102 protein-coding genes and 4 pseudogenes (2 of these 106 running past the window's edge) are annotated in these 113680 nt (G+C 74.0%); 63 read left to right on the forward strand and 43 right to left on the reverse strand.

The annotated features are described in order from the left end of the window. A protein-coding gene (locus tag EV374_RS00290) for an ATP-binding protein (protein WP_132230788.1) crosses the window boundary here: on the forward strand, positions 1-1145 show its 3' portion. It extends 142 nt beyond the left edge of the window; the window shows 1145 of its 1287 coding nt (coding positions 143-1287); the start codon falls outside the window, past its left edge; it ends in the stop codon at positions 1143-1145. 23 nt (positions 1146-1168) lie between these two features. Continuing rightward, a complete protein-coding gene (locus EV374_RS00295; RefSeq protein ID WP_132230789.1) occupies positions 1169-1852 on the forward strand; it encodes a response regulator transcription factor in 684 nt (227 codons plus the stop codon). A gap of 52 nt (positions 1853-1904) precedes the next feature. Here the strand turns inward: EV374_RS00295 and EV374_RS00300 are convergent, their stop codons facing one another. Beyond that, the gene (locus EV374_RS00300; RefSeq protein ID WP_132230790.1) at positions 1905-2714 is read right to left on the reverse strand and encodes a DUF3109 family protein; all 810 of its coding nucleotides are present in this window, start codon (positions 2712-2714) and stop codon (positions 1905-1907) included. 74 nt (positions 2715-2788) lie between these two features. On the opposite strand from EV374_RS00300, the gene EV374_RS00305 reads away from it, so the two are divergent. Both EV374_RS00305 and EV374_RS00310 read left to right on the forward strand, forming a co-directional pair. Continuing rightward, on the forward strand, positions 2789-3733 hold the full coding sequence (locus EV374_RS00305) for a Ppx/GppA phosphatase family protein (protein ID WP_132230791.1): 945 nt from the start codon (positions 2789-2791) through the stop codon (positions 3731-3733). Between the two features lie 77 nt (positions 3734-3810). Then, on the forward strand, positions 3811-4617 hold the full coding sequence (locus tag EV374_RS00310) for a sugar phosphate isomerase/epimerase family protein (RefSeq protein ID WP_207913771.1): 807 nt from the start codon (positions 3811-3813) through the stop codon (positions 4615-4617). A 106-nt stretch (positions 4618-4723) separates the two neighbouring features. Here the strand turns inward: EV374_RS00310 and EV374_RS00315 are convergent, their stop codons facing one another. The 3 genes from EV374_RS00315 to EV374_RS00325 are packed head-to-tail and all read right to left on the reverse strand — an operon-like array spanning position 4724 to position 6753. Further along, complete coding sequence (locus tag EV374_RS00315; RefSeq protein ID WP_132230792.1) at positions 4724-5296, reverse strand: CGNR zinc finger domain-containing protein; 573 nt, start codon at positions 5294-5296, stop codon at positions 4724-4726. Positions 5297-5315: 19 nt separating this feature from the next. Beyond that, positions 5316-6482 (reverse strand): glutathionylspermidine synthase family protein, encoded by a 1167-nt coding sequence (locus EV374_RS00320; protein WP_132230793.1) that lies wholly within the window; start codon positions 6480-6482, stop codon positions 5316-5318. Between the two features lies 1 nt (position 6483). Then, positions 6484-6753 (reverse strand): hypothetical protein, encoded by a 270-nt coding sequence (locus tag EV374_RS00325; RefSeq protein WP_225852019.1) that lies wholly within the window; start codon positions 6751-6753, stop codon positions 6484-6486. Between the two features lie 131 nt (positions 6754-6884). Between EV374_RS00325 and EV374_RS00330 the strand changes: the two genes are divergently transcribed. After that, the gene (locus tag EV374_RS00330; RefSeq protein ID WP_132230794.1) at positions 6885-7805 is read left to right on the forward strand and encodes a proline dehydrogenase family protein; all 921 of its coding nucleotides are present in this window, start codon (positions 6885-6887) and stop codon (positions 7803-7805) included. Between the two features lies 1 nt (position 7806). Here EV374_RS00330 and EV374_RS33145 read toward each other — a convergent pair. Further along, positions 7807-7950 (reverse strand): annotated as a pseudogene (locus tag EV374_RS33145) (VOC family protein); the annotation flags it as partial. Positions 7951-8006: 56 nt separating this feature from the next. On the opposite strand from EV374_RS33145, the gene EV374_RS00340 reads away from it, so the two are divergent. The 8 genes and pseudogenes from EV374_RS00340 to EV374_RS00375 all read left to right on the forward strand — a co-directional run bounded on the left by EV374_RS00340 (position 8007) and on the right by EV374_RS00375 (position 14361). After that, positions 8007-8804 carry an alpha/beta fold hydrolase gene (locus EV374_RS00340; protein WP_132230795.1) on the forward strand — a complete coding sequence of 266 codons (798 nt, stop codon included), beginning with the start codon at positions 8007-8009 and terminating at the stop codon, positions 8802-8804. 22 nt (positions 8805-8826) lie between these two features. Further along, on the forward strand, positions 8827-9375 hold the full coding sequence (locus EV374_RS00345) for a TetR/AcrR family transcriptional regulator (protein ID WP_486485509.1): 549 nt from the start codon (positions 8827-8829) through the stop codon (positions 9373-9375). A gap of 99 nt (positions 9376-9474) precedes the next feature. Next, the gene (locus EV374_RS00350) at positions 9475-11004 is read left to right on the forward strand and encodes a hypothetical protein (protein ID WP_486485510.1); all 1530 of its coding nucleotides are present in this window, start codon (positions 9475-9477) and stop codon (positions 11002-11004) included. A gap of 90 nt (positions 11005-11094) precedes the next feature. Beyond that, positions 11095-11259, forward strand: a pseudogene (locus EV374_RS33150) (ABC transporter ATP-binding protein); the annotation flags it as partial. A gap of 274 nt (positions 11260-11533) precedes the next feature. Beyond that, complete coding sequence (locus tag EV374_RS00360; RefSeq protein WP_007465625.1) at positions 11534-11743, forward strand: helix-turn-helix domain-containing protein; 210 nt, start codon at positions 11534-11536, stop codon at positions 11741-11743. Between the two features lie 216 nt (positions 11744-11959). Next, the gene (locus EV374_RS00365; protein WP_007465623.1) at positions 11960-12061 is read left to right on the forward strand and encodes a 30S ribosomal protein bS22; all 102 of its coding nucleotides are present in this window, start codon (positions 11960-11962) and stop codon (positions 12059-12061) included. A 120-nt stretch (positions 12062-12181) separates the two neighbouring features. After that, positions 12182-13255: an NAD-dependent epimerase/dehydratase family protein gene (locus EV374_RS00370; RefSeq protein ID WP_132230797.1), complete on the forward strand. Its 1074-nt coding sequence runs from the start codon at positions 12182-12184 to the stop codon at positions 13253-13255. 233 nt (positions 13256-13488) lie between these two features. Next, positions 13489-14361 (forward strand): lysophospholipid acyltransferase family protein, encoded by an 873-nt coding sequence (locus EV374_RS00375; RefSeq protein ID WP_132231301.1) that lies wholly within the window; start codon positions 13489-13491, stop codon positions 14359-14361. 73 nt (positions 14362-14434) lie between these two features. On the opposite strand, the gene EV374_RS00380 is transcribed toward EV374_RS00375, so the two are convergent. The 3 genes from EV374_RS00380 to EV374_RS00390 all read right to left on the reverse strand — a co-directional run bounded on the left by EV374_RS00380 (position 14435) and on the right by EV374_RS00390 (position 17566). Then, positions 14435-15310, reverse strand: coding sequence for an HAD family hydrolase (locus EV374_RS00380; protein ID WP_486485511.1), 876 nt, complete (start codon positions 15308-15310; stop codon positions 14435-14437). A gap of 127 nt (positions 15311-15437) precedes the next feature. After that, positions 15438-16319 carry a DUF5667 domain-containing protein gene (locus tag EV374_RS00385; protein WP_132230799.1) on the reverse strand — a complete coding sequence of 294 codons (882 nt, stop codon included), beginning with the start codon at positions 16317-16319 and terminating at the stop codon, positions 15438-15440. Between the two features lie 290 nt (positions 16320-16609). Further along, positions 16610-17566, reverse strand: a complete 957-nt coding sequence (locus tag EV374_RS00390; RefSeq protein ID WP_132230800.1) for an ECF subfamily RNA polymerase sigma factor, BldN family — start codon at positions 17564-17566, stop codon at positions 16610-16612. Between the two features lie 554 nt (positions 17567-18120). Here EV374_RS00390 and EV374_RS00395 point away from each other — a divergent pair. The 3 genes from EV374_RS00395 to EV374_RS00405 are packed head-to-tail and all read left to right on the forward strand — an operon-like array spanning position 18121 to position 20771. After that, positions 18121-19854: an AMP-binding protein gene (locus EV374_RS00395; protein ID WP_132230801.1), complete on the forward strand. Its 1734-nt coding sequence runs from the start codon at positions 18121-18123 to the stop codon at positions 19852-19854. Then, the gene (locus EV374_RS00400; RefSeq protein WP_121399981.1) at positions 19847-20098 is read left to right on the forward strand and encodes a glutaredoxin family protein; all 252 of its coding nucleotides are present in this window, start codon (positions 19847-19849) and stop codon (positions 20096-20098) included. The genes EV374_RS00395 and EV374_RS00400 overlap by 8 nt, the downstream gene beginning before the upstream one ends. A gap of 22 nt (positions 20099-20120) precedes the next feature. Continuing rightward, a complete protein-coding gene (locus EV374_RS00405) occupies positions 20121-20771 on the forward strand; it encodes an HAD hydrolase-like protein (RefSeq protein WP_132230802.1) in 651 nt (216 codons plus the stop codon). Positions 20772-20841: 70 nt separating this feature from the next. Here EV374_RS00405 and EV374_RS00410 read toward each other — a convergent pair whose 3' ends face one another. Further along, the gene (locus EV374_RS00410) at positions 20842-21495 is read right to left on the reverse strand and encodes a response regulator transcription factor (RefSeq protein WP_132230803.1); all 654 of its coding nucleotides are present in this window, start codon (positions 21493-21495) and stop codon (positions 20842-20844) included. Between the two features lie 24 nt (positions 21496-21519). After that, entirely contained in the window at positions 21520-22821 is a 1302-nt protein-coding gene (locus tag EV374_RS00415; protein WP_132230804.1) for a sensor histidine kinase, read from the reverse strand. A 400-nt stretch (positions 22822-23221) separates the two neighbouring features. On the opposite strand from EV374_RS00415, the gene EV374_RS00420 reads away from it, so the two are divergent. The 6 genes from EV374_RS00420 (at position 23222) to EV374_RS00445 (ending at position 30426) form a co-directional block, all read left to right on the forward strand. Then, complete coding sequence (locus tag EV374_RS00420; protein ID WP_132230805.1) at positions 23222-23992, forward strand: redox-sensing transcriptional repressor Rex; 771 nt, start codon at positions 23222-23224, stop codon at positions 23990-23992. Beyond that, positions 23989-25437: a glutamyl-tRNA reductase gene (locus EV374_RS00425; protein WP_132230806.1), complete on the forward strand. Its 1449-nt coding sequence runs from the start codon at positions 23989-23991 to the stop codon at positions 25435-25437. The genes EV374_RS00420 and EV374_RS00425 overlap by 4 nt, the downstream gene beginning before the upstream one ends. Next, entirely contained in the window at positions 25434-26429 is a 996-nt protein-coding gene (gene hemC, locus EV374_RS00430; RefSeq protein WP_132230807.1) for a hydroxymethylbilane synthase, read from the forward strand. The genes EV374_RS00425 and hemC overlap by 4 nt, the downstream gene beginning before the upstream one ends. Then, the gene (locus EV374_RS00435; RefSeq protein WP_132230808.1) at positions 26426-28006 is read left to right on the forward strand and encodes a bifunctional uroporphyrinogen-III C-methyltransferase/uroporphyrinogen-III synthase; all 1581 of its coding nucleotides are present in this window, start codon (positions 26426-26428) and stop codon (positions 28004-28006) included. The genes hemC and EV374_RS00435 overlap by 4 nt, the downstream gene beginning before the upstream one ends. Positions 28007-28025: 19 nt before the next feature. Continuing rightward, complete coding sequence (gene hemB / locus EV374_RS00440) at positions 28026-29009, forward strand: porphobilinogen synthase (protein WP_132230809.1); 984 nt, start codon at positions 28026-28028, stop codon at positions 29007-29009. An 850-nt stretch (positions 29010-29859) separates the two neighbouring features. Further along, positions 29860-30426, forward strand: a complete 567-nt coding sequence (locus tag EV374_RS00445; RefSeq protein WP_486485512.1) for a helix-turn-helix domain-containing protein — start codon at positions 29860-29862, stop codon at positions 30424-30426. 65 nt (positions 30427-30491) lie between these two features. Here EV374_RS00445 and EV374_RS00450 read toward each other — a convergent pair whose 3' ends face one another. The 3 genes from EV374_RS00450 to EV374_RS00460 form a co-directional block, all read right to left on the reverse strand. After that, positions 30492-33770, reverse strand: a complete 3279-nt coding sequence (locus tag EV374_RS00450) for a lamin tail domain-containing protein (RefSeq protein WP_132230811.1) — start codon at positions 33768-33770, stop codon at positions 30492-30494. 97 nt (positions 33771-33867) lie between these two features. Next, on the reverse strand, positions 33868-34884 hold the full coding sequence (locus EV374_RS00455) for a GNAT family N-acetyltransferase (protein WP_132231303.1): 1017 nt from the start codon (positions 34882-34884) through the stop codon (positions 33868-33870). A 72-nt stretch (positions 34885-34956) separates the two neighbouring features. Continuing rightward, positions 34957-36462 (reverse strand): lytic murein transglycosylase, encoded by a 1506-nt coding sequence (locus EV374_RS00460; protein WP_132230812.1) that lies wholly within the window; start codon positions 36460-36462, stop codon positions 34957-34959. Positions 36463-36500: 38 nt separating this feature from the next. Between EV374_RS00460 and EV374_RS00465 the strand changes: the two genes are divergently transcribed. Both EV374_RS00465 and EV374_RS00470 read left to right on the forward strand, forming a co-directional pair. Next, positions 36501-36719, forward strand: coding sequence for an FmdB family zinc ribbon protein (locus tag EV374_RS00465; protein ID WP_132230813.1), 219 nt, complete (start codon positions 36501-36503; stop codon positions 36717-36719). A gap of 99 nt (positions 36720-36818) precedes the next feature. After that, positions 36819-39653, forward strand: a complete 2835-nt coding sequence (locus EV374_RS00470) for a winged helix-turn-helix domain-containing protein (RefSeq protein WP_132230814.1) — start codon at positions 36819-36821, stop codon at positions 39651-39653. A gap of 80 nt (positions 39654-39733) precedes the next feature. On the opposite strand, the gene EV374_RS00475 is transcribed toward EV374_RS00470, so the two are convergent. From EV374_RS00475 to arfA, 7 genes are all read right to left on the reverse strand, one after another. Next, on the reverse strand, positions 39734-40270 hold the full coding sequence (locus EV374_RS00475) for a phospholipase (RefSeq protein WP_132230815.1): 537 nt from the start codon (positions 40268-40270) through the stop codon (positions 39734-39736). A gap of 179 nt (positions 40271-40449) precedes the next feature. After that, positions 40450-42114 carry a family 10 glycosylhydrolase gene (locus EV374_RS00480; protein ID WP_132230816.1) on the reverse strand — a complete coding sequence of 555 codons (1665 nt, stop codon included), beginning with the start codon at positions 42112-42114 and terminating at the stop codon, positions 40450-40452. Between the two features lie 306 nt (positions 42115-42420). Further along, positions 42421-43437, reverse strand: coding sequence for a glycoside hydrolase family 43 protein (locus EV374_RS00485; RefSeq protein WP_132230817.1), 1017 nt, complete (start codon positions 43435-43437; stop codon positions 42421-42423). Then, positions 43434-44327, reverse strand: a complete 894-nt coding sequence (locus EV374_RS00490) for a carbohydrate ABC transporter permease (protein WP_132230818.1) — start codon at positions 44325-44327, stop codon at positions 43434-43436. The genes EV374_RS00485 and EV374_RS00490 overlap by 4 nt, the downstream gene beginning before the upstream one ends. Before the next feature lie 10 nt (positions 44328-44337). Next, complete coding sequence (locus EV374_RS00495; RefSeq protein ID WP_132230819.1) at positions 44338-45303, reverse strand: carbohydrate ABC transporter permease; 966 nt, start codon at positions 45301-45303, stop codon at positions 44338-44340. A gap of 6 nt (positions 45304-45309) precedes the next feature. Then, positions 45310-46638, reverse strand: a complete 1329-nt coding sequence (locus tag EV374_RS00500) for an ABC transporter substrate-binding protein (protein WP_132230820.1) — start codon at positions 46636-46638, stop codon at positions 45310-45312. Between the two features lie 57 nt (positions 46639-46695). Further along, the gene (gene arfA, locus EV374_RS00505) at positions 46696-48210 is read right to left on the reverse strand and encodes an arabinosylfuranosidase ArfA (protein ID WP_132230821.1); all 1515 of its coding nucleotides are present in this window, start codon (positions 48208-48210) and stop codon (positions 46696-46698) included. Positions 48211-48345: 135 nt separating this feature from the next. Here arfA and EV374_RS00510 point away from each other — a divergent pair, with 135 nt between their 5' ends. Then, on the forward strand, positions 48346-49353 hold the full coding sequence (locus tag EV374_RS00510) for a LacI family DNA-binding transcriptional regulator (RefSeq protein WP_132231305.1): 1008 nt from the start codon (positions 48346-48348) through the stop codon (positions 49351-49353). 70 nt (positions 49354-49423) lie between these two features. Here the strand turns inward: EV374_RS00510 and EV374_RS00515 are convergent, their stop codons facing one another. The 3 genes from EV374_RS00515 to EV374_RS00525 all read right to left on the reverse strand — a co-directional run bounded on the left by EV374_RS00515 (position 49424) and on the right by EV374_RS00525 (position 52265). Further along, positions 49424-50149 carry a methyltransferase domain-containing protein gene (locus tag EV374_RS00515; RefSeq protein ID WP_132230822.1) on the reverse strand — a complete coding sequence of 242 codons (726 nt, stop codon included), beginning with the start codon at positions 50147-50149 and terminating at the stop codon, positions 49424-49426. A gap of 122 nt (positions 50150-50271) precedes the next feature. After that, entirely contained in the window at positions 50272-50589 is a 318-nt protein-coding gene (locus EV374_RS00520) for a hypothetical protein (protein WP_132230823.1), read from the reverse strand. Between the two features lie 38 nt (positions 50590-50627). Continuing rightward, on the reverse strand, positions 50628-52265 hold the full coding sequence (locus EV374_RS00525; RefSeq protein ID WP_132230824.1) for an ABC-F family ATP-binding cassette domain-containing protein: 1638 nt from the start codon (positions 52263-52265) through the stop codon (positions 50628-50630). Positions 52266-52339: 74 nt separating this feature from the next. Between EV374_RS00525 and EV374_RS00530 the strand changes: the two genes are divergently transcribed. From EV374_RS00530 to EV374_RS00555, 6 genes are all read left to right on the forward strand, one after another. After that, positions 52340-53110 (forward strand): ROK family protein, encoded by a 771-nt coding sequence (locus tag EV374_RS00530; protein ID WP_132230825.1) that lies wholly within the window; start codon positions 52340-52342, stop codon positions 53108-53110. A gap of 99 nt (positions 53111-53209) precedes the next feature. Further along, positions 53210-53578: a tetratricopeptide repeat protein gene (locus EV374_RS00535; protein ID WP_132230826.1), complete on the forward strand. Its 369-nt coding sequence runs from the start codon at positions 53210-53212 to the stop codon at positions 53576-53578. A 114-nt stretch (positions 53579-53692) separates the two neighbouring features. Beyond that, on the forward strand, positions 53693-53947 hold the full coding sequence (locus EV374_RS00540) for a Smr/MutS family protein (protein WP_088987488.1): 255 nt from the start codon (positions 53693-53695) through the stop codon (positions 53945-53947). Between the two features lie 96 nt (positions 53948-54043). Next, positions 54044-55306, forward strand: coding sequence for an ATP-binding protein (locus EV374_RS00545; protein WP_132230827.1), 1263 nt, complete (start codon positions 54044-54046; stop codon positions 55304-55306). Beyond that, positions 55303-55986: a response regulator transcription factor gene (locus EV374_RS00550; RefSeq protein WP_132230828.1), complete on the forward strand. Its 684-nt coding sequence runs from the start codon at positions 55303-55305 to the stop codon at positions 55984-55986. The genes EV374_RS00545 and EV374_RS00550 overlap by 4 nt, the downstream gene beginning before the upstream one ends. Before the next feature lie 126 nt (positions 55987-56112). Further along, a complete protein-coding gene (locus tag EV374_RS00555) occupies positions 56113-56580 on the forward strand; it encodes a hypothetical protein (RefSeq protein ID WP_101412861.1) in 468 nt (155 codons plus the stop codon). Positions 56581-56670: 90 nt separating this feature from the next. On the opposite strand, the gene EV374_RS00560 is transcribed toward EV374_RS00555, so the two are convergent. Continuing rightward, on the reverse strand, positions 56671-59046 hold the full coding sequence (locus EV374_RS00560; RefSeq protein ID WP_132230829.1) for a M28 family peptidase: 2376 nt from the start codon (positions 59044-59046) through the stop codon (positions 56671-56673). Between the two features lie 307 nt (positions 59047-59353). Between EV374_RS00560 and EV374_RS00565 the strand changes: the two genes are divergently transcribed. From EV374_RS00565 to EV374_RS00595, 7 genes are all read left to right on the forward strand, one after another. Beyond that, a complete protein-coding gene (locus EV374_RS00565; protein ID WP_132230830.1) occupies positions 59354-60532 on the forward strand; it encodes a fused response regulator/phosphatase in 1179 nt (392 codons plus the stop codon). Then, on the forward strand, positions 60529-62301 hold the full coding sequence (locus EV374_RS00570) for a sensor histidine kinase (protein ID WP_486485513.1): 1773 nt from the start codon (positions 60529-60531) through the stop codon (positions 62299-62301). Before EV374_RS00565 ends, EV374_RS00570 begins: the two co-directional genes overlap by 4 nt. Then, complete coding sequence (locus EV374_RS00575; protein ID WP_132230832.1) at positions 62298-62750, forward strand: response regulator; 453 nt, start codon at positions 62298-62300, stop codon at positions 62748-62750. The genes EV374_RS00570 and EV374_RS00575 overlap by 4 nt, the downstream gene beginning before the upstream one ends. Further along, the gene (locus EV374_RS00580) at positions 62743-63555 is read left to right on the forward strand and encodes an inositol monophosphatase family protein (protein ID WP_132230833.1); all 813 of its coding nucleotides are present in this window, start codon (positions 62743-62745) and stop codon (positions 63553-63555) included. Before EV374_RS00575 ends, EV374_RS00580 begins: the two co-directional genes overlap by 8 nt. Before the next feature lie 192 nt (positions 63556-63747). Beyond that, entirely contained in the window at positions 63748-64791 is a 1044-nt protein-coding gene (locus EV374_RS00585) for a VldE C-terminal domain-containing protein (protein ID WP_132231307.1), read from the forward strand. 36 nt (positions 64792-64827) lie between these two features. Then, a complete protein-coding gene (locus tag EV374_RS00590; RefSeq protein WP_132230834.1) occupies positions 64828-66381 on the forward strand; it encodes a fused MFS/spermidine synthase in 1554 nt (517 codons plus the stop codon). A 70-nt stretch (positions 66382-66451) separates the two neighbouring features. Further along, positions 66452-68134 carry a serine/threonine-protein kinase gene (locus tag EV374_RS00595; protein WP_132230835.1) on the forward strand — a complete coding sequence of 561 codons (1683 nt, stop codon included), beginning with the start codon at positions 66452-66454 and terminating at the stop codon, positions 68132-68134. 11 nt (positions 68135-68145) lie between these two features. On the opposite strand, the gene EV374_RS00600 is transcribed toward EV374_RS00595, so the two are convergent. After that, complete coding sequence (locus tag EV374_RS00600) at positions 68146-68814, reverse strand: potassium channel family protein (RefSeq protein ID WP_132230836.1); 669 nt, start codon at positions 68812-68814, stop codon at positions 68146-68148. Further along, on the reverse strand, positions 68804-70138 hold the full coding sequence (locus tag EV374_RS00605) for a potassium transporter TrkG (protein WP_132230837.1): 1335 nt from the start codon (positions 70136-70138) through the stop codon (positions 68804-68806). The genes EV374_RS00600 and EV374_RS00605 overlap by 11 nt, the downstream gene beginning before the upstream one ends. A gap of 141 nt (positions 70139-70279) precedes the next feature. Between EV374_RS00605 and EV374_RS00610 the strand changes: the two genes are divergently transcribed. The 6 genes from EV374_RS00610 (at position 70280) to EV374_RS00635 (ending at position 76448) form a co-directional block, all read left to right on the forward strand. Beyond that, a complete protein-coding gene (locus EV374_RS00610; RefSeq protein ID WP_132230838.1) occupies positions 70280-71404 on the forward strand; it encodes a glycerophosphodiester phosphodiesterase in 1125 nt (374 codons plus the stop codon). A 316-nt stretch (positions 71405-71720) separates the two neighbouring features. Beyond that, positions 71721-72920: a substrate-binding domain-containing protein gene (locus EV374_RS00615; RefSeq protein ID WP_132230839.1), complete on the forward strand. Its 1200-nt coding sequence runs from the start codon at positions 71721-71723 to the stop codon at positions 72918-72920. Positions 72921-72926: 6 nt separating this feature from the next. Further along, positions 72927-73670: an ABC transporter ATP-binding protein gene (locus tag EV374_RS00620; RefSeq protein ID WP_132230840.1), complete on the forward strand. Its 744-nt coding sequence runs from the start codon at positions 72927-72929 to the stop codon at positions 73668-73670. After that, entirely contained in the window at positions 73670-74434 is a 765-nt protein-coding gene (locus tag EV374_RS00625; protein WP_132230841.1) for a branched-chain amino acid ABC transporter ATP-binding protein, read from the forward strand. Before EV374_RS00620 ends, EV374_RS00625 begins: the two co-directional genes overlap by 1 nt. Next, positions 74434-75324: a branched-chain amino acid ABC transporter permease gene (locus EV374_RS00630; RefSeq protein WP_132230842.1), complete on the forward strand. Its 891-nt coding sequence runs from the start codon at positions 74434-74436 to the stop codon at positions 75322-75324. Before EV374_RS00625 ends, EV374_RS00630 begins: the two co-directional genes overlap by 1 nt. Next, complete coding sequence (locus EV374_RS00635; protein ID WP_132230843.1) at positions 75321-76448, forward strand: branched-chain amino acid ABC transporter permease; 1128 nt, start codon at positions 75321-75323, stop codon at positions 76446-76448. The genes EV374_RS00630 and EV374_RS00635 overlap by 4 nt, the downstream gene beginning before the upstream one ends. A gap of 153 nt (positions 76449-76601) precedes the next feature. Here the strand turns inward: EV374_RS00635 and EV374_RS00640 are convergent, their stop codons facing one another. Further along, a complete protein-coding gene (locus EV374_RS00640) occupies positions 76602-77453 on the reverse strand; it encodes a hypothetical protein (RefSeq protein ID WP_486485514.1) in 852 nt (283 codons plus the stop codon). A 260-nt stretch (positions 77454-77713) separates the two neighbouring features. On the opposite strand from EV374_RS00640, the gene EV374_RS00645 reads away from it, so the two are divergent. Both EV374_RS00645 and EV374_RS00650 read left to right on the forward strand, forming a co-directional pair. Next, the gene (locus tag EV374_RS00645) at positions 77714-79849 is read left to right on the forward strand and encodes a DEAD/DEAH box helicase (RefSeq protein WP_132230844.1); all 2136 of its coding nucleotides are present in this window, start codon (positions 77714-77716) and stop codon (positions 79847-79849) included. Between the two features lie 158 nt (positions 79850-80007). After that, the gene (locus EV374_RS00650) at positions 80008-81066 is read left to right on the forward strand and encodes a hypothetical protein (RefSeq protein WP_486485515.1); all 1059 of its coding nucleotides are present in this window, start codon (positions 80008-80010) and stop codon (positions 81064-81066) included. Between the two features lie 21 nt (positions 81067-81087). On the opposite strand, the gene EV374_RS00655 is transcribed toward EV374_RS00650, so the two are convergent. The 3 genes from EV374_RS00655 to EV374_RS00665 all read right to left on the reverse strand — a co-directional run bounded on the left by EV374_RS00655 (position 81088) and on the right by EV374_RS00665 (position 84681). Then, complete coding sequence (locus EV374_RS00655; protein WP_132230845.1) at positions 81088-81504, reverse strand: helix-turn-helix domain-containing protein; 417 nt, start codon at positions 81502-81504, stop codon at positions 81088-81090. A 134-nt stretch (positions 81505-81638) separates the two neighbouring features. Beyond that, complete coding sequence (locus EV374_RS00660) at positions 81639-82835, reverse strand: class I SAM-dependent methyltransferase (RefSeq protein ID WP_132230846.1); 1197 nt, start codon at positions 82833-82835, stop codon at positions 81639-81641. Positions 82836-83010: 175 nt separating this feature from the next. Then, the gene (locus EV374_RS00665; RefSeq protein WP_132230847.1) at positions 83011-84681 is read right to left on the reverse strand and encodes a DEAD/DEAH box helicase; all 1671 of its coding nucleotides are present in this window, start codon (positions 84679-84681) and stop codon (positions 83011-83013) included. Between the two features lie 318 nt (positions 84682-84999). Here EV374_RS00665 and EV374_RS00670 point away from each other — a divergent pair, with 318 nt between their 5' ends. Beyond that, a complete protein-coding gene (locus EV374_RS00670; RefSeq protein ID WP_132230848.1) occupies positions 85000-85653 on the forward strand; it encodes a ferritin-like fold-containing protein in 654 nt (217 codons plus the stop codon). Positions 85654-85714: 61 nt separating this feature from the next. Here EV374_RS00670 and EV374_RS00675 read toward each other — a convergent pair whose 3' ends face one another. Beyond that, on the reverse strand, positions 85715-85942 hold the full coding sequence (locus tag EV374_RS00675; protein WP_088960194.1) for a DUF3107 domain-containing protein: 228 nt from the start codon (positions 85940-85942) through the stop codon (positions 85715-85717). A gap of 65 nt (positions 85943-86007) precedes the next feature. Beyond that, the gene (locus tag EV374_RS00680) at positions 86008-86646 is read right to left on the reverse strand and encodes a TetR/AcrR family transcriptional regulator (RefSeq protein WP_132230849.1); all 639 of its coding nucleotides are present in this window, start codon (positions 86644-86646) and stop codon (positions 86008-86010) included. 1851 nt (positions 86647-88497) lie between these two features. Between EV374_RS00680 and EV374_RS33155 the strand changes: the two are divergent. The 6 genes and pseudogenes from EV374_RS33155 to EV374_RS00710 all read left to right on the forward strand — a co-directional run. Then, positions 88498-90024 (forward strand): annotated as a pseudogene (locus EV374_RS33155) (hypothetical protein); the annotation flags it as partial. 38 nt (positions 90025-90062) lie between these two features. Then, positions 90063-91037: an alpha/beta fold hydrolase gene (locus EV374_RS00690; RefSeq protein WP_132230851.1), complete on the forward strand. Its 975-nt coding sequence runs from the start codon at positions 90063-90065 to the stop codon at positions 91035-91037. 104 nt (positions 91038-91141) lie between these two features. After that, complete coding sequence (locus tag EV374_RS00695) at positions 91142-91993, forward strand: zinc metalloprotease (protein ID WP_486485516.1); 852 nt, start codon at positions 91142-91144, stop codon at positions 91991-91993. A gap of 231 nt (positions 91994-92224) precedes the next feature. Next, entirely contained in the window at positions 92225-92947 is a 723-nt protein-coding gene (locus tag EV374_RS00700) for a DUF3152 domain-containing protein (protein ID WP_486485517.1), read from the forward strand. 41 nt (positions 92948-92988) lie between these two features. After that, positions 92989-94239 (forward strand): adenylyltransferase/sulfurtransferase MoeZ, encoded by a 1251-nt coding sequence (gene moeZ, locus EV374_RS00705; RefSeq protein WP_486485543.1) that lies wholly within the window; start codon positions 92989-92991, stop codon positions 94237-94239. 100 nt (positions 94240-94339) lie between these two features. After that, on the forward strand, positions 94340-95161 hold the full coding sequence (locus EV374_RS00710; protein ID WP_132230855.1) for a prenyltransferase/squalene oxidase repeat-containing protein: 822 nt from the start codon (positions 94340-94342) through the stop codon (positions 95159-95161). Positions 95162-95191: 30 nt separating this feature from the next. On the opposite strand, the gene EV374_RS00715 is transcribed toward EV374_RS00710, so the two are convergent. The 8 genes from EV374_RS00715 to proB all read right to left on the reverse strand — a co-directional run bounded on the left by EV374_RS00715 (position 95192) and on the right by proB (position 100859). Continuing rightward, positions 95192-95707 (reverse strand): SUKH-4 family immunity protein, encoded by a 516-nt coding sequence (locus EV374_RS00715; RefSeq protein ID WP_132230856.1) that lies wholly within the window; start codon positions 95705-95707, stop codon positions 95192-95194. Between the two features lie 81 nt (positions 95708-95788). Then, complete coding sequence (locus tag EV374_RS00720; protein ID WP_132230857.1) at positions 95789-96409, reverse strand: hypothetical protein; 621 nt, start codon at positions 96407-96409, stop codon at positions 95789-95791. Continuing rightward, positions 96406-97023, reverse strand: a complete 618-nt coding sequence (locus EV374_RS00725; RefSeq protein ID WP_132230858.1) for a hypothetical protein — start codon at positions 97021-97023, stop codon at positions 96406-96408. The genes EV374_RS00720 and EV374_RS00725 overlap by 4 nt, the downstream gene beginning before the upstream one ends. Then, on the reverse strand, positions 97016-97510 hold the full coding sequence (locus EV374_RS00730) for a WXG100-like domain-containing protein (protein WP_132230859.1): 495 nt from the start codon (positions 97508-97510) through the stop codon (positions 97016-97018). The genes EV374_RS00725 and EV374_RS00730 overlap by 8 nt, the downstream gene beginning before the upstream one ends. A 27-nt stretch (positions 97511-97537) precedes the next feature. Beyond that, positions 97538-97864, reverse strand: coding sequence for a hypothetical protein (locus EV374_RS00735; protein WP_132230860.1), 327 nt, complete (start codon positions 97862-97864; stop codon positions 97538-97540). Positions 97865-97866: 2 nt separating this feature from the next. Further along, positions 97867-98265 carry a YbaB/EbfC family nucleoid-associated protein gene (locus EV374_RS00740; protein ID WP_132230861.1) on the reverse strand — a complete coding sequence of 133 codons (399 nt, stop codon included), beginning with the start codon at positions 98263-98265 and terminating at the stop codon, positions 97867-97869. A 112-nt stretch (positions 98266-98377) separates the two neighbouring features. Then, positions 98378-99622 carry a glutamate-5-semialdehyde dehydrogenase gene (locus tag EV374_RS00745; protein WP_132230862.1) on the reverse strand — a complete coding sequence of 415 codons (1245 nt, stop codon included), beginning with the start codon at positions 99620-99622 and terminating at the stop codon, positions 98378-98380. Between the two features lie 79 nt (positions 99623-99701). Beyond that, positions 99702-100859 (reverse strand): glutamate 5-kinase, encoded by a 1158-nt coding sequence (proB, locus tag EV374_RS00750; RefSeq protein ID WP_132230863.1) that lies wholly within the window; start codon positions 100857-100859, stop codon positions 99702-99704. Positions 100860-100872: 13 nt separating this feature from the next. Here proB and EV374_RS00755 point away from each other — a divergent pair, with 13 nt between their 5' ends. The 5 genes from EV374_RS00755 to EV374_RS00775 all read left to right on the forward strand — a co-directional run bounded on the left by EV374_RS00755 (position 100873) and on the right by EV374_RS00775 (position 106570). Further along, entirely contained in the window at positions 100873-101184 is a 312-nt protein-coding gene (locus tag EV374_RS00755; protein ID WP_132230864.1) for an MGMT family protein, read from the forward strand. A 32-nt stretch (positions 101185-101216) separates the two neighbouring features. Continuing rightward, entirely contained in the window at positions 101217-102779 is a 1563-nt protein-coding gene (locus EV374_RS00760) for an MFS transporter (RefSeq protein ID WP_132230865.1), read from the forward strand. A gap of 27 nt (positions 102780-102806) precedes the next feature. Then, a complete protein-coding gene (locus EV374_RS00765; protein WP_132230866.1) occupies positions 102807-104351 on the forward strand; it encodes an aminotransferase class V-fold PLP-dependent enzyme in 1545 nt (514 codons plus the stop codon). Between the two features lie 252 nt (positions 104352-104603). Further along, entirely contained in the window at positions 104604-105194 is a 591-nt protein-coding gene (locus EV374_RS00770; protein ID WP_132231313.1) for an NADH-quinone oxidoreductase subunit B, read from the forward strand. A gap of 59 nt (positions 105195-105253) precedes the next feature. After that, the gene (locus tag EV374_RS00775; RefSeq protein ID WP_132230867.1) at positions 105254-106570 is read left to right on the forward strand and encodes a DUF2252 domain-containing protein; all 1317 of its coding nucleotides are present in this window, start codon (positions 105254-105256) and stop codon (positions 106568-106570) included. Positions 106571-106576: 6 nt separating this feature from the next. Here EV374_RS00775 and EV374_RS00780 read toward each other — a convergent pair whose 3' ends face one another. Continuing rightward, the gene (locus EV374_RS00780; RefSeq protein WP_132230868.1) at positions 106577-107623 is read right to left on the reverse strand and encodes a glucose 1-dehydrogenase; all 1047 of its coding nucleotides are present in this window, start codon (positions 107621-107623) and stop codon (positions 106577-106579) included. A 344-nt stretch (positions 107624-107967) separates the two neighbouring features. Here EV374_RS00780 and EV374_RS00785 point away from each other — a divergent pair. Both EV374_RS00785 and EV374_RS00790 read left to right on the forward strand, forming a co-directional pair. After that, a pseudogene (locus EV374_RS00785) lies at positions 107968-108564 on the forward strand (NADH-quinone oxidoreductase subunit C); the annotation flags it as partial. Positions 108565-109004: 440 nt separating this feature from the next. Then, positions 109005-109967: a complex I subunit 1/NuoH family protein gene (locus tag EV374_RS00790; RefSeq protein WP_132230869.1), complete on the forward strand. Its 963-nt coding sequence runs from the start codon at positions 109005-109007 to the stop codon at positions 109965-109967. A 110-nt stretch (positions 109968-110077) separates the two neighbouring features. Here the strand turns inward: EV374_RS00790 and EV374_RS00795 are convergent, their stop codons facing one another. Then, on the reverse strand, positions 110078-111169 hold the full coding sequence (locus EV374_RS00795) for a glutathione S-transferase family protein (protein ID WP_486485518.1): 1092 nt from the start codon (positions 111167-111169) through the stop codon (positions 110078-110080). Between the two features lie 230 nt (positions 111170-111399). Here EV374_RS00795 and EV374_RS00800 point away from each other — a divergent pair, with 230 nt between their 5' ends. Continuing rightward, on the forward strand, positions 111400-111834 hold the full coding sequence (locus EV374_RS00800) for an ester cyclase (RefSeq protein WP_132230870.1): 435 nt from the start codon (positions 111400-111402) through the stop codon (positions 111832-111834). On the opposite strand, the gene EV374_RS00805 is transcribed toward EV374_RS00800, so the two are convergent. After that, positions 111815-112387 (reverse strand): Uma2 family endonuclease, encoded by a 573-nt coding sequence (locus EV374_RS00805; RefSeq protein WP_132230871.1) that lies wholly within the window; start codon positions 112385-112387, stop codon positions 111815-111817. The two genes, EV374_RS00800 and EV374_RS00805, sit on opposite strands and share 20 nt — an antisense overlap. Positions 112388-112480: 93 nt before the next feature. Between EV374_RS00805 and EV374_RS00810 the strand changes: the two genes are divergently transcribed. After that, positions 112481-113107, forward strand: a complete 627-nt coding sequence (locus EV374_RS00810; protein WP_132230872.1) for a NuoI/complex I 23 kDa subunit family protein — start codon at positions 112481-112483, stop codon at positions 113105-113107. Next, positions 113104-113680 carry the 5' portion of an NADH-quinone oxidoreductase subunit J gene (locus tag EV374_RS00815; RefSeq protein ID WP_132230873.1) on the forward strand. It continues 35 nt past the right edge of the window, so only the first 577 of its 612 coding nucleotides appear in the window; its start codon is at positions 113104-113106; the stop codon falls past the right edge of the window. Before EV374_RS00810 ends, EV374_RS00815 begins: the two co-directional genes overlap by 4 nt.

Below are 113680 nucleotides of genomic sequence, written 5' to 3' on the forward strand. Positions count from 1 at the left end.
GGAGGCTCCCGATAGCCGAGGATCCGCAGTCCGGCATCGGCCGCCGGACCATCGACTCCCTACGGGCCGGCGTGGTCGTGCTCGACCCCGACGACCTGCCCGTCCTGGTCAACCCGGCCGCCCGCGCGATGGGGCTGCTCCGCACCGGCCCCACCCAGGGCTCGATCGCCGCCCACCCGCTGATCCGTACGCTCGCCGGGCAGGTGCGCCGCACCGGCGTGCGGCGCGAGATAGAGCTGGACCTGCCGCGGGGCCGCGACAACGCCGGGGTGAACCCGCTCGGGGTGCACCTGCGGGCGATGGGGATCGGCGCGGGCTTCATCGCCGTCGAGGCCTCGGACGTGACCGAGTCGCACCGCCTGGCCCGGGTCCGCCGCGACTTCGTCGCCAACGTCAGCCACGAGCTGAAGACCCCCATCGGGGCCCTGCAGCTCCTCGCCGAGGCGCTGCTGGACGCCACCGAGCCGGCCGGGGCGGGCGCGCCCGACCTCTCCGAGGACCTGGTCGCCGCGCGTCGGTTCGCCGAACGCATCCAGCACGAGTCGACCCGGCTGGGCCGCCTGGTGCAGGAGCTGCTGGAGCTGACCCGCCTCCAGGGCGCCGAGCCGCAGCCGCCCCCGGAGCCGGTCGCGATCGACTGGGTGATCGCCGAGGTGATCGACCGGACCCGCACCTCAGCCGCCGCCCGCCGGATCGAGGTGGCCGTCGACGCCGAACGGGGCCTGACCGTCCACGGCAGCGACACCCAGCTCGCCACGGCCGTGTCGAACCTGGTGGAGAACGCCGTCAACTACTCGGGCGAGGACACCACCGTCCGGATCACCGCCCGCGCCGCCGACGAACACGTGGAGATCTCCGTCGCCGACCAGGGCATCGGGATCGCCCCGACCGACGTGGACCGGATCTTCGAGCGGTTCTACCGGGCCGACCAGGCCCGGTCCCGGTCGACCGGCGGCACCGGCCTCGGGCTGGCCATCGTGAAACACATCGCCAGCAACCATGGCGGAAGGGTGGAGGTGTCGAGCACTCTTGGTGGTGGATCGACGTTCACCCTCCGGCTGCCCACCCGTCCCCCCGACGAGGGCCTGGCGACACCGCCGCCCGCTGGGATCGAGGCCGGTCCGGCCGAGCTCCGGCAGGCCTGACAGCACATGGAAAGGAAGTCCCGTTGAGCCGCGTACTGGTGGTCGAGGACGAGGAGTCGTTCTCCGACGCCCTGTCGTACATGCTCCGCAAGGAGGGTTTCGAGGTGTCCGTCGCCGCGACGGGGACCGAAGCCCTCACCGAGTTCGACCGGACCGGCGCCGACATCGTGTTGCTCGACCTGATGCTGCCCGAGATGTCCGGCACCGAGGTGTGCCGGCAGCTCCGGCAGCGCTCGCACGTGCCGATCATCATGGTCACCGCCCGGGACAGTGAGATCGACAAGGTGGTCGGCCTGGAGATCGGCGCCGACGACTACGTGACCAAGCCGTACTCGCCCCGGGAGCTGGTCGCCCGGATCCGGGCGGTGCTGCGGCGGCAGAGCGCCGAGGCCGCCGAGTCGGGCGGGCCGACGCTGGCCGCCGGCCCGGTCCGGATGGACATCGAACGGCACGTGGTGACCGTCGACGGCGCCCCGGTCCAGCTACCGCTCAAGGAGTTCGAGCTGCTGGAGCTGCTGCTGCGCAACGCGGGCCGGGTGCTCACCCGGGGCCAGCTCATCGACCGGGTCTGGGGGGCCGACTACGTCGGCGACACCAAGACCCTCGACGTGCACGTCAAGCGGCTGCGCTCCAAGGTCGAGCCGGAGCCGTCCGCGCCGCGCTTCATCGTCACCGTGCGGGGTCTGGGCTACAAGTTCGAGCCCTGACCGGCGTACGCACGACGGGGCCCGCGCCGCGCGCGGGCCCCGTCGTCGTCGGTCAGGCGCCGTCGGCGGGGTGCGGGGCGACCATGCCCTGCCGCCTGCGCGCCCCGCACACCTCGGCCAGCTTCGCGTACGCGGGGGCGCCCACGAGCGCGGTCAGCTCCGGGCCGTAGGAGACGTACATCGGCTCGCTGCCGACGTGCGCGTCCGTGGACGACGTGCACCACCAGTCCAGGTCGTGCCCGCCGGCGCCCCAGCCCCGCCGGTCGAACTCGGAGAGCGTGGAGACCAGCACCTTCGTGTTGTCCGGCCGCTTGACCCACTCCTGGTCGCGGCGGATCGGCAGCTGCCAGCAGACGTCGGGCTTGTATTCCAGCGGGTGCACCCCGTCGCGCAGCGCCTGCGCGTGCAGGGCGCAGCCGGCGCCGCCCGGGAAGCCGGCGTCGTTGAGGAAGACGCACGGCCCGTCCGCCTCCTGGGTGGCGGTACGGCGGGCGGAGTTCTTGCCGTCGATCGTGTCGTTCTCCGTCCAGTTCTTGAACCCGCGCCGGAAGTGCTGCCACGTCGCCGGGGTCAGCCGCTTGACCGCGGCCCGGACCCGCTGCTCGTCGTCGGAGTCGGTGAAGAACGCGCCGTGCGAGCAGCAGCCGTCGGCGGCCCGACCGGCGACGATGCCGTGGCAGCCCCGCCCGAAGACGCACGTCCAGCGGGAGAGCAGCCACGTCAGGTCGGCCCGGATGAGATGGTTGTCGTCCGCCGGGTCGGCGAACTCGATCCACTCCCGGGGAAAGTCCAGGGGCACCTCGCGGCTGCGGGGGTCGTCCGGGTCGTCCACCAGCACACGGAGTTCGATCTGGCCTGTCACCCGGCCCAGCGTACGCCCGGTGCCCCCGCCGGTCCGCCGAGCCGCGCAATCCGGTTGGCCCTAGTGTCTTCAGCATGCGACTGGGTGTCCTCGACGTCGGTTCCAACACGGTGCACCTGCTGGTGGTCGACGCCCACCACGGGGCGCACCCCTGGCCGGCGCACTCGGAGAAGGTCGTGCTGCGGCTGGCCGAGCAGATCGGCCCGGACGGCGCGATCACCGAGGCCGGCGCGGACGGCCTGGTCAAGGCGGTCGGCATGGCCAAGGCGGCCGCCGCGGGGCTGGGCGCCGAGGACCTGATCGCGTTCGCCACCTCCGCCGTCCGCGACGCCACCAACGCCGCCGAGGTGCTGGCGCGGGTGCGCGACGAGACCGACGTACGCCTGGAGGTGCTGCCGGGTGCGGACGAGGCGCGGCTGACCTTCCTCGCGGTGCGGCGCTGGTTCGGCTGGTCGGCTGGTCGGCTGCTGGTGCTGGACATCGGCGGCGGCTCGCTGGAGCTCGCGGCCGGCATCGACGAGGACCCGGCCGTGGCGGTCTCCCTGCCGCTCGGCGCCGGCCGGCTCACCCGGGACCGGCTCCGGGTGGCCCCCGACAGCGCGGCGCCGCCGCCGGCCGAGGCGGTCGACGAGCTGCGGGCGTACGTCGACGGGCTGCTGGAACCGGCCGTCGCGCAGCTGACCGCGGTGGGCTGGGAGCGGCCGGTGGCCACCTCGAAGACGTTCCGGACGCTGGCCCGGCTGGCCGGCGCGGCGCCCTCCGGCGCCGGACTGTGGGCGCCCCGCCGGCTCACCCGCGCCGGGCTGCGCCAGGTGCTCGGGTTCATCCGGCACATCCCGCCGGCCCAGCTCGTCGAGCTGGAGGGGGTCAGCGCTGGCCGCGCACACCAGCTGCTCGCGGGGGCGGTCGTCGCCGAGGCCGTGCTGCGCCGGCTGGACGTGGACGCGCTGGACATCTGCCCCTGGGCGTTGCGCGAGGGCGTGATCCTGCGCCACCTGGACCACCTCGGCCCGCTCTAGGAGGCAAGGAGTGTGATCTGGGCGGTTTGCGGTCTCTCGTCACGAGGTGTCGATCGACCCCGGCTACCCTCGATGGTGTGACTTCCCGCGTCCCCGTGCTCCTGTCCACGTCCTCGGTCTTTCCTGAGCGGACCGCGGCGGCGTTCCAGTTGGCCGCCGCGCTCGGCTACGACGGCGTCGAGGTGATGGTCTGGACCGACGCCGTCAGCCAGGACGCCGGCGCGCTGCGCGGGCTCGCCGAGCACTACGGCGTCCCGGTGCTCTCCGTCCACGCGCCCTGCCTGCTGGTCACGCAGCGGGTGTGGAGCCCCGACCCGTGGGAGCGGCTGCGCCGCTCGGCGGAGCTGGCGGCGACGCTCGGGGCGCCCACCGTGGTGGTGCACCCGCCGTTCACCTGGCAGCGGGACTACGCGCGCAACTTCGCCGACGGGCTCGCCGCGATCGCCGCCGACCACCCCGACCTGCGCTTCCCGGTCGAGAACATGTACCCGGTCCGGATGGCGGGGCGGCAGTTCGTGCCGTACGTCCCGGGCTGGGACCCGACGGAGACGGGGTACGACTCCTACACGCTCGACCTGTCGCACTGCGCCGCCTCGCACACCGACTCGCTGGCGATGGCCGACCGGATGGGGGCCAACCTGGCCCACGTGCACCTCGGCGACGGCACCGGCGAGGGCCGCGACGAACACCTGGTGCCGGGGCGCGGCACCCAGCCCTGCGGCGAGCTGCTCTCCTCGCTGGCCGGGCGCGGGTTCACCGGCTCGGTCGCCGTGGAGGTCACCACCCGGGGCGCGAAGAGCCGCGCCGTGCGCGAGGCCGACCTGCGGGAGTCGCTGGCGTTCGCCCGCCAGCACCTCGGCACCCCGTCCCCGGTCGACGCCTGAGCCTCGGTTGCGGGCCGAGCCCCGGTCGCGGCCCGAGCCTTGGGCGCGGGCGCCGGTCGAGGCCCGTCTCCCGGCCGACGCGTGGGCGCCGGCCGAGGGACGGGCGTCAGACGGTCGTGCTGAGCGATTCCTTGCTGCTCACGCCGGCCTGCTCGCCGATGGCCGCGCGCTTGCGGGCGCGGTGGGCGGCCACGTGCGAGCGGGTGGCGCAGCGTTCCGAGCAGAACCGCCGGCAGCAGTTGGACGAGGTGTCCAGGTAGACGTTGCCGCAGCGGTCGTCGGCACACACCCCGAACCGGGCGCTGCCGTACTCGCAGAGCCAGACCGACAGCCCCCAGGCGGCGCCGGCCAGGTATTCGGCACTCACCGAGGCGCCCCGGCTGGTCACGTGCATGTGCCAGTCGCTGGAGTCGTGCCCGGAGATGCGGGGCTGCACCGGGAACGCCTCCAGCAGCGCGTTGAGCTCGGTCACCGCCTGGGCGTCCCGCCCGGATGTGCCGTACTCGAAGACGTCGCGCAGGCGCTTCTGTGCCCGCCGGAATGTCGCGAGGTCCCGTTCCGCCACCTCGTCGCGCATCCACGCGTTGTCGTCGGGGAAGAGGGCCCGGAGGTCGTCGAGGTCGTCCAGGCGGGCGTTGACGAGGTCAACGCCGGTCCGGGCGTACGCGTCGAAGTTCACGCCCACAACCGTAGACGACTCAGGGGACCCGTGGCGCGTCGATGTAGTGCGGCAGGAACCGCGCGTAGCCGTCGGTGATGAGGCTCGCGCTCTCCCGCACCCCCACCCCGGCCGACTCGCCGTCGACGATCCAGCTGCCCAGCACCACCCGGTTGCCGGCGAACTCCGGCAGCGCCCGGAACTCCTGGTAGCACCAGCCCTCGTCGCCGTAGATCCCCGGGTTGGTGATCTCGGTGTCGCCGGTGACGATCCGCACCGAGCCGCCCTCGCGGCCGAGCAGCGGCTTGGCCACGTACTCGGTCATGCCGCGCGGCGAGTCGAGGTACGCCGGCAGCAGCAGCTCGTGGCCGGGGTACAGCTCCCAGAGCACGGCGAGCAGCGCCTTGTTAGACAGCAGCAGCTTCCACGCCGGCTCGATCCAGGTCGTCGGGGTGCCCGGCTCCAGCGCCAGCGGCCCGTACGGCTCGGCGAGCATCCACTCCCAGGGGTAGAGCTTGAAGCAGGTGGTGACCGGCTGGTCGGCGGCGTCGACGAAGCGGCGGCCGTCCCAGCCGAGCCGCTGGATCGGCTGGAGCGTGACCTCCAGCCCGGCCTGGCGGGCGGTCTCGGCGAGGTAGCCGGCGGTCATGTGGTCCTCGCCGGACTCCTCCTCGTTGGACCAGAGCACGTGCACCCGGCGGTCGTGCAGCCCCGCGCCGATCTTCGCCCAGGCCTCGACGAGGCGCTCGTGCAGGCTGTTCCACTGGTCCAGCTCCGGCCGGGTCTGCTCCAGCCAGTACCACTGGATGATGCTCGCCTCGACCAGCGCGGTGGGGGTGTCGGCGTTGTATTCCAGCATCTTCGGGGGCCAGCTGCCGTCGTAGGCGAGGTCGAAGCGCCCGTAGAGGGTGGGCGGCGCCTCGCGCAGCGACCGGGCCACGGCCTCGGCCGCCCAGGCGGGGATGCCGAACTCGGCGTAGCGGTTGCGCGCGACGACGTGCTCGGCGGCGGCGACCGACATGCGGTGCAGCTCCTCGGTCGCCTCCTCCAGCCGCAGCACCTCGTCCAGCTCGAACGCGTACGCGGCGGTCTCGTCCCAGTACGACATGATGCCGCCGTCGGGCAGCTCGGTGTCGACGTACACCAGGCCCTGGGAACGGATGGTGGCGTCCCAGTCCGGGCGGGGGGTGACCGACTCCCGGCGCACCTCAGCCGCCGCAGGAGGCGAGGTGGGTGCCGAAGCCGCCCCGGTCGGGCACCGCCGCGGCGGCCGGCTCCGGCGCGGTGCGCCCGGCGGTCACCGTGGGCGCCCGCAGCGCCAGGGCCACCGTCTCGCCGCCGCCCACGGGGCCGAGGGCGCAGTCGTCATCGTCGTCGTCCGAGGACATGTTGCAGCCGGAGAGGGTGAGCGCGAGGACGGTGAGCGCGCCGAGCTGCACGGAGGCCGACCGGAGCCGGCGGCGGGGGCGTTGTTCCACGTCATCGTTGTAACCGATGGGGGCCACCGCCGTCCGCCCCCGGCCGGTGCCTGTGACGGTGTTGGGACCTGGCGACCGAGGCTGCGCCCGCTGCCCCGCGCGGGGCCACCGGCGGGCGTTACGCTCGGTCCATGCTCCGTACCGTCATCCTCGCCGCCTCCCGGTCACCCCAGGTCGAGCGGCTCGTCGCGACGGCCCCGTTCACGCGGGACCTCGTCCGCCGGTTCGTCGCCGGCGCCAAGACCGACGACGCGTTGCGCGCGACCCGCGAACTCGTCGACGACGGTCTCGCGGTCACCCTCGACAACCTCGGCGAGGACACCGTCACCCCCGAGCAGGCCACCGCCACCCGCGACGAGTACGTGGGGCTGCTCCGGCGGCTCGCCGAGGCGGGGCTCACCCCGGCCGCCGAGGTGAGCGTCAAGCTGTCGGCGCTCGGCCAGATGTTCGACGAGCAGCTCGCCTACGACAACGCGCGGGCGATCTGCGCCGCCGCCGAGGAGGCGGGCACCACGGTCACCCTGGACATGGAGGACCACACCACCACCGACTCGACGCTCGACATCCTCGCCAAGCTGCGCAAGGACCACCCGTCGACCGGCGCCGTGCTCCAGGCGTACCTGCGGCGGACGGAGTCGGACTGCCGCGAGCTGGCCACGGCCGGTTCCCGGGTCCGGCTGTGCAAGGGCGCGTACAAGGAGCCGGAGTCGGTGGCCTACCAGTCCGCGCGCGAGGTGGACAAGTCCTACGTGCGGTGCATGAACATCCTCATGTCCGGCGACGGCTACCCGATGCTGGCCACCCACGACCCCCGCCTGATCGCCATCGGGGAGGACCGGGCCCGTTGGTTCGACCGCGGCCCCGAGCGCTTCGAGTTCCAGATGCTCTACGGCATCCGCCCGGAGGAGCAGGCCCGGCTGGCCGGCGAGGGCTACACCGTGCGCACCTACCTGCCCTACGGCGAGGACTGGTACGGCTACCTGATGCGCCGGCTCGCCGAGCGCCCGGCCAACCTGATGTTCTTCGGCCGGGCCGTGCTGTCGAAGAACTAGGTCAGCCGTTCGACCAGCCCCGGGTGCTCAGCACCAGGCGGTAGCCGTCCGGATCGGCCACCGTCACCCCCCCCCAGCGGTCCCAGTACGGGCCGGCGGAGACCCTCGTCCCGCCGGCCCGTTCCCGTTGCCGGACGAGTTCGTGCGACCTGGTGCGGTCAGCCCTTGACGGCGTTGGCTAAGTGCATTAGCTTTTCAGTTATGACAGTTAGCTATGTGGAGCGGGACGGCGGGCGGATCGCCTACGAGGTGCACGGGCAGGGGCCGCTCGTCGTCCTCTCGCACGGCATGGGGGAGAACCGCGGCTCCTTCCGCCACCTGGTCCCGCTGCTCGTCGCGGCCGGGCACCGGGTGGCGGCGGTGGACGTCCGGGGGCACGGCGCGTCCAGCGCCGGCTGGCCGTCGTACGCCCCGGCGGAGGTCGGCGCCGACCTGCTCGCGGTGGTCCGCGACCTCGGTGGCGGACCGGCCACCCTCGTCGGCAGCTCGTCCAGCGCGGCGGCAGTGGTCTTCGCCGCCGCCGACGATCCCGCGCTGGTCAACGGCGTCGTCCAGCTCGCCCCGTTCGCCGAGGAGCCGAAGCTCAACCCGTTCATGCGGGTGGCCCTGGCCGCCGTGCTGCGCAGCCCCCGGCTGTTCGGGCTCTTCCACCGCACGCTCTTCCCGTGCGAGCGGCCGGCCGACGACGCGGCGTACCGCAAGGCGATGGTCGCCACCCTGCGCGAGCCCGGCCGGATGGCGGCGATGCGCGGCGTGATCGCGCCGGCCGACCCGCACTGGACCGCGCGGGCGCGCGAGGTCCGGCAGCCGGTGCTGGTGCTGATGGGCACGAAGGACCCGGACTTCCGCGACCCGGGCGCCGGGGCGCGGGCGGCCCGCCGGCTCTTCGCCACCGCCGAGGCCCGGATGATCGACGACTCCGGCCACTACCCGCACGCCGACCAGCCGGCGCGCACCGCCGCCCAGCTCGCCGAGTTCCTTGCGGTCACCGGTGCCTAGGGCCGGGCTGACCCAGGCAAGCGTGGTGCGCGAGGCGGCCCGGCTCGCCGATGAGGTCGGCGCCGACCAGCTCACCCTCGCCGCGCTGGCCAACCGGCTCGGCGTCGCGCTGCCGAGCCTCTACAAGCACGTGCGGGGGGCCGACGCGCTCGCCCAGAAGCTCTCCGCGCTGGCCACCGCCGAGCTCGCCGACGAACTGACCGCCGCCGCCGCGGGCCGGGCCGGCGGGGACGCGCTGCGGGCCGTCGCCACCGCCTACCGGGCGTACGCGCACCGGCACCCCGGTCGCTACCCGGCCACCCAGCGGGTGCCGGACCCGGCCGACTCGGAACACGTCGCCGCCGGCGAGCGGGCCGTCGGGGCGATCCGGGCCACCCTGCGGGGCTACGGGCTCGACGGCGACGACGCCGTCGACGCGACCCGGATGCTGCGCAGCACCCTGCACGGGTTCGTCTCGCTGGAGGCGGCCGGCGGCTTCGGCATGCCCCGCGCCGTCGGCGCCACGTTCGACAACCTGGTCGTCGCGCTGGACGGCGCGTTCCGGTCCTGGCCCTGCGCGGACCGCCGCTGACGGCCCTGGGTCTGCCGCCGCCCTTCTCCGGCCTGCCAGGCGGCGTGGCTCGCCGGGCCGTGGTCGCCGGGCCGGCCCGATGGTCGTACCCTTCGGCGGGTGACTGACGGGCAGCCCGGAACGGACGGCCGACCGGTGACGGACGGCACGCCGGCCGCCGCGAAAGAAGAGGCCGGGCCCGCTGACGGCGCCGGGTCCACTGTCGAGGCCGAGCCCGCTGAGAGGGTCGAGCCGGCTGGTCCCGCCGAGAGGGTCGCGCCTTATCTGAGGGCCGAGCCCGCCGAGGAAGCCGAGCCCGCCGAGAGGGCCGAGCCGGCTGATGAGGCCGCGCCCGCCGCGTCGGCCGTTCCGGTGGCGGTGGGCAGCGGGCGGCCGTCGCGGCGGATCCGGCCGCTCGGGGTGGCGCTGGCGGTGGTCGTACTGCTGCTGGCCTGCGGCCTGCCCGCGGCGCTGGTGGCCGGCCTGGTGCACGCCGGTGACCCGACGGCCCCGGGGGCGTCCGCCGCGCCGGCCGACGACCCCGCCACCGGGGCCGCCCGCCGGCTCGGCGAGCGGATGACGGCCGAACTGGCCCGGCAGTCCGCCGCCCTGCTCGGCGGGGACCGCGCCGGGTTCCTGGCGGTCGCGGAGCCGGTCGCGCATCCGGACCTGCGCCGCCGGTACGCCGCGCTGCGCGCGCTGCGGGTGACCGCCTGGCAGGCAGGCGCCAACGGCCTGCCCACGCCGGTCGAGGGCCGGCCCGGCGAGTGGCGGTTGCTCGTCGAGTTCCGCTACTGCTTCGTCACGCCGGACTGCCGCACCAGCCGGGTGCTGACCGGCACCCGGTGGCGGGCGGGGGAGCGGCCCCGGCTGCTCGCCGTGGAGCCGTCCCGGTCCGCCGAGACCGGCACCCGGCCCTGGGAGGTCAGCGAACTGGCCGTGGCCGTCGGTCGGCGTACGCTCGTGGCCACCACTCCCGCCCTGCGCAAGGAACTGCCCGACCTGCTGGCCCAGGCGGAGGCCGCCGCCCGGGTCGCCGACACGTACGCCGTGGGCGGCCGCACGCCGGACCGGTACCGGATCTTCCACGCGGGCCGGGACGAGTGGCAGCGCTGGTACGGCGGCGGCCGGCCGAAGTGGACGGGCGGCTACGCGGTCACGGTCGGCGGCGGCCACCACGAGGTGGTGCTCAACGCCGACGGTCTCGTCCCCGGCGGGGTGGACGACCTGCTCCGGCACGAGCTGACCCACGCCGCGTCCCTGCCGGAGCGGGGCTACCCGGGCAAGGGCACCTGGTGGCTGGTGGAGGGGCTGGCCGAGTACGCGGGCGCCGACGGCGAGCCGATCGACCGGTACGCGGGACTGGACGAGGTGCGGAGCCTGCTCGGCGGCGGCTGGGACGGCCGGCTCGACAGCCTCAGCCCGGCCGACGACGCCCCGGCCGACCGGGTCAGCGGCAGCTACGGCGTCTCCTACCTGGCGGTCCGGCACCTGGTCGACCGGTTCGGTCCGGAGCGGCTGCTCGCCTTCTTCGCGGCCGTGGTGCACGAGCGCACGCCGGTGGACCAGGCGGCCGAGCGGGTCCTCGGCGAACCCTGGTCCGCCCTGCACGACGAGTGCGTCGGGTACGTCCGGGCCGTGGTCGGCTGACGGGCCGTGGTCGGCTGGGGGCCGTGGTGGCTGAGGGGCCGGGCGGCGCCGTGGCCCCCGCTGGTGCCGGTCCGAGCAGCCCCCGACATTCATGATCGACCGCTGTCGGGCCGCGCCGGGCGACCTGACACACTGGTGCCCGCTCCCAGCGCGGAGCCCCGGTCCGCGTCCGGAAGCGGCCCGGGGCACCCGTCCGGTGGCTCCGGTGGCGCCGCCGGAGCCACCGGACGCCTTCCGCGCGGCGGCCCGGTTCCGGCCGTCGCGGCGGCCACGTGCGTCGGGCAGCGTCCCGACCGCCCCGGACCGGACGGCGTGTCCCGGACAAGGACCGATCGGACGCCGGGCGCAACAGGTTCGACAACGAACCGACCGGTCGGGTGGACACCGGCGAGAATCATGATCAGTTGTACGAAGGGATCGCGCCGGTCACAGCCGTCCCGCTACCGTACTGGTAACACGCGCGTCGCCGGTCCGGGCGGGACGAACCCGTCCGGTGGCACGCGCCGGGCATGGGATTGGTCGGTGAGCCATGGCCGGGTCGCAGTCCGACGGACGGCTGTCGGAGGTCAAGTTCCTCACCGTCGCCGAGGTGGCGACGGTGATGCGGGTGTCGAAGATGACGGTCTACCGCCTGGTGCACAGCGGTGAGCTCACCGCGGTCCGGGTCGGCCGGTCGTTCCGGGTGCCCGAACACGCGGTGCACGAATACCTGCGGGGCGCCTTTCAGGAAACCGCCTGACCCTCCCGCGGGCCGTCGTCCGAGCACGACGTAACGGGCATCGACGGGGGCGCGTTGGTCCTGCTGACGCTCTCCGGCTACCCTGGACCCCGACCGTGACCGCAGGTGCGCCCTCCCGCTAACCCCGCTGGTCCGGTCCGTTGTCCGCAAGCGGTCGCCGACGCCACACCGTGGCGTCAGCCGGTCGCCCCGCACGTTGCATCGAAAGGCTTTCGTATGGGCTCGGTGGTCAAGAAGCGCCGCAAGCGCATGGCTAAGAAGAAGCACCGCAAGCTGCTGCGCAAGACCCGCGTCCAGCGTCGCCGTCTCGGCAAGTGACCGGGGCCGGGTCCCGGCCCGGCTCCCGTCTCCACTTGCCAACTGTCGACCCTCGGAGGCTCAGGTGATCACGCCGCGGATGTCCCGGCTCGGTCCCGCCTGCCGGGGAAGGTGCGCGACATGACCCCCGGCGGCACCCCAGGTGTCCCGGGGGTCGTCGTCGTCACCGGGGTCAGCCGCTACCTCGGCGCGCACGTCGCGGCCCGACTCGCGGCCGACCCCCGCATCGAGCGGGTCATCGGCGTGGACCAGCCCGAGCCCGGCGCCGAGTTCTCCGACCTGCTCGACCGGGTCGAGCGCGTCCGCATCGACGCCGGCTCGCTCGGCGGCCTCCTCGCCGACCTCGATGTCGACGCGGTGGTCCACCTCGCGCTGGTGACCTCGCCGGACCCGCAGCACGGCGGCCGCTCGGCGATGAAGGAACAGAACGTCATCGGCACGATGCAGCTCCTCGCCGCCTGCCAGCGCGCGCCCCGGCTGCGCAAGCTCGTGGTCCGCTCCTCCACGGCCGCCTACGGCGCGTCCTTCCGCGACCCGGCCGTCTTCACCGAGGAGACCGAGCCGCGCGAGGTGCCACGCGGCGGGTTCGGCCGCGACATCCTGGACATCGAGGGGTACGTCCGCGGCTTCCGCCGCCGCCGGCCCGACGTCACCGCGACCGTGCTGCGCTTCGCGCCGTTCATCGGCTCGACCGCCGACACCACCCTCACCCGCTACTTCTCCCGGCCGGTGGTGCCCACCGTGTTCGGGCGGGACCCCCGGTTGCAGTTCCTGCACTTCGACGACGCGCTGGAGGTGCTGCACCGGTCGATCGTCGAGGACCATCCGGGGACGTACAACGTGGCCGGGCCGGGCGTGCTCTCCCTGTCGCAGGCGATCCGGCGGGCCGGCCGGGTGGCCGTGCCGGTGCTGGAGCCCGGCCTCTCCAGCGCCGCCGCGATCGCCCGCAACCTCGGCTTCGGCCGCTATGGCCTGGACCAGGTCGACCTCTTCGTGCACGGCCGGGTCGTCGACACCAGCCGGCTGGAGCAGGAGTACGGCTTCACGCCCCGCTCCACCGCCGCCGCCTTCGACGACTTCATCCGCGCCCACTACGGCGGGGTCGTCGTGAACCGGGACCAGTTGGCAATCGCGGAGCAGCTCGTGCTGGACGGGATCCGGCAGGTCCGGGCGGCTGTGCGGGAGGGATCGTGAACGGGCCGGAGGAGCGGCGCGACGGCCGCTACGACGTACCGCTGACCGTGGCCGCGCCGGGCGCGGAGCCCGCGCGGGCGAACGGACACCATCTCGGCACGCCCGACGAGCCCGACACCTCCGCCACCGACGAGCCGGTCGCGCACGACGCGCCGGCCCCTGCCGACGAGCCGGCCGCCGCCGTGGCGGACCCGACGCCGGGCGGCACGGGACCGCACGATGCGCCGGCCCCGGTGGGTGGGCCGGCGGTGTCGGACCGGCCCGGCGACCACTGGGACCGCAAGGTCGCCAGGGGCCTGGCGTTCCTGCGTCGTCGGCTCTCCGGCGACTACGAGGTCGACGAGTTCGGCTTCGATCCCGAGATCACCGACGCGGTCTTCCACCCGCTGCTGCGGATGCTCTACCGCGACTGGTTCCGCACCGAGGTCACCGGCCTGGAGCACGTGCCCACCGAGGGTGCCGGCCTGGTGGTCGGCAACCACTCGGGCACCGTGGCGCTGGACGCGCTGATCCTCTCGGCGGCGCTGCACGACCAGCACCCGGCGCGCCGCTACCTGCGGCTGCTCGGCGCCGACCTGGTCTTCCGGATGCCGGTGGTCTCCGAGCTGGCCCGCAAGACCGGCGGCACGGTCGCCTGCAACCCGGACGCGGAGCGGCTGCTCGGCAACGGCGAGTTGGTCGGCGTCTTCCCCGAGGGCTTCAAGGGCATCGGCAAGCTCTACTCCGAGCGCTACAAGCTGCAACGCTTCGGCCGGGGCGGGTTCGTCTCGGCGGCGCTGCGCACGGGCACCCCGATCGTGCCGGTCGCCATCGTCGGCGGCGAGGAGACCTATCCGATGCTCGCCGACATCAAGCCCCTGGCGCGGCTGCTCAAGCTGCCCTACTTTCCGGTCACGCCCACGTTCCCCCTGCTGGGACCGCTCGGCATGGTGCCGCTGCCGAGCAAGTGGCTGATCGAGTTCTGCCCGCCGATCCCCACCGCGCACCTGACCGACTCCGCCGACGACCCGCTGGTCGTGTTCAACCTCGCGGACCAGGTGCGGGAGACCATCCAGCAGACCCTGCACCAGCTGCTGGAGCGGCGCCCGGACCCGTTCGGCCCCTGACGGATGCGGCCGGCCCGCGTCGCTGAGGGCGCGGGCCGGCCGGTGCCGCTGACGGCGCGGGCGACCGGTGCCGTCAGCCGTCGCGGCGGCGCCGGTGCAGCGCCAGCCCGGCGCCGACCGCCCCGGCGACCAGGCCGGCCGCCGCGGTGGACGGTACGGCGATCTTGACGGCGCGGCGGCCGGTGCGGAAGTCGCGGACGTCCCAGCCGCGCTGCCGGGCCTCCTTGAACAGGGCCGCGTCCGGGTTCACCGCCACGCCCCGGCCCACCATGGAGAGCATCGGCAGGTCGTTGCACGAGTCGCTGTAGGCGGTGCAGCGGCGCAGGTCCAGCCCTTCGACCGCGGCGAGCTGGGTGACCGCCTCCGCCTTGGCCGGGCCGTGCATCAGGTCGCCGACCAGCCGGCCGGTGTACGCGCCGTCGACGATCTCGGCGACCGTGCCGACCGCGCCGGTCAGGCCCAGCCGCGCGGCGATCACCCGGCCGATCTCCACGGGCGCGGCGCTGACCAGCCAGACCCGCTCGCCGGCGTCCAGGTGGCGCTGGGCGAGCTGACGGGTGCCGGCCCAGATCCGGGGCGCCATCAGCTCGTCGAAGATCTCCTCCGCGAGGCGCTCCACGTCGTCCACCCGCCAGCCCTCGACGAAGGCGAGGGCGGCCTCCTTGGCCTGCGACATGTCGCCGGCGTGCTCGGTGGCGAGCAGCCGGAACCGCAGCTGCTGCCAGGCGAACCGGGCCAGGTCCGCGGTGGTGAAGTAGTCGCGCGCGGCGAGGCCCCGGGCGAACCAGTAGATCGACGCGCCCCGCATCATCGTGTTGTCGACGTCGAAGAAGGCCGCCGCGGTCGGATCGGGTGCCGGGGGAGCGAGGGGTGCGAAGTCGGTCTCCGCCCAGCCGGCGGTGTGACCGTGGGCGTCGGTGCTGACGGTCACCTTGCGGCTGCGGGCCACGCGACCTCCCTCCGCTCGACCGGCGCGACGTGTGCTTCCGCGAGGGTAGCCGGGCGCGCGTGGCGGACGGCCGCCCATGGGGGGAACTGTGGCGTGGACGTCTCGGCCGGTTCCGGCCGAGGCCGGGTCAGCGGTCGCCGGGGCAGGTGGCCGGGGCCGGGCCGAGGGCGTCGCTGCCGACGGGTGCGGGCCCGCCGCAGGCGATCGTCGCGCGCAGCGCGTCGGAGCGCTTGCGGGCCGCGTCGAGCAGGGCGAGCGAGCGGCGGGTCCGGTCGCGTTCGGCCCGGCTGGCGTCGTCGAGGAGCCCGCCGACCGCCCGGCGCTGGCCGGTGAGGAAGGAGTTGACCGCGTCCAGCGCCGCCGGGTCCGAGCGCTGCGTCGCGGCGGTGGTCAGCAGGCGTACGCCCTGGCGGGTGTCGGCGTCCATGTCGTCCAGCACCGCGCCGAAGCCGTCCTCGTTGCCGCGCAGCGCGGCCGCCTCGGCGAGCCGGGTACGGGCGAAGTCCAGGAACAGCTGACCCCGGCTGACGTCGGAACTGGCCAGCGCGAGCTGGGCGCGTTCGGTGGAGCGCTTCATGCCGTACAGCGCGTCGCCGGGGACGGCGTTCTCGCTGGCGGCCGAGATGCCCGAGAGGGCGACGGCGCCGGCCGCGACGCCGACCAGGATGGCGCCCCGGGCGCGGGCCCGGCGGGCGGTCACCGCCGGCAGCAGCCGGTTGCGGCCGGTGTCGGCGGAGCGCCGGGACGACGGCTCGGTGGTGACGGCGGCCGGGGCACCGATGCCCTCGCGTTCGGCCGTGGCCAGGAGCATGGCCCGCAGGCTGGTGCGGAACTCCGGGTCCACCTCCACGGCGGGCGGGGCGGCGGGCAGCCGCTGACCCACCGCGACGAGCGTGGCCAACTGGTCGTCGGCCCGGGAACGGACGTGGTGTCGCCGGCCCCCGTTGGCCTCGTCGAGAAGCTGCGCGAAGCGCTCCGCGCGCCGACGGGAGAAGAGGTTGCTGTCCACCGCGGGCACCTCCTCTCGCTGGTCGCGGCCGGTCGGCCGCTGTCTTCGACAGCGACCGGTGACGGCGGGACACCACGGATGAAGGTCGTGGCCGGCCGCGCTGCCGGACCTCGGGGGCCCGGGGGATGCCGGGGCTACCACCGGTCGCACCCGGAGAAACGGTCCGCACCGGACATGGGTTACGGGGCCGGCGGAGGCGAAATCACGGAAAGTGATCGCTGTCACGAGGTCGCGACGGCACGGACCTGCGCGTACATCGCATCGATGCACGGCGTTCTTCCTGCCCGGGACTACGGTTGGAAGCCGTCCGGCAGCAGCCGGGCCAGCGCTCGTACCGCGCGGTACTGGAGCGCCTTGATCGCGCCCTCGTTCTTGCCCATCGTGCGGGCCGTCTCGGCCACGGAGAAGCCCTGCAGGAAGCGGAGCACGATGCACTCCTGCTGCTCCGGGTTGAGCTGCTTGACGGCGCTGAGCAGGGCCACGTTGGTGATGTGCTCGACGACCGCCGCCTCCGGGCTGCCCTCCGGGCCCCGGTCCTCGCGGTCAGCGTCCAGCACGTCCCCGGTGGTGACCTCCAGCCGGTAGCGGCCGGACTTGAAGTGGTCCGCCACCAGGTTCCGGGCGATGGTGACCAGCCAGGCGCCCAGGTCGCGCCCCTGCCAGGTGAAGCTGCCGATCCGCTTGAGGGCGCGCAGGAAGGTGTCGGAGGTGAGGTCCTCGGCGAGTTGCCGGTTGCCCACCCGGAAGTAGACGAACCGGAACACCGTGTCGACGTACCGGTCGTAGATCAGCCCGAACGCCTCGGACTCGCCGGCCTGGGCCCGCTCGACCAGCCCCCAGACCTCGGTCGCGGGGTCGGACGGGTCGGGACGGCTGGGGAAGCCCGTCGAGGTGTTGACCGGCGCGGCGGCGGCCGGCACCGCCGGGAGCACCGCCGTCTCCGCGCCCGACTCGTCGGGCGCCTTGGCCGGTTCCGTGGTGCGGCGGCCCTGCGCCGGCATGGTGGGCCGGGGGACGGCGACCCGGCCGCCGGCCGACTTGGCGTTGCCGCCCGGTGTCGCGGAGCGGGGCGGCGGTTCGTTCTGGTGCGGCCGGCTGCGGGTCCGGCTCGACGTGCCCTCCCCCCGGACGGCGAGGCTGCCCGTGTCGTCCAGCGGACCCCGGGCGGCGGGCCGTTCGTTGAGCTGGCCGCGGATCACCGGGTTGGTCAGGCCGGCCGGCCGTTCCGCGTATCCGAAGGTGGTCACCGCGCCGCCTCCGTCCCGCCGGCCGACCACGCCGGTCGGCGCGTCGCCGTCGTGGCCCGGCCGGCTGGGCCGGGCAGGGCTGGCTCGGGGTGTGCCGACGGGCGGCAGATCCCCTTGAGGTGCTGGTCCAATGCGCTCACAGGCACGGGGGCCTCCTCGGGCTGAGGGGTGTCGACTCACGGCAAATGGGGTGAGCCGACCCGAGTGATGATAGGGCCAACGTCACCCACGCGTGGCAAGTCCGTTACACAGGGCGGAAGTATTTCCCGCCGCGTCGCACACCTGGCGGACCGGTTGTCCGTCGTGTGCGGTTGACTTTCGGATTACCTCGTGGTTGCGAAGAAAATCCAGGTCAGTGGGCGTGTCGCGGGGCTTGGGCGGGACGGTGGAGCGGGTGTCGATCCAGGACCGTCCGGGACGCCGGGCGGGTCCCGGCGTGTCCTGTGGACGGGACCGGTCGCGTCCCGTCCGCGCCCAGCGGTCGTCCCGCCGGCGGGACTTGTCCGGGCTGCCGTTGCCGCCGACCGGGATGTCCCCTCCGGCCTCCGGCGGGCATGGCCCACAGGCCCCGCGCTGTGCCAGACTCAGCCACCGTGCAGGACGCAACCGACAGCTCCGCCTCGACCCTCGTCGAGCGGCTCCACCGGGCGGCCGCCGCCCACGGCGACCGACCCGCGCTGCACTGGCGCGAGCGGACCGTCACCTGGTCCGATCTGGACGCGTCGGTGACCGCCACCGCCCACGCCCTGGCGGCCCTGACCGGGCCGCGACCCGCCGGGCCCGGCCCGACGCCGGGAGCCGCCGACCCGCACCCGCCCCGGATCGCCGTCGCGCTCGGCAACTCGCCGGACTTCGTGGTGAGCTGCCTGGCCGCGCTGCGCGCCGGGCTGGTCGCGGTGCCGGTCAACCCCGGCCTCACCGCCCCCGAGCTGCGGCACGTGCTGGCCGACTCCGGCGCCTCGGTGCTGATCGGCACCGAGCGGGTACGCGACCTGGTCGCCGGCGCCGCCGGGGACCGGCCCGCGCTCGTCGCCGTGCACACCGCGCCGCCGGTGGCCGACGCCGGTCAGCCGTTCCCCGACCGGGGCGGCGACGACCTGGCGCTGCTGCTCTACACCTCCGGCACCGAGGGGCGGCCCAAGGGCGCGATGCTGACGCACCGGGCGCTGGCGGCCAACCACGAGCAGGTCGGCCGCATCGACCCGCCCGTCGTCGGCCCGGACGACACCGTGCTGCTGGCGCTGCCGCTGTTCCACGCGTACGGGCTGAACGCGGGGCTGGGCGCGGTCGTCCACCATGGCGCGACCGGGGTGCTCGTCGACGACCTCGGCTCCGACGCGGGACTGGCCGTGATCGCCCGGCACCGGGTCACCGTGCTGGTCGGCGTACCGTCGATGGTGGCCGCCTGGTCCACGGCGGACGCCGCCGCCCTCGCCGCGGCGATGACGTCGGTCCGGGCCGTGGTCTGCGGCGCGGCGCCGCTGGAGCCGGCCGTCGCGGCGCGCTTCGCCGAGGTCGCCGGCCGCCCGGTGCACGTCGGGTACGGCCTGACCGAGACCGCGCCGGTGCTCACCTCCACCCTGGTCGGCGGGGAGCCGAAGCCCGGCTCGATCGGCCGGCCGCTGCCCGGCGTCGAGCTGCGTCTGGTCGGGACCGACGGGGCCGACCTGTGGCGCGACGGCGTGGCCGAGCCGGAGGACGACGCCGACGAGCTGGACCTCTCCGACGTCACGCCCGGCACCGACCCGGGCCAGGTCGTGGTGCGCGGGGCGAACGTCTTCGCCGGCTACTGGCCGGACGGCCGGGGCGGCCCGGACGCCGACGGCTGGTGGGCCACCGGCGACGTGGCGTACGCCGACTCCGACGGCGACCTCTTCCTGGTCGACCGGATCGGCGAGCTGATCCTGGTCAACGGCTTCAACGTGTACCCGCACGAGGTCGAGCTGGTGCTCTCCGCGCACCCGGGGGTGGCCGAGTCGGCGGTACTGGGTGTGCCGCACCCGCGGACCGGCGAGACTGTCCGGGCGTACGTGGTGCCGGCGCCGGGGCGTCCGGTGACCGGTGAGGAGCTGCTCGCCCACTGCGCCCGCAACCTGGCCCGGTTCAAGTGCCCGACCGCCGTCGAGTTCGTCGACGAGTTGCCGCACTCGGTGATCGGCAAGGTGCGCAAGACCCTGCTCCGGACGGCGTCGTCCCCGGCGTCCCCGGTGCCGTCCCCGGCGGCGTCGCCGGAGACCCGCCCGCCGGCCCCGGCCGGCGCCAGCACGACGGAGGAGACCGATGCGTGAGCCCCGACTCACCCTGATCACCCGCCCCGGCTGCCACCTCTGCGACGAGGCGAAGCTGGCGCTGGACCGGGTGGTGGCGGTCACCGGGGACCGGTGGACCGAGAAGGACGTCACCGACGACATCGAGCTGGAGCGCGAGTACGGCGACCGGCTGCCCGTGGTGCTGCTCGACGGCAAGGAGCACGGCTACTGGCGGGTGGAGGAGGAGCGGCTGCTGCGGGACCTGACCACGCCGCAGCTGTAGTGCCGGGCGCTAGGGTGCTCGGATGACCCCTGCGCGCAACCACCTGGTGTGGGACTGGAACGGCACCCTGCTCAACGACCTGAGCCTGGTGGTCGCCTGCACCAACGCCGCCTTCGCCAGCGTCGGCGGGCCCACCGTGACCGCCGACGAGCACCGGGTGCGGTTCCGCCGCCCGATCGCCGACTACTACGCGGAGGTGCTCGGCCGGGCGGTCGACGACGACGCGTTCGGCCGGCTGGACCGGATCTTCCACGATGCGTACCGCACCGGGCTGACGACCTGCGAGCTGGCGCACGACGCCACCGTGGCGATGGCGGCCTGGCCGGGCAGCCAGTCCCTGCTGTCCATGTGGTTCCACGAGGAGCTGGTGCCGACCGTGCACACGTACGGGCTCACCGGGCACTTCGTCCGGGTGGACGGGCTGCGGGCGGCTGTCGGCGGCGACCGTAAGGCCGAATCGCTCCGGCGGCACCTGACGGAGCTGGGCGTGGACGGCCGGGACGTGGTGCTGATCGGCGACTCCGTCGACGACGCCGACGCCGCCGTGTCGGTGGGGGGCCGCGCCGTCCTCTACACCGGCGGGTTCACCGACGCGGCACGGCTGCGCGCCTCCGGCCACCCGGTCGCCGACACCCTCAGCGAGGCGGTCAGCCTGGCGGCCACGCTGCCCTGACCGGTCCCGTCCCGTCCCGTGTCCGGGCCCCGGCGGCAGGCCGGCGGCCGGTCCGTGCGCTGGCGGCGGGTCAGTTGCGCAGGTAGGCCAGCACGGCCAGGACCCGGCGGTGCTGCTCCGTGTCGGGCGGGAGCTGGAGCTTGGTGAAGATGTTCCGGACGTGCTTCTCGACGGCGCCGTCGGTGACCACCAGGGTCTTCGCGATCGCCGTGTTGGAGCGGCCCTCGGCCATCAGCGCGAGCACCTCGCGTTCGCGCGGGGTGAGCTCGCGCAGCGGGTCGTCGCGCCGGCGCCGGGCGAAGAGCTGGCCGACCACCTCGGGGTCGAGCACCGTCCCGCCGGCGGCCACCCGGTCCAGCGCGTCGAGGAACTCGTCGATCGCGGCCACCCGGTCCTTGAGCAGGTAGCCGATCCCGCCTCCGCCGCCGCCGGTGGTGGCGAGCAGGTCGTCGGCGTACGACACCTCGACGTACTGGGAGAGGACCAGGATCGGGGTGCGGGGCACCAGGCGGCGGGCCTCCACCGCCGCGCGCAGCCCCTCGTCGGTGTGCGACGGCGGCATCCGGACGTCGACGATCGACACGTCCGGGCGGTGCGCCACCACCGCCGTCACCAGCGCGTCGCCGTCCGCCACGGCGGCCACCACCTCGTGCCCGCGCTCGGTGAGCAGCCGTACCAGCCCCTCCCGGAGCAGCACCGCGTCGTCCGCGATCACGATCCGCATGTCCTGTTGTCTACCACGTACCGCTCACAGCGGGAGCTCCGCGCGGATCTTGGTGGGCCCGCCGGCCGGGCTGACCACGGAGAGCCGGCCCCCGGCGGCGCGTACCCGGTCGGCGATGCCGACCAGCCCGTGCCCCTTGGCCAAGTGGGCGCCGCCCTGCCCGTCGTCGTCGACGTCGACCTCCAGCCGTCCGTCGTGCCGGGCCACGGTGACCTGGCACTCGGTCGCCCGGCTGTGCTTGGCGACGTTGGTCAGCGCCTCGGACACCACGAAGTAGGCGGTGCTCTCGACCGACGGGTCGAGCCGGCCGGCCGGGCTGGCCAGTTCCGGGTCCACCCGCAGCTCGATCGGGATCAGGCCGCGCCCGGCCAGTGCCGCCAGGGCGCTGGGCAGTCCCCGGTCGACCAGGATCGGCGGCGCGATGCCCCGCGACAGGGCGCGCAGCTCGGCGAGCGTCTCCCGGGTCTGGGTGACCGCCTCGTCCAGGGTGCGCCCGGCGGCCCGCGGGTCGGTGGCGAGTTGCTGGCGGGCCCGGCTGAGGTCCATCGCGAGCCGGACGAGGCGCTGCTGCGGGCCGTCGTGGATGTCCCGCTCCAGCCGGCGCAGCGCGCTCGCCTCGGCGGAGACGGCGGCCCGCTTCTGTTCCTCCAGCACGGTGATCCGGTTGCGCATCTCGGCCACGCCGGTGAGCAGGGCCCGGCCGAAGCCAGCCTGGAGCAGCGCGCAGCCCCGGGCCACGATCGGCAGGGTGATCAGGAAGAACAGCCCGATCGCGGTGTGCAGCCCGATCCGGACGACGGTCGAGTTGCCGAGGCCGAGGAGCTGGGGGAGGCCGACGTCCTCCGGGTCGCCGTGCGGCAGCGTCCAGTCGTACGCCCAGTAGAGGGTGCCGGCGACGGCGCCGGCCCACCAGACCAGCGTGACCACGAAGGTGACGATGGCCACGATCAGCTTGAGGATGCCGTGCGCCAGGTCGAGCCAGGACTGCGCGTCCCCCATCGGCACGAAGATCCGCCGCCAGGCGCTCGCGCCGGGCTCCGGGAGCCGGTACTGGGGGCGGATCCGGGCCTGGTGGAGCACGGTGGGCAGGCGGAGGCGCTCGATGTCGGCGAGGCCCCGGGCGGCGTAGAGGGTGCCGCTGAGGATCGGCAGGCCGATCACCGTCACGACCAGCCCCAGCCCGGCAGCCAGGCCGACCAGCAGGACGACGAAGCTGGCCAGGGCCAGCGGGAGGCCCAGCAGCACGTAGCCGGAGTCCAGCAGGAGCTGTCGGGAGATGGTCGGCGCCGGCACGGGCTGATCGGCGGCGACGGGTACGGCGGTCATGTCACGAGGCTAGGCAGCGCGGGGTCGTCGACCCATCCCGTCGGCCCGCCTCTGCGGCGTAGGGCTGGCCCTACCGTGACCGGATCGTGGGCGAGCCGTGGGCCGCGCGATTGGTCAGAGAAGTCGTAATTGAGCAATAATCGGCGCTACCGGCACCATCGCCACCGCCCCGAGGTCGGGCGGTGGCCGGCGGCGGCCACTGGATCGATCTTGCGGAATGGAGGGGCTGGTGAAGCCGCGTCGCGAGCTTTCAAGATCGCGATTTGTGCACGCCTTCACAAGCGCCTACTCTGTAGTTCCGACGCGCCCTGCTAGCACAGCCGGCAATCTCGGTCGCCAGCGGGGATCCCGAAACGGCCGGCCGCCCGAGTTGGCCGAGGATCGCACCGCACGGAGTCTCATGAGTCAGCACCGTCACCCTGGCGCGCCCGGCCGCGCCGGTGCCGTACCGGCGCTCCCGGATCTGCCGGAGGCGACCGTCGCGCGGCTCCCGGAATACCTCCGTGCCCTGCACAACCTCGCCGAATCCGGCCACGAGACCGTGTCCAGCGAGGGGCTGGCCAGCGCCGCCGGCGTGAACTCCGCGAAGCTCCGCAAGGACCTCTCCCACCTCGGCTCGTACGGCACCCGTGGCGTCGGCTACGACGTGGCGCTGCTGGTCGACCAGATCGAGTACGTGCTCGGGCTCACCCAGCGGCGGGCCGTCGCCCTGGTCGGCGTGGGTAATCTCGGTCACGCCCTCGCCGGCTACGACGGCTTCGCCAGCCGTGGCTTCCGGATCGCCGCCCTCTTCGACGCCGACCCCGCCCGGGTCGGCGAGGAGATCAGCGGGCTGGTCGTCCGGCACATCGACGAGCTGCCTCGGGTCGCCGTCGAGGAGGCCATCGCCATCGGCGTGATCGCCACCCCGGCCCCGGCCGCCCAGGCGGTGGCGGACCAGCTCGTGGCCGTCGGTGTGACGAGCATCCTGAACTTCGCCCCGTGCGTACTCTCGGTTCCGGAGGGGGTCGACGTGCGCAAGGTCGACCTCGCGATCGAGCTGCAGATCCTGTCCTTCCACGAGCACCGCAAGGCATCGCTGACCGCGCTGCCCGCCACCGGTGGGTCCGCCCTGACCGCCCTGCCCGGGGGGCTCGCCGTCACCGACCCGCAGGAGGCGATCGGCACGTGAAACTGCTCGTCGTCGGCGCGTCCTACCGCACCGCTCCCGTCGCCACGCTGGAGCAGCTCGCGGTCGGCCCCGCGGACCTCACCCGCACCCTGGACCGCCTGGTCGCCCAGCCGTACGTGACCGAGGCCGTGATCGTCTCCACCTGCAACCGGGTGGAGGTCTACGCCGCCGTGTCCGGCTTCCACGGCGGCCTCGGCGACATCTGCGCGGTGCTGGCCGACCAGGCCGGCTGCCAGCCCGCCGCGCTCGCCAACCACCTCTACGTGCACTTCGACGCCGCCGCCGTGGACCATGTCTTCCGGGTCGCCGCCGGGCTCGACTCGATGGTGGTCGGCGAGGCGCAGATCCTCGGCCAGCTCCGGGACGCCTACCATTCCGCGACCGGGGCCGACACCGCCGGGCGGCTGCTGCACGAGCTGATGCAGCAGGCGCTGCGGGTCGGCAAGCGGGCGCACGCGGAGACCGGGATCGACCGGGCCGGCCAGAGCGTGGTGACCGCCGCGCTGGAGCTGGCCGCCGGGCACCTCGACGGCGACCTCGCCGGCCGTCCCGCGCTGGTGGTCGGCGCGGGCGCGATGGGCTCGCTGGGCGTCGCCACGCTGTCCCGGCTGGGCGCCGGGCCGCTCACGGTCACCAACCGGGGCGCCGACCGGGCCGTCCGGCTGGCCGAGGCGTACGGGGCCAGCGCGACGCCGATGGCGGAGCTGACCACCGTGCTCTCCACAGTGGACATCGTAGTGGCCGCCACCGCGGCCACCGAAGCGGTCCTCACCCGTAACGTGGTGACCCGGGCGCTCGCCGGGCGCGACCCCGGCCGGGGGCCGCTCGTCCTGCTCGACCTGGCCGTGCCGCGCGACGTGGAGGCCGGCGTCGCCGAGCTGCCCGGCGTCGAGGTCATCGACATCGACCGGATGGCGACGCTGCTCGCCGACGGGCCCGCCGCCGCCGACGCCGCCGCCGTCGAGCGGATCGTGGCCGGCGAGGTCGACGCCTTCCTGACCTGGCTGCGCGGCGCCGACGTGGCGCCCACGGTGGCCGCCCTGCGTGGCCGCGCCGACGACGTCGTCGGCGCCGAGCTGCGCCGGCTCGCCCAGCGCCGCCCGGACCTCACGGACGACCAGCGCGCCGAGGTGGCCCGGACGGTGCACCGGGTGGTGCAGCGGCTGCTGCACCAGCCGACCGTGCGGGTGCGCCAGCTGGCGGCCGAACCCGGCGGCGACCAGTACGCGGCCCTGCTGCGCGAGCTGTTCGACCTCAAGGTGCCGCAGACGTCCCCGGTCGACAACGTCCCCGACATCGTGGCCGGCGACGCCGCGCCGCCGTTCGGCCTCGCCGACCTCCCGCCACCCGGCGGCCTCGCCGACGTTCCGCCGCCCGTCGGTCACACCGACAATCCGCCGTCGACGGGTTCCGCCGACGTCCCGCCCCTCGGAGGTGAGCGATGAGCACGCCCCTGCGCCTCGGTACCCGGGGAAGCAAACTGGCGATGGCCCAGTCCGGCCACGTCGCGGAGGCCCTGACCGCCGCCACCGGCCGGCCCGTCGAGCTGGTCGAGGTGGTCACCGCCGGCGACCGCTCGTCCGCGCCGGTGCACCGGCTCGGCGTCGGCGTCTTCGTCTCCGCCCTGCGGGACGCCCTGACCGCCGGCACCATCGACTTCGCGGTGCACTCCTACAAGGACCTGCCCACCGCGGCGGCGGCCGGGCTGCACATCGCGGCGGTGCCGATGCGGCAGGACCCGCGGGACGCGCTGGTCGCCCGGGACGGCCGGACGCTCGCCGAGCTGCCCTCCGGCGCGACCGTGGGCACCGGAGCGCTGCGCCGCATCGCCCAGCTGCACGCCCTCGGGATGCAGCTGGAGGTCACCCCGATCCGCGGCAACGTCGACAGCCGCCTCGCGCGGGTGCTCGGCCCGGAGGCCGACCTCGACGCGGTCGTCCTGGCCCGGGCCGGGCTGGCCCGGCTCGGGCGTACCGACGTGATCACCGAGACGCTCGACCCGATGCTGATGCTGCCCGCGCCCGCCCAGGGCGCGCTGGCGGTGGAGTGCCGGGCCGACGACACGCACCTGGTCGAGCTGCTCGCCGTGCTCGACCACGCACCGTCCCACGCCGCGGTCACCGCGGAACGGGCGCTGCTGGCCACCCTGGAGGCCGGATGCTCCGCCCCGGTCGCCGCCTACGCCGTCGTCGCCGAAGGCGAGCCAACCGGCTCGGGCGTCGAGGGTGACTTCGTCCAGGAGATCTATCTGCGCGGGGCGGTGATCAGTCCGGACGGCACGAGAGACCTCCGGCTGTCCCGCACCGGAACGCTCGCCGACGCGGCGGAGATCGGCAAGGCACTCGCCGCCGAACTCCTCGACCTCGGCGCCGACTCGATCCTCGGCCACGATGGACACGCCGGCCCGGGGACCCAGCAATTTGGGAGCACAGAATGACCCGCACCCGTAAGCCCGTAGGCCGCATCGCCTTCGTCGGGGCCGGTCCCGGCGACCCGGGCCTGCTGACCCGCCGGGCGCACGACGCTCTGGTCGACGCCGACCAGGTGGTGTACGACCGGGGAGTCCCCGAGTCGCTGCTCGACGCCGTCCGCGCCCAGGCCAGGGAGGACGCCCAGTTCACCCCGGCGGAGGGGGCGCCGGGTGACGTGGCGAAGGTGCTGATCTCGGCGGCCCGTTCCGGGCTGAACGCGGTGCACCTGGTCGCCGGCGACCCGTTCGGCCACGAGTCGGTCGTCAAGGAGGTGCAGGCGGTCGCGCGTACCGCCGCGCACTTCGAGGTGGTTCCCGGGGTCGGCCAGGCCGAGGGGGTGGCGACCTACGCGGGCGTGCCGCTGCCGGGCGTACGGACGGCGGCCGACGTCGAGGACGTCAGCACGCTGGACTTCGACGCGCTGGCCGCAGCCGTCGGCCGGGGCTCGCTGGCCCTGGCCGTGGACGCTGGCGACCTCGCCGCGATCCGTGACGGGCTGCTCGCGGCCGGGGTGGAGGGCACCACCGGCGTCGGGGTGACCGGCGATGGCACCGGCGAGACGCAGTACACCACCACGTCGACCGTGGACTCGTTCGTCGCGGCGGCGCTCGGCTTCACCGGCCGGGTGGTCCTCACCGTCGGCGAGGGCGTGGGCCAGCGGGACAAGCTGAGCTGGTGGGAGAACCGTCCGCTGTACGGCTGGAAGGTCCTCGTGCCCCGCACCAAGGAGCAGGCCGGCGTGATGAGCGCGCGGCTGCGCGCGTACGGGGCCATCCCCTGCGAGGTGCCGACGATCGCGGTGGAGCCGCCGCGCACCCCGGCCCAGATGGAGCGGGCGGTCAAGGGCCTGGTCGACGGCCGGTACGCCTGGGTGATCTTCACCTCCGTCAACGCGGTACGCGCGGTCTGGGAGAAGTTCGCCGAGCACGGTCTCGACGCCCGGCACTTCGGCGGCGTCAAGATCGCCTGTATCGGTGAGGCGACCGCCGACGCCGTCCGCGCGTTCGGCATCCAGCCCGAGCTGATCCCGTCGGGGGAGCAGTCCTCCGAGGGGCTGCTGGCCGAGTTCTCGCCGCACGACGAGATCCTCGACCCGGTCGGGCGGGTGCTGCTGCCGCGCGCCGACATCGCCACCGAGACCCTCGCCGCCGGCCTCACCGAGCGCGGCTGGGAGGTCGACGACGTGACCGCCTACCGGACGGTCCGTGCCGCCCCGCCGCCCGCCGAGATCCGGGACGCGATCAAGTCGGGTGGCTTCGACGCGGTGCTCTTCACGTCCAGCTCGACGGTGCGCAATCTGGTGGGTATCGCGGGGAAGCCGCACGCACGTACCGTCGTTGCAGTGATCGGGCCCAAGACGGCGGAGACCGCGACGGAGTTCGGCCTGCGGGTCGACGTCCAGCCGCCGCACGCCTCGGTCCCCGATCTGGTGGAGGCGCTCGCCGCCTACGCCGTCGAGTTGCGCGAGAAGCTCGCCGCCATGCCGGCGAAGCAGCGCCGTGGCTCGAAGGTGCAGGGGCCGACCGCCCTGAGGTTCCGGTAGTCGTAGCAGGAGGTCCGTGATGCCGTACCCCGAGATCCGGCCCCGCCGGCTGCGCCGCAACGCGGCCATCCGGCGACTGGTCTCCGAGACCCGCGTCGACCCGGCCGAGCTGGTCGTGCCGATGTTCGTCCGGGAGGGGTTGACGGAACCGCGGGCGATCGCGTCGCTCCCGGGGGTGCTCCAGCACTCCCGGGACTCGCTTCGCAAGGCCGCGGCCGAGGCGGTCCAGGCGGGCGTCGGCGGCATCATGCTCTTCGGCGTGCCGGAGCAGCGGGACGCCACCGGCTCCGGCGGGATCGACCCGAACGGCATCCTCAACGTCGCGATCCGCGACGTCGTCGCCGAGGTGGGCGACGCCACGGTGGTGATGAGCGACCTCTGCCTGGACGAGTTCACCTCGCACGGGCACTGCGGCCTGCTCACCCCCGACGGTGGCGTCGACAACGACGCCACGTTGGAGGCGTACGCCGAGATGGCGGTCGCCCAGGCCGCCGCCGGGGTCGGTGTGGTCGGGCCGTCCGGCATGATGGACGGCCAGGTCGGCGTCGTACGCCGGGCGCTCGACGCCGCGGGCCACCAGGACGTCGCCGTGCTGGCGTACGCCGTCAAGTACGCCTCGGCCTTCTACGGCCCGTTCCGGGACGCGGTGGAGTCGGCCCTGGAGGGCGACCGCCGCACCTACCAGCAGGACCCCGCCAACCTGCGGGAGTCGCTGCGCGAGGTCGAGCTGGACGTCGCCGAGGGCGCCGACATGGTGATGGTCAAGCCGGCCCTGCCGTACCTCGACGTGGTGTCGGCGGTCCGCGCGGCGGTGGACGTCCCGGTCGCCGCCTACCAGGTCTCCGGCGAGTACGCGATGGTCGAGGCGGCCGCCGCCAACGGCTGGATCGACCGGGAGCGCGTGATGCTGGAGACGCTCACCTCGATCCGTCGGGCCGGCGCGCAGATCATCCTCACCTACTGGGCGGTCGAGGCCGCCGGACTCCTCCGCCAGCGCTACTGACCCCACCCGCCCCGCCCCGGCGCGGCGTGGCTTGGCCCTGTGCGGCGCGGCTTGGTCTGGCGCGGCCTGGTCCGGTCCGACCTCTTCGGTCTCCGACCCGTTCCGGGCAGCGGGTCGGATTCCAATCGAGCCAACTCATTCCTCCGCTACCCGTCTCGGGACACTCGCCGCACCTTCACGTGCCCCCTCGCCGTCCAGTGCGACGTGCTGGTGCGTGCCGTTGTAGTCCCTTGCAGGCATAAGCAGGCGCCAGTGCTAGTTGCCGGATTCGAGTAGAGGCCCGCTCCGCATGCCCCTGGCAGTAACGCTGAGTACTCGACCTGCGCCCCGGACCGCACCGCCCCTCGGACGCTTTGCTCTGCATCCTAATATGCGCCAGTAACCCGGAGTGCCTGTTGCATATTAGGATGCAGAGCAAAGGGCGTGCAGAGGTTCGTCGCTCCTGGGGAGGGATAACACTGAAATTGCTGGTCATGACGTTGCGGTCGTCAGCGGTGGTGATCGAGGATCGTTCAGAGCCGAATTTGCCATCACTTAGCGTAGGCAGCTGTGGAAAGGCCGCTCCTGTTACAGTGCGTTACATGCCCAGCTAGGTTTGCCCCGGGGTGTGGGGGAAGGACCGGCCGTCGGTTTCCACAGGTGGCTGAGTTATCCACAGGCGGAGCGGGCGGGATTGCGGGAGAGGCATCGCAGCCGGGAGCGTGACGGGATGACCGAGCTTCCCGCCGAACCGGAAATCGGCCGGGATCCCGACCAACCGGCTGGCTCCAACCAGTTGTCCGCTGCCGCCGGGCTGTCGGGACCCGCAGGGCCGTCGGGCGGCGCTGTGCAGTCGGGCGGTGACCAGGCGGTGGGTACCGATCAGGGGGCGGGATCGCGCGAGCCGCCCGTGCTGCTGACCGAGCCGTTCGACACCCCGTGGCCGGCTGCGGGCATCGTCCGGGCGGTCCGGCGGCATGCCAGCCTCAGCCAGCGGGAGCTGGCCCGGTGGGCCGGGGTGAACCATTCCACCGTCGGGCGGATCGAGGCGGGTCGGATGGTGCCGAGCATCCTGCTCCTGCGCCGCATCATCGGGGTCGCCGGATTCCGGCTGGCCGTCGTCGACGAGTTCGGGCGGGTGCTGAAGCCGATGCGGGACTGGCAGGACACCCGCGACGGGGCGGGGCGTCGCTACCCCTCGCACCTGGACACCATTCTCGACCCCGAGCCGGGCGAGTGGTGGGCGGACATCTACGGGCTGGCCCGCCCGCCGGAGACGTTCTACCGCGACCGTCGGGTCCGCGACGCCATGCGGCGGCGCAGCCAGTGGGAGGTGCGGGTGGCGAAGTACCGCAGCGTGCCCCCGCCGCCGCGCGTGCCTCCACCGCCGCGCGTGCCCCCGCCGTCGCGGCTGCCCGGTTCAGGCTTCCCGTGGTGAGCGGACGGCCCGCCGGCCAGGAGGTTCCTGGGCGGCGGGCCGTCGGGGCGGGCTCCGGTGTGACGTCAGTCGTCGTCGGTGATGGTGCCCACGGCGAGAGGATCGGTCAGCCGCAGGCCGGGCACCCCGGCCACGACCAGGTTCACCTTCTCGTCGGACTCCCGCTTCCGGTCACCGCGTACGGTCACCGGGAAGGCCAGCGACGTCTGCCCGGCGGCCAGGACCTTGCAGCCGACGTACGGGTCGTAGTCGGCGCCGGCCTGGGCCGTGGTGCCGTACGTGGCGGCGCAGAGCAGCACCGGCTGGGACAGCGGGCGCGACACGGTGACCGTGTAGGTCAGCGGCCGGGTGCCCCGGTCGCCCTCGACCACCGACGCGTCGCCGACGCTCAGCGACGCCCGGGAGCGGAAGCGGGCCACCTGCGGGTCGTGGTCGCTGGAACCCCGGCTGCCGTCGGCCGCGTGGTCGGCCGGCCAGTCGGCGTTGACGTGCGCGGCCCGCATCTCCACCAGGTCCCGGTGCAACGCGCCGTTGACGAACAGGTGGTCCAGCGTCTGCGTCTGCCCCTCGAAGCTGTACGAGTAGGCGGACGACGGCGCGTCGGCGAGCAGGTCGTCCCACAGGTTGCGCATGCCCGCCTCGTACAGCGGCCCGAGCTGGTCCGACGGGGTGGGATCGGCCGCCGTCGCGATGGGGTCGTCGGGGCGGGGGAAGACGTTCAGGTCCCCGCCGTAGACCACCCGCGCGTGCGGGTCCGACGCCTCGATCGCGGTGACGATCGCGGCCCCGTACGCGGCCTGCTCCCGGCGCTGCCCGACCCGGCTGTCCGGCCCGGACGAGTAGTGGTTGCTCGCGGCCCAGAGCGTGTACCGCTCGGCGGAGCTCGGGGCGGCGGCGACCGTGAACTTGCCGAGCTGCGGCGCGCGGGTGAAGACGTTGTTCCCGTCCTTGCCGGTGGACGTGTCCACGTCGTCCGGCAGCACCGCGTTGAGCGCCTTCGGGTTCTGCACGTCCGCGTTGCCCGGCAGCGCCGCCCCCCGGTACTCGACGGTCGGCGCCGAGCCCAGCAGCGGGTCGCCGGCGGTGGGCGCCGCCAGCGACACCCGGTCGGTGCGGAACAGGAACGCCGCCGTGATGCCCCGGGCGTCCGCACCGGTGCGGTCGTACGCGGCCTGGTAGGCGGGGCCACCGGCGGCCGTGATGGCCAGCGCCAGGTCCTGGAGGCTGTCCGGCGCGCCGTCGGCGTTGTCCGTGCTGCCGCAGACCAGCGCGCCGCCCGAGACCGAGCAGATGTCCTGGTCCTCGGCCTCCTGCACCAGGATCAGGTCCGGGGAGTGCAGGTCGGTGGTGATCTGGTCGGCCAGCGCGACGAGCTGCTCGCGGTACTCCTGCTCGCTGCCCGGGACGTAGTCGAACGGCGGGCGCACCCCGGTGCAGCCGGCGTTGCCGGCGAAGTCGCAGCCGTCGAACGGGTCGTCACGGTAGTCGTACAGGTTCTCGACGTTGTAGGTCGCGACGGCCAGCTCCTCCGACCGGTTGGCCGGCTTCGGCGGGTTGTTCGCCGACGGGTCGGCCCCGCCCGTGAACGCCGCCGCCTCGACCTGCACGCCGTACTTCTCGAACGAGTAGTAGAGCCCACCGACCGCGTCGGCGGTCAGCGTGTCGAACGTGCGCGCCGGCGGGAGCAGCGCGGCGCTGTCGCCCGTGCTGCCCTTGACGCCCATGCTGCCGAGCAGGACGCGCTGCCCGTTGCCGTCGTCGAAGCGGCGGGTCGGGTCGTTGTCGAGCGGGTGCGCGTCCCGGAACACCCGGCGGGCGTACGCGTCGGCGCGGTCGAGCAGCGGGTCGTCCCGGTCGATCACGAAGATCTCGGCGTCGGCGGTGGAGGCGAAGACGTTGCGCCCGCTCACCGCGCCGCTGCCGGCGCGTACGCGCAGCCGGGCGCCCTCGTGCCGCTCGAAGAAGCGCTGCGCCGCCGCCACCTCGACCGGCGGCACCGCGTCGGTCACCTGGACCTCGGCGTTCACGTCCACGCCGGAGGCGATCCGGCGCACCAGCGACGCGCCGGAGAGCTGGGTGAAGTTGAAGTACTCGGAGACCCGGGCGCGCAGCACCACCTCGTCGCCGACCGTCGGCACGTAGCCGCCGATCAGGGACGTGAACGAGCCCATGAAGACGAAGATGCCGTCCGAGCTGGTCGGGTCGCCGTCGGTGGCGTCGGAACGGCTCTGCAGGAAGAACCCGTGCTGGTCGCGGCCCGAAGAGTCGCGCGCGAGGGTCCGCTGGGTGATCACGCCGCGTACGTCGTACAGCGTGCTGCTGGTGCCGTTGCCGGAGGCCGGTGCGAGCGGCGACCGGTCGGCGGGGCCGGATTCGCCGTCGGTGGTCGGGCCCTGCACCTCGCCGACGGTCAGCTCCCGGGTCACCTGCACGGCCAGGGCGCAGGTGGCGGTGTCGCCGTCCGCGTCGGTGGCGGTCAGCACCACGGTGTACGCCCCGGCGGCCAGGTCGGCGCTCGTGCCGACCGTGGCGCGGGCGGTGCCACCGACCGCGTCGGCCGGGGTGACCGCCGAGCGGCTGACGGAGCCGGTGGCCGGGGTCGGGCTGACCGAGGTGACCGCCAGGTCGACGATCCGGTCGTCCGGGTCGGTGGCGGTGACCTCCCGGGTGGCCGCCGTGCCGGCCGAGGTCACCAGCGCCGGGCCGCAGGTGAGCGTGGCGGGCGCGTCGACCGGGCCGCCGCCGTCGACGGCGTGCGCGCCGAGGCCGTCGAACATGTCGACGGGGAAGCCGGCCCACTGCGCGGCCGGGTCGAACGCGTCGGAGGGGTCGGTGTCGCCCGAGGTCACGGCGGCCGACCGGCGCAGCGTGTTGTCGGCGGTGCTGGTGACGCCGGTGCCCCACTCGGTGCCGGGGTCGACGCCGACCTGGCCGATCGAGTCGAGCACGGTGCCGCCCCGACGCAGCACGATGGCGTCGTCGCCGTTGAACAGGCTGGCACTCGTGGTCTGGTCGGCCCGGTCCAGGATGCCCGGCGCGGCCGAGGCGGCGGCGAGGACGAAGGCGTCGCCGGCCGCGACGGTGCCGGTGAGGGCCAGGTTCGTCGGCGTGGTGGAGCCGTTGAAGTGCAACTGGAGCTGGTAGCCGCCGGCGGCCAGGTCGACGGCGGCGCCGGTGCCGTTGAACAGCTCGATCGCCTTGTTGTTCGACGAGCCTTCGACGTACTCGGAGATGAAGAGGTCGGTGGGCGCGGCGCTGGCCGCGGTGGGTGCGACGCCGACAGCCGTGACGGTCACGGCGGCGGTGGCGGTCGCGAGCGCGGCAAGAGTGCGGCGCGGGCGCATGAGGCCTCCACGATGGGTGGACGGGGAACTAACGCACGTTAAGGGTCGGTGCTGACCGCCGTCCATCCCCCACCGGACAGTTTCGTGAACGTTCCGGTCAGCGTCCGGCGTCGAGGCGGTGCACCAGCTCGGCCACGTCGATGCTGTATTCGCACCACTCGCGGTCCGGGCGGTAGCCCAATTCGGCGTTGACCTTGAGCATGGCCTCGTTGGCCTGCGCGTTCCAGGTCTGCACCTCGGTCAGCTCCGCCTCCGCCGAGCGCAGCTCCATCAGCATCCGCGCTTTGATCGCCCGGTCGATGCCGTAGCCCCGGTGGTCCTGCACGACGATGGTGTCGTACTGGTCGGCGCGGGTGGGATGCTGGACCGGCACGACCACCTCGGTCAGCCCCGCCACCTCCCCGGTCTGCTCGTGCAGGGCGAGCACGATGTAGGGCTTCATGCCCCGCCGGTGCAGGCAGTCCAGACTGTCGCGCAGCCGCTGCGGGTCGTAGGAGCTGGGGCGCAGTTCACCGTCCTCGACGTCGCGCACCTCTGCCTTGGCCCGCGCGTACGCCTCGATCAGCTCGTCCGGCGGGCCGCCGGGGTGGAACTCCAGGTGGTAGCCCGCACCGATGCCGGTGGCCATCTCGGACAGCTCGGCCCAGTCCACCCCGGACAGGTCCAGCACGCTGCGGGTCTCGACGTACTCCTTCGAGAAGCCGAGCGACTCGTAGAAGGCGACGGCCGGCGTGTCGCCGACCACCTCGACCCCGATCGACTGGAAGCCCTCCTGGTAGACCCGCCTGGCGGCGGTCAGGACGAGGTCCCGCCCGAGGCCCGTGCGCCGCTCCGTCGGGTGCACCAGCACCTCCAGCACCCCGATGTCTCCGAGCAGCAGCACGTGCACGTGGCCCAGGATCGCCCCCGGGCTGCCGTCGGCGGCCGGCTCCGCCTGGGCGACCCAGGAGATCCGCCGCTCGCCGGGCATCACCTCGGCGAGGTATTCCCGCATGGAACTCTCCCGCCACGGCGGGTCCTGCGGCAGATCGGCCGCCAGGACCGCGTTCAGCGTGTCCAGCAGCGACGCGATCTCGGCGGACGACGCGGTCCTGGGGTCCCACTCGCGCACCATCACCCGTCTAGCTTGCCGCTAACCGCTGCCCGGGGGAAGTGTCCAGTTCTCCAATGTATGCGGACGATCACTTCACGTACGGCTCGCCTGTCCGTACCGGTTGGCGGTGTCGTAGACGTCCTGGGCGTAGCGGCGGACGTCGTTGTAGGACAGGATCGCGTTCCACCAGTCGGCGGGGATGGTCAGGTTCCGGCCGCCCTTGCAGAGGTAGTTGCCGGCGGCGAGGGCGGCGTCGTCCAGGTCGTGCGGGTCCTTGACGCCGTCGTTGTCGGCGTCGGCGCCGATCTCCTGCCAGGTCGTCGGGATGAACTGCATCGGCCCGACCGCCCGGTCGAGGACCGGGTCCTTGTCCATCACGCCGCGGTCCGTGTCGGGGATCCGCATCCGGCCGCCCTGCCCGTCGAGCGGCAGGCCGATGATCTCGGGCAGCGCCTTGCCGTCCGGGCGGAGCGTCGCGTTGTTGGCCTGACCGTGCCCCGACTCGACGAACCCGATGGCCGCCAGGGTGGTCCAGCTCAGCCCGCAGCTGCGGTTGGTCTGGGCGAGCACCACCTCGGCGTAGCCGTAGGCCTGCATGGCCACCGGCGAGATGCCGACCTTCGGCCCGACCTGGGCGGCCCAGCCGGCCAGCGCGTCCGACGGCCGGCCGGTGATCCCGCCGGGGAGCGGACCGGGCGGCACCGTGCCGCCGGGCAGTGGCGTCTGACCGGGCAGCACCGTGCCGCCGGGCAGTGGGGTCCCGCCGGGCAGCGGCGCCTGCGGAACGGTGGTCGGCGCGGTGGAGGTGGCGTCGACCGCGACCGGACGGGGTCCCCGGGCCGTCGCGGGCACCAGCAGCGCACCCGCCGCAGCCGTCGCCGCGACCAGGGCGAGCAGGAACACCCCGGGCAGGGTGAGTCGCCCGCTGGGCCGCCGCGACCAGTCGCGGGTCGCGCGGGCGGCGCCCATCGCGACGCGGTGCGGCGGCCGGCGTACGGCGTGCGCGAACTGCACCCGGCGGCGCCGGGGCCCGGTGGCCGGCTTCGTGGCGGGCACGTCGACCTTCGTCTCCGCGAGGTCGCCCGTGGTCGACGCCGCGCCGGCCTCGTCACCGGTCTTCGCCCCGGACCCGGTCGTCGAGGCCCCGGCCGCGCCGCCGGCCTTCGTGCCGGGGGCGGTTCCGTCGCCCAACTTCGCGGCCGTGCCGGCGCTGTCGCCCGACTTCCCGGTCGTGGCCGGCTTCGCGTCGGCGCCCGACCCGTCGCCCGACTTCGCCTCTTCCGCCGCCTTCGCTTCGGCAGTGGGCTCGGTGACCGGCCTGGTACCGGTGGCCGGCTTCGCGTCGTCGACCGGCTCCGCCTTCTCGGCGGTGGCCTCGGTCGTCGGCTTGGATCCGGTCGCCAGCTTGGCCTCGGTGGCCGGCTTCGTGTCGCCGGCGGCGGTGGATCTCAGCCAGGGGCGGCGGGGACGCGGCAACCGCGTCGCGGGTTCGGGCGCGGCGCCGGAACCCGCGAGCGGCCCGTCGATGGGTGCCGCCGGCCGCAGGGGCCGAAGGGTCGTCCTGTCCTCGCCGTCCACCACAAGTTGAGTATCACCCATGTCCCCCCGTACGTCAGGACCGGTCGTACCCTGGTGCCATGCCCCGGTACGAGTTCCGTTGCCGCGCCTGCGGCGACACCTTCGAGGTCAACCGCCCGATGTCGCAGGCTGCTGAGCCCGCGTCCTGCCCGCAGGGGCACGCCGACACGGTCAAGCTCCTCTCCACCGTCGCGGTCACCGGCCGGGGCGGCGGTGCGGCCGGTGGCGCGCCGGCGCCGGCCGGTGGGGGCTGTTGCGGCGGGGGCTGCGGCTGCTGACCTGCGGGCCCGCAGTCGGCTCCGGCCGACCGTTCTCACGATGCGTGATGGTCCGGTATCAGGCAGCATGAGTCCGACGTCACGGGCGGAGGTTCCACCATGTCGCCACGGATCCACCTCCCGAGCGGGTTGGTGACCTTCGTCTTCACCGACATCGAGGGTTCCACCCGGCTGGCCCAGCTGCTCGGCCCGGGCTACCGCCCGGTGCTGCGGGAGCACCGCCGCCTGCTGCGCCGCACGATCGCCGCGACCGAGGGCGCGGAGCTGCTGACCGAGGGGGACTCGTTCTTCCTCGCCTTTTCCGACGCGACCGCCGCGCTGACCGCCTGCCTGACCGCGCAGCGGGCGCTGGCCAGCCACGAGTGGCCCACCGCCGAGGCCATGCCCCGGGTCCGGATGGGGCTGCACACCGGCTGGGCGGAGCCGCGCGACGGCGAGTACGTCAGCCCGGAGGTGCACCGCGCGGCCCGGATCGCCGCGGCCGCCCACGGCGGCCAGGTGCTCTGCTCGGCGTCGACGGTGCGGCACGCGGAGCCGCTGCCGCCGGACGCGTCCCTGATCGACCTGGGCCTGCACCGGCTGCGCGGCTTCGACGACCGGGAGCGGCTCTTCCAACTGGTCGCGCCCGGCCTGGAGCGGCAGTTCCCGCGGCCCCGCACCGCCGACGCGTCCGCGCACAACCTGCCGACCCCGGTCACCTCGTTCGTCGGCCGGCACGCCGAGCGGGCCGAGCTGAAGCGGCTGGTGGAGGCGCACCGGCTGGTCACCGTCCTCGGCGCGGGGGGTGCGGGCAAGACGCGGCTGGCCGTGGAGCTCGCCGTCGACCTCGTGGAGTCCCATCCGGACGGTGTCTGGTTCGTCGACATCGCCGCGGTGACCGACCCGGGTCTGGTGGCGTTCGAGGTCGCCGCCGTGCTCGGTCTGCGGCCCGAGCCGGGCCGCCCGATGGTCGACACGCTCGTGGAGTACGCGGCCGCGCGCCGGATGCTCGTGCTGCTGGACACCTGCGACGCCCAGCCGGCCGCCTCGGCCGACGTGATCTCCCGGCTGCTGGCCGGCGGGGTGGGCGTCCGGGTGCTCGCCACCAGCCGGGAGTCGTTCGGCCTGCCGGGCGAGGTGGTCTGGCGGATTCCGTCGCTGTCGGTCGATCCGCCCCTGGACGGGGCGGAGAGCGACGCGGTCGCGCTGCTGCTGGACCGGACGGCGGCGGCCCGGGGCGGCCGGCCGCCGGACCCGGGCGAGTCGGCCGACCTGCGGCGGGTGGTACGGCGGTTGGACGGGCTGCCGCTCGCCATAGAGCTGGCCGCCGCCCGGCTGCGGGTGCTCTCCGTCGGGCAGCTCGCCGAGCGCCTCGACGACGTGCTGGGCACCCTCGACGCGGGCCGGGCGGACCCGGACTCGCCGGTGGAGCCGGACTCGCCGGGCGGTCGGCCGGACACGGTGGACCTGGTGGCGGCGGCCGTGGGGATGGTGCCGCCCAGCCCGGTCGTCCGGGCGGTGCAGCGTTCCGCGACCGAGCGGCACCTGACGATGCAGGCCACGGTCACCTGGTCGTACCGCACGCTGGGGCCGCGCGCCGCCCGGCTGCTGCGCTGGCTGGCGGTCTTCGCCGGCCCGGTCGACCTGGCGACGGTGGAGTGGCTGCTCGGCGACGACCCGCTCGATCCGCTCTCGGTGCTGGTCGACAAGTCGATGGTGCTGGCGGAGCCGCACGCCTCGGGCAGCACCTACCGCATGCTCGACCCGATCCGGGCGTACGCGGCCCGGCGGCTGGCGGAGGCGGGGGAGGAGAGGTCGGCCCGCAACCGGCACGTGGCATGGTCGACGCACGCGCTGGAGCGCGCCCACCTGGGCCCGGACGGGCGGCCGGTGACCCTGTCGCTCTACGCCCTCGACCCGCTCGCCGGCGAGCTGCGCGCCGCGCTGCGCTGGTGCGCCACCGGCGGCAGCGCCCGGGCCGGCCTTCGGCTGGCCGGGGGCCTCGACCAGTGGTGGCGGGAGCGGGGCCTGGCCCGGGAGGGGCGGCTCTGGCTGTTCCGGCTGTACGGGCGGATCGCCGAGACGGGGGAGCGGATCCCGGACGCCGAGCTGGCGGCGGCGTACCACATGCACTCGCTGCACGCCGGCGCGGACGGCGAGTTCGCCGAGGAGCTGCGCTACTCCCAACGGGCGGAGGCGGCGGCCCGGCAGGCGGGCGACGCCGGCCTGCTCGCCCGGGTGCTCGCCGGGCGGGCGGCCCCACTGGTCGACATGGGACAGTTCGCGGAGGCGGAGCGGATCTGCCGCGAGGTGATCGACTGGGCGTCCGGCCAGGAGGTGCTCGGCGACGCGCTCTTCGGGGTGTTCAGCCTGGCCGAGCTGCTCTGGCGGCGGGGCGCCCTGGACGAGGCGGCCGAGCTGCTGGGCGCGGCCCGCCCGGTGGAGGCGGCCCGCCCGGTGGAGCGGGGGCGGCGCTCCGTCGACATGCTGCTCGGGATGGTCGCCCTGGCGCGCGGGGACCTGGTCGCCGCACACGAGCATCTCCAGGTGGCGCTGCGCTCGCGGATGAGCCACGGCTTCCACGGTCGGGCCTGCGACACGCTCAACGCGATGGCCGTGCGCTGCGCGGCCGGCGGCGACGGGCTCACGGCGGCCCGCCTGTTCGGCGCGGCGGGGGCGACCCGGGCGAGCATGCGCTGCGCCCCGGGCATCTACGGCGGGTACTGGGCGCAGCGGCAGGGGGAGCTGCGCCGGGAGCTGGGCGACGCGACCTTCGACGGCGCGTACGGCGAGGGGACCGAGCTGGGGCTGGAGGAGGCGGCGGCGCTGGCCCTCGCCGTCGAGCATCCGGACCTGGCGGTCGGCTCGGCGAGGTTCGGCGCCGGTCACGCCCGCGTGGCTCCCCGCCAGTCCGTCGCCCCGGACCGACGCCGTCACCACACCGGCCACGCCTGACGGCGGGGTGGGACCCGCCGGTCGGGGTCCGCGTCATCGGGCTGGCCGGGGACGCGAACCCCTGGGCGTCACGGGCGCGGTCAGCGCAGGGCGGCGCGGCTCTCGGCGTCGGCCTTCATCCGGGCGGCGCGGTCGATGTCGGCCTGCTGCACGGCGGCGAGCGAGCCGAAGGCCTTGACGGCCTGGTAGTACGTCCAGGCGAGGCTGGTGCAGGCGGGCCGCACGGCGGCGTTGTACGTGGCGCAGACCCGCTTCAGGTCGGCGTAGAAGGCGTCGTCGAGGCGGGCCTTGTTCGCCGAGAACCGGCCCATCGCCTTGTAGTTGCGGTAGCCGAAGTCGTGCCGGTAGCAGGAGAGGTTGAACGTGAAGCCGAGCGGGTTGTCCGGGCTCGACGAGCAGTAGTCGGTCGACCAGTTGAACCCGTACGCCGCCCAGGCGCCCTGGTTGAGCCGGCCGGAGTTCCAGGAGCTGTAGCTGGAGGCGCTCGTCTGCGTCCAGCTGGAGAGGACGGACAGCTTCTGCGAGGTCGTGACGGCGGCGGCGGGGGAGGAGACCCCGAAGACGAAGAGCATCGTGAGCGCGGCCGAGGCGAGCAGGGTGGTGAGGCGTCTGGGCACGGGTACCTCCGCGGGGGATGTGCGGGTGGGACGGGGGTTACCGGCGGGTCACCGGAGTGCCGAACAGTGTCGATCATGAATGGTTCCGGGGGATGCGGTGCCCGCCGACATTTAATGACAGGCGTCGAAACAGACGAATGCCCCGGGCGCCAGGGGCACCCGGGGCATTCGGTGTCACGTCAGCGGACGAACGCCGGCGGGCTGGCCGGGCTCTCGTTCGCCAGTCGGTCGAGCGCGGTCACGTAGTAGGTGTACCGCTTGCCGGCCTCGGCGGTGGTGTCCACCCAGGACTGCGTACGGCTGTCCGCGTCGGCGCGGACCGTGTCGACGAGGTGCGCCGCGTCGGCGAAGTCGCACCGGCCGGCCAGGCCGGTCCCGTCGAAGCGGTAGACCGCGTACGACGTGGCGGTGCCGAGCGGGCCCACGCCGTTCGCCGGCTGGAGCCAGTTCAGGCGGACCCCGTCGGACTGCCGCGCGGCCTTGGTGACCACCGGCATGAGCAGCGGCTTCTTCGGCAGGTGCGTCATGGTCGGGATCAGCGCCGGGCGGGAGTAGTGCTCGGCGGCGTAGATGTCGGTCGCGCCGAGCCGGTTGGCCCGTACCTGCACGGCCGAGAAGTGGACGTTGCCCAGGACCTCCGGGTACTGCCGGTTCAGCGTCAGGTGGTTGGACAACTCCTGCGGGTTCATCCAGAAGGAGCCGTAGGCCGGGTCACCGCTCTTGTAGTCGGCCTGCCCGATGTAGAGCTGCACCCGGGTGCCCTTGACCACGTCCGCCCACCACGGCACCAGCCGGGTGTAGTCGGCGGCCGGGTACTGGCCCATGTACCAGTAGAGCTGCGGCACGATGTAGTCGATCCACTCCTCCTTGACCCACTTGCGGGTGTCGGCGGAGATGATGTCGTACGACTGGCTGCCGGTGGTGTCCGAACCCAGCGGGTCGGCCGACTGGTTGCGCCAGATGCCGAACGGGCTGACGCCGAACTTCACCCACGGCTTCTCGGCCTTGATCTTGGCGTTCATCTCCTGGATCAGCAGGTTGATGTTGTCCCGCCGCCAGTCGGCCTTGTCGGTGAAGCCCCGGTTGTGCGCCGCGAAGGTGGCGTCGTCGGGCACCTGGTGGGTGCCGCTCGGGTAGGGGTAGAAGTAGTCGTCGAAGTGCACGCCGTCGACGTCGTACCGCTTGACCGCGTCCATCATCGCGGTCTGCACGAACTCGCGGACCTCCGGGATGCCCGGGTTGTAGTAGAGCCGGCTGCCGGCGACCCCGGCCGGCGGGTAGGCGAAGGTCCACTCGGGGTGCTCGCGGACCGGGTGGTTCGGCGCGAGCTGGTTGATGTCGGCGCCGGCGCCGCCCGGGGCGGGCATGGAGACGCGGTACGGGTTGAACCAGGCGTGGAACTCCAGGTTGCGCTTGTGTGCCTCCTCGACCACGAACTTCAGCGGGTCCCAGCCCGGGTTCTCGCCGCGGACCCCGGTCAGGTACTCCGACCAGGGCTCGTGGGGCGAGGGCCAGAACGCGTCGGCGGTCGGCCGGATCTGGACGACCACGGCGTTGTGGTTGAGCCGCTCGGCGAGGTCGAGCAGCTGGCGGTACTCGGCCTGCTGCGCGGCGACGCGGTCCGGCGACGTCTGGGACGCCTTGCTCGGCCAGTCGATGTTGACGACCGAGGAGATCCACATGGCCCGGAACTGCCGCTTCGGCGTGGCCGGGTCGGTGACGCAGGAGGTGGTGGGGGCGGCGGTGGTCGCCGCGTCGGGTGCCGCGCTCGCCGGGGTGGCGGCGACGAGCGCGCCGAGCAGTGCGGCGGCCAGCCCGGCGGCTCCGAGCCGAGTTGCCTTCATGCGGTGTGTCCCTTCGTTGGGGCTCCCGTGTCAGGGGTTCATCGCGGCGCAGACGGCAAGATTCGCCGTTGACATTCTGCCGCTGGTAGGAAATTTTCACACCTCACGGGCTCTGCGCAAGAGTCTGGGCGCGATCGATCCGTCCGTCCACGCCGGCTCCCCCTTGTGGCCGGGCTCACGGGACGCGCCGTGGCGGGGCGCACACGTGGGGTGGCGGCCTTGATGGCCGAGACGTGTGGGGTTGAGTACGAGGACAGCGCGGCACCCGATCCTGTCGGGTGCCGCGCTGCCGGGTGTCTGCGGCCGTCAGGGTTTCTGCTGCGGCCCCGCCGTCGGGCCCTTCACGACGGGCTTGCCGTCGGTCCACACGACCTCGTCGAGCCAGACCTGGCGGCCCGGGTCGACGGTGCCCTCCTGGCCCGGCGGCCAGGCGTGGTAGAGCAGCCAGGTGCGCCCGTTCTCGACCACCATCGAGGCGTGCCCCGGCCCGGAGGCGACCTCGTTGGTCTTCAGGACCGGGTTCTCCGGGGCCTTCACGCACGGCCCGGCGGGCGACTCGCAGATCGCGTAGCCCTCCGCGTACTCGGCCCGGTCGTAGGCGTTCGCGGCGAAGAACAGGAACAGCCTGCCGTCGTGGCGGTGCAGGAACGGACCCTCGATCAGGGTGCCCTCCCACGGCTCGGTCTGCTTCAGCACCTTCGTCGGCTCGCCGACCAGGCGCAGCCCGTCGTCGGAGAGGCGCTGCGACCAGATCCAGGTGTCCACCCCGATGGCGTTGCCGTCGTTCTTCCAGAGCAGCCAGAGGCTGCCGTCGGCGTCCCGGAACGGGCTGGCGTCGATCGCCCCGCCCAGCTCCGCCTGGCAGATCAGCGGACCGGTCGAGTCGTCCCGGTACGGTCCCTGCGGCGCGCTCGCCACGGCACGCCCGACGCACTGCCGCCCCGACTCGCGCCCGGCGACGGTGTAGTAGAGCGCGAACCGGCCCGGGGCCAGCTCGATCGCCTCGGGCGCCCAGGTCTTCCCGGCGTCCGCCCACGCCGGCAGCTCCGGCAGCGCGTCCCCGGCCGGGGTCCAGTCGACCAGGTCCGGGGAGGTGAGCACCGGGACGTTGCGGCCACCGGCGTTCGTGTGGAACAGGTACCAGGTGTCGCCCACCCGGATCGCCTGCGGGTCGGGCGCGTCGGTGCGTACGACCGGGTTGGTGAACATGCGCGCGTCGTCTCCCGTGCTCGAAGGTCCTTCTCCACCACCGCAACCGGCGGCGAGCAGCGCGGCGGCGAGCACCGCCGCCGCGCCGCGCCGCCGGGTCGTCCCGACCGTCATCCCTTCAGCCCGCTGCGGGATACGCCCTGGATGATGTGCCGCTGGGCGAGCACGAAGAGGACCAGCACCGGCACGCTGGCCAGCACCGCCCCCGCCATGATCACCGGGTAGTCGGTGACGTAGGAGCCCTGGAGCAGGCCCAGGCCCGGCGGCAGGGTGAGCGTCTCCGGGCTGAACAGCACGAAGATCGGCCAGAGGAAGTCGTTCCAGTTGGTGAGGAACGACAGCACCGCCAGCGTGGCCAGCGCCGGCCTGGACAGCGGCAGCACCACCTTCCAGAAGATCTGCCACTGGTTGGCCCCGTCCAGCACCGCGGCCTCCTCCAGCTCCCGGGGCAGGGAGAGGAAGAACTGCCGCAGGAAGAACACCCCGAACGCGCTCGCCGCCCCGGGGACGATCACCACGCTCAGGGTGTCGATCCAGTTCAGCTCGTCGACGATCAGGAAGTTCGGGATGATCAGCGAGGTCGGCGGGATGAACAGCGTCCCGACGATCAGCGCGAAGAGCACCCCGCGGCCGCGGAACCGCATCCGGGCCAGGGCGTACGCGGCCATCGAGGCCGTCGCCAGCACCAGCAGCGCGTGCGCGGTGGCGGCCAGCATGCTGTTGGCGAACCAGCGCAGCACGGGGTTGGCGGAGTTGTTCAGGATCTGTTCGTAGCCGTACCCGGAGATCGGGTCCGGCAGCCAGGTCGGCGGGATCTGCTGGGCCCCGGTGTAGGTCTTCAGCGAGGTGATGACCATCCACCCCAGCGGCAGCAGGAAGACCAGGGCGAGCGCGACCAGGGTGGCGTAGAGCGCGGTCCGGCGCAGCGCACTCCCCGGGGCGCGGCCGGTCGCCGGGGCGCGGGTCGGCGCGGGGGCGCGCGTGGTGCGCGTGGGCGTCGTCATGGCGGTCCCCTCAGTCTTCCCGGTAGCGGAAGAGGCGGAAGTTGGCGATGCTCACGACCGCCAGCATCAGCGCGAACACGATGCTCATCGCGGCGGCACGGCCGGCGTCGTTGTCCCGCAGCCCCTCCTCGACGATGAACCAGACCACCGTGCGGGTCTCCGTGCCCGGCGCGCCCTGGGTGATCAGGAACGACTGGCCGAAGACGTTCGCCGAGGCGAGCACGGTCGTGGTGATCACGAAGAGCAGCACCGGACGCAGCCCCGGGAGCGTGACGTGCCGGAACCGTTCCCAGGCGCTCGCGCCGTCCACCTTCGCCGCCTCGTACAGCTCCTGCGGGATGTCCTGGAGCCCGGCCAGGTAGATCACCGCGTTGAAGCCGGAGGTCCACCAGACGGTCACCCCGACCAGCGAGACCCAGGCCCACGGCACGTCCGTCACCCACGGGGTGTCGGCCGGCAGCCCGACCATCCCGGCGATCCGGTTGACCAGGCCCAGGTTGGCGTCGAGCAGGAACCGCCAGAGCAGGCCGATCACCGCCACGCCCAGCACGTACGGCGCGAAGTAGATCGCCCGGAAGAAGGTCCGGCCGGGGAACGAGCGGTTCAGCAGCAGCGCCAGCCCGAGCGGGACGACCACCAGCAGCGGCACCGCGAAGACGGTGAAGATCGCCGTCGCCCGGACGCTCTGCCACCAGTCGCCGTAGACGGCCGAGTCGCTGGAGAACAGCTCCTGGTAGTTGTCCAGCCCGACGAAGGGCCGGTTCGGCAGCTGGAAGTCCCACTGGTGCACGGAGAGCCAGAGGCCGAGCAGGATCGGCAGCAGCCCGAAGACCCCGAACAGGAGCAGGTACGGGGCGAGGAAGAGGTACGGCGTCGCCCGCCCGGCCCGGCCCGCCCGGGCGCCGCCACGGGGGGCGTCGGCCGCCGGGGGCGGCGCGTCAGCACGCGCCGCCCCCGCCTCGATCACGTCCGCCACGGGGACTCAGCTCCCGTACTTCTTGCGGTTGTCCTCCAGCTGCTTGTTCGCCTTGGTCACCCCGTCGTCCAGCGCCTGCTTCGGCGACTTCTTGCCCAGCGCCGCCTCGTTGAACGAGTTGTAGAAGGTCGTCATGACCTCACCGAGGCCCGGTGCCGCCGGCGGGAAGGCCGCGTACTCCAGCTCGGGGGCGAGCGCGTTGACCTCGGCCAGCGCCTTGAAGTCGGCGCTGTCCCGTACGGCCTTGCGGGCCGGGACCTGGCCGCCCTTGGCCCAGTCGAGGGAGTGCTGGCTGAGCCAGTTGATGAAGACCTTCGCCGCGGAGACCTTGTTGGCGTCGTTGGCCCGCTGCTTGACGATCGTGAAGTTGTGCGAGTTGGCCCAGGCGGCCGGCTGCGTGCCGATCTGCGGCAGGGGCGCGACGCCCCACTGGATGTCCGGGCTCTTCTTGAGGTCGTTGATCTGCCAGATGCCGTTCCAGTTGAACGCGTTCTTGCCGCTCTTGAAGGCCAGGTAGTCGGCGTCCTGGCCGACGTTGGCCGGGGAGTGGCCCTGCTTGATCAGGTCGGTCAGCCAGGTGCACGCCTCGACGGCCTGGTCGGAGTTGAAGGTGGCCTTGGTGGCCTCGGCGTCGAAGACGCTGCCGCCCCACTGGTGCAGCAGCGAGTAGAACGTCATGCCGCCGGTGAACTGGAACGGGCTGACCCAGAAGCCCTGCACCCCGGACTTCTTCAGCTCGGTCAGCGCGGCGGTGTACTCGTCCTTCGTCGTCGGCGGCTTGTTCGGGTCCAGACCGGCCTTCTGCATGACCCCCTTGTTGTAGTAGAAGCCGAGGGGGTGCATGTCCAGCGGGATGCCGTACCGCTTGGAGTTGTAGAGCCCGCCCTTCCAGACGGTGGGGGCGAAGTCGCCCTCCGACAGCTCCAGGGTCTTGGCGACGTCGTCCAGCTCGGTGATCACGCCGCGCGCGGCGAAGGTGGCGAGCTGGTCCATGTGCATGACCGCGATGTCCGGGCCGGCGCCGCTGGAGGCCGCGCCGGGGAGCTTGTTGTAGTAGTCCTCCCACTGGTACGTGGCGATCGAGACGGCGATGTTCTGGTGCTCGGTGTTGAACTGGTTCACCAGCGCCTTGAAGATGTCGCCGTCGCCGCCGGTGAATCCGTTCCACAGCTTCAGGTCCACCTTCGGGCCGGTGTAGTCCTTGCCGCCGTTGCCGGCAGCCGGGCCCGAACTGTCGTCGCCGCCGCCGCACCCGGCCAGGGTCAACGAGGCCGCGGCACCGAGCCCGAGGCCGAGGCCGAGCAGGCGCCGCCGGCTCATTTCGTTCTGCATCATGGGGTTTCGCTCCTTGGGGGACGGGATGAAGTGTGCCTGCTCAGGACCTGTGCGGTGTCAGCCGCCGGTGGGGGAGAAGCGCAGCACGTTCCAGGAGACGGCCGGAAGGCGCACGGAGCACCGGCCGCCGTCGGTGGTGGGGTCGGGCAGCTGCCGGGGCCTCACCCGGTCGGGCTCGGCCTCGGTGTTCGTCGCCGTCGGGTCGTCCCCGGCGGCGAGGCTCAGGTGGGATGAGGCGGATAGTCCTGCGAGGCCGCGCAGGTCGAGGTGCAGCTCCAGGTCCGTGTCGCCCCGGTTGACCGCGAACACGGTCAGCTCGCCGGTCTCCTCGTCGTGCACGGCGACCGTGTCGAGCACCGGGACCTCGCCGTACCGCTTCGTCTCGTAGGTCGGGCCGACCGGCTCGGTGCGCAGCACCGTGCCGCGGGCGTGCCGGGCGGTCAGCGCGAACGGGTGGAAGATGCTCTGCCGCCAGGCGGGGCCGCCGGTGCGGGTGCGGATCGGGGCGATCACGTTGGCGAGCTGGGCCTGGCAGGCCACCCCGACCCGGTCGGCGTGCCGGAGCAGGGTGATCAGCAGGTCGCCGACCACCACCGCGTCGACGGCGGTGAAGTCGTCCTCGATCAGCGCCGGCGCCTCCACCCAGCCGCGCCGGTCCAGGTCGGCCTGGAGGCGGGACTGGTACCAGACGTTCCACTCGTCGAAGGAGATCTTCAGCTTCCGCCGGTGCCGCTGCTTGGCGGCCACGTGGTCGGCCGTGGCGACGACCTCGCGGATGAAGTTGTCCATGTCGACGGCGGAGGCCAGGATGCTGGCCCGGTCGCCGTCGGACGGGTCGTAGTAGGTGTGCGCGGAGATGTAGTCGACGTGCTCGTAGGTGTGCTCCAGCACGGTCGCCTCCCAGGAGGCGAAGGTGGGCATCGTCCGGTTGGAGCTGCCGCAGGCCACCAGGCTGATCGACGGGTCGATCATCTTCATGGCGCGGGCGGTCTCGGCGGCGAGCCGGCCGTACTCGTCGGCGGTCTTGTGGCCGACCTGCCAGGGGCCGTCCAGCTCGTTGCCCAGGCACCAGAGCCGCACCCCGTACGGCTCCTCGGCGCCGTGCTTGCGGCGCAGGTCGGACAGCTGGGTCCCGCCCGGATGGTTCGTGTATTCCAGCAGGTCGCAGGCCTCCTGCACGCCCCGGGTGCCGAGGTTGACGGCCATCATCGGCTCGACGCCCGCCTCGGCGGCCCAGGTCATGAACTCGTCGAGCCCGAAGGCGTTGGTCTCGATGGTCTTCCAGGCCAGATCGAGCCGGCGGGGGCGGTCACCGACCGGGCCGACGCCGTCCTCCCAGCGGTAGCCGGAGACGAAGTTGCCGCCGGGGTAGCGGACCACGGAGACGCCCAGCTCCCGGGTCAGCTCCAGCACGTCGCCGCGCAGGCCGCGCGGGTCGGCGGTGGGGTGCCCGGGCTCGTAGACCCCGCCGTAGACGCAGCGACCCATGTGCTCGACGAACGAGCCGAAGAGCCGCCGGTCGGCCGGTCCGACGGCGAAGGCCGGGTCGATGGTGAGCTGCGCGGTCCGCAAGGGGTGCCACCTTTCCTCGTTGCCGGTCCCGGGTGACCGTGGTCACCTGGTGCTCCTGGTTTGTACAACGTTGTAAGCAACGTTGTAAAGGGCCGCCCACGCGGTAAAGTGCGCGCCATGGGGGAGGGCGACGTGGTGCGGCACAGGCTCAAGGACGTGGCGGAGCGCGCCGGCGTGTCGGTGAAGACCGTCTCCAACGTGGTCAACGGCTATGTGCACGTCCGCCCCGACACCCGGGCCCGGGTCGAGGAGGCCATCGCCGAGCTGAACTACCGGCCCAACCTCTCCGCGCGCAACCTCCGCAAGGGGCGCACCGGGATCATCGCGTTCGCGGTCCCCGAACTGGACATCCCCTACTTCGCCGAGCTGGCCCGGCACGTCGTCACGGCCGCGGCCGAGCTGGGCTGGACGGTGCTGATCGACCAGACCGGCGGCGGCCGGGAGCAGGAGCGGGTGGCCGCGTCGGGCATCACCGAGCACCTGATCGACGGGCTGATCTTCAGCCCGCTGGCGCTCACCGCCGAGGACCTCACCGGGCTGGCCGGCACGCCGATGGTGCTGCTCGGCGAGCGCGTCGACCACGGCCCCGCCGACCACGTCGGGATCGACAACGTGGGCGCCGCCCGGGAGATCACCACCCACCTGGCCGGTCTCGGCCGGCGGCGGATCGCCGCCATCGGCTCGCAGCGCACCCCCGAGGGGGCCAGCGCCCGGCTCCGGCTCGCCGGCTACACCGCCGCGCTCGCCGACGCCGGCCTCCCGTACGACGAGCGGCTGGTGGCGCCCGCGACGGCCTGGCACCGCGCGGACGGCGCCGCCGCGATGCGTGGCCTGCTGGCCTCCGGCGTACGCCCCGACGCGGTCTTCTGCTTCAACGACACCCTCGCCCTGGGCGTCCTGCGCGCCCTGCACGAGGCGGGCCTGCGTGTCCCCGAGGACGTGGCGGTGGCCGGTTTCGACGACATCGAGGACGGCCGCTTCTCCGTGCCCACCCTGAGCACCATCGCGCCGGACAAGGAGCGCATCGCCCGGCTGGCGGTGGAACTGCTCGCCGGCCGGATCGACGGCGACCGCACCGCCCCGCCCCGGGAACTCTCGGCCCCCTGGCGCCTGGCGCCCCGCGAGAGCACCCTCGGCCGCTGACCCCCTTCTTCTTCGATCGGGATCGCCGTCACCCTCATGGCCGACGCGCGCGGGCCTACCAGGGCGGCGGTCAGTCGAAGAAGCGGGCCAGGTGGGCGGGGGTGGGGCCGTCCGCGTCCGGGGGCAGCGGGGTGAGGTCGGCGAAGATCGAGGCGCCGTCGCAGCCGACGTGCAGGGGATACCAGCGCGGGGTGCCCGGCGGGCGCTGGAGGCAGACGCCCTTGACCGTCTGCACGTCGAGCAGCCGGACGTGGGTCGGGTCGGCGACGGCGTTCACGTGCCGCCACCACGGGCTCATCACGTGCAGCACGCCGCCCGGCCGGAGCGCCCGGTGACACTCGTCGACCAGCGGCAGGAAGTCGATCAGGTGCTCCAGGATGTGCACCGCGAAGAAGACGTCCACCGAGTCGTCGGCCAGCGGCAGCGAGCCGGAGAGGTCCGCCACCGCGTCCACCCCCGGGGCCGGGAAGATGTCCAGCCCCAGGTTGCCCGGCCACTGCTTGGTGGCGCCGCAGCCCAGGTCGACCACCACCGGGTCGCGCCCGCCGACGCGTACCCGGCACCAGACGCCGAGCACCCCGGCGAGCCGGCCGACCCGGTCCCGCACCAGGCGCAGCTCGTCCTGCCCGGCGACCTCGCCGCTGAGGTGGGCCACCCCCCGGTCGAAGCGCACCTCGACCGCGAGGTCGCGCAGCCGGTCGTCGTGCCGGGCCTGGTCGACCCAGGCCTCGGCGAGGAATCCGTCGACCGCCCGCAGCCGCTCGGCCGAGGGCGGGTTCTGTGCCAGCGCGACCATCCGGGCCACCTCCCGCCGGCCGATACCCGGATCCCCGCCCGTCATGCCCGCGCTGCGCCGCCAATCCCGCGCGCTGCGATCCCGCCCGGCGCCGACCGTCGGCCGCGCGATCCCGCCCGGCGTCAGCCGCCGATCGTCCGCCGGGGGCGTCCGCTGCCGCGCATCCGCTGCCGGGGCGGCGGGGCGGCCGCCTTGGGCCGCTTGAGGTGGTAGCGGTGCAGCTCGCTGTTGCCGGGCATGGACGGGTCCTCGCTCATCGCGACCAGCTCCCAGCCCTGGTCACCGGCCCGGTTCAGATGGGCCAGCGCGGTGTCGCCGTAGGGCGTCACGTCGACCATGGAGCCGTCCGGGCCGTACCAGACGAAGACGATCTCCCAGCCGATGTCGGTGGTGGCCGCCTGGCGGCGGCGGACCAGCAGCGCGTACTCCCACTTGAGCATGGGGTCATTCTCACCCGCCGCGAGCGGGTCGGCACGGATCAATCCTCGGCGATCCTTCCGGCGGCCACCCGCAGCCGCCGGTTCGTGGTCACGGCGTCGAGCATCCGCCGGTCGTGGGTGACCAGCAGCAGCGTGCCCGGGTAGCTGGCCAGCGCGGACTCCAGCTGCTCGATGGCGGGCAGGTCAAGGTGGTTCGTCGGCTCGTCCAGCACCAGCAGGTTCACCCCGCGCCCCTGGAGCAGCGCCAGCGCCGCCCGGGTCCGCTCGCCCGGCGACAGGGTCGCCGCCGGCCGCAGCACGTGCCCCGCGCGCAGGCCGAACTTGGCCAGCAGCGTGCGCGCGTCCGCCGGCGACAGCTGCGGTACGGCCGCGCCGAACGCGTCGATCAGCGGCACGTCGCCGAGGAACAGGCCCCGGGCCTGGTCCACCTCGCCGACCACCACGCCCGGGCCGAGCGCGGCGTGCCCGGAGTCGAGGGGGAGCCGGCCCAGCAGGGCGGCGAGCAGGGTGGACTTGCCGGAGCCGTTCGCCCCGGTCACCGCCACCCTGTCGGCCCAGTCGATCTGGAGGGTCACCGGACCGAGGGTGAAGTCGCCCCGGCGTACGACGGCGTCGCGCAGCGAGGCCACGACGGCGCCGGCGCGGGGCGCGGCGGCGATCTCCATCCGCAGCTCCCACTCCTTGCGCGGCTCCTCGACCACCTCCAGCCGCTCGATCAGCCGCTCGGTCTGCTTGGCCTTGGCCGCCTGCTTCTCGGTCGACTCGGCGCGGAACTTGCGGCCGATCTTGTCGTTGTCGGTGGCCTTGCGGCGGGCGTTCTTCACGCCCTTCTCCATCCAGGCCCGCTGGGTGCGGGCGCGCGCCTCCAGGCCGGCCCGGGTGTCGGCGTACTCCTCGTACTCCTCCCGCGCGTGCCGGCGGGCGACCTCGCGCTCCTCCAGGTAGCCCGCGTAGCCGCCGCCGTAGTGCCGGACCTGCTGCTGGTGCAGGTCCAGTTCCAGCACGCGGGTGACCGTGCGGGCGAGGAACTCCCGGTCGTGGCTGACCAGCACCGTGCCGGCGCGCAGCCCGGTGACGAACTCCTCCAGCCGCTCCAGGCCGGCCAGGTCCAGGTCGTTGGTCGGCTCGTCGAGCAGGAACACGTCGTAGCGGCTGAGCAGCAGCGAGGCCAGCCCGGCCCGGGCCGCCTGGCCGCCGGAGAGGCCCGTCATCGGGTGCTCCAGGTCGACCGTCAGCCCCAGCTCGGCGGCCACCTGCTCGGCCCGCTCCTCCAGGTCCGCTCCGCCGAGGGCGAGCCAGCGCTCCAGGGACTCGGCATAGGCGTCGTCGGCGCCGGGCGCGCCGTCGGTGAGCGCGGCTGTGGCCGCGTCCAGCGCGGCCTGCGCGGCGGTGACGCCGGTGCGCCGGGCCAGGAAGTCCCGCACGGTCTCGCCGGGCCGCCGCTCGGGCTCCTGCGGCAGGTGCCCGACGCTCGCCGTGGGCGGGCTGAGCGCCACGCTGCCGGCCTCCACCGGCAGAAGTCCGGCGAGGGTACGCAGCAGCGTCGACTTGCCGGCCCCGTTCGGCCCGACCAGCCCCACCACGTCCCCCGGTGCGACCACCAGGTCCAGCCCGGCGAACAGTGCCCGGTCCCCGTGCCCCGCGGCCAGCCCCTTGACGATCATCGTCGCGCTCATCAACCCCCGACCCTATCCGCCCCGATCGCCCACCCTTGCTTCGCGCCCCGGGAGGTACGCGGCACACTGCTCGGGTGGTGACCACACTGGCGATCGACTGTGGCGGCGGCGGGATCAAGGCATCCGTGCTGGACGAGGCGGGCACGATGCGCGCCCGGCCGCTGCGGGTGCCCACGCCGTACCCCCTGCCGCCGGCGCTCTTCGTGAAGACGCTGCTGGACCTCGCCGGCCGGCTGCCCACGGCGGACCGGCTCACCGTCGGCCTGCCGGGCATGATCCGGCACGGGGTGGTGGTCGCCACCCCGCACTACGTGACCCGCTCCGGCCCCCGGTCGAAGGTCGACCCGGGCCTGGTCGCCCAGTGGTCCGGGTACGACGCGCGGACCGCGCTCGCCGAGGCGTTCGGGGTGCCCGCGCTGGTGCTCAACGACGCCGAGGTGCACGGCGCCGGCGTGGTCGCCGGGACCGGCTGCGAGCTGGTGCTGACCCTCGGCACCGGGCTGGGCAGCGCGCTCTTCGACGGCGGGGTGCTCGCCCCGCACCTGGAGCTGTCCCACGCCCCGGTGCGCTGGAACACCACCTACGACACGTACGTCGGGGAGCCGGAGCGGCGCCGGCTCGGGGACGCGTTCTGGTCCCGCCGCATCCGCCAGGTCGTGGACGGGCTGCGCCCGGTGTTCCGCTGGGACCGGCTCTACCTGGGCGGCGGCAACTCCCGGCTGATCCGCCCCGAGCAGCTCGTGCGGATGGGCGACGACGTGGTGGTGGTGCCCAACACCGCCGGCATCGTCGGCGGCGTACGCGCCTGGGAGCTGGCCGCCGGCCGGCACGGCGCCCCCACCTGACCCGGCCCGCGCGGCTCCCGGCCCCCGGGGGAACAGTCGCGGTACGGCTGATGTTGTGCCAGCGTCGGGACAGTGGCGCGACACGAGGGGGTGGGTCGGATGGACCTTCTGGCCGAGTACCGGCGGGCGACCATGTTCTTCGAGGCCGGGGACCCGAACGGGGCGGCCCGGCTGCTCGAACCGATCGTCGAGGCCGAGCCCGGCAACGCCTCGGTACGCCAGCTGCTCGCCCGCGCGTACTTCCAGTCGGCCCAGCTCAACCGGGCCGAGGCGCAGCTGCGGGAGCTGATCGACCGGGATCCCGCCGACCACTACGCCCACCACGTGCTGGGCCGCACGCTGGAGCGGCTCAACCGGCACGCCGACGCGCTGCGGCACCTGCGCATCGCGGCGGCCATGCACAGCGGCAACGACGACTACCGCACCGCCCTGGACCGGGTGCAGACCCGGGTCGAGGGCAACCGCTGACGGCGGACGAGGGCGGGGCAGCTCCACCGGGCTGCCCCGCCCTCGCGCTCGTCGCGGGCGCCGCGAGGCGCCTACCATCGGCGTCATGGGACGTGAGCTGCCGGCGGGTGCGCGATGAAGCTGAAGCTGGACCTGCACGACATCTTCAACAAGGGCCAGGACATCGACCGGGCCCTGCGCGGGATTATGGACGAGGCCGTGGCGAAGAAGGCCACCCTCGTCGAGATCATCCCCGGCAAGGGCTCCGGCCAGCTCAAGAAGCGGGTGCTGCGCTTCCTCGACCAGAAGGACGTCAAGCAGCTCTACCACCGGGTCGAGAAGGACTCGAAGAACTTCGGCCGCCTCTTCGTGCACTTCCGCTGGAAGTAAGTTAGGAGCTCCCGCCCCCGACCTACTCGGGGGCGGAAAGTCGGGCTGCCGACGGACGTACACCGATGCTTGCGACCACGCGGCACGATCCTGATCATGGAACTTCTACGGTGGCCGCTCCGCGTCGTGACCGCGACGCTGCTGTGCGGACCGCTGCTGGCGCTGTACTGGACGGAACCCTGGGAACTGGCCTGCCTCGCCGTCACCGGGGTCCTGCACGTCGAGGTGGGACTGCGGCTGTGGCGGGAGCGCCCCGACAACCGCATCGGGCCGCTGCTGGTGGTCTGCGGCCTGGTGTGGCTGCTGGACGCCTGGGGTCGCGTCAGCCTGCCCGCCCTGTTCACCGCCGGCATGATGCTGAGCATCGTGCACGACCCGATGCACCTGCACGCCGGTCTCGTCGTGTCGTCGGGCCGGCTGCGGGGGCGGTGGGAGCGGCTCGTCGCCGTGGCCGGCTACGCGTACTGGCCGGTGCTCGTCGCCGGGGCGATGGCAGCCGGCGCGCTGAGCACCGGTCATCTGCTGCACCTGCGGGCGTGGTCCTATCCGCTGGTCGGCGTGTTCCTCGCCGGGTTGTTCATCGTGCGGTACCGCCGGGCCGACCGCGCCGAACGGCACGTGTACGCCCCGTTCTGGGCCGCGTTGGCAGTGAACGGCCTGTGCACGGCGATGCTGAGCACTGTCGCCTACGGCTCCGGGCACTGGCCGACCACGCTCTACGCCCTCGGTGCGGCGCTGATCCCGGCCGGGGCCGCGCTCAGCATGCACCGCGCCGAGCGCCGCCACCTGCTCCGGGCCCGCGACCGGGAGCGCCGCCGGGTGGAGCGGGACGTGCACGACGGAGTGCAACAGCGGCTGCTCGCCGCCGCCATGATGCTGCGGCAGGACGATCCCGCCCTGGTCGCGCGCGGTGCGGCGGAGGTCGAGCAGGCGATCGCCGACCTGCGCGACCTCGTCCGGGGCATGAACCCGGCGGCTGTGGTCTGCCACGGCCTCTCCGGGGCGGTGGCCGCCATCGCCGAACGCGCCGCGGTCCCGGTGCTGGTCGACGATCGGGTCAGCCACCTCACGCTGCCGGAACCGGTCGCGGTCGCCGCCTACTTCGTCGCCATGGAGGCGGTCACGAACAGCCAGAAGCACGCCCGCGCGGGCCAGGTGTCCGTCACGCTCGCCGCCAGCGGGGGCCGGGTCGAGGTCACCGTCCACGACGACGGGATCGGCGGCGCGCTCGCGGTGCCGGGTGGCGGGCTGCACGGCCTGCGGGAGCGTGTCGAGTCGTGCGGCGGGACCCTGCGGGTGTCGAGCACCCGGGGGCGTGGCACGGCGGTACGCGCCGTCATGCCACTCGCGGCGTCATGACCCGGGCCTCGTCGGTCGCCGCTCTGGACGGTGGTGTGCGGGCGGTCCTGGCCGACGACTCCGTACTGCTGCGCAGCGGCCTGGCGCTGTTGCTTGAGCGGCACGGCATCACGGTCGTGGCCGAGGTGGGCGACGGCGAGCAGTTGCTGGCCGCTGTCGCCGAGTACCAGCCGGACATCGCGATCGTCGACATCCGCATGCCGCCCAGCTTCACCGTGAAGGGCGTCAGCGCTGCGCTGGCCGTACGCCGTCGTCACCCCGGCGTCGCCGTGCTGCTGCTGTCCCAGCATCTGGAGCACCGCGAGGCTCTGGCCCTGCTCCAGATGCCCGGCGGCGGGGTCGGCTATCTGCTCAAGGACAGGATCACCGACGTCGCCGGGTTCCTTCGGGACGTGCGTGAGGTCGCGGCGGCGGGCACGGCGATCGACCCGATCGTGGTCGAGCGGCTGTTGCGCCGTCCTCGCGTGGCGGGTGGTGTCGGCCTGCTGTCGCCGCGCGAGCGGGAGATTCTGGCCCGGATGGCGGCCGGTCGGGCCAACCTGGGCATCGCCGCCGACCTGTACCTTTCCGAGCGCACGGTCGAGACCCACGTCCGCAGCATCTTCGCCAAGCTCGGGCTGGCCGACGAGCCGGACACCCACCGGCGGGTGCTCGCGGTGGTGACCTTCCTGGCCGACTGACCGCGGGCCGCCCCGGGCCGACAGCGACGCCTGGACGACATCAATTACGTGCTGGCACTGAGGCGCCCTGACCTCTGGATTCCTACTGTTGATCTCCGTAACGGCAACCATTTGGAGGGGGACGACATGAGGTTTCAGACGGTATCGGCCCGGTTCGCGGTGGCGGCGGCCGTGGCAGGCAGCGCGCTGGTCGGTGTGACGCCGGCACAGGCGGCGACCACCAGCACCGTCGTCTGCCAGGAGACCAAGCAGGTCGAGGAGGCGTCGTACGACGTCAACTCCGGCTGCTGGTTGCAGGACGGCGACCGGGTCCAGATCAGCGCCTACGGGTCGATCTGGTCCGGCGTGTGGTTCACCGGGAACAACGGGCCGCAGGGCTGGACGAACATGGCCGGCGACTCGAAGTTCCCGATGTCGAACGCCCGCGCCTTCTCGCTGCTGGCCAAGTCCAACGGCAACTACCGGTACGCCGGGACCGGCACGACGTTCACCTACTACGGCTCCGGCAGCGCGCTGTACCTGCGGATCAACGACGACGCGCCAGGCAACGGCAGCGGCGCCTTCACCGCCGAGGTCACGGTCACCCGCGGCTGAGTTGGACACCTGACAGGCGCGGGGGTGGCCCGGAAACCGACCGTTTCCCGAGCCACCCTCGCCGTCTGCCCTGGAGCGGAGCCGTCCGCCCTAGAACGGGTAGGTGCGGGCCACGGCCACCATCTCCGAGCTGTGCGAGCCCTTGATCCCCACGCCGGGCGGGCGGGGCCGGAAGCCGGGCAGGGCGTCCAGGCCGTCGCTGGCGTCCATCGCGCGCAGCGCCACCTGCCCCGCCTTCGGCGTCACGGTGAGCGTCACCTCGATCCCCTCCGGCGGCGGGGCGTGGAAGACCAGGCCGAAGCCCCAGCGGCCCTCCCTGGCCTCCACCGGCACCGCCCGGCCGGCCACCTCCGCCCGCAGCACCGTCGCGGTCGCCGCGTCGACGTGCAGGGTGGTCAGCCGGACCTGGCGTTGCGGGACGAGCCGCAGGCGCAGGGTGCGCTCGGCGCCGGCGGTGGTGTCGGCGAGCACCTCCAGCTTGGGGGCGGGCAGGTTCGCCGCCTGCGCCGGGCCGGCGCGCAGCTCGGCGCCGCCCAGGCCGGGGAAGTCGGCGACCTCGGTCACCCCGTCGACGTAGCCGTCGGTCCAGGGCTGCGGGTCCTCCTCGTGGCTGAGCCAGCGGGCCTGGCCGGTGCCGGCGTCGAGGGCGTACATCAGGTGGGTGGGCGCGGGGTGCGCGGCGTCGAAGCGGTCGACGGCGAGCCCGACCCCGGCGAGGACCACGGCCGCCAGCGTGGTGGCGGCGGCCGGCAGCGCGCCGAGTCGGCGGGCGCGCACGGCGTCCAGTCCGCGCTGCCCGCCGGCCTGCGGGTGCAACAGATCGACCACCGGCAGCGCGGCGAGGCCGAGCAGCACCGCGACCAGTGCCGCGACCCCGCCCATGGCCATGCCGAGCGCCGGGAAGAGCAGGACGACGGTGGGCAGCAGGATCACCACGGCCACCGCGGCGGCCAGGGTCGTCGCGACCACCGGCCACGGGCCGTCGATCCGCACGCTCAGCGCGACCAGCCCGGCCAGCGCGCCGGCCAGGGCCGGAAGGGTGACCAGGTACGCCCCGCCGGGCACCAGCACGGCGAGCAGCACCCCGAGCGCGGCCAGCCAGCCCAGCCCGCCGACGGCGAGCGCGGCCGGGCCGACGCGGCGGCGGGTGAGCGCGTACCAGGTGCACAGGACGGCGGCGGCGAGCGCCACCACGGCCAGCCGGTACCAGGTGGGCCGGTACGGGTCGAGCAGCTCGGCGTAGCCGGGCCGCAGCGCGGTGATCGCCGCCCAGAGCAGCTGCGCGGCGAGCGGGGCGAGCACGAGCGGCAGCAGCGCCAGCCCGAACCCGGCGGCGAGCCGGCCCCCGGTGGTGCGGCCCCGCCGCAGGGTGAGCCAGCCGAGGGCCGCCACGGCGGCGAGCGCGAGCAGGGCCAGGGGCAGCACCAGCCAGCCGGGGTAGCGGACCAGCCCGCCCGGGACGGGGAAGTAGGTGGCGTCGTGCCCGGAGTCCAGCGCCCTCAGGTCGACGCGGCCGAACTCGCGGGCCAGGCCGAGGGCGTTGTCGCCGTGGTGCTGGAGGCTGGCCCGGTCCATGGCGGCGGGAGTGTCGAGCGGGGTGTGGTAGATCGCCCCGCCGTCGATGTACGCCGAGTTCAGCCCGACGAAGTCGTTGTCGAGGAACGCCGTGAAGTCGGTGTCGTTGGGCAGCGCGCGGTAGATCTCCACGGCGAACGAGGTGCCCACGGGGTGCGGCGCGGCCCGGCCGAAGGCGTCCACCAGGGCGGCGTTGTCCCGCGACGTCTCGAACATGATCACCGGGCCGGTCGAGCCGCGCGCCTCCAGGTTGAGCACGACGCCGCCGCCGGCGGCCAGTGGGTGGCTGGACGCGAACGCCGCCGCCCCGCACAGGCACGCCTCCTCGGCGTCGGTGAGCACGAAGACGATGTCGTTGCGCGGCCGGGGGCCGGCGGCCAGGGCGCGGGCCACCTCCAGGATGGCCGAGGTGCCGGCGGCGTCGTCGTTGCCGCCCGGCCCGGACTGCACCGAGTCGTAGTGCGAGACGAGGAACACCTTGCCGGTGGGGTCGGTGCCGGGCAGCCGGGCCACCACGTTGCGGACCCGGGCCAGGGTGGCCCCGCCGGCCGCCCCACTGAGCTGGCCGGCCTCGGGCGCGACGGTGTCCTGCACCTCGGTCTCCAGGCCGAGGCCGCGCAGCACCCCCTCGACGTGGGCGCGGACCTGGTCGTTGGCGGGGCTGCCCGCCACGTGCGTCCGCGCGGCGACGACCTCGACGTGCTCGTACGCCCGGGCGGCGCTGAACTCGCCGGGCGGCGCGTCGGCCGGGCGCGGCGCGGGGGTGCGCAGGTCGAGCAGGGTGCCGGCGCCGACGGCGACGAGCGCGGCGAGCGCCGCCGCGGCGGCGGCCAGCCGGCGACGGGGCCGGGCCAGCGCGCGGTCGGCGGGGCGGGTGGGGGGTGCGCCCACGGGGTCTCCTCGGGACTGGTCTCAGGTGGGCACCATCCTGCACCCCGGCGGCCGTCAACGGGACTCCCGGTGTGGGCCGCGGGAGCGCGGACGCCCGCTTTGCCCCTCGCCGCACAGTGATCCGACCCATGCCCGCGCATGCGGAGCCCGTCGTGTTGTGTGCGAACGTTGTCTAATACAGGATCAGCAGGGCACTCGGAAGGAGCCCGACATCACCAGCGATCTCCCGCGTCTCGCGGCGGTGACCCGGCCGCACCGGGGGACCGGCCTGGCCGGTTCCTCCGTCGCGCCGTATCCGCACGGCGGCATGGGACGTCATCCCAACCTGCCTCCCGGCGAGCGGCTGCGGGTGCTGCTGGTGGAGGACGACGAGGGCGACGCCTTCCTGGTCGGTGAGCTGCTCGCCGAGACCAACTCGATGATCGACCTGCTGGTGGCCACCAGCCTCAGCGAAGCCCGGCAGCGCGTGATGGGCGTCGACTGCGTCCTGCTCGACCTGGGCCTGCCCGACGCGCAGGGCCTCGACGGGCTGCGTCAAGTGCTGGAGATGGCCAGCGGCGCCGCCGTCTGCGTGCTGACCGGCCGCTCCGACGAGCACCTCGGCATCGTCGCGGTCGCCGAGGGCGCCCAGGACTACCTGGTCAAGGGCCAGGTCGACGGCGTGCTGCTGACCCGGGCGCTGCGCTACGCGGTGGAGCGCAAGCGGGCCGACGAGAACGCCCGGCGGCTGCGCGAGGTCGAGCTGCGCCAGGCCGAGTCCGCCCGCCTCGAACGGGGCCTGCTGCCTCAGCCGCTGATGACCACCGACGTGGTCGCGGTGCACACCTTCTACCGGCCCGGCCGACACGCCGCCCTGATCGGCGGCGACTTCTACGACGTGGTGCAGACCCGGCCCGACCGGCTCGACCTGATCGTCGGCGACGTCTGCGGGCACGGCGTGGACGAGGCGGCCCTCGGCGTCGAGCTTCGGGTCGCCTGGCGGGCGCTGATCCTCGCCGGTGTGCCCGACGACGAGGTGCTCCCGGCGCTGGAACAGGTGCTGATGAGCGAGCGCCGGCTCCAGGAGATCTTCGCGACCGTCGCGACCGTGCGGCTGGACCTCGACGCCAACCGGGCCACCGTCCGGCTGGCCGGGCACCCGCCGCCGCTGCTGCTCGCCGGGGGCAAGGTGGTGCCGGTTCCGGCGCCAGGCGGCCTGCTGCTCGGCGTACGACCCCGCCGGCCCGTGGCCTACGACCTGGAGTTCGACACCGATGACTGGTCCCTGTTGATGTACACCGACGGCCTCATCGAGGGCCGGATCGGCGAGGGCGACGAGCGCCTCGACGTGCCGGGCCTCAGCGGACTGCTCGCCGATCCGGCGACCCTCGCCGTGCCGCTGTCGGAGCTGCCGGCCTGGCTGGTCGGGCGCGCCGAGCAGCTCAACGACGGTCCGTTCGCCGACGACGTCGCCATGCTCCTGGTGAGCCGGGGCGGTGGCCGGTGACGCGCGTCGGCGACTGGACCCTGCGCCGGCGGGTCGTCACGCTGCTCACCGTCGTCGCGGTCCTGCTGATCGGGCTGGCCGGCGGCGAGGTGGCGCTGGCGGCGAAGAACCGGACGCACATCGACGCGATCCTGAACAAGACCGGCCCGCTGCGGGTGCAGGCGCAGGAGCTGCTGAACGCGTTGCTGGACCAGGAGACGGCGGTCCGCGGCTACGCGGTCAGCGGCAACCCGGCCGACCTGACGCCGTACGAGGCGGGCCGCAAGCGCGAGCAGGACCTGGTCGCCTCGATGCAGCGGCTGGTCGACGACTATCCGGAGCTTCGGCAGGAGATCCGGACAGTCGAGGAACGGGCCGAGGCGTGGCGCCAGGCGGTGGCGGTGCCGGTGGTCACCACGACGCAGCAGAACGGCACGACCGCGGGGCAGGCGCTCATCACCGACCAGGCGCGGGAGCAGTTCGACGACGTACGCGGCGCCGTCGACCACCTCCAGCAGGAGATCTTCGAGGCCCGGCAGCGCAGTGCCGAGGACGTCCTGCGGACGAGCAACCTGCTGGTCGTCCTGCTGATCGCCGCCCTCGCGGTGGTGATCATCGCCGGCAGCATGCTGCTGGTCTCCCTGGACAAGATGGTGATCCGCCCGCTGACCGGCCTCGCCGACCAGGTCCGCGAGGTGGCCGAGGGCGACTACCAGCACGGGATCGCCGGCGCCGGCCCGCCCGAGTTCCTCCGGCTCGCCGAGGACGTGGACGCCATGCGGCGCAAGATCGCCAAGGACCTGGCCGAGGTACGGGAGGCCCGGGAGCGGATCGAGTGGGTCAACAGCCAGCTCCAGAAGCAGGCCGAGGAACTCACCCGCTCCAACCGTGACCTGGAGCAGTTCGCGTACGTCGCCTCGCACGACCTCCAGGAGCCGCTGCGCAAGGTGGCCAGCTTCTGCCAGCTCCTCCAGCGCCGCTACGCGGGGCAGTTGGACGAGCGGGCCGACCAGTACATCGCGTTCGCGGTCGACGGCGCGCAGCGGATGCAGCGCCTGATCAACGACCTGCTCGCCTTCTCCCGGATCGGCCGGCTCACCACCGGCTTCACCGAGGTCGACATGAACAAGGTCATGGGCGACGTGGCCGGCCAGACCGAGGCGGCCCGGCAGTACGCCGACGCGGAGCTGACCTGGGGCGAGCTGCCCGTCATCCGTGGCGAGGAGCCGCTGCTGACGAACCTGCTGGCCAACCTGGTCAGCAACTCGGTCAAGTTCCGCCGCCCCGACGTGCCCCCGAAGGTGCACGTCTCGGCCCGTCTCGTGGGCGACGAATGGGAGATCAGCTGCCAGGACAACGGCATCGGGATCGAGCCGGAGTTCGCCGACAAGATCTTCGTCATCTTCCAGCGGCTGCACGCGAAGGACGCGTACCCGGGCACCGGGATCGGGCTGGCGATCGTCAAGAAGATCGTGGAGTACCACGGCGGTCGGGTCTGGGTGGACACGGGCACCGAGGAGGGCACGGCGATCCGCTTCACCCTTCCGGCGCTCCCCGAGGACGTCGAGGCGGCCGCCGCGTCGACGGCCGACGAGCCGGCGGCCGGGGACAGCGTGGCCGGGGACGGCGACGGGACGCCCGGGGACGACGACGAGCCCGCCGCCGGGGCCGGCACGGGCGGTGCCCCGGCGCAGGCCGACCGGCGCGACGACGAGACGGAGACCACGGACGGGCCCGGCCGGGCACCGGAAGGCGGTAGAACGGGTGACATGAGGGAGACGGTGGGATGACCGCGCCGGCGGACGGCAAGAGCCCGATCGAGGTCCTGCTGGTCGAGGACGATCCGGGTGACGTGTTGATGACCCAGGAGGCGTTCGAGGAGCACAAGCTCCGCAACCGGCTGACCGTCGTCTCCGACGGCGCCGAGGCGCTCGCCTACCTGCGGCAGGAGGGCCAGTACGCCGACGTGGTGCAGCCGGACCTGATCCTGCTCGACCTGAACCTGCCCCGCCGCGACGGCCGGGAGGTGCTGGAGGAGATCAAGAAGGACGAGCAGCTCTGCCGGATCCCGGTGGTGGTGCTGACGACCTCCCAGGCCGACGAGGACATCCTGCGCAGCTACCAGCTGCACGCCAACGCGTACGTGACGAAGCCGGTGGACTTCGAGCGCTTCATCTCGGTGGTCCGGCAGATCGACGAGTTCTTCGTCAGCGTGGTGAAGCTGCCGCCGCGTGGCTGACACCCTGCTCGACGACGTCGGTGGTCTGCTGCGCGAGACCGCCGACCAGGTCGTGCTTCCGCTGTTCCGCAAGCTCGACGACGCCGACGTGAGCGAGAAGGCGCCGGGTGACCTCGTCACCGTCGCCGACCGCCGCGCCGAGGAGGTGATCTCGGCCGCCCTGCGCCGGCTGCGTCCCGGCTCGGTCGTGGTGGGCGAGGAGGCGGTCGCCGACGACCCGGCCCTGCTGGAGCACCTGCGCGGCTCCGGCGACGTGTGGCTCGTCGACCCGGTCGACGGCACCTCGAACTTCGCCGCCGGCCGGCAGCCGTTCGCGCTGATGGTGGCGCTGCTGACCGACGAGGAGCCGGCTGCCGCGTGGGTGCTCGACCCGCTCGCCGGGACGCTGGCCGTCGCGCGGGCCGGCGAGGGCACCTGGCTCGACGGCCAACCTGTGCGGACCGGCGACCGGACGCCCGCGCTCGGCGCGGTGCGCGGCGCCGCGATGTCGCACGCGCTGCCGGCCGCGCCGCGCGCGCTGGTCGAGGCGGGCGGCGCGCGGCTGGGCGAGATGCTGCCCGGCCAGCACTGCGCCGGCCGGGAATACCTGGACGTGCTGACCGGGGACCAGGACTTCGTGCTCTTCTGGCGCACCCTGCCGTGGGACCACGCCCCGGGCACCCTGCTGGTCCGGGCGGCGGGCGGGGTCGCCCGGCGCTTCGACGGCACCGACTACCGCCCGGGGGACGCCGGCCACGGCCTCCTGGTCGCCGCGAGCGAGCAGATCTGGGTGGGGGTACGCGAGGCACTGCTCGACGGCGCGTGACGCCGTTGCGACCCTGCGTGGACGTTCGGCGGCCCGGGCGTTCGCGGGCCTGGCCCGGCGGGCTCCGTCCGGTACCCTGACCGCCGGTCTCCGCCAGCAGGCCGCCGACCGGCGCCCGGCGGGGGCCGCCGCCGCGCCGTGTTGTCATCCGGGGCCGGCGGCCGACGGAAGGATGCTTTCGTGCGCAGGACCATGCCCGTCGGGCGTCGCGGCCGCCGCCCGCTGCCCGCCCTGTCGGCGGGGCGGCGTGCCCGCCGTCCGCTGACCGCCCTGCTCGTCGCCGTCACGCTGCTCTTCGGCGTGGGCGCCGTGCCGGCGTACGCGGAGCCCAACGAGGGCGGCACCAAGAAGCTCCGGGACGCTCTGGAAGCCACCGCCAAGGCGCACATCGAGGCCAAGGGGAAGCTGGAGAACTCCAAGGTCCGGCAGAAGCAGCTGGCCGTGCAGTTGGGCGCGGTGGAGGTCCGGCTGGTCGAGCTGACCGCGCAGGTCGGCGAGGTGGCCGCCCAGTCCTACCGGCTGGGCCGGCTGACGCCCACGTCGATGCTGCTCAACAGCGCCTCCCCGGAGGCGTTCCTGGACCGGGCGGCCAGCCTGGACCTGATGGCACAGCGCGACAGCAGGCGGCTGCGCAGCCTGATCGAGGCGCGGGAGCAGGCGCGGCAGGCCAAGATCGCCATCGACACCGAGGTGCGGGAGCAGCAGAAGCAGCTCGCCGTGATGGCGAAGAAGAAGAAGGAGGCCGAGGCGGCGCTGGCGGAGGTCAGCTCGGGCAGCAGCGGCGGCTTCAGCGGCGGTAACTCCTCCTCGGCGAAGCCGGCCCCCCGCAACTCGGACGGCTCCTGGCCGTCGGAGTCCTGCTCGGTGAACGACCCGACCACCTCCGGCTGCATCACCCCGCGCACGCTCAACGCCCTCAAGCAGACCCAGGCCGCGGGCTACAAGCGGCACGTCTCCTGCTACCGCAGCGGCGGCTCCGGCGAACACCCCAAGGGCCGGGCCTGCGACTTCTCGGCCGCCACGGGCGGGTTCGAGGACAAGACCGCCACCGGCGGGGACAAGTCGTACGGGGACAGCCTCGCCGCCTGGCACGTGCGCAACGCGAGCCGGCTGGGCGTGCTCTACGTGATCTGGTACCGGCAGATCTGGCACCCCGGCACCGGCTGGCGGGCGTACGGCGGCAGCGGCAGCCCCGCCGCCGACCACACGAACCATGTTCATCTCTCGATGTACTGACCCGGGCGCCCAGTTTTCCTGCGTACCATCGCGCGGGTGAGCTCCCCATCCTCCGACGTCACGGTCCCGTCCGCCACTCCGGCGGCCCCGACCGCCCGGGCCCTGCCCAACGGCCTCGCCGCCTTCCTGGTCTTCTTCTCCAGCGGAGCCGTCCTGGTGCTGGAGACCGCCGCACTGCGGCTGGTCGGGCCGTACGTCGGGGTGACCCTCCAGGTGACCAGCTCGGTCATCGGCATCGCCCTGGCCGCCATCGCCTACGGCGCGTGGACGGGCGGCTGGCTGGCTGACCGGCGCAACCCGAGGACGATGCTGGCCCCGGCGCTGGTGCTGGCCGGCATCGCCACGGCCGTCACCCTGCCCGTCGTCCGGTACGCCGGCGAGGTGCTGCGCGGCGGAGCGGCCTCGGCCATCCTGCTGCTCGTCGCGCTCGCCGTCTTCGTGCCGGCGGCCCTGCTCGCCGCCGTCACCCCGCTGGTGGTCAAGCTCCAGCTCGCCGACCTGCGGCGCACCGGCCAGGTGGTCGGCCGGCTCTCCAGCGTGGGCACGCTGGGCGCGGTCACGGCCACCCTGGTCACCGGGTTCGTGCTGGTGGCCGCGCTGTCCAGCACGGTCATCCTGTTCGCCCTGGCGGCCTCGCTCGGGCTCACCGGGCTCGGCCTCGGGGTGTGGCTGCGCCGCCAGGACCGCGCGGAGCTGCCCGGCCCCGCCCGCGCCAGGGCCGCCCTGGCGGTGCTCGGTCTCGTCGGCGCCGGGCTGACCACCGTCGCCCCGAACCCGTGCGACATCGAGACCGCCTACCACTGCGCCAGCGTGGAGGTCGATCCCGGCCGGGACTCCGGCCGCACCCTGCTGCTCAACTCGGCCCAGCACTCGTACGTGGACCTCGCCGACCCCACCCACCTGGAGTACGCGTACACCCGGTGGATCGGGGCGGTGGCCGACGTGGTCGCCCCGAAGGGGCAGCGGCTCGACGCGCTGCACCTGGGCGGCGGCGGGTTCACCGTGCCCCGCTACCTGACCGCCACCCGCCCGGGCACCGACAACGTCGTGTTCGAGATCGACGGCGGACTGGTCGAGCTGGGCGAGCGGCAGCTCGGCGTACGCCAGGGGCCAGACCTGCGGGCGGTCGTGGGTGACGCCCGGCTGCTCGTCGCGGGGGAGGCCACCGACAGCCGCGACCTCGTGGTCGGCGACGCGTTCGGGCACCTGGTGGTGCCCTGGCACCTCGCCACCCGGGAGATGGCCGCCGAGGTCCGCCGGGTGACCCGCCCGGGCGGCGTCTACGTGCAGAACGTCATCGACTACCCGCCGCTGCGCTTCATCCGCAGCGAGCTGGCCACCGTCGCCGCCGAGTTCCGGCACGTCGCCCTGATCGCCCCGGCGGCCGCGCTCGCCGGCCAGGAGGGCTCGAACTTCCTCATCGTCGCCTCCGACGCCCCGCTGCCGCTGGAGGCGCTCCGCGCCCGGCTGGCCGAGGCGCGGGAGGACGCCAGCCTGCTGGCGGGCGCGGACCTCACCGCGTTCGTCGGCGAGGCGCTGGTGCTGACCGACGACTACGCGCCCGTGGACCAGCTCCTCGCCACCGCCTGAACGGGTGAATCGCTGACCGATTCCGACCCTTCAGGTGTAGCCGGGTCGGTCCGGGGCAACAACGACTCTCATGGGTGGACCGATCCGGGACGGCGCACAACTGCTGGGCGAGCGGTACCGGCTGATCGAGCAGCTGGGGGCGGGCGGCATGTCCGTGGTCTGGCGCGGCTACGACGAGGTGCTGGGCCGGCAGGTGGCGGTCAAGGTGCTCGCGTCGCGGCTGGCGGCCGACCGCGCGTTCCGGCACCGCATCCGGATCGAGGCGCAGGCCGCCGCAAGGCTGTGCCACCCCAACATCACCAACGTGTACGACTACGGCGAGTCGGAGCAGGTCGGCCTGACCGTGCCGTACGTCGTCATGGAGCTGGTCGACGGGGAGTCGCTGACCGGCCGGCTGCGCCGGGGCAGTCTGCCCTGGCGGGAGGCGGTGACGATCGGCGCGGAGGTCACCTCGGCGCTGGCCACCGCGCACGCCCGTGGCGTGGTGCACCGCGACGTCACCCCGGGCAACGTCATGCTGACCGCCACCGGCGTGAAGGTGGTCGACTTCGGCATCTCCGCGCTGGTGGGGGAGAAGGAGAAGGGGCCGGACGGCGCACTGCTCGGCACCCCCGCGTACCTCGCCCCGGAGCGGCTCGACAACGGCCAGGTCTCCCCGGCCACCGACGTGTACGCGGTCGGCCTGCTGCTCTACCGGATGCTCACCGGCCGGTTGCCGTGGCAGGCGAGCACCACCACGCAGATGCTGCGCGCGCACATGTACAACGAGCCGGAGCCGATGCCGCCGGTGCCGGGGCTGCCCGACGAGGTGCGCGAGCTCGTGAGCCGCTGCCTGGCCAAGCGCCCGGGCGACCGGCCCCCCACGGCTGAGGTCGCGCGGACGCTCGCCGAGGCCGCCGGCATGATCGCCCCGGTGCCGGTCTCCCCCGCATCGGGGCCCGTGGACGAGGCCGCGCTGGCCGCCGCCGGCACCACGATCCTGCCCTGGTCCGCCGCGACCGACGCGCTGCCGTTCTCCCGTACGCGCAACCGGCGCGCGGCGACCCGGCGCCGGCGGATCGAGGCGGGGGTGGCCGCCGCCGGGCTGGTGGCGGTGACCGCGGCGCTGTGGGGGGTGACCTCGCACAGCCCCGCCAGCGGCGGCATCGACCAGCCGACGGAGGCGCGGATGGGAGCGGAGACGCCGCCGCCCTGCCGGGTCACGTACGCGCTGCGCACGGACTCCGGCAAGGACTTCGCCGCCGAGCTGACCCTGACCAACGTCGGCAAGCGGGAGTTGCGCGACTGGCGACTGAGCTTCACCTTCCCCAGCCAGCAGACGGTGACGAGAGCGACCCCCGTCGCGGTGCGCCAGCAGGGGCGCACGGTGCTCGTGGAGCCGGCTCCGGAGCGGGCCGCGCTGGCCCCCGGCGCGTCCGAGAAACTCACCCTGACCGGCCGCCACGGCGGGGCCAACCCGCTGCCGCTGGAGTTCCGCCTCGGCGACGAGGCCTGCGGGGTGCAGGTCTCCGGGGTGGCCGGCGCGGCGCCCAGCGTGGCACCCACGAAGGCGCCGGTCAAGGCGCCGGTCAAGGCGCCCACCGTCAAGGCTCCGACGAAGAAGGCCGGCACGTCGGCCGGGAGTTCCGGCGGGTCGAAGGCCAGGTCCGACAACTCCGGCAAGGGCAAGGGCAAGGCGGGTGGTGGAAAAAAAGTAAGCCAGGAAACGGAAAGGGAAAGGGACACGGAAAGGGACGATGACGATGACGACTGAGCCCGCCGGGGTCAGCTGAACTCCGCGAACCGTTGCACCTGCTCGATGTCCCCCTCGACGATCAGCATGCTGCCCGGGGCGATCACGGTGGCGTCGGTGGCGTACCGGAAGCGTTCCCCGGGCAGCTTCACGCCCACCACGCGCACCCCGTAGCGCCCGGTGGGCGTCAGTTCCGAGAGCGGCCGGCCGAGCATCGCCTCCGGGGCGCACACCTTGGCGATGGCGAAGTCGTCGCCGAACTCGATGAAGTCGAGCATCCTGCTGACGATGAGGTGGGCCAGCCGCTCCCCGGTCTCCGCCTCGGGAAAGATCACGTGGTGCGCGCCGACCGAGTCCAGGATCTTGGCGTGCTTCGTCGAGGTGGCCCGCGCCCAGATCCGCGGTACGCCCAAGTCGACCAGCGCCAGCACCGTCAGCACGCTCGCCTCCAACGAGGCGCCGATGGCGACCACCGCCCGGCCGAAGTCCGCCACGCCGAGCTGGCGCAGCGACCCCTCCTCGGTGGCGTCGGCCTGCACGACGCGGTCGAGCTGCGCCGACCACCGCTGCACCTGCTCCGGGTTGCGGTCGATCGCCAGTACCTCGTGGTTCATCGCGGCCAGCGCGCCGGACAGGTGACACCCGAACCGGCCCAGTCCGATCACCACGACACTGCCCTCGTCCGTCCTCCTAGCCGACAATGGGTTGCTCCTCCGGGTAGCGGTACAGCCGGCGGCGGGTGTTGAGGGCGAGCGCCGACCCGAGGGTCAGCGGCCCGATCCGGCCGACGAACATGAGGATGATCAGGGCGAGCTGGCCGTTCTCCGGCAGCGCCGCGGCGACCCCGACGCTGAGGCCGGTGGTGGTGAGCGCCGAGGTGACCTCGAACAGCGCCGCGTAGTAGGGGACTCCCTCGGTGAGGAAGATCAGCAGCACCGTGCCGCAGGCCACCAGCGCGACGCTGAGCAGGGCGACGGTGATGGCCTGCCGCTGGCTGGCGGTGGCCACCCGGCGTTTCCCCACCGTCACGTCCGGCTCTCCCCGCAGTTCCGCCCACATCAGGAAGGCGAGCAGGAAGAAGGTCGCCACCTTGATCCCGCCGGCCGTGCTGGCGCTGCCGCCGCCGATGAACATCAGCACGATGAAGAGGGGATAGCTCTCATCCTCCAGGCCGTCCACGTTCAGGACGTTGAAACCGCCGGTGCGGATGTACGAGTTCTGGGCGAACGCCACCAGGAGCTTGTCCGGCCAGGTGTAGATGCCCAGGGTGCGCGGATTGGCCCACTCGATGGTCAGCAGGGCGGTGAAGCCCACCACCAGCAGTGTCAGGCTGCCCCAGACGGTCAGCTTGGTGGAGACCGCCCACCGCGTGGGCTGCCGCCACTCCCGCACCGCCTCGAAGAGCGCCGGGAAGCCCAGCCCGCCGACGATCGTGCCGATCGCCAGCGGCAGGGTGACCCAGGCGTCGGTGGAGAAGCCGACCAGGCCGTCGGTGTAGAGGGCGAACCCGCCGTTGTTGAACGCCTGGACGGCGTGGAAGACGCTGCCCCAGAGGGCCCGGCCGAACGGGTAGTCGTAGGCGAGCCACAGCCGGGCGGTCAGGATCGCGGTGATGACCGCCTCGCAGGCCAGCGCCAGGCCGGCGATGTGCAGCAGCAGCCGGCGTACGTCGCCGATGCCGAACTCGGCGGTCTCGGCCTGCACCAGCAGCCGGCTGCGCAGCCCCAGCCGCCGGGCCACCACGAGGATCACCAGGGTCGCACCGGTCACGATGCCGAGGCCGCCGACCTGGGTGAGCACGGTGATCATCACGAGCCCGAAGCCGTTCCAGTAGTTCGGGGTGTCCACCACCGCCATCCCGGTCACCGAGACCGCCGAGGTGGCGGTGAAGAGGGCGGTCAGGAACGGGGTGTGCCGGTACTCGCTGGTGGCCCAGGGCAGCATCAGCAGCCCGGTGCCGACCAGGATCGTCACCAGGAAGCCGAGCGGCACGAGCCGCACGGGGTGACGGAGAAGCCGGCGCACCAGACAATCTTCCTTTTCCGCTGCGGATCGGGTGTGGAAACCGGCATCCCGAGGGTTCATCCGCCGGCCAGGCACCGACCAACTCGCCGTCAACGCGGGCCTGTCTGCTGAGGCGGATTCCTCGACGACAAGGAGACTGCGTTGCGACGTACCCTTTCCGCCCTCGGCCTGGCCGGCGCCCTGCTCGCGGCGGCCGTGGCCGTGCCGGCGCTGACAGCCTCGGCCGCCCCGGCACCCGCCGCCGAGCGTGCCCGGGCGGCGGACCGGCCGCTCGTGATCGGTCACCGGGGCGCCAGCGGCTACCGGCCCGAGCACACCCTGGAGGCCTACCGGTTGGCGATCCGGCAGGGCGCGGACTACATCGAGCCGGACCTGGTCGCCACCCGCGACGGCGCGCTAGTCGCGCGGCACGAGAACGAGATCAGCGGTACGACCGACGTGGCCGCCCGCCCCGAGTTCGCCGCGCGCCGGGCCACGAGGACCATCGACGGCGTCGCGGTCACCGGCTGGTTCACCGAGGACTTCACCCTCGCGGAGCTGCGGACCCTGCGGGCCAAGGAGCGGCTGCCCAAGGTCCGTGTCACCAACACCGCCTTCGACGGCCGGTTCCAGGTGCCCACCCTCCAGGAGGTCATCGACCTGGCCCGGAGCGAGGGGCGGGCGCGGGGCCGGACGATCGGTGTCTATCCGGAGACCAAGCACCCCAGCTACTTCGCGTCCATCGGGCTGCCGCTGGAGGAGCCGCTGGTCGAGGTGCTGCGGCGCAACGGGCTGACCCGCCGCAACTCGCCGGTCATCATCCAGTCGTTCGAGACGGCCAACCTGCGCAAGCTCGACAAGATGATCGACGTCCGGCTCGCGCAGCTGCTCGACGCCACCGGCCGCCCCTACGACTTCACCGTCGCCGGCGACGCCCGCACCTACCAGGACCTGGCGAAGCCGGCCGGCCTGAAGTGGATCGCCTCGTACGCCGACGGCGTCGGTGCCAACAAGAACCTGATCGTCCCTCGGGACGCCACCGGCCGGCTGCTCGCCCCGACCACCCTGGTGCGGGACGCGCACCGCGAGCGGCTGATCGTGCACGCCTGGACGTTCCGGGCCGAGAACCAGTTCCTCCCGACCGACCTGCGCATCGGCGCCGATCCCAACGCGCGCGGCGACATCCAGGCCGAGTACGAGCTGTTCCTCGCCCTCGGCCTCGACGGCGTCTTCACCGACCACCCGGACACCGCCGTCGCCGCCCGCGAGGGCCTCGCCCGGCGCTGACCTCCCCCGCACGGGCTTGCCGGAGATCTTGGTAGGAAACGGCCCCTCAAGGGGCACTTTCCTACCAAGATCTCGACGGTCCCGACCGGCCCGGTGTGGAAATCGGTGGCGCGGAGCGACACAGCATCACTTCCGTCGATGGGGCGGGCGCCCATCGCGGACGGGCGGGGTCGCCACCGCGTCGGGATCGTTGTAACCCCCGACCACCCCACCCCTGTTACTTGTGTGTTTCGGCCACATAGCCCGTGGGTGACGTCACTTCTAGCGTGAGCCGTCATATGAGTTCCCTACCTCCGAGTCCTCACGTGGAGTCGCAATGACGGTCCGGACGACGCGGCGGGTGTTCCTCTCCGCCGCCACGATGATGGCCGCGGCGCTCGCCGCCACGGCCTGTGGCAGCCCGCAGGACACCGCCTCCGGGGGCGGCGACAGCGCCGCCCCGGTGAAGGTTGGCCTGGTCTACTCCCAGTCGGGAGCCCTCGCCAGCTACGGCAAGCAGTACATCGAGGGATTCAAGGCCGGCCTCGACTTCGCCACCAAGGGCACCAACAAGGTGGGCGACCGGGCCGTCGAGGTCACCGAGGTCGACGACGCGGGTGACCCGGCGAAGGCGGTCTCCGCGGCCAAGGACCTGATCGGCAAGGGCAACAAGATCATCGCGGGCTCGACGGCTTCCGGCGTGGCCCTCCAGGTCGCCCCGATCGCCGCCCAGAACAAGGTCCTCTTCATCTCCGGACCCGCCGCCACCGACGCGGTGACCGGCGCCAACAAGTACACGTTCCGCTCCGGGCGGCAGTCGTACCAGGACGTGGTCACCGCCAAGTCGTTCATCGGCGACCCAGCCGGCAAGAAGGTCGTGGTCTTCGCCCAGGACGGCGCCTTCGGCGACGCCAACGAAGCGGCCGTGAAGGCCGTCATCGGCGGCGCGGGTGCGGCCGTCAGCAGCGTCCGGGCGCCGGCCAGCGCCACCGAGTTCACCCCGTTCGCCAGCCAGATCAAGTCCGCCAAGCCGGACCTGCTCTTCGTCGCCTGGGCCGGGACCACCGCCCCCGCGATGTGGCAGACGCTCGACCAGCAGGGCGTGCTCTCCTCCACCACGGTCGTCACCGGCCTGGACATCCGCGCCTCGTGGCCGACCTTCGGCGCCGCCGGCAGCAAGATCTCCTTCCTGTCGCACTACTTCGACGGAGCCTCCGACAACGAGGCCGTGAAGGCGCTGAAGGCCAAGGTCGGCACCGTCGACCTGTTCCACCCGGACGGCTTCGCCGCCGCGCAGATGGTCGTACGGGCCATCGAGGAGGGCGGCGACGACGTCGAGAAGATGGTGAAGGCGCTGGAGGGCTGGAGCTTCGACGGGGTCAAGGGCAAGATGACCATCCGCGCCGAGGACCACGCGCTGCTCCAGCCGATGTTCCAGGCCAAGCTGTCCGGCAGCGGCACCGCGTTCACGGCCACCGCCCAGAAGGCGCTGACCGGGGACGAGTCCGCGCCGCCGGCCGTGGCGATGAAGGGCTGACACCAGATGCTCGCCACCCGCGGTCTGACCTGGCGGATCGGTGAGGTCGCCATCGTCGACAGCGTCTACCTCGACCTGGCGCCCGGGGAGTTCCTCGGCGTCATCGGGCCCAACGGCGCCGGCAAGACCTCACTGTTCAACCTGATCACCGGCATCCGCCGGGCCACGGAAGGACGGATCACCCTCGACGGGCAGGACATCGGCTCCCTGCCGCCGCACCAGCGGGCCCGTCTCGGCCTCGGCCGTACCTTCCAGGCAAGCTCGGTCTTCGGCTCGCTCAGCGTGCGGGAGAACGTCCGGCTCGCCGTGCAGGCGCACCGCGGGGGCTCGATGAAGCTGTGGCGGCGGGCGGCGGCCGACCGGGAGGTCGCCGCCGCCGCCGACGCGGCGCTCGACCGGGTCGGCCTCGCCCACCGGGGTACGGCGCTGGCCGGCACCCTCGCCCACGGCGAGAAGCGGAAGCTGGAGATCGCCCTGCTGCTCGCCGGGGAGCCCCGGGTCATGCTGCTCGACGAGCCGATGGCCGGGGTCAGCGCCGAGGACGTGCCCGAGCTGGTCTCGGTGATCCGCTCGCTCACCGGCGACAGCGGCCGGTCGGTGCTGATGGTCGAGCACCACATGGACGTCATCCTGGAACTGGCCGACCGGATCGCCGTGATGCACCACGGCGCGCTGCTGGCCTGCGACACCCCGGAGACGGTGATGGCCAACCCCACCGTGCAAGAGGCCTACCTGGGGGAGTCGCTCTAGTGGAACCCATTCTCAGTGTGGAGAACCTGTCGGTCCGCATCGCCGGGCTGCACATCCTCCAGGGGGTGTCCTTCACGGTCGCCCCGACCGGCGTCACCGTCCTGCTCGGGCGCAACGGCGTGGGCAAGACGACCACGCTGCGCGCGATCGTCGGCCTCACCCCGCCCGCCGGCGAGGTGCGCGGCGCCGTGCGGATGGGTGCCCAGAGCCTGCTGGCCCGGCCCACCCACCGGCTGGTCCGCGGCGGGCTGGGCTACGTGCCGGAGGACCGGTGCGTCTTCGCCGGCCTCACCGTCGCGGAGAACCTCCGGCTCGCCGAGCGGCGGGGCAGCATTCCGGCGTACGACAAGGTGTTCGCGCTCTTCCCGGAGCTGGACCGGCGCGGACGGCAACGGGCCGGCTCGCTCTCCGGCGGGCAGCAGCAGATGCTCGCGATCGGCCGGGTGCTGCTCAACGACAACCGGCTGCTGCTCGTCGACGAGCCGACCAAGGGGCTCGCACCGAAGGTGGTGACCGAGGTGGCCGAGGTGCTGGAACGGGTCGCCGAATCCGTGCCGGTGCTGCTGGTCGAGCAGAACCTGGCCGTGGTCCGGCGGCTCGCCCGGGACGCGGTCGTGCTGGCCGCCGGCCAGGTCGCCTGGACCGGCGACGCGCAGGAGCTGCTGCTGGAGACCGCCCTGACCAAGTCGCTGCTGGGCGTCGGCTCGGCGGAGGGACACCACCCCGCCGGTACGCCGGCCGGCGCGCGGAAGGACGAGCACTGATGGACACCGTCATCCTGTTGACGCTGACCGGGCTCGGCCTGGCGGCGCTCTACTTCCTGGTCGCCAGCGGGCTCTCCCTGGTCTTCGGCCTGGCCGACGTGCTCAACTTCGCGCACGGCGTCTTCCTCGGCGTCGGCGCGTACGGGACCTGGTGGGCGGCGGGCAACCTGCCGGGAGCCGGGTCGGACGGCTTCGGCTTCGTGGTCGCGGTCGCCTTCGGGGTGGCCGCCGGCACGCTCGTGGCGGTGCTGGTCGAGCTGGTGCTGATCCGGCCCCTCTACTCCCGCACCATCGAGCAGGTGCTGGTCACCGTCGGTCTCTCGCTGGCCGGCGTGGCGCTGCTCCAGGCGACCTGGGGCGCGGACGCCCGGCCGTTCCCGCGCCCCGAGTGGACCCGGCAGGTCACCTCGATCCTCGGCGCCAACGTGCCCAACGGCGGCCTGCTGCTGATCATCGCCGCGGTGCTGGTGCTCGGCGCGATCCTGGCCTTCCTCCGCTGGACCCGCTACGGCCTGATCATCCGGGCCGGCGTGGAGAACCGGGAGATGGTCACCGCGCTCGGCATCGACGTGCGCAAGGCGTTCACCCTGGTCTTCGCGATCGGCGGGGCGGCGGCGGCGCTGGCCGGCGCGCTCGGCGGCGTCTACTTCGGCACCGTCTCGCCCGGCCAGGGCGGCTCGCTGCTGATCTTCGCGTTCATCGTGGTGGTCATCGGCGGCATGGGCTCGGTGATCGGGTCCGCGTACGCGGCCGTCGCGGTGGGCCTGACCCAACAGTTCGTCAACTACTACGGCACCTCCGGGCTGGGCGACATCTGCGTGGTCGCGCTGCTGGCCGTGGTGCTGCTGCTGCGCCCGCAGGGCATCGCCGGAAAGGTGGCAACGGCATGACCGAGGTCAAGAGCCCCGAGGTGCCGGCGCCGCCGGCCGCCGTGCCCGACGAGCTGACGCCGGGGCGCCGACGGTGGCACGGGCTGCGCCCGTACCTGCCGCTGGTCGCGCTGGTGGTCGCGCTGATCCTGCCGTACTCGACGCTGCACCTGCCGGGGATCTTCGAGGGGGCGCTGAACTCCCCGGGCACCCTGCAACTGCTCGCCGTCTGCCTGGTCTTCGGCGGCCTGGCCGCCGGGTACGACCTGCTCTTCGGCCGGACCGGGATGCTCTCCTTCGGGCACGCCCTCTACTTCGCCGCCGGCGTCTACGGCACCGACATCCTGGTCACCAAGGCGGGACTGCCGCTGTGGCAGGCGGGGCTGCTCGCGATCACCGGCGGGACGATCCTCGCCGCGCTGCTCGGGGCGGTGGCGCTGCGTACCGTCGGCATCGCGTTCGCCATGGTGACGCTCGCCTTCGCCCAGGTCGGGGCGATCCTGGTGGCCCGCGACTTCGGCGGGCTCACCGGCGGCGAGGAGGGGCTGCCGCTGGACGTCTCCGGGCTGCCCGAGGGGCTGGTCGGGGTCACCAACACCGTCAACCTCTACTGGCTGGCGCTGGCGTACCTGGTCGTGGTGGTCTTCGTGGTGCACCGGGTCTCCGGCTCGCCGACCGGGCGGGTGCTCGCCGGCCTGCGCGACGACGAGCGGCGGATCGGGGTGCTCGGGCTCGACCCGTACCGGTTCAAGCTGGTGGCGTTCACCCTGGCCGGCGGGCTGGCGGCGGCCGGGGGCGCGGTCTACGTCCTGATCGTCGGTGGCGCCTCGCCGCACATCACCTCCTCCGAGTGGACCCTGGCGTTGCTGGTCATGGTGGTGCTCGGCGGGCCGGGCACCCGGTGGGGCCCGGTGATCGGCGGGATCCTCTACATGTACCTGGACCACCGGCTGGTCGCGTTCGGCACGTCCGACGCGGTGGAGGCCCTGCCGGCGTTCCTGAGTAACCCGCTGTCGCAGCCGCTCTTCGTGCTCGGCACGGTCTTCATCCTGGCCGTCTACTTCTTCCCCGGCGGCCTGGCCAGCCTCGCCCCGCGCCTGGCGCTCCTGAAGCACTCCCTGCGCACCCCGTCCCGCCGCCCCTGACGGCGCGGGCCCCGGCCCCGCCGATGACGCAGCCGCCGCCGCCCGGCGACGGCTCGTCATCGGCGGGGCCTCCGCGTGGACGGGGACCGACGGCCCGCAGACGTCGGGCCGCGGCCCCCTCGTGCGACCGCGACCCCTTCCCGTCCTCGTACGTCAGCTGTTCAGCAGCTCGTACGCCGACTCCGGAGCCTTCTGCGCCTGGCTGCCCGTCGGCACGGTGACCTTCGGGGCCTTGCCGAAGTCGAAGTACTTCACGACGTACTTCGTGGCCTTGAGCTTGCCGACCGCCGGGATCTCCAGGGTCAGCGAGGTGAGGTTCCCGTCCGCCCCGACGACGGCCGTGAACGGGAGCGTCTTCGCCGCGGCGCCCAGCGCGTCGACGTCCACGGCGTCGGCCATGGCCTGGCGCACGTGCTCGCCGTGGGTCAGGTCCACCGTCCCGGTGTAGGTCCCGCCGCCCTGGTCCGTCACGGTGTCTCCCACCGCCCCGAGGATCGCGCCGGTGTTGCCCGGGTCGGCACCCTCGTAGTAGGGCACGCTGGCCGGGTCGGTCAGCTTCGCGTGGTCCAGCTCCATCCACTTCTTCGGCAGCTTCAGCATGCTGCTGAGCTCCTCGGCGCCGTCGAAGCTCACCTTCATCCAGGAGCGCTGCTCGATCAGGCGGAAGGAGAGCTTCATCGTGAAGTCGAGCTCCTTGTTCTTCTCGGTCAGGGTGAGGTCCATGCCCTTGCCCGCCGGGTCCACCACGCCGGTGATGACGCCGGTCGGGTCGCTGCCGCTGTACCGGAAGGCCGGGTCCTCCTCGTCCGGCACCGCCGCCAGGAGCGTGCTCTTCGGGTTGGCCGACGGGGACGCCGACGGGACCGGCGAGGGGGCCGCCGGGGCGTCCCGGGCGTCGTCGTCGCCACACCCGGCCACCAGGGAGGTCGCGGCCACCAGGGACACGGCCGCCGCCGCGACCCGCCGGACCCTGCCGGCGGGGCCGGTCTGCTGCGTGATTCGCATGATTCTCTTTCCTAGCGGGACAGTTGCCGCCGCAGATCTTGGCACGCGCCGGTGCCGCCGCGTTGGCCCTGAAGGCCCGCGCGGCCGTCCGGCACACCGTCGACCGGGCCGAGCGTGGTGGTGACGCGGGTCACCGGCCTCACCGGTGGCCGATCCGCACGCGGACCGTCCCCGTCCGAGGGCGGTCGGGCGGCGTGCCCCCGGGCGTCCGCCGTCTCGCGGAAGCGGGCAACGTCCGCCGGAGCTGGTAGAAATGCCGGATGAGCCAGGATCGGACGGCGGTACGGGAGCGGGCCGAGGCGGTGCTGCGGCGGTTGGCCGGCGAGCACGCCCGGCTCCGCGAGGACCAGTGGCGGGCGATCGAGGCGCTGGTGGTCGACCGCCGTCGGGTGCTCTGCGTGCAGCGCACCGGGTGGGGCAAGTCGGCGGTCTACTTCGTGGCCACCGCCCTGCTGCGGGACCGGGAGACGGCCGGCGCGGAAGGCGTCGCCGGGCCCACCGTGATCGTCTCGCCGCTGCTGGCGCTCATGCGCAACCAGGTCGAGTCTGCGGCCCGCGCCGGCATCCGGGCGCGCACGATCAACTCCGCCAACCTCGACGAGTGGGACGAGATCACCGCCGAGATCCACGCCGGTGCCGTGGACGTGCTGCTGATCAGCCCGGAGCGGCTCAACAATCCGGACTTCCGGGACACCGTGCTGCCGAAGCTGGCCGCCACAACCGGCCTGCTGGTGGTCGACGAGGCGCACTGCGTCTCCGACTGGGGGCACGACTTCCGGCCGGACTACCGCCGGCTGCGTACGTTCCTGGGCAACCTGCCCGAGCGCACCCCGGTGCTGGCCACCACGGCCACCGCCAACGCCCGGGTCACCGCCGACGTGGCGGAGCAGTTGGGCGACGCCCTCGTGCTGCGCGGCAGCCTGGACCGGGAGTCGCTGCGCCTCGGCGTGGTCGAGCTGCCGAGCCCGGCGCACCGGCTGGGCTGGCTCGCCGACCACCTGGACCGGCTCCCCGGCTCGGGCATCGTCTACACGCTGACGGTCGCCGCGGCGGGGGAGACCGCCGAGTTCCTGCGTTCCCGGGGCTACCCCGTCGCCTCCTACACGGGGCAGGCCGAGGACGCCGACCGGCGGGCCGCCGAGCAGGACCTGCTGGACAACAAGATCAAGGCGCTCGTCGCCACGAGCGCGTTGGGCATGGGCTTCGACAAGCCCGACCTCGGCTTCGTCGTGCACCTCGGCGCGCCGCCGTCCCCGATCGCGTACTACCAGCAGGTCGGCCGCGCCGGCCGGGCCGTCGCGCACGCCGAGGTGCTGCTGCTGCCCGGCACCGAGGACGCCGCGATCTGGCGCTACTTCGCCTCGCTCGCCTTCCCGCCCGAGGCGCAGGTCCGCGCCGTCCTGGCCGCCCTGCACACCGACCGTCCGCTCTCCACCCAGGCCCTCGAACCGATCGTCGACCTGCGTCGGGCCCGGCTGGAGCTGATGCTCAAGGTGCTCGACGTCGACGGCGCGGTCCGCCGGGTGCGCGGCGGCTGGCTCGCCACCGGGGAACCCTGGGTCTACGACGAGGCCCGGTTGCGCCGCGTCGCCGAGGCGCGCACCGCCGAGCAGCAGGCCATGCGGGAGTACGCGACCACCCCCGACTGCCGGTTGCGCTACCTGCGCGAGTGCCTGGACGACGCCGGGGCCGCCGACTGTGGCCGCTGTGACCGTTGCGCCGGCCCGCTGTTCACGGCCGACGTGTCGGACGTGGCGCTGACCGCCGCGCAGACCTTCCTCGGCCGGCCCGGGGTGGAAGTCACGCCGAAGAAGCTCTGGCCGACCGGGCTGGAGGCGGTGGGCGTACCGCTGAAGGGGCGGATCGCCCCGGCGGAGCAGGCGCTGCCGGGGCGCGCGGTGGGGCGGCTGTCCGACCTGGGGTGGGGCGGCCGGCTGCGCGACCTGGTCGGGCCGGAGGCGGTGGACGTGGCCGTCCCCGACGACGTGGCCGCCGCCGTGGTCGAGGTGTTGAAGGCGTGGGCGCACGGCGATGAGAGGTGGCCGCGCCGCCCGGTCGGGGTGGTAGCGGTCGGCTCGCGTCGCCGGCCCCGGCTGGTCGGCTCGCTCGCCGAGCGGATCGCCGCCGTGGGCCGGCTGCCGCTGCTCGGTGCGGTGACGCCGACCGGCGCGCCGGCCGGCGGCCCGCGCGGCAACAGCGCCCAGCGGGTACGCGCCCTGCACGGCGCCTTCGCCGTGCCGGACGACCTGGCCGACGCCCTCGCCGGGCTCGACGGGCCCGTGCTCCTCGTCGACGACCTGGTCGACTCGGGCTGGACGATGACGATGGCCGCCCGGGAGCTGCGCCGGGCCGGCGCCCCCGACGTGCTCCCGCTCGCCCTGGCCGTGGCCGGCTGAGCCACCGGCGCCGCCCGCCCGCCCACTGCCGGCCGCCCGGCGTCGTGACCGGACCGGCCGGGAAAGTTCCCGGCGGGGGCGGACTGCGACCGCCGCCACGCCGCGCCACCGGCGGGTCGGCGCGGTGCCGACGGGCGGTAGCGTGGGCGGCATGACCGATGAGCAGCCCGTTCGCGACCGGGACGGCGGCGGTGCCTGACCGGGTGTCGGCCGCGCCGGAGCACGTGCCGACCGCGCCCGACGGCGGGCCGGTCGCGTCCGACGGTGCGCCGGTCTCGTCGGAGCAGGCGCCCGCCGGGCCGGAGCACGTGTCGGCCGTGCCGGATCGCGGCACCGTCCGGCTGGCGCTGGTCGTCGGCGGGCTGGTGCTCGCCGTCCTGCTCGGCTTCGGCCTCGGTCGGCTGAACGGCGGCGGCCCGTCCGCGGCGGCGGGACCGGACAGCGCCCTCACCGGCCACAGCCACCCGCCGGGCACGGGCGCCCACGAGCACGGCGTCGACCAGGCCGCGGCGGCGCAGGCCGCCGGTCTCTCGATCAGCTCGGCGGGCTACACGCTCACCCCCCTGCCCGCCACGTTCACCGCCGGCCGCGCGGGCGAGCTGCGCTTCCTGGTGCGGGACGCGCAGCGCCGCCCGGTGACCCGGTTCGCGGTCGTGCACGAGAAGCCGATGCACCTCATCGTGGTGCGTCGCGATCTGACCGGCTACCAGCACCTGCACCCGACGATGGCAGCCGACGGCACCTGGTCGGTGCCGCTGACCCTGCCGCAGCCGGGGGTCTGGCGGGCGTACGCCGACTTCACCGCGCTCGCCGACGACGGCCGGCAGACCGCCGTGACCCTCGGGGTGGACCTGACCGCGCCGGGCGGCTACCAGCCGAGGCCGCTGCCGGCGCCGGCGTCCTCGGCCACGGTCGACGGCTTCACTGTCAACTACCAGGGCACCCCGCAGGCCGGCGTGACCGTGCCGCTGACCTTCCGTGTCGACTCGGCCGGCGGGCCCCCGACGCTGGAGCGTTACCTCGGCGCGTACGGACACCTGGTCGCCCTGCGCGAGGGGGATCTGGGCTACCTGCACGTCCACCCCGAGCCGCAGCCGGTCGACGGGGCGGTGACGTTCTGGGTGACCACGCCCGACCCGGGCCGGTACCGGCTCTACCTGGACTTCCAGGTCGCCGGCGTGGTGCGCACCGCCGAGTTCACCATTACGGTGCCCTGACCCGTGTAAGGAAGGGCAAGCTCAGCCGGCGCGGCGGATGGGGCGGCGGGCCAGGTAGCGCAGCAGGTCGCGGATGTGGTGCTTCTCCTCGGCCGGCACGGTCGGGTCGGCCAGCCGTTGCAGGATCACCCGGACGTCCGCCTCGACCGGGCCGTCGTCGGCGCGCCGGCGGGGCGCGGGACCGGCGTCGGGCAGGCCGAGCGCCCGGAACGCTGCCGCGACCGGCAGGTCCAGCGCGGCGCAGAAGCCGCGTACCTTGGCCAGCTCGGGGTAGTCCTGCCAGTCCCCGGCGAGCCAACGGAACACGGTCGACCGACCGACGCCGGTGTGGGACGCCAGGTCGGTGACGGTCCAGCCGCGTTCCTCGCGGGCGTCGTCGATGGCTCGCCGTACGAAACGTGCGAAGGCCATCTGCGGAGAAACCTCTACGGAACCCATCCCTGCGGGTCTTCCCTCCCGACCGGCACCCGGCGGTGCGCCTCCGAGGGTAGTACGGAAAGGCGGGGAATCAGTTGACTGATCGACCAGACCGTCTCGTGAGCGGGACTCCGGACCCTGCGGAATGGCGTGGATCACATGCGGGGGGACGGCTCCGTGGCCGCTCGACCACGCTCGTCCGGCGCGGGCACCGGCGGCAGCAGCGCCGCCAGCCGTGGGGTGACCGCCCACTGGTCGACGAGTTCCCGGTACTCCGTCCGCTGGGCGGCGGTGGGCACGGTGCCGGTGCGTCGTGCTCGGATGAGCAGGTTGCGCGGGGTGTGCCGGGAGTCGACGAACTCCACCACCTCGGCCCGGTAGCCGTGCAGCCGGAGCAGCCCGGCCCGCAGCGCGTCGGTGAGGACGTCCGCGAAGCGCTCCCGGAGGATGCCCTGCCGGGTCAGCAGCTCGTACGGGGCCGGGGCCGGCCGGGCGCGCAGCTGGGCCGCGACGTCGTGGTGGCAGCACGGCGCGGCGAGCACCCAGCGGGCCTGCCAGCGCACCGCCCGGGCCAGCGCCTCGTCGGTGGCGGTGTCGCAGGCGTGCAGGGCCAGCACCAGGTCGGGGGCGGGCTCCACGACGGCCTCGGCGATCGTCCCGGCCACGAAGCTGACCCGGTCGGCCCAGCCCAGCCGCTCGGCCAGCTCGGTGTTGCGTCGCCGCTGGTCCTCCCGGACGTCCACGCCGACCAGCTCGACGTCGATCCCCCGCTGCGCCAGCCACCGGTACGCGGCGAAGGTCAGGTACGCGTTGCCGCAGCCCAGGTCGACCACCCGCAGCGGGCCGGTCAGGTCGTCCGGGAGGGTCGCCGCCAGCGCCCGCAGGAACGCGTCGACCTGGCGCCGCTTCGCCGCCGAGCCGCCGATCTCGGCGAAGATCGGGTCACCGGGGTCGAGCAGGTACTCCTTCGCCCGGTCGTGCCCACCCGGCTCGGCGGCGGGCCGGGCCGCGGCGGCCCGGTGCACCTGCGCCTCGCCGGACTTGGTGATCCGCAGCTGGAGCGTCGCGTCGGCCGTCTCCACGTGCCAGTTGCCGAACGGCTCGGCCAGCAGCGCGTCCACCGCCGCGTCCGCCTCCGGGCCGGGGGCCACGTTTCGGGTGTACGGGCGGGAGCCGTCGGAGGTGGAGATCTGCAACCGGGGGCCCGCCCTGAGCGCGACCGGCCGCAGTTCGGCGCGGACCATCGAGGGGCGGTGTCCACGCCGACGCCCGGCGGCCACCGCACGGGTGAGCGCCGGGTCGAGCAGCAGCGCCCGGACCTCGGTCAGGGCGGCGTCCAGTGGTTCGGGCATTGCTCCATCTTCCTCGTCGACCGGCGGCCTGCCCGGCGCGTCCCGGTGGCGGTGTCCGGCGGGGGGTTCTCGCCGGTGGTGTCGCGTCCGCTCAGCCCGCGAATCACGGCCCGGACGAGGAGATCCCCCGGCACCGGGTGCACCGGTCCGGGGGATCTCGGGTGACGTACGTCGGTCAGTCGGCGGTCGCCTCGGCCGGCGTACCGGCGGCGGAGCCACCACCACGACGGCGCCGGCGGCGGCGGGGCTTCGGAGCCTCGCCCTCGGCGGCGGCCGGGGCGTCGGTGGCCTCGGCGGTGATCACCGTGGTCGGCTCGCCCGCGACGGTCTCGCCGGCGCGGCGACGCCGACGGCGACGCGGGACGCGGGGACCGTCCTCGGCGGTGTCGGTCGGTGCGTCGGCCTCGGGCGCGCCGGTCGCACCGCCGGTGCTGCCCGAGCGGCGCTCGCCGCGACCACGGCCCTCGCCGCGTTCGCCACGCTCGCCGCGCCGGGCGCCCCGGCCGCCCTCGCCCCGGCGGGACCGTCCGCCGCCGAGGTCCTCCTCGACCTCGGCCGACAGCCCGGCGCGGGTGCGCTCGGCGGTCGGCAGGGTGCCGCTGACGTCGGTGGGGATGTGCAGGTCGGTGTAGAGGTGCGGGGACGTGTGGTACGTCTCCGCGGGCTCCGGCATGTCCAGGCCCAGCGTCTTGTCGATGATCCGCCAGCGGGGCATGTCGTCCCAGTCGACGAAGGTCACCGCGACGCCCGTCGCCCCGGCCCGGCCGGTACGACCGATCCGGTGGGTGTAGGTGTCCTGGTCCTCCGGGCAGTCGTAGTTGATGACGTGGGTGACGCCGCTGACGTCGATGCCCCGAGCGGCGACGTCGGTGGCGACCAGGGTGTCGATCTTGCCGGCCCGGAACGCCCGCAGCGCCCGCTCGCGCGCGCCCTGCCCGAGGTCACCGTGCACGGCGGCGACCGCGAAGCCACGGAAGTCGAGGTCCTCGGCGACCCGGTCGGCGGCCCGCTTGGTGCGGGTGAAGATCATGGTCAGCCCGCGCCCCTCGGCCTGGAGGATCCGGGCCACGATCTCGATCTTGTTCATCGAGTGGGTGCGGTAGGCCAGCTGCTCGGTCTGCGGCGACGGGCCGGTCTCGGCGGTGTGCCCGGCGTGGATCGTCATCGGCTGGCGCAGGAAGCGCCGGGAGAGGGTGACGATCGGGTCCGGCATGGTCGCCGAGAAGAGCATGGTCTGCCGGTCCTCCGGCAGCATCGCCAGGATCTTCTCGACGTCGTCGAGGAAGCCCAGGTCGAGCATCCGGTCGGCCTCGTCCAGCACCAGCGCGCGGACCCGGTCCAGCCGCAGGTGCTTCTGCTTCTGCAGGTCCATCAGGCGGCCGGGGGTGCCGACCAGGATCTCCACGCCCTTGCGCAGCGCGTCGATCTGCGGCTCGTACGCCACGCCACCGTAGATCGGCAGCACCCGGACGCCCCGGGTCCGGCCCGCGGCGGCGAGGTCCTTGGCCACCTGGATGCCCAGCTCACGGGTGGGCACGACGACCAGTGCCTGCGGCACGCCGTCGCTGCCCTCGCCCGGCGCGAAGACCCGCTCCAGCAGCGGTACGCCGAAGCCGAGGGTCTTGCCGGTGCCGGTGGGCGCCTGGCCGATCATGTCGATGCCGCGCATCGCGATCGGGATCGCGTACTCCTGGATGGCGAAGGCGCGGGTGATGCCGGCCGCGGCCAGCGCGTCGACGGTCTCCTGACGCGCGCCCAGCTCGGCGAAGGTGGGAGCCTCCGGACGCACCGGAGCGGTGGCGGCCAGTTCCTGGCCGTCCATCAGGTCTTGAGTCAGCTCGCTCATATGGATTTGGGGGTGCCCTCTCGTGGGTGCGCCCCGGCATGTCCGTCAGGGCGCGTTCGGTGTGGCGCGGGCCACACGGTCGGCGGCTGAATGCCTGTGCCGGACCGGGCCGCACGCGCGCCGCGGGCCTCACACTTCGACCGGGCCGGCTGATCGCTCGGATCAGCCTGGGTCAGGTCGGCGCCCGCGGCAACTGCTCCATGCTACCTGAACCGACCCGGAGGCGTCCCGATTCCATCCGCACGCGCCACGCCGGGGGCCACCCGTGTGACCTGCGTCACTTCTGGCCCGTTTGCCGGCGGGCGGTAGCCTGCGCTCGTGCCCTCGACCGATCTGCCCGACCGTGCCGTCGTCGACCTGCTCGGCCTGGTGGCCTTCGGTGAGCTGCTCGCCTTCGAACGGATGGCCGTCGACGCCCGGCTCGCCCCCGACCTGCGCCGGCGGGCGGCGCTGGGCGAGATGGCCGCCGCCGAGATCGGCAACTACCGGCGGCTGGCCGACCGGCTCGTCGCGCTCGGCGTGCTGCCCGACGACGCCATGGCGCCGTACGTCGAGCCGCTCCAGGCGTACCACGACTCGACCGAGCCGAGGGACTGGGCGGAGGCGGTGACGAAGGCGTACGTGGGCGACGCCATCACCGACGACTTCCTCCGGGAGATCGCCGCGGCCCTCGCCGAGCCGGACCGTCAGCTCGTCCTCGACGTGCTGCACGACTCGTCGTACGCCGACTTCGCCGTCGCCGAGATCCGGGCGGCCGTCGAGGCCGACCCGAGGGTGGCCGGCCGGCTCTCGATGTGGGCGCGGCGACTGGTCGGCGAGGCGCTGTCACAGGCCGGCCGGGTGGCCGCCGCCGAGCGGGGGGCGCTCACCGCGCTCGTCGCACAGAGCGGGCGGGTGGACGTGCCGAGGCTGTTCGGGCGGCTGACCGCGGCGCACGCCACGCGGATGGCCGCCGCCGGGCTGAACAACTGACCGCGGCCGGGCGTCCGCGACGGGCGATCGTCGGGTCACCCGTCGCGGCCGACCGGACCACTCAGCGGACGGTGAACCCGACCGCGCGCGGCGACGCCTCGGCGATCTCGACGTAGGCGACCTTGTTGACCGGCACGATCACCCGCCGGCCCTTCTCGTCGGTCAGGGAGAGGGTGCCCTCGTCCTTGCCGAAGGCGTCGGTCACGATCTGCTCGATCTCGGCCGGCGACTGCGCGCTCTCCAGGACCAGCTCGCGGGGCGCGTACTGCACGCCGATCTTGACCTCCACTGTGCCTCCTCATTCGGGCGAAAGAGCCGCCGTTGGGAAGGCTATCCGATCTCGGGGCCGGATGTTCAGGCTGACTCACCTTGCAGCGGGAAGCTGGCGATGCCCCGCCAGGAGAGCGCCGCGACCAGTGCCTCCGCCTCGGCCTTGGGCAACTGCCGGCCACGGGCCAGCCAGAACTGCGCGGCGGTCTCGGCCGCGCCGACCAGGCCGGAGGCGAGCAGCTCGGCGTGCGCCCGGCTGATCCCGGTGTCGGAGATGATGGTGTCGGTGATCGCCGCGATACAGCCCTGCTCCACCCGCTCGACGCGCTGACGCACCGCTGGGTCGTTGCGCAGGTCCGACTCGAAGACGAGGCGGAACGCCTCGCTCTCGTGGTCGACGAAGTCGAAGTACGCCCGCACCGACGCGCCGACGCGCTCCTTGTTGTCGTTGGTGCCGCGCATGGCGTCGTCGACCTTCGCGAGGATCGCGTCGCAGTGCGTGTCCAGCAGGGCGAGGTAGAGATCCATCTTGCCGGGGAAGTGCTGGTAGAGCACGGGCTTGGAGACTCCCGCCCGCTCGGCGATGTCGTCCATCGCGGCCGCGTGGTAGCCCTGGGCGACGAACACCTCCTGGGCCGCCGCGAGCAGCTGCTTGCGGCGCGCGGAACGGGGCAGGCGGGTGGGCCGGCCGGCGGTCTGGGCACCGTTCCCCACAGCGGTCATGGGAACCTCCGAGTCTCTTCGTACGAGCCGGCAATTCACCCGAACCGGTCGGGGCCCGGGGACCCGTCGCGGAATTGGCCCGCCGCTGTAACTTATCGCCACTGTCACCACACGGTAGCCTCAGCGGGGGCGACCAAGGAGTGCGCGGTGAGTGAAACAGGGCAACCCGGTGCCGCCAACCCGGGGGAGCACGGCGACGGGACGGGTCCGCAGGACGACCTGGCCCGTTCCGGCAGCGGGTGGGCGCCCCCGGCGGCCAGTTGGTCCCGGGGCGGGGAGATCTCCGGCCACCGCGAGCCGGCCTCGCCATGGGGTCCGCCCGAGCCGTCCCCCGGTTGGGCCGCCTCGTCCCCGCGGCACGGCGACCTGCCACCACCACTGCCCGGCCCGCCGGCCGCGGCCGAGCCGCCGGCCCGGGTCAACGGCCACCACGCCAACGGCGTCGACCACGCCGCCGACGACGCGCCGGTCAACCGTCAGGTCCCGGTGAGTGCCCCGCCCGGCATCCCCGGCGACCAGCGCCGCGACCCGGGCAACGACCGGCTGGTGGTGCCCGCACAGCGCCCGGCGCCGACGGCCGAGCAGCCGCCCGGGACGCAGCACGGGTTCACCGACCCCGAGCCCCGTCCGGTCCGGCGCTCCGCCGAGGACCCGCCGGCCGGCCGCCAGAACCGCTGGTCGGAGCCGGGGCTGCCGACGTCGGCGCCCCCCGCCGTCCAGGTCCCGCCGGTGGGCACCGCCGCCAGCGGCTTCGAGGTGCCGCCCGGCTACCACGCGCCGACGGCCGACCGTGCCGCCGCCGACGAGCCCCCGCCGGCCGCCGGCCCGACGCGCGGCTGGAGCGACCACTACGCGCCGGGGCCGTCCGCCCCCGACCCGCGCCACTTCCCGCCACCCACCGAGCGCCCGCCCACCGAGCGCCCGGTCGATGCCGCGCCCGCCACCGGCGACCGCGCGACGGCCGGCGACCGCGCGACCGTCAGCGACCGGCTCGCCGGCGTCGACCGCGCGTTGGGCGCGGACCGCGCCTTCCGCGACGACCGGGACGCCGACCCGGTCGCCACCGGCACGGACGGCGCACCGGGGGAGTTCGGCCAGGACCGCGCCGCCGGTGGGCCGGGCCAGGGCCGCGCCCCGGACGGCCCCCACGCGGAGCGGACGCTGGGCGCCCCCGGCCAGGACCGCACGGCGGCCGGTTTCGACCGGGACCGCACGGCGGCCGGGTTGGACCAGGACCGCGCGGCGGGTGGGTTCGACCATGACCGCACAGCGGCCGGGTTCGAGCAGGAGCGCGCGCCGCACGCCGCGGGGCACGAGCGGGCCGGGCGTGGCTTCGGCGCGGACCCGGGTGCCGACCGGTCCCCGGTCGCCGAACCGGCGGCCGGTGCGCAGCACGTTCCGGGCGGCGACCGGGAACCGTCGTCCCGGTCGGAACCGGGCGGTTCGCGACAGTCTGCCGCCGAGTGGCCGCCGAGCACCGAACCGGACTGGACCGGCCCGAACTGGAACCGCCCGAGCTGGGGTGCCGCGTGGGCGCCGCCCTGGTCCCGGGAGGAGGCCGAGCCGGTGGGCCGTCGCTCCCGGGAGGAGGCCGAGCCGGCGGGGCGTCGAGCCCGCGAGGAGCCCGAGCCCGTCGGCCGCCGGTCCCGCGAGGAACAAGCGCCGGCCTGGGCCGGTGAGCCGCAACGCCCGCACGAGCCGGCGCGCGCCGAGTCTGCGCGCCCCTACGACCCGCCCCGCGAGCCCGGCCGCCCCTACGACGTCGCCCAGACCGCGCCGGTGCCCCGGCCGGCGTACGAGCGACCGTCCGCCCCCGCCGACCGGCTCACGGGGCCCGAGGCCGAACCGCCGGTCCCGGCCGAGCGACCGGCCTGGGCGTCGGGCGGGTCGGTCCCCGCGCCGGCGGGCGCGCCCCCGCTCGCGTACGCCCCGGAAGCCGCCGCTGCGGCGGCCCGCGCCGAGGACACCCCGGACCGGGTCACCCGGCCGTTCCGGCTCCGGCCGGAGAGCGCGGAGCCGGCCCCGAGGCCGTCGAGCGACCCGCAGACCGCCGCCGAGGCCGCCACCAGCGGGTTCGGGCGGCGTGAGCGCACGCCGTCCGGGCCCGCCCCGACGAGCGCACCTCCCTACGCGGCCCGCCGGTCCGCACCCGAGCCGGCCCCGGCGGCCCCGCCGGCCGCCGCCGACCCGGCGCCGGAGTCCGCATCGGCGGTGTTGCCGCAGCGCGTCCCCGCCGAGCCGGACGTGCCCGTCGTGCCGGAGCCGCCAGCCGTGGAGCCACCCGCCGAGACCCCCGAACTCGCCCGCATCGCCACCCATCTGCGCCGCGAGGACGAGCCCGCCCCGCCGCGGGAGCGCCCGGAGGGCTTCGACGTCAACGCCATCCTCGACGCCGTCCGTGGCGTGGCCGGTGTCCGCGACGCGGCGCTGCGCCGTACCCCGGCCGGCGCGCACAGCCTGCGGCTCGACCTCGCCGACGGGGCCGACCCGGCCGAGGTGAGCCGGCAGGTAGCCCGCCTGCTCCAGGACCGGATGGGGCTGGCCGCCGCGCCGCAGAACCTGCCGGGCATGCCGGCGGCACCCGCCCCGCCGGTGCGCCGCCGGTCGGCGGAGCCGCGCGGCGCCGAGGCCAGGTCGGGGGGCGTCGCGGCACGCCCCGCCGAGCCGTCCTCCGCCGAGTCCCGGGTGCCCGGCGCCAGGGTGACCGGCGGCCCGTCGGAGGCCGCGTCGACCCGGGCCGAACAGCGTCCCGAGGCGGCGCCCGAGACCCCGCGCCGGCGCCGGCAGCCCGTCGCCCCGCACCGGGGCCGGGCCACGGTGGAGGAGCCGGGCTCGGTCTCCGCCGCCCCGGCCGGGACTCCGGCCGGCGCCCCGGCGACCCTCGGTACGTCGTACTCCGGTGGGCAGGTGACGACGACGGAGACCGCGCCGTCCCGGCCGCTGGACACCGGCGGCGCGGTGGGCCCCCGGGTGGTGATCGACCACGTCCAGGTGAGCACCTTCGGGCTCGACGCCACCGTGGAGGTACGCCTGCTCGCCGGCGGGGAGAGCGCGGCCGGCTACTCGACCGGGCCGGCCGTCGACGGGTACGTGCTGCGGCTCTGCGCGGTGGCCGCGGCGGCGGCGGTGGACGAGCTGCTGCGCGGCGGCGAGCCCGGCCCCGACGCCGGCCCCGACCGTGGGCGCTGCTTCGTCGAGCACGCCGCCGTGGTGCCCTTCGGCAACTGCGACGTGGCCACGGTCGTGGTGCTGCTGGTCTGCGACGGCTGGGTGGAGCAGCTCGTCGGCTCCGCGCTGGTCGCCGGCGACCCCCGGCAGGCCGTCGTCCGGGCCACCCTGGCCGCGGTCAACCGCCGGATCGAGGCGCTGCTGGCCTGAGCGCTGCCGGTCGTTGCGGCCCCGGGCAGACTGGAGTCATGAAGCGCGCCACCCTGCGGCCGGACCACCTCCTTCCCGAGCACTCCGTCCCACCGCCCTGGCCGGGGCGGGAGGTACGCCTCGACGGCACCGTCACGTACGTCCGGGACACGCCGGCCACCACGCCCGGTGCGGAGCCGGCGCTCTACGTGCACGGGCTCGGCGGTTCGTCGCAGAACTGGACCGACCTGGCGTACCTGCTCGCCGACCACCTCGACGGGCAGGCCATCGACCTGCCGGGGTTCGGCCGCAGCGAGCCGGGCCGCCGGTACACCGTTCCGTCCTTCGCCGACCGGGTGATCCGCTGGATCGAGCACTCCGGCCGGGGGCCGGTGCACCTGTTCGGCAACTCGCTGGGCGGGGCGGTCTCGGTGCAGGTGGCGGCGGTGCGGCCGGACCTGGTCCGGAGCCTGACCCTGATCTCGCCGGCGCTGCCGTTCCTGGACTTCCGGCGCTCGTTGCAGGGCCGGATGCTGCCGCTGCTGGCGATCCCCCGGGGCGAGCGCCTGGCCGCCTGGCGGCTGGCCCAGATCGCGCCCGAGGTGATGGCCCAGCAGGTGATGGAGTCCTGCGTGGCCGACCTCAGCCGGATCTGCGACCAGCGCCGGGAGGAGGCGCTGGAGGAGATCCGGGTGCGGCACGAGGCCGCGCACTACGCCGCCGCGTACGTCCGGACGTTCCGGGGACTGGTCTCCAGCTTCCTGCGGTCGTACCTGCCGGGGTCGGGGTCGCTGTGGCGGCTCGCCGCGACGGTCAAGGCGCCCACCCTGGTCGTCGGCGGGCGGGCCGACCGGCTGGTGGACGTGCGGGTGGCCCCGCAGACGGCCCGCGTCGTCCCGGACAGCCGGCTGCTGATGCTCGACGGGGTCGGCCACGTGGCGCAACTGGAGGTGCCGCGCCTGGTGGCCCGGGCCGTGCTGGGCCTGCTCACCGAGACGGGGGACACCCTCAGGCGATCCGACATGGCAGGCTGACCGGGATGTCCCCTGCCCGTCACCCCACCCCGACCCGTCGTGCCCCGGCTCCCGTCGAGGGCCGCCGTCGCGCCTCGGCCACGTCGCCCCCACGGGACGGCGGCGTGGACCTGACCCGCCCGCGGCACCGCCGTCCGGAGCGTCGGCGGCGCCTCACGGGGCTGGTGGCGCTGGTGCTCGCCGTCGGCGCGGCGGTGGCGGTGATCGCCGACCGGCGGGGCGCCGACGTCGGGGCGGAGGCGCTCACCGCCGGGGAACTGGCTCCCGCGCCGATGCTCGCGCCGGGGGCGGCCTCGCCGCTGCCGTCGGCGCCGGCCGCGACGCCCTCGGCCGTCGATCCACCGCCGGCCGTGCTCCGGCTGCCCGGGCCGGTGCCGTCGGCGGGCCGGGGCAGCTTCGGCTACGACGACCGGGTGGGCCCGGTGCTGGGTGACGCGGGCACGCTGCGCCGCTACCGGGTCGCCGTGGAGTCGGGCGCCGGCGAGGACGCGGGCGAGTTCGCCGCCGCCGTCGAGCGGGCGCTCGCCGGGCCGGGGAGCTGGGTCGACGGCGGGCTGCGGTTGCAGCAGGTACGCGCCGCCTCCCGGCACGACTTCACGGTCTACCTCGCCACGGCCAGGACGGCGGGCCGGCTGTGTGCCGCCGGAGGGGTGGACATCCGGGTGGGCGGGAAGCCCTACACGTCGTGCCGGGCGCCAGGCAAGGTGATCATCAACCTGGACCGCTGGCGGCTCTCGGTGCCGCACTTCGTGAGCGCGAAGGTGCCGCTGTCGGTCTACCGGACGTACGTGGTGAACCACGAGGTCGGGCACCAGTTGGGGCACCGGCACGAGCGCTGCCCCGGCCGGGGCCGGGTGGCGCCGGTGATGATGCAGCAGACGCTCTTCCTGAACGGCTGTGTCGCCAACCCCTGGCCGTACCGGGACGGTCGCCGGTACGCGGGCCCGCGGCTCTGACCGGCGGCGATCGGGGCGTCGGGCGCCGGCTGAGTTCACCCCTGGGGGCATGAGCGAGGTTCGCGTTTTTCACGGCGTAATGCCCGGTTAGTGTGGGACGCTCGGTTCATGACGTCGTCGTCCCCTTCCGACCGGCCCGGCCCGGCCCGCCGCCCGACGCCGACCCGGCCGCCGTCACCTCGGCCGACGCGCTGGTGGCGACCGTCGGCCCCGCTCCGGAACCGTCGGGTGGTGGGGCTCGGCGTCACCCTCCTGCTCGCGGCGACCGCCGCCGTGGCGCTGGCCCGGGCCGGCGACCGCGCGCCCGTGCCGACCACGGGCGACGGGAACCGCACGTCGTACGCGGCGGGGGCGGCCGAGCGGACGCGCCCCTCCGCCTACCCCCGTACGGGTACGGGCGACTTCACCACCGCGCCCGGCGACTCCCCGGTGCGGGGCACCGACGGGCCGCTCTGGTACTACCGGGTGGCCGTGGAGCAGGGCACCGACCAGGACGTCGCCGCCTTCGCCGCCACCGTGGACGAGGTGCTGGGCGACCCCCGCAGCTGGATCGCCTCGGAGGAGCTGCGGCTGCGGCGGGTGGCGGAGGCGGACGACGCCGACTTCACCGTCTACCTCGCCACCCCGGAGACCTCGGAGCGGATGTGCGCCGAGGGCGGGCTCAGCACCGAGGGCTACACCTCCTGCCGGCTCCCCGGGCAGGTGATCATCAACCTGGCGCGCTGGCTGGAGGCGGTCCCCGACTACGGGGCGCCGCTGGAGATCTACCGCGCCTACGTGGTCAACCACGAGGTGGGCCACGAACTCGGCGAGGAACACCAGGCCTGCCCGGCGCCCGGCGAGCCGGCGCCGGTGATGCAGCAGCAGACGTACGGCCTGGACGGCTGCGTCGCCAACGCCTGGCCGTACGTCGACGGCTCGCGCTACGACGGCGAGCTCGTTCCCGGCACCTGAGTTATTCCCCTTCCCGCAGTTCGGGCGACGTGTCGCTCCTCATGGCCGATCGAGGCCGGTGCGAGCGACAATGGGCCGGTTCGCCTTCAGCCGATCCCGGGGAGTCCACCGTGTCGTTGCCCCCGCTCGTCGAGCCCGCCGCCGAGCTGACCGTTGACGAGATCCGCCGCTACTCGCGCCACCTGATCATCCCGGACGTCGGGGTCGAGGGGCAGAAGCGGCTGAAGAACGCCCGGGTGCTCTGTGTCGGCGCCGGCGGCCTCGGCTCGCCGGCCCTGATGTACCTCGCGGCCGCCGGGGTCGGCACGCTCGGCATCATCGACTTCGACACCGTCGACGAGTCCAACCTCCAGCGCCAGATCATCCACGGCGTCTCCGACGTGGGCCGCTCCAAGGCCGAGTCGGCCGCGGCCTCGATCCGCGAGATCAACCCCCTGGTGAACGTGGAGATCCACAACACGGCGCTGGACCGGGAGAACGTGCGGGACATCTTCTCCCGCTACGACCTGATCGTCGACGGCACCGACAACTTCGCCACCCGCTACATGGTCAACGACGCGGCGGTGCTGCTCGGCAAGCCGTACGTCTGGGGGTCGATCTACCGCTTCGACGGCCAGGCGTCGGTGTTCTGGGCCGAGCACGGCCCCTGCTACCGCTGCCTCTACCCGGAGCCCCCGCCGCCCGGCATGGTCCCCTCCTGCGCCGAGGGCGGCGTGCTCGGCGTGCTCTGCGCGTCGATCGGCTCCATCCAGGTCAACGAGGCGATCAAGCTGCTCGCCGGCATCGGGGAGCCGCTGGTCGGCCGGCTGATGGTCTACGACGCCCTGGAGATGAGCTACCGCAAGATCAAGGTCCGCAAGGACCCGGACTGCGTGCTCTGCGGCGAGAACCCCACGGTCACCGACCTGCTGGAGGACTACGAGGACTTCTGCGGCGCGGTGTCGGTGGAGGCCCAGGAGGCGGTGGTCGACGCGACCATCACCGCGCTGGAGCTCAAGGAGTGGCAGGACGCGGGCAAGGACATCTTCCTCGTCGACGTCCGCGAGCCGGCCGAGTACGAGATCGTCCGGATCCCCGGCGCGACGCTGATCCCCAAGGGCGAGATCATCTCGGGCGAGGCGCTCGCCAAGCTGCCGCAGGACCGGCAGATCGTGCTGCACTGCAAGTCCGGGGTCCGCTCGGCGGAGGCCCTCGCCGCGCTCAAGGCGGCCGGGTTCCGCGACGCGGTGCACGTGCAGGGCGGCGTGCTCTCCTGGATCAAGCAGATCGACCCGTCGCTGCCGGCGTACTGACCCGCGCCGTCGGTCGAGGTCGCGGTGGGCCGTCCCGACCCCCGCGGCCTCGGCCGATTCGCCGAGGCGCGATCACGTTTGCGCAGGTAGCGTTGCCGCCGTGGTCGACATCGATGCGGCGGTCGGGTTCGTCGTGGCACACGGGGACGCGGTGGACCGCGCCCGGCTGTCCCGGCTGCGCACCGGCGCGCCGCCACCTCCCGAACTGCTCGACGACGCCGAGGTCGGCCAGGCGCCCGACGGCGGCTGGCCCGCGACGCTGGGCGGGGGAGTCTCCTCCGTGGACGCCACCTGTTTCCGCCTGTCCGAGCTGGACGATCTCGGCGCGCTCGGTCGTCCGGCCGCCCGCCGGGCCCTGGACTGGCTGGCCGCGCGGCAGTCGCCCGGCGGCGGCTGGGAGGAGGACCCGGCGCTGGCCGACGTGGCCCCCGAGTGGGCCCGCCCGGGCGACCCCGAGGCGGGGTTCCACCTGACCGCCAACGCCGGGTTCTGGCTGACCGTCGCCGGCCTGGACGCGCGGGCGGCCGGGCCGCTCGACCACCGGGTCGGCGGCGCGTATGCGGGCGTCGTGCATGCCGCCGCCCAGTCGCTCGTCGCGCGGCTGCGCCCGGACGGTAGCTGGCCGTCCTTCCTGCCCGCCGGCTGGCTGAGCGCGGCGGTCCTGCACCGGCAGGAGATGTTCCACGAGGCGGCGCGGATCCAGGTGATCCTCGCCGAGCGGGTGCCGGAGCTGTCCCCGGGCGACGTGGCCTGGCTGGCCGCGACGCTGCGCCGCGTCGGCATCGACGGACAGGACTGGCTGCTGGGGCGGGCACGGCGGCGGCTGGCCGAGACCCAGCGCAGCGACGGCGGGTGGGAGAGCGACGACGGGCCCCAGTTCGACGTGCACACCACGCTGAGCGCCATCCGGGCCTGCCGCTGAGCTCCACCGGCCGGCGGGTGGCGCGTGGCCTCACTTGAGCTGGCTGATCACCAGCGGCCACCAGGCGTCCGGGGCGAACGCGGCGCGGTCGATGCTCTCCAGGACGGTGCGCAGCGTCTCCGCCCGCTCGGCCCGGCCCGGCTTGCCCTCGTCGGCCTCCACGAAGAGCGCGAACTGGTAGAGGAACTCGACGAAGGTGCGGAAGTTGCTGTTGACGGCCTGGACGTCCTGCTGCTCCAGGTCGAACTGGAGGATCTCGCCGGTCCCCGGGTCGAGCACGTAGAGCAGGTCCGGGTTGTCGGCGACCGCGCCGACCACGATCAGCCGGATGTCCAGGGAGCCGTCCTCGGTGCTCAGCTGGATCGTGTCGAACAGCTCGATGTCGCCTTCGAGGAACGCGGTGTAGACGACCGCCACGTCGAGCGGGATCTCGTCGCCGGCGGGGAGCAGGTCGGGGTCGAATCCCCCCTCCAGCCACGCCTCGCGCGGGTACGGGATGAGCTCGTCCTCGTTCCACAGTGAGCGGAACCGGGGGTCAGCGGCCATCGGTGGTCCTTTGCGTCTCGGATGTGGAGGGAGTGCGGGCGCTGCAGGTGGCGGGGCCGGGACGCCGGGTGCGCAGCGGCGTCAGGACGCCAGGTCGGCGGCGATCAGCAGGCGCCGCCAGTTGTCGGCGTACTCGCCGGCGTGCCGGCCCTTGCGGAGCCGCTGGTCCCGGACGCCGGGCCCGAGGACGACGGCGACCAGCTCCGGGTAGCCGGGACCGAGCACGTGCTCGTCGAAGAACGTGGCCACGTCGGGCGCGACGACGGTGAACTCCACGTCCTCGTCGGGGTGCTCGTACTGGAAGACGTAGTCGTCGGGCTCCATCCAGTAGACGTCGAGATCCTCGGTGTCGAGGCGGATCGGCGCCCCCGCCCCGATCTCGCCGCGCAGCCGGGGCGGGATGCTGTGCACCTCGTGGCCGACCGCGAGCGGGCTGCCCATCGGATCGTCCTCGTCCACCGTGCGGGCCGCCCAGGCCGCCGGGCTGCGGATCTCCTCGGGCGGGTCGAACCGGAAGTTGTCGCCGGCCAGCCGGCCGAACAGACCGTAGACCTCGGCCACGCCGGGCAGGTCGGGGATCGGCTCCAGCGGGGTCGGCTCGCCGATGACCACGCCGAAGCCGTGCTCGGCCTCCAGGCGCCGCAGCAGCGTGAGCTTCTCCCGGATCCGGTCCAGCCGCGCCGGGTCCCGGGGGGCGGTCACGGGATCACCTTCACGATGACCGGGGTGCCCTCGGGAACGTCCCGCAGCGCGACGGAGATGTCGCTGCCGAGCTGGCGATTCGTCCAGGCGTCCATCGGCCTGAGGTTATCGTACGTGTCCGTTCCGTCCAGTTGCAGCTCCTGGATGTGGTCGGGGTCGTAGCCCTGGCCCCGGGCGGTGATCGGCCCCTTGCCCGCGTAGAGGCGCTCGACCACGTTCTTGTTGGCCAGGTACTTGTTCGTCTCCGGGGTGCCCATGTCCTGGGTGAGGCGGCCGTCCTTGGTGAGGCTGCGGATCATCCGGTCCCGGTAGACGTTCGTACGGGTACGGCGCTTGCCGGTCGACGGGTCGTACACCTTGTTGCTGTCCCGGTCCGACGGCGCCTTCTTCAGCGCCCCGTCCTGGCCGAGCCGTTGCAGGTCGCGGGCCTTGCGGTCGAAGTCGCGCCGGTCGAAGTCCGGCCGGTTCTTCAGCACCAGCACCGCCGGGCCCTTCGGCTTCGTGCCGGCCGACTTGGCGGTGCGGAAGACGTCGGCGTTCTCCAGGTAGGCCGAGACGACGCGGGCGCCCTTGGCCTGCGTCTGCCGGGGCGGGCTGGTCCGTTTCCTAGCCATTGAGCACCGTCTCGACGGCCATGCCGATGAGCTGGTCGATGATGAAACCGGTGATCATCTTGAAGATGGGGATCTGGAGGAGGGACGCCCCGAAGGTGACCGCCGCCGTCACGATGGCCTGCGCGATCTGGATCGCCAGCAGGGCCAGTTGGATGATCACCTGGATCTTCAGCGCCAGCACCACGCCCGCCGCGACCATCAGCCCGACGCCGATGACGGTGGCCGGGCGGGTGACGTCGGCGATGTTGCGCGCGGCCGACTCGCCGTCGTTCCACTCGCCGGCGAAGGCGGTGAAGCTCTCGCCCCGGTTGTTGTCGAGCACCGTCCGCGCTGCCGCCTCCAGCTGCGCGACCGAACCGGAGATCTGGCCGGCCATGCCGGTCCACTCCCCGGCGAGCTGGAAGATCGCCGTCTCGTCCGACTGGGGCCACTCGTAGCCGAGCATCGAGAGCAGGGAGGCGAGCTCACCCGGGATCGTCAGTCCCACCGCGACTCCTTTCGTGGTCGGGGCGGCTCAGGCACCCAGCGAGCCGAGGATCGAGCGGAAGGACGCGGCCGCGTTCTCCTCGGCGGCGCGGTAGCCGTCGGCCATCCCGCGCAGGCCGTCGACGTAGCTCTCCAGCTCGGTGATGTTGGTGCCGAGGCACTCGGCCAGCGCGTCCACGCACGCCTGGTGGGCGACGCCGAGCAGGGACCCGATGTCGTCGCCGCCGAAGGCGGCGGCGTAGCCGCCGGCCGCCGCCTGGAAGCCCTCGAAGACCTGGCGGACGGACTCCTTGGCTCGTTCCAGCTCGTCCGCGCCGCGACCCAGCGCGTCGAGGTCGACGTCGAGGCTCTCCACGCTCAGCTCCCGTGCAGTTTCCGCATTGTCTCGCTGACGGCCTGGCTGATCTCCCGCATCTGCCGCAGGCCCTGGTCCTGGAGGCGTTCGATGGTGGCGGTCATCGCGGCGAGGTCGGGCATCGGTTCGGTGGCGGCGACCCCGTCGTCCTGGCCGTCGAGCGCGGCGTTGACCGCCAGGCGCAGCTCGGCGGCGAGGTATTCCGAGCCCTCCCGGAGCACCCGGGGGTCGATGTCGACGGCGCTCACCCGGCCGTCGGTGCCGAGCGTGACCCGGATGCGGCCCTCGGCGGCCTCGGCCACCGACTCCACCCGCTCCCGGGGCGCGGCGGCGCCGCCCACCTCGCGCAGCGCGGCCCGCGCCTGCGCCAGCTGCTGTTCCAGGGCACTCTCGCCCAGCATGCCGCCTCCCCAAGACAAGCCGTGCCGAACCCGACCCAGACTAGCGGTCACCCGCAATCCGGCGGTGGCCCCGCCCACGGCCGCCCGGGCCTCCGCGAGCGTCGGCGATGGTTCAGCCGCGCAGGTGGCCGTCCCCGGTAACCACGTACTTGGTGGAGGTCAGCTCGGGCAGGCCCATCGGACCGCGCGCGTGCAGCTTCTGCGTGGAGATGCCGATCTCGGCGCCGAAGCCGAACTCGCCGCCGTCCGTGAACCGGGTCGAGGCGTTGACCATCACGGCCGCCGCGTCCACCCGGGCCACGAACTCTCGGGCGGCGGTGGTCGAGTCGGTGACGATCGCCTCGGTGTGCCCGGTGCCGTACCGCCGGATGTGCGCGACCGCCGCGTCGAGCGAGTCGACGACGGCGACCGCGATGTCGGCGGAGAGGTACTCGGTGGCGTAGTCCTCGTCGGTGGCCGGCCGCACGGCGGCCGAGTGGGCGGCGACCCGCTCGTCGCCGTGCACGGTGACCCCGGCCTCGGCGAAGGCGGCCAGCATCGGCGGCAGGAAGGCGTCGGCGACCGCCGCGTGCACGAGCAGCGACTCGGCGGTGTTGCAGGTGGAGAGCCGCTGGGTCTTCGCGTTGAGCGCGATCGCCACGGCCTTGGTCAGGTCGGCGGCGGCGTCGACGTAGACGTGGCAGTTGCCCACGCCGGTCTCGATCACCGGCACGGTGGACTCCTCGACCACCGTGCGGATCAGGGACGCGCCGCCGCGCGGGATCAGCACGTCGACCAGGCCCCGGGCGCGCATCAGCTCCTTGACCGAGTCGCGGCTGCTGGCGTCGAGCAGCTGCACCGCGTCCGCCGGCAGGCCGGCGTCGGCCACCGCGTCGCGCAGCACGGCGACCAGGGCGGCGTTGGAGTGGGCCGCCGACGACGAGCCGCGCAGCAGCGCCGCGTTGCCGGACTTCAGGCAGATGCCGGCGGCGTCGACCGTCACGTTCGGCCGGGCCTCGTAGATGATCCCCACCACGCCGAACGGCACCCGGACCTGGCGCAGCTCCAGCCCGTTGGGCAGGGTGGAGCCCCGGACCACCTCGCCCACCGGGTCCGGCAGCGCGGCCATCTGCCGCAGCGCGTCGGCGATGCCGGCCACCCGCCCCGCGTCGAGGGACAGCCGGTCCAGCACGGCCGCGCTCAGCCCCGCCTCGCGCCCCGCCGCCAGGTCCGTCGCGTTCGCGGCGAGGATCTCCGGCGTACGCGCCACCAGCGCGTCGGCCATCGCCACCAGCGCGGCGTCCTTCGCCGTACGCGTGGCGACGGCCAGCGCCTCCGCCGCCGTACGCGCCCGCCGGGCCTGTTCGCTCACGCTCATCGCCGCACTCATCTCCTCAGTCGTCAGTCGTTAGGAAGGGCCCCTTGCTATACAGAATCCGTCAACAAGGTGCCCTTCCTTACAGCAGTACCAGGTCGTCGCGGTGGACTACCTCACGCTCGTACGCCGGGCCGAGCGCCGCGGCGAGTTCCGTGGTGGACCGGCCGAGCAGCCCGGGCAGCTCTACCGCGTCGTAGTTGACCAGCCCCCGGGCGACGGGCGCGCCCTCGACGTCCACCAGGTCGACCGGGTCGCCCGCGGTGAACGCCCCGTCCACGGCCGTGATCCCGGCGGGCAGCAGCGACTTGCGGCGGCCCACCACCGCCGCGACCGCGCCCGGGTCGAGGTGCAGCCGCCCCCGGGGAGTGGTGGCGTGGGCCAGCCAGAAGAGCCGCGCCGTCGGGCGTCGGCGGCTCGGGTGGAACAGGGTGCCGACGGGCTCGCCGGCCAGCACGGGGGCGGCCAGCGGCGCGGCGGTCAGCACCACCGGGATGCCGAACCCGGTCGCGATCCGGGCCGCCTCGACCTTCGTCACCATGCCGCCGGTGCCCACGCCGGCCCGGCCGGCGCCGCCGATGTCGACCCCGGTCAGGTCCCGCTCGTCGTGCACCTCGCTGATCCGGTTGGAGCCCGGGCGGGTGGGGTCGCCGGTCCAGAGGGCGTCCACGTCGGAGAGGAGCACCAGCAGGTCGGCGTGGACCAGGGCGGCGACGAGGGCGGCCAGCCGGTCGTTGTCGCCGAACCGGATCTCCTCGGTGGCGACCGTGTCGTTCTCGTTGACGATCGGCACCGCCCGCAGGTCGAGCAGCTTGCGCAGGGTGCGGTACGCGTTGCGGTAGTGCGCCCGCCGGGTCACGTCGTCGACGGTGAGCAGGACCTGCCCGACGGTCAGCCCGTGCCGGGCGAAGGCGGCCGCGTACCGGCCGATCAGCAGGCCCTGCCCGACGCTGGCGGCGGCCTGCTGGGTGGCCAGGTCGCGCGGACGCCGGGACAGCCCCAGCGGCGCGAGGCCGGCGGCGATCGCGCCGGAGCTGACCAGCACGACCTCCCGGCCCTCGGCGGCGAGCGCGCCCAGGGTGCCGACGAGCGCGCCGACCCGCCCGTCGTCCAGCCCGCCTTCGGCGGTGGTCAACGAGGAGGATCCGATCTTGACGACGACCCGCCGGGCCGCCGTGACCATGTCACGCACCCGCCCATTCTGCGTGGTCGGTCCCCGCACGCCCGGTCGGCTTCTCATATCGTGGCCGGTCGTGAGACCTGACGAGTACGTCGAGGCGGTGCTGGAGCTCGTCGAGCGGATCCCGCCGGGCCGGGTGATGTCGTACGGGGCGGTGGCCGACGCGCTGGCCGAACGCTCGGGGCGGGCGTCGGCCCGGCTGGTCGGCTCGATCATGGCCCGGCACGGCGGGGGAGTGCCCTGGCACCGGGTCGTGAACGCGGCCGGCCGGCTGCCACCCGGGCACGAGCGGGAGGCGCGGGCCCGGCTGCGCGCCGAGGGGACGCCGCTGCGCGGCGACGGGGTGGACATGAGGGCGAGCTGGTCCCCCGAGGAGGGGATGTGACCCGTGCCATAACGTGAGTAACATTCGGCGTCATGGACGCGCCGCCGGGTGGAGCCGGCTCGCCAGGCCCCGTCGCACCGGCCGGACCCGCTTCGGGAGACTCGCCGGGGCCGGCGAGCCCGTCGGCACCGGCCGACCCGCCGGCCCCGGCCAACTCGTCTGCGTCAGCCGGCTCGCCGGGGCCGGCCGGGTCGTCCGCGCCGGGCGTGCTGCCGCGCCGGGTGCACGCCGGCTACGCGCTCGGATCGCTGGCCACCGGCGCGTTCGGCACCGTGCCCGGCCTGCTCCTGCTGCCGTACCTGACCGACACCCTCGGCGTCGCGGCGGGCGCGGCGGCCCTGCTGGTGCTCCTGCCGAAGGCGTGGGACGTGCTGGTCAACCCGGTCGCCGGCCGGATCTCCGACCGCACCCGGTCGCGCTGGGGCGCCCGCCGGCCGTACCTGCTGGTCGCCGGGCTCGCCCTCGGCGTGCTCTTCGCCGCCATCTTCGCCGCGCCGTTCGGGGCCGGGCCGGCCGCCGGGGCGTACGTGGCGCTCGCCTTCCTCGCCACCGCCACCGCGTTCGCCTTCTTCCAGGTGCCGTACGTGGCGATGCCGGCGGAGCTGACCGGCGACTACGCCGAACGTACCCGGCTGATGACCTGGCGGATCGCGGTGCTGGCGCTGGCCATCCTGGTCTCCGGCGCGGTGGCCCCGCTGGTGCGCGACGTTGGCGGCGGAGGCGTCTCCGGGCACCGCTGGATGGGCCTCTTCGTCGCCGGGCTGATCGTGCTCGGGGCGGTCGGCGCGTTCCTCGGCACCCGGTCCGCGCCCAGCGGCACGGTGGGGGAGAGCGAGCCGACGCTGCGCGCCCAGCTCGCCGTCGCCGCCCGCAACCGACCGTTCCGGGCGCTGCTGGTCTGCTTCGTGGTGCAGTCCGCCGGGGTGGCCACCGTCCTCGCCGGGGTCAACTACTTCGCCGACCAGATCCTGCGCGATCCCAAGGGCGGGCCGACCGTCCTGTTCGCCTGCTTCGTCGGGCCGGCGCTGCTGGTGATGCCGCTCTGGACCCGGATCGGGGCGCGGGTCGGCAAGCTCGCCTCGCTGGTCGCCGCCTCGCTGATCTTCGCGGCGGGCGCGCTGGCCCTGGTCGCCGCGCCGGTGCTGCCCCCGCTCGTGGTCTACCTGCTGGTCGCGCTGATCGGCGTCGGCTACGCCGGGCAGCAGGTGTTCGCCCTCGCGATGCTTCCCGACTGCATCGCGTACGACACGGCGCGCACCGGCCGGCGGCAGGCGGGCGTCTTCACCGGGCTCTGGACGGCCGGGGAGACCTTCGGGCTGGCCCTCGGGCCGGGCATCTTCGGCCTGGTGCTCCAGCTCAGCGGCTACGTCTCCTCCGACACCGGCACGGCGGCCACCCAGTCCGGCACCGCCCGCCTCGGCATCCTGCTCGGCTTCACGGTCCTCCCCGCCCTCCTGGTCGGCCTGGCCGTCCTCTTCCTCCGCCCCTACGACCTGACCCCGGCCCACCTGGCTGCTGCCACCCCCACCCCGACCCCGCACCCCCGCCCCCACCCCGCCGATCATGGGGTTGTGGTGGGGGAGGAAAGCCGCTGAACCCCACGGAAAGGGCACCACGACTCCATGATCGACGAGGGAACCGAGCGGCGGGCGCTGCCCGGGAACGGGCTGCCCGCCGAGCGGGTGCTGGCGGAGGTGTCGGCGCTACGCAGCGCCGACCGGCCGACGCATGGCGGGCGGCTGTTCGCGTACGTCTACGACCCGGCGGTGCCGGGGCTGGACGAGCTGGCCGCCGCCGCGTACGCCGGCAGCGCTCACGTCAACGGGCTCGACCCGACCGCCTTTCCGTCGCTGCTGGCGATGGAGAACGCGCTGGTCGGCGCTGCCGCCCGGCTGCTCGGCGGCGGCCCCGGCAGCGCCGTGCCGGACGTCGTCGGCAGCGTCACCAGCGGCGGCACCGAGTCGCTGATCCTCGCCGTCAAGGCCGCCCGGGACGCCCACCCGGAGATCGCGGCGCCCCGGATCGTGGTGCCCGCCAGCGCGCACGCCGCGTTCGCCAAGGCGGCGCACTACCTGCGGGTCGCCGTGGACACGGTGCCCGTGTCGGCGTCGACGCTGCGGCCGGCCGCCGCCGACGTGGCCGCCGCCATCGGCCCGGAGACCGTGCTGGTGGCCTGCTCCGCCCCCTCGTACGCGCACGGCGTCGTCGACCCCGTCGCCCCGATCGCCGAAGCTGCTGCCGCCGCCGGGGTGCGCTGCCACGTGGACGCGTGCTTCGGGGGCTGGACCCTGCCGTACCTGCGCCGCCTCGGGGCGGACGTGCCGCCGTTCGACTTCGCGGTCGCGGGGGTCACCTCGGTCTCGGTGGACCTGCACAAGTACGCGTACGCACCGAAGGGCGTGTCGGTGCTGCTGCACCGCGACCCGGCGCTGCGCGCCCCGCAGTACTTCGCGTACGCGGACTGGCCCGGCTACACGATGGTCAACCCGGTCATCGCCTCCACCCGCTCCGGTGGACCGATCGCCGCCGCGTACGCCACCCTGCGGCACCTCGGCGACGACGGGTACCTGCGGCTCGCGGCGGCCACCCGGGACGCCGTGGCCGGCCTGGCCGACGCCGTCCGCGCGGTCGACGGGCTGCGGCTGATGGCCGAGCCGGAGTCGACAGTCGTCTGCTTCACCGCCACCGATGCGGGCCTCGACCTCTTCGTCCTGGTCGACGAGCTGGCCGCCCGCGGCTGGCACACCCAACCCCAGCTGTCGTACGCCGACCTGCCGCCGAGCGTGCACCTGACGGTGACCGCCGCGGTGGCGCCCCGGGTGGCGGAGTTCGGCCCGGACCTGGCCGACGCGGTGGCCGCCGCCCGGGCCGCCGGACCGGTGGCGCTCCCCGCCGAGCTGCTCGCCCTCGCGACCACGCTCACCCCCGACGCGCTCACCCCCGACCTGGTCGCGGGCCTGGCCGCCGGCCTGGGCCTGACCACCCCCGCCGACGCGCCCGGTCCAGGCCGCTCCGCCGGTCCCGACGACGCCGACGCCGCCGGCACCGGCGGTTCGCCGGCGGGGCGGATGGCGGTGGTGAACACCCTGCTCGACGCCGCGCCGCCGGCGCTGCGGGAACGGCTGCTGGTGGAGTTCGTCGGCATGCTGCAACGCCCCACGTGGTGAGCGGCGGCGTCCGCCCGGCGGGGACGCGGTCCGCGTCGAGGGGGCCCCGGTTGGTCACGGTCACCATGCCCTGGAACCAACCGTGCTCGTCCGCCGGTCCGAGGACGAACGGCCCACCGGAGATCGCGAGGTCGGTGGCCGGTTGCGGGCGGCGCGGCCGTGGATCCGGCGGCGGAACCGGCCACCGACGGGTCGACCGGCGCCGCCGTGGGCTGTGGTTGACTTGTGGCGGTGCTCGGGAAGGGGGCGGTCGTGCAGGTGCCGGGAGTGCTCGGTGAGCCGATCCGGTTCGTGCTGAACTGGGGCCGCCGCTACTCGCTCTGGGTCTTCAACTTCGGTCTGGCCTGCTGCGCGATCGAGTTCATCGCCACCAGCATGGGCCGGCACGACTTCATGCGGCTGGGCGTGATCCCGTTCGCGCACGGGCCCCGGCAGGCCGACCTCATGGTCGTCTCCGGGACGGTCACCGACAAGATGGCCCCCGCGATCAAGCGGCTCTACGACCAGATGCCCGAGCCGAAGTACGTCATCTCGTTCGGCGCGTGCTCCAACTGCGGTGGCCCCTACTGGGACTCGTACTCGGTGACCAAGGGCGTCGACCAGCTCATCCCGGTCGACGTCTATGTGCCCGGCTGCCCGCCCCGGCCCGAGGCGCTGCTGCACGGCATCCTGCGCCTCCAGGAGAAGATCGCCGCCGAGCAGTCCGGGATCGGTGGCGTGCCCCGGCCGGACGCGCTCGCCCCGCCGGTCGACGCCCCGCCGGCCGACGCCGGCTCGACCGGCGTGCTCCCGCGCTCGGCGGAGTCGCTGACCGCCCCGCCGGTCCGCCCGCCCACCCCCTGAGCCGTACCGTCCGGTCGGACGAGGGCCCCGGTTGGCCGGCGGGGGCTAGCCTGCGCACCATGAACCACTCCGCCGACCAGCGTTCCGCCCACATCGCCGACGTGCTCACCGAGGAGTTCGGCGCGTCGATGGCTCTCGACCCGGCCGCCTTCCGCCGCAAGTTCCGCAAGATGGCCGCGTCGCCGTTCGCCTTCTACCGGGGCAGCGCCTCGCTCTTCTACGCCGACCAGGTCGGCGACTTCGCCGACGACCGGTTCCTCGACGACCGGACCAGCCGGGTGTGGATCCACGGCGACCTGCACGCGGAGAACTTTGGCACGTACATGAACGCGTCCGGGCAGCTCGTGTTCAACGTCAACGACTTCGACGAGGCGTACGTGGGGCCGTTCAGCTGGGACCTGAAGCGGCTGGCGGCCAGCGTGGCGCTGATCGGCTACGCCAAGGCGCTCTCCGACCGGGCGATCAGCGACCTGGTCACCGGCTTCGCCCGGTCGTACCTGACCGAACTGCGCGCCATCGCCGAGGGGGGCGACGACGCGATCGGCTCGATCACCCTGGACAACGCCGACGGGGTGCTCCGCCGGGTGCTCCAGCAGGCGCGGCTCAACACCCGGGTCGACCTGCTCGCCACGCAGACCACCATCGACAACTACGAACGCCGGTTCTCGCTGGGCGACGGCGTCTTCGAGATCGACGCCGAGACCCGGGAGCGGGTCTGCGCCGCGTTCGAGGACTACCTCGGCACGCTGCCCGCCTCCTCCGCCCAGCTCCGTCCCGTGGCCACCCAGATCAAGGACGTGGTGCTGCGCAAGGGGGTGGGCATCGGCTCGGCCGGGCTGCCGTCGTACAACCTGCTGCTGGAGGGGCACACCCAGGCGCTGGAGAACGACGTCGTCATCTACATGAAGCAGGCCCAGGTGCCGGCGGTGGCCCGGCACATCGCCGACGAGGCGGTCGCGGGCTACTTCCAGCACCAGGGGCACCGCACCGCCGAGTCGCAGCGGGCACTCCAGGCGCACGCCGACCCGTGGCTGGGCTTCACCGAGCTGGACGGGGCCGGGCAGCTCGTCGCCGAGGTCTCCCCGTACGCGGCCGACCTCGACTGGGCGGACGTGAACGAGCCGGAGGAACTGGCCGGCGTGCTGACCGACCTGGGCCGGGCGGTCGCCCGGATGCACTCGGTGGCCGACGACGAGTCCAGCCACGACCTGGTCGACTACTCCACGGAGGAGGCGATCGTGGCGGCCGTGGACGCCGACGAGGCGGGCTTCGTGACGCACCTGGTCGACTTCGCCCACGCGTACGGCGTCCGCGCCCGGCAGGACCACCAGCTCTTCGTCGACCTGTTCCGCAACGGCCGGCTGCCCGGCCTCTGAGCGGAGTCAGGAACCGAACTCCAGCACCACCTTGATGTCGTCCGGTTCGGAGGTGTACGCCCCGGCGTACGCCTCCACCGGCACCCGGCGGGTGATCAGTGCGTCGAGCCACGACCGGTCGGCGCGCGCCAGCGCCGCGGCGGCGAGGTCCCAGTGCCGGCGATTGGCGTTCACCGAGCCGAACACCACGTTGTTCTCCAGCACGAGCGCGCGGTTGAGCGCCCCGGCGTCGAGGTCGATGGTCCGCCCGCCGCTGGAGACGCCGGTCAGGCAGACGATGCCGGTCGGCGCGGCCTTGTACATCACGTCGAGCACGACGACCGGCGCCCCGGTGCACTCCAGCACCACGTCCGGCTCGAAGTCCAGCTCGCTGACGGGCACGGTGTGGTAGGTCGCCCCGAGCGCCCGTACCAGATCGGGCTTCGGCCCGGTGGTGTTGCGGTCCAGCACGTGCACGGTGAGCCCGCGCTGCGTGGCCAGCAGCGCGGCCAGCAGGCCGATCGGCCCGGCCCCGGTGACCAGTACGGTCTGCGGCTGCCACTCGGCGCGGGCGCCGATGCGCTCGATGTGCTCCCACGCCTTCGCCACCACGCTGGTCGGCTCCAGCAGCATGCCGACCGGGGCGAGGGCCCGGTCCAGCTCCACGGCGAACCGGGGTTGCAGCCGCCAGCGGTCCCGGGCGAAGCCGGGCAGGGCCTTGATGCCGTGCTCGGTGAACCGACCGTTGCGGCACATGTCCCACTCGCCGACCGCGCAGTTCGGGCAGGGCACCGGGTCGGGATGCCGGACGACGCCCGCCACCAGGTCGCCGGGTTGCAGGGTGCCCGACGGGTCCTCCAGCACCCGGCCCAGCGACTCGTGCCCCAGTATTAGCCGGTCCGCGCCGGGCGGCGCCTCGCCGTACTCGCCGGCGATGATCTCGTGGTCGGTGCCGCAGATCCCCACCGCCAGTGCCTCGACCAGGATCGCGCCCTCCTCGGGCGGCGGCTCCGGATGATCGTCGACCAGCCGCAGCGAGTCGGCGACACCCGGGTTGACAGTCACAGCGCGCACGCCCCCATCCTTCCCCGCCCCGGTCTCCCCCGCCGCCAAAGCCCAACATCCGCCCCACACCCCACACCCCCACACTCCGCGCCTGCGCCTCCGCGCCTCCGCTGCCCTCGCGCCCTTGCGCCCCGCACCCGCTCGATCATGCAGTTGTGGTGCGGGACGAAGGTCGCACTCCCTGCCGAACCGGCACCACAACTGCATGATCGTCCCGGCGGAGGGCCGGCGGAGGGCCGGCGGAGGGCCGGCGGAGGGGCTGGGGAGGGGCGCGGGATCCTGGGGCGGGGTGGGCGTGGGCGTGGGGCGTTCGGTTGGGTGGGGGGTGCGGGGGAGGACCTAGGATCAGCGGCATGACTCCGGAAGAGGTCGGCCAGCGGATGGTGGCGCTGCTCGCGCCCGCCGAGGTGACCCCGTCGGTCTCCGGCGGCCAGGCGCACGCCCGCGCCACCGTCGACGTACCGCCGGCGAACTGGCCGGACGCGCTCCGCGCGGCCCGCGACGACGCCGAGCTGGCCTGCGACTACTTCGATTGGCTCTCCGCCGTCGACGAACTCGCCGGCGGCTTCGACGTGGTGGCGCACCTCTGGTCCACCACCCGCCGGCACGGGATCCTGCTGCGCACCCGGGTGCCCCGGGACGCCCCGGCGGTCGCCTCGGTCGTCGACGTCTACCCGGGCGCCGCATGGCACGAGCGGGAGACCCACGAGATGTTCGGCATCGACTTTCCCGGCCACGCCGGGCTGGCGCCGCTGCTGCTGCCGCCCGAGTTCGAGGGGCATCCGCTGCGCAAGGAGTTCGTGCTCGCCTCCCGGGTGGCGAAGCCCTGGCCGGGCGCGAAGGAACCGGGCGAGTCCGAGGCCGGCGGCGGGCGCCGCCCGATCCGCCCGCCGGGCGTACCCGCGCCGGGGGAGTGGGGGACGACGCCGACACCTGCCGGCGCGGGCGGGGTCGGCGAGGGGCCGCGCGGCGGCACCCCGGCCCGCCCGGCCCGCGAGCGGCCCGCCCGACCGGCCCCGGGCGCCCGTCCACCCCGTACCGCCCGGCCCGCCGCCACCACCGACGGCCCGGCCCCTGCCGGCGGCCCGGCCCCTGCCGGCGGCCCGGCCCCTGCCGGCGGCCCGGCCCCTGCCGGCGGCCCGGCCCCTGCCGGCGGCCCGGCGGTCACCCGTCCCGCCGACCCGGGGGCCGACGCCGGTCCGCCGCCCGCCGCACCTGCCGACGGCCCGGCACCCGCCGGCCCGACGGTCACCGGTCCCGCCGACCCGGCGGGCGACGCTGGTCCGCCGCCCGGCGGCCGGACCGCCCGCTCCGGCCCGGCGGCGGACCGGCCCGCGCCTGAGGGCCCGACCGCGGCGGAGCGTTCCGGCGACGACGGAGGTACGCCCTGATGCCACTGTGGTTGGAGCTGGTCATCCGGGTGGGCGGCGTGCTCGTCGCCTTCCTCACCCTGCCGTTGCTGGTCGGGCAGGCCGAGCACAAGGTGATGGCGCACATGCAGGGCCGGCTCGGCCCGATGTACGCGGGCGGCTTTCACGGCTGGGCCCAGCTGGTCGCCGACGGCGTCAAGTTCGTGCAGAAGGAGGATGTCACGCCCCGGGAGGCGGACCGGGCGGTCTTCCGGCTCGCCCCGGCGGTCGCCCTGGTGCCCTACCTGCTGGTCCTGCTGGTGATCCCACTGGGCCCGGACGACCTGGTCGGGCAGCCGCTGGACATCGGCCTGTTCTTCGTGCTGGCAGTGGTGGGCGTGGGCGTGGTGGCGGTGCTGATGTCGGCGTGGGCGTCGGCCAACAAGTACAGCCTGCTCGGCGGGATCCGCGGCGCGGCCCAGCTGCTCGGCTACGAGCTGCCGCTGGTGCTGGCCGCCGCGTCGGTGGCGATGGCGGCCGGGACGCTCAGCCTCTCCGGCATCGTCGAGGCGTGGCAGCCGTGGTGGCTGCTCTGGCAGGCCCCCGCCATGGTCGTCTTCTTCCTCGCCGGGCTCGCCGAGATCCGCCGCCCGCCGTTCGACATGCCGGTCGCCGACTCGGAGCTGGTCTTCGGCTACATGACGGAGTACACGGGCCTGCGGTTCGCGTTCTTCCTGCTCGCCGAGTACGTGGGCATCGTGGTGATCGCCGCGCTCACCACCGTGCTCTTCCTCGGGGGCTGGCAGGGCCCGTTCGCCGACGCGCAGCTCGGCTGGCTGTGGACCCTGCTGAAGGTCTTCGCCGTCTCGTTCCTGATCATCTGGCTCCGGGTGTCCTACCCCCGCCTGCGCGAGGACCAGCTCCAGCGCCTCTGCTGGCTCGTCCTGGTCCCCGTCTCCCTGGGCCAGCTGGTCCTCACCGCCGCCGTCCGCGTCGCGCTGTAGGTGCGCGCACCCGGGTTAGGAAGGGCACCTTGTTAACGCATTCTGTATAGGAAGGTGCCCTTCCTTACCCTGCGGTCCAGGGCCCACATCCCGAGTGCGGGGGCGCGCCGTCAGCGCAGCGGGGTGTGGGCGGGGTCGACGCGCTCGGCGGGCGGGGGCGGCGGGGGCGGGGTGCCGTCGCCGAAGGGACGGCCGCCGAGGGCCTCGCGGCCGTGCGGGGTCAGCCAGTTCGCCGGGTCGGGGCCGAGCGGCACCACCCCGGTCGGGTTGATGTCGCGGTGCACCTCGTAGTAGTGCCGCTTGATGTGGTCGAAGTCGACCGTGTCGCCGAAGCCCGGCGTCTGGAACAGGTCCCGGGCGTACGCCCAGAGCACCGGCATCTCGGTCAGCTTGCTCCGGTTGCACTTGAAGTGCCCGTGGTAGACCGGGTCGAAGCGGACGAGCGTGGTGAACAGCCGTACGTCCGCCTCCGTGATGGTGTCCCCGACCAGGTAGCGCTGCCCGGCCAGCCGCTCGCTGAGCCAGTCCAGCCGGTCGAACAGCCGGTGGTACGCCTTCTCGTACGCCGCCTGATCGCCGGCGAAGCCGCACCGGTAGACGCCGTTGTTGACGTCCCGGAAGAGCAGCGTGCTCACCTCGTCGATCTCGTCCCGCAGCCGCTCCGGGTAGAGGTCGGGCGCCCCCTCGCGGTGGTACGCCGTCCACTCGGTGGACAGGTCGAGGCTCATCGGCCCGAAGTCGTTGGTGACCACCTGCCCGGTGGGCACGTCCACGATCGCCGGCACGGTGATGCCCCGCTCGTAGCCGGGGAACCGGGCGAAGTACGCCTCGGCCAGCCGCTCGATGCCGAGCACCGGGTCGCGCCCGCCCGGATCGAGGTCGAACGTCCAGCTCCGCTTGTCGTGGGTCGGGCCGGCCACCGCGAGGGAGATCGCGTCCTCCAGCCCGAGCAGTCGCCGTACGATGATCAGCCGGTTCGCCCAGGGGCAGGCGCGGCTGACCGCCAGCCGGTACCGGCCGGGCTCCACGGGCCAGCCGTCCCGGGCGTCGGCGGTGATCCGGGTGGCGATGTAGCGCTGGTCCCGGGTGAACTCGCCGCCCGGCTCGACGTACCGGCCGCCGGTCCGCATCAGCACCTCGTCGCCGCCGGGGGCGGTGCCTCCCGCGTCAGCCGTCGTGCCGCCCTCGGTCGTGCCGCCCATGCCGCCCCCTCCGCCGTCGCCCGTCGCTCGTCCCATCATGGCGGCTACACCGCCGCCGGGCGCGCCGAGTGCCGACCTCCGCCGCCGGCCGCGTGGTGTGTCGGCCTCCGCCGCCGCGCCGAGTGCCGACCTCCGCCGCCGGGCGCGTCGAGTCTGAAGGCGGCGGGTCGGGCCGGAGGTGGCGCGCCGGGACCGGTCGGCCGGCCCCGGTGGCCGGTTAGGCTGCCGCGATGACCGATGTGGAGGCGGCGGCCCGACGCTTCATCGCCGACGTGTGGAACGGCGCGCGGGAGGAGTCGGCGTACGAACTGGTGTCGCCGGAGTGCCCCGGGCTGGGCGGCGAGGGGCCGGAGGCGACGCTGGCGTGGCACCGGGAGCGCCGCGCCGCCTTCCCCGACCTGCGCTACAAGCTCGTGGACGTGGTGGCCGCCGGGGACCGGGTGGCGGTGCACTGGCGGGCGGCCGGCACCCAGGCCGGGCCGTTCGGGCCGGTGCCGCCGACCGGGCAGGTGGTCAGCTATTCGGGGGCGAGCTTCCTGCGCTTCGACGACGCGGGCCGGATCGTCGACGTGTGGAGCTGCAACGAGCTGTTCCAGCTCCTCCAGCAGCTCGGCGTCGAGATGCTCCCGCCCGTGGCGGGTGGGATCAGCGGGACCGGGGCGTGATCCGGCTCAGCGGGATGTCGATCTCCCACGGCTCCGGGACGAGGATCCCGTCGGTCATCCGGGCCTGCTCGACGTAGACGCGCTTCGCCGGGTCGAGTTTGTAGGCGTGCACCACGATCCAGGACTCGGTCTCGATCCGCCAGAAGAAGGGGATGTCCGCCTCGGCGTAGAGCGCGGGCTTGAGCACCCGGTCGATGCTCCGCGACCCCTCCGAGACGATCTCGACCACCAGCATGACCTCGTGGGGCTGGTAGTACGAGGGGTTGCGCGAGGCCGCGTCCAGCTCGGTGACCAGCACGTCGGGGATGAAGGACCGGGTCCGGGAGAGCCGCACCTCGACGCCCTGCGTGACGTCGAGGTCGGCGGGGCAGCTCTCTTGAAGAGCCGCACCGAGCATCAGTGCGATGGACTGGTGGAGTCGCGTGGGGGAGGGCGACACGATGAGGTTTCCGTCCAGGAGTTCGTGGCGGCGGCCGTCTTCGGGCAGGCGGTCGAGGTCGTCGACCGTCCACCCGCCCGGCGGCGGATAGTCGCCCTGCAGCGCGGCGGTCATGGCGAGCCCTTTCCGGTGCGTCGTTCTCCCCGCCCCACCGTACCGCCGGCAGACCCCGGGTGGTGGTCGCGCGCGCCGCGGCCACAGGGCAGGATGGTCGGCATGACCGACCGCAGCGAGCGCAGCGAGCCCGGCGGCGCCGGCGGAGACCGTGGCCTGCCGGGCGCGGGCCTGGTGAAGGGGCTCGCGGTCACGTTGAAGACGATGACCCGCCGCTCGACCACCCAGCAGTACCCGGACGTCGCCCCCGAGCTGCCGCCCCGCTCGCGCGGGGTGATCGCGCTGCTGGAGGAGAACTGCACGGTCTGCATGCTGTGCGCCCGGGAGTGCCCGGACTGGTGCATCTACATCGACTCGCACAAGGAGGAGGTGGCGGTGCCCGGCGCCGCCCGCCCCCGCCAGCGCAACGTGCTCGACAAGTTCGACATCGACTTCTCGCTCTGCATGTACTGCGGCATCTGCGTGGAGGTCTGCCCCTTCGACGCCCTCTACTGGTCGCCGGAGTTCGAGTACTCCGAGTACGACATCAAGGACCTGCTGCACGACAAGGACCACCTCGGGCAGTGGATGGCCACCGTGCCACCGCCGCCCGCGCACGACCCCAACGGTGAGCCGGCGAAGGAGGAGACCGCCGCCGCGCGCAAGGCCGCGGTCCCGGCCGCGCCCGCCGCCCGTCCCGCCGCCCCGGCCGTACGCCCCGAGCCCGAGGCCGGCACATGACCGGTGCGGACGTGCTGCTGCTCGCCCTCGGCGCGCTGGCGGTCGGTTCGGGGGTGCTGGTGGTGGCGACCCGGCACCTGGTGCGCGCCGGCCTCTACCTGGTGCTCTGCCTCGGCGCGCTGGCCGGGATGTACCTGGTGCTCACCGCCGAGCTGGTTGCCTGGGTCCAGGTGCTGATCTACGTCGGCGCGGTGGTGGTGCTGCTGCTCTTCGCGGTGATGCTCACCCGCGCCCCGATCGGCGCCTCCGACGACCTGGACCGGCCCGGCTGGGCGGCGGCGCTGATCGGCGGCGGCACCGGGCTCGGGCTGGCCGTCCTGCTCGTCGACGCGTACCGCTGGACGGCCGTGGAACTGCCCGACGCGGGCACCGCGGAACGCCTCGGCGACCAGATCTTCCGTAGCTGGGTGCTGCCCTTCGAGGTGCTCTCGGTGCTGCTGCTGTCCGCCCTGGTCGGCGCCATCGTGATCTCCCGACCCGACATCGGCCGGCCGGGGGCGGGGGACAAACCCGCCGACCGGCCCGACGCGGGCGGATCCCGCGCCGACCGGTCGGGCAGGGCCGTCGCAGGCG

It is taken from the genome of Micromonospora sp. CNZ303 (assembly GCF_004345505.1).

Coding starts and splice junctions, on each gene's coding strand:
- EV374_RS00305 (WP_132230791.1), top strand. CDS start 2,789: ATGCGACTGGGTGTCCTCGACGTCGGTTCCAACACGGTGCACCTGCTG.
- EV374_RS00330 (WP_132230794.1), top strand. CDS start 6,885: ATGCTCCGTACCGTCATCCTCGCCGCCTCCCGGTCACCCCAGGTCGAG.
- EV374_RS00340 (WP_132230795.1), top strand. CDS start 8,007: ATGACAGTTAGCTATGTGGAGCGGGACGGCGGGCGGATCGCCTACGAG.
- EV374_RS00360 (WP_007465625.1), top strand. CDS start 11,534: ATGGCCGGGTCGCAGTCCGACGGACGGCTGTCGGAGGTCAAGTTCCTC.
- EV374_RS00365 (WP_007465623.1), top strand. CDS start 11,960: ATGGGCTCGGTGGTCAAGAAGCGCCGCAAGCGCATGGCTAAGAAGAAG.
- EV374_RS00370 (WP_132230797.1), top strand. CDS start 12,182: ATGACCCCCGGCGGCACCCCAGGTGTCCCGGGGGTCGTCGTCGTCACC.
- EV374_RS00395 (WP_132230801.1), top strand. CDS start 18,121: ATGGCCCACAGGCCCCGCGCTGTGCCAGACTCAGCCACCGTGCAGGAC.
- EV374_RS00400 (WP_121399981.1), top strand. CDS start 19,847: ATGCGTGAGCCCCGACTCACCCTGATCACCCGCCCCGGCTGCCACCTC.
- EV374_RS00405 (WP_132230802.1), top strand. CDS start 20,121: ATGACCCCTGCGCGCAACCACCTGGTGTGGGACTGGAACGGCACCCTG.
- EV374_RS00410 (WP_132230803.1), bottom strand. CDS start 21,495: ATGCGGATCGTGATCGCGGACGACGCGGTGCTGCTCCGGGAGGGGCTG.
- EV374_RS00415 (WP_132230804.1), bottom strand. CDS start 22,821: ATGACCGCCGTACCCGTCGCCGCCGATCAGCCCGTGCCGGCGCCGACC.
- EV374_RS00420 (WP_132230805.1), top strand. CDS start 23,222: ATGAGTCAGCACCGTCACCCTGGCGCGCCCGGCCGCGCCGGTGCCGTA.
- hemC (WP_132230807.1), top strand. CDS start 25,434: ATGAGCACGCCCCTGCGCCTCGGTACCCGGGGAAGCAAACTGGCGATG.
- EV374_RS00435 (WP_132230808.1), top strand. CDS start 26,426: ATGACCCGCACCCGTAAGCCCGTAGGCCGCATCGCCTTCGTCGGGGCC.
- hemB (WP_132230809.1), top strand. CDS start 28,026: ATGCCGTACCCCGAGATCCGGCCCCGCCGGCTGCGCCGCAACGCGGCC.
- EV374_RS00450 (WP_132230811.1), bottom strand. CDS start 33,770: ATGCGCCCGCGCCGCACTCTTGCCGCGCTCGCGACCGCCACCGCCGCC.
- EV374_RS00455 (WP_132231303.1), bottom strand. CDS start 34,884: ATGGTGCGCGAGTGGGACCCCAGGACCGCGTCGTCCGCCGAGATCGCG.
- EV374_RS00460 (WP_132230812.1), bottom strand. CDS start 36,462: ATGGGTGATACTCAACTTGTGGTGGACGGCGAGGACAGGACGACCCTT.
- EV374_RS00465 (WP_132230813.1), top strand. CDS start 36,501: ATGCCCCGGTACGAGTTCCGTTGCCGCGCCTGCGGCGACACCTTCGAG.
- EV374_RS00470 (WP_132230814.1), top strand. CDS start 36,819: ATGTCGCCACGGATCCACCTCCCGAGCGGGTTGGTGACCTTCGTCTTC.
- EV374_RS00480 (WP_132230816.1), bottom strand. CDS start 42,114: ATGAAGGCAACTCGGCTCGGAGCCGCCGGGCTGGCCGCCGCACTGCTC.
- EV374_RS00485 (WP_132230817.1), bottom strand. CDS start 43,437: ATGACGGTCGGGACGACCCGGCGGCGCGGCGCGGCGGCGGTGCTCGCC.
- EV374_RS00490 (WP_132230818.1), bottom strand. CDS start 44,327: ATGACGACGCCCACGCGCACCACGCGCGCCCCCGCGCCGACCCGCGCC.
- EV374_RS00500 (WP_132230820.1), bottom strand. CDS start 46,638: ATGATGCAGAACGAAATGAGCCGGCGGCGCCTGCTCGGCCTCGGCCTC.
- EV374_RS00515 (WP_132230822.1), bottom strand. CDS start 50,149: ATGGTCGCGCTGGCACAGAACCCGCCCTCGGCCGAGCGGCTGCGGGCG.
- EV374_RS00520 (WP_132230823.1), bottom strand. CDS start 50,589: ATGCTCAAGTGGGAGTACGCGCTGCTGGTCCGCCGCCGCCAGGCGGCC.
- EV374_RS00525 (WP_132230824.1), bottom strand. CDS start 52,265: ATGAGCGCGACGATGATCGTCAAGGGGCTGGCCGCGGGGCACGGGGAC.
- EV374_RS00535 (WP_132230826.1), top strand. CDS start 53,210: ATGGACCTTCTGGCCGAGTACCGGCGGGCGACCATGTTCTTCGAGGCC.
- EV374_RS00540 (WP_088987488.1), top strand. CDS start 53,693: ATGAAGCTGAAGCTGGACCTGCACGACATCTTCAACAAGGGCCAGGAC.
- EV374_RS00545 (WP_132230827.1), top strand. CDS start 54,044: ATGGAACTTCTACGGTGGCCGCTCCGCGTCGTGACCGCGACGCTGCTG.
- EV374_RS00550 (WP_132230828.1), top strand. CDS start 55,303: ATGACCCGGGCCTCGTCGGTCGCCGCTCTGGACGGTGGTGTGCGGGCG.
- EV374_RS00555 (WP_101412861.1), top strand. CDS start 56,113: ATGAGGTTTCAGACGGTATCGGCCCGGTTCGCGGTGGCGGCGGCCGTG.
- EV374_RS00565 (WP_132230830.1), top strand. CDS start 59,354: ATGGGACGTCATCCCAACCTGCCTCCCGGCGAGCGGCTGCGGGTGCTG.
- EV374_RS00575 (WP_132230832.1), top strand. CDS start 62,298: ATGACCGCGCCGGCGGACGGCAAGAGCCCGATCGAGGTCCTGCTGGTC.
- EV374_RS00585 (WP_132231307.1), top strand. CDS start 63,748: ATGCCCGTCGGGCGTCGCGGCCGCCGCCCGCTGCCCGCCCTGTCGGCG.
- EV374_RS00595 (WP_132230835.1), top strand. CDS start 66,452: ATGGGTGGACCGATCCGGGACGGCGCACAACTGCTGGGCGAGCGGTAC.
- EV374_RS00615 (WP_132230839.1), top strand. CDS start 71,721: ATGACGGTCCGGACGACGCGGCGGGTGTTCCTCTCCGCCGCCACGATG.
- EV374_RS00620 (WP_132230840.1), top strand. CDS start 72,927: ATGCTCGCCACCCGCGGTCTGACCTGGCGGATCGGTGAGGTCGCCATC.
- EV374_RS00630 (WP_132230842.1), top strand. CDS start 74,434: ATGGACACCGTCATCCTGTTGACGCTGACCGGGCTCGGCCTGGCGGCG.
- EV374_RS00635 (WP_132230843.1), top strand. CDS start 75,321: ATGACCGAGGTCAAGAGCCCCGAGGTGCCGGCGCCGCCGGCCGCCGTG.
- EV374_RS00640 (WP_486485514.1), bottom strand. CDS start 77,453: ATGCGAATCACGCAGCAGACCGGCCCCGCCGGCAGGGTCCGGCGGGTC.
- EV374_RS00645 (WP_132230844.1), top strand. CDS start 77,714: ATGAGCCAGGATCGGACGGCGGTACGGGAGCGGGCCGAGGCGGTGCTG.
- EV374_RS00650 (WP_486485515.1), top strand. CDS start 80,008: ATGAGCAGCCCGTTCGCGACCGGGACGGCGGCGGTGCCTGACCGGGTG.
- EV374_RS00655 (WP_132230845.1), bottom strand. CDS start 81,504: ATGGGTTCCGTAGAGGTTTCTCCGCAGATGGCCTTCGCACGTTTCGTA.
- EV374_RS00660 (WP_132230846.1), bottom strand. CDS start 82,835: ATGCCCGAACCACTGGACGCCGCCCTGACCGAGGTCCGGGCGCTGCTG.
- EV374_RS00665 (WP_132230847.1), bottom strand. CDS start 84,681: ATGAGCGAGCTGACTCAAGACCTGATGGACGGCCAGGAACTGGCCGCC.
- EV374_RS00680 (WP_132230849.1), bottom strand. CDS start 86,646: ATGACCGCTGTGGGGAACGGTGCCCAGACCGCCGGCCGGCCCACCCGC.
- EV374_RS00690 (WP_132230851.1), top strand. CDS start 90,063: ATGAAGCGCGCCACCCTGCGGCCGGACCACCTCCTTCCCGAGCACTCC.
- moeZ (WP_486485543.1), top strand. CDS start 92,989: ATGGCCGATCGAGGCCGGTGCGAGCGACAATGGGCCGGTTCGCCTTCA.
- EV374_RS00715 (WP_132230856.1), bottom strand. CDS start 95,707: ATGGCCGCTGACCCCCGGTTCCGCTCACTGTGGAACGAGGACGAGCTC.
- EV374_RS00725 (WP_132230858.1), bottom strand. CDS start 97,023: ATGGCTAGGAAACGGACCAGCCCGCCCCGGCAGACGCAGGCCAAGGGC.
- EV374_RS00740 (WP_132230861.1), bottom strand. CDS start 98,265: ATGCTGGGCGAGAGTGCCCTGGAACAGCAGCTGGCGCAGGCGCGGGCC.
- EV374_RS00745 (WP_132230862.1), bottom strand. CDS start 99,622: ATGAGCGTGAGCGAACAGGCCCGGCGGGCGCGTACGGCGGCGGAGGCG.
- proB (WP_132230863.1), bottom strand. CDS start 100,859: ATGAGAAGCCGACCGGGCGTGCGGGGACCGACCACGCAGAATGGGCGG.
- EV374_RS00760 (WP_132230865.1), top strand. CDS start 101,217: ATGGACGCGCCGCCGGGTGGAGCCGGCTCGCCAGGCCCCGTCGCACCG.
- EV374_RS00765 (WP_132230866.1), top strand. CDS start 102,807: ATGATCGACGAGGGAACCGAGCGGCGGGCGCTGCCCGGGAACGGGCTG.
- EV374_RS00775 (WP_132230867.1), top strand. CDS start 105,254: ATGAACCACTCCGCCGACCAGCGTTCCGCCCACATCGCCGACGTGCTC.
- EV374_RS00790 (WP_132230869.1), top strand. CDS start 109,005: ATGCCACTGTGGTTGGAGCTGGTCATCCGGGTGGGCGGCGTGCTCGTC.
- EV374_RS00795 (WP_486485518.1), bottom strand. CDS start 111,169: ATGGGCGGCACGACCGAGGGCGGCACGACGGCTGACGCGGGAGGCACC.
- EV374_RS00800 (WP_132230870.1), top strand. CDS start 111,400: ATGACCGATGTGGAGGCGGCGGCCCGACGCTTCATCGCCGACGTGTGG.
- EV374_RS00805 (WP_132230871.1), bottom strand. CDS start 112,387: ATGACCGCCGCGCTGCAGGGCGACTATCCGCCGCCGGGCGGGTGGACG.
- EV374_RS00810 (WP_132230872.1), top strand. CDS start 112,481: ATGGTCGGCATGACCGACCGCAGCGAGCGCAGCGAGCCCGGCGGCGCC.